We start from the raw sequence: 113679 nt of genomic DNA, 5'->3' as shown, positions 1-113679 counted from the left end.
CGTTCCGTCGCTGTTGGTGATGAGCGGAGTGCCGATGGCGTGCACCGAGACGCCCTCGACCTTGCGCACCAGATCGGTGCCGCTGGTGAGGTTGCCCCACTGATCGCTCCCGCCGGTCTGCAGGACGCACCCGTACTGTCGATGCAGCTCGAGGTAGTCGAGCCCCTGCAGGATCTGGTAGCTGAATTCGGTGTAGCTGATGCCGGCCTCGGAGTTGAGGCGGGCGCTCACGGCGTCTTTCTTGAGCATTGTGCCGACGCGGAAGTGCTTGCCGATCTCGCGCAGGAAATCGATCGCGCTGAGCGGCGCGGTCCAGTCGAGATTGTTGACGATGCGGGCGGCGTTGTCCCCGTCGAAGTCCAGGAAGCGCTCGACCTGGGCACGGAGCTTGCCGACCCACTCCTCGACGGTCTCGCGCGTGTTCAGCGTGCGCTCCGCCGTGGGTCGCGGGTCTCCGACCAGGCCCGTCGACCCCCCGACCAGACCCAGCGGGCGGTGTCCGGCCAGCTGCAGACGCCGCATGGTCAGCAGCTGCACGAGGTTGCCCAGGTGCAGGCTCGGCGCGGTGGGGTCGAACCCGCAGTAGTAGACGATGGGGTCGCCCGACAGCAGTTCGCGCAGCTCGTCCTGGTCGGTCGAGACGTGGACGAGTCCGCGATACACCAGCTCGTCCCAGACGTTGTCGAAGGTCGGGTCGTTGGCGGGTGCGAGGGCGCTCACGGGCGCCGCGTCGGTGGAGGCAGACACCGGATCAGGGTACCAGCGGGCCGAAAGGGCTCCGGATGCCATCCCCCACCCGGTCCGCCTCAGCCGGCGTGCACTCCCCACCACACCAGGAACGCCGCCGCGAGCGAGGTGACCCAGCTGACCAGGCTGCCGATCAAGAAGTACTCCGCGCGGTCGCCGTCGTCGCGATCGCGCGAGATCTCGGGGAAGCGGACGATCCCCTTCGCCGCGAGCACCGCCGCCAGCAGCGTGTAGGCACCGGTCAGTGTCAGCACGAAGACGAGGATGCGCTCGAGCGGGCCGATCAGGCGGCCCCCTTTGAGCGTGGGCGGGGCGTCGTCGGCGGTCGCACGATCCCCCATCTCGGAGCGCAGGGCGATCCGCACCACCGCGTTGCCGGATTCGAGCAGGAAGACCAGACAGCCCACCGCGAGCACGGCGACGTCGATCGACACGGTCTCGCCGGGGCGGTAGTCCGCCCACACGTCGCCGATGAGGCCCGGACGGGTGCGCCCGGGCGCGACCACCACGCACGCCGCTGCCGCGAGGGCCAGGAGGGCGACCGGCCAGAGTCCGGCGCGAGCGGGTCCGGTCTCGGGCACGACCCAGGTCCAGATCGCCGCGACGGCGACGGCCAGGAGTCCGGCGACGACCGCGTCCAGTCCCGCGGACACGGCGATGAGGGCGACGGCCGCCACGGCGAAGGCGATCACGCGACGGGTGCGGATCATCTGCCGCAGCAGGTCGACGGCGCCGACCGCGAGCAGCAGCAGGCCGGCGGCGATCATGCGCGCTCCCCCGCGGTGAGCACGGCGAAACCCTCGACCAGGGTCGACGATCCGGCCGTCGCGAGGGCCTGCGACACGGCGGACTGACTGATCCCTTCGGCGTCGGCGAGCTCCCGCTGGGATCGGCCGATGCAGCGTCCGTACGTCAGGCGACGGGTCCGCTCGCTCATCGTCGAGACCGCGTGATCACGGGCGAGGGCGTAGGCGCCGGCCAGGGCGATGGTGTCGGACATGGCGGCATCTTCTCCCTCGGCCCGTTCGATCCACGTGCGCGCCAGCGGCGCGGCGCGCTGCTGCAGGCGTTCGACGTGCTCGATGGCCGCGCGGGCGGCCCACCAGGCCGGCCCCTCGGGGACGACGCGCCCGTCGATGTCGATGGGGCGCACGGCTCCCACGCCGACGCCGAACCGGCAGTCGACGCCGTCGGGCAAGGCCAGGCGGATGAGCAGAAGGGATGCGAGCGCTCGCGGGAGCGTGGCGTACTCCCCCTGCAGTTCGTCCCCCGCCACCGGGGTGAGGGGGGCGGATGCCACGGGGAGGGCGCGTTCGACCTCGGCGACGACATCGGCGATCACGCGCTGCGCACCCGCCCGGTCTGCGAGTCGGCGCGAGGCGACGATGTCAGCGATCACCGCAACGGTCATGAGATCAGGTTAAAGCTTATCTATCGGTTTTGATAAGCGATCGACTGATATTCACGGAAGAATCGGGCGCGCAGCGGCCTGGGCGCGGTCGACGAGGTGCGCGCGCTGCTCCGCCACCCGCACGGGGGCCGTTCCCCCCGCACCCGCGCGGCTGGCCACGCTCCCCTCGATGGTGAGCACCTCGCGCACCTGCGACGTCAACGAGGGCGAGACGGAGGCGAGCAGCTCGTCGTCGGCGTCCTCGAGACCGATCCGCCGTTCTTCGCACGCGCGCACGAGAGCACCCGAGATCTCGTGCGCGTCGCGGAACGCCACACCCTGACGCACGAGCCACTCGGCCACGTCGGTGGCGAGCGAGAACCCCTCTGGCGCCAGCTCGGCCATACGGTCGGTGTGGAACCGCAGGGTCGCGATCATCCCCGAGAACGCCGGCAGCACGAGCTCGAGCGTGCGGACCGAGTCGAAGACGGGCTCTTTGTCCTCTTGCAGATCGCGGTTGTAGGCCAGCGGCAGACCCTTGAGGGTCGCAAGAACACCCGAGAGATTGCCGATCAGGCGACCCGCCTTGCCGCGCGCCAGCTCGGCGATGTCGGGGTTCTTCTTCTGCGGCATGATGCTCGACCCGGTCGAGTAGGCGTCGTCGAGGGTCACGAAGCCGAACTCGCGGGTGTTCCAGAGGATGACATCCTCGGACAGACGTGACAGGTCGACGCCGATCATGGCCGTGATGAACGCGAACTCGGCGACGACGTCGCGCGACGCGGTGCCGTCGAGGGAGTTCTCGGACGGACGCGCCAGGCCCAGGCGGTCGGCGACGAGCTGAGGATCGAGGCCCAGGGTCGCCCCGGCCAATGCACCACCGCCGTACGGCGAGACCGACGCGCGCACCGACCAGTCGCGCAAGCGCTCGATCCCCCGCACGAACGCCCAGCCGTAGGCCTGCAGGTGGTGCGCGAGGAGGACCGGCTGGGCGTGCTGCAGGTGGGTGCGACCCGGCATGATCGCCGTCTCGTGGGCCTCTGCCTGAGCGACGAGGGCGTCGATCAGACGCAGCAGCTCACGCGTGAGGGTGCGGGAGTGGTCGAGCAGGTACAACCGGACGAGGGTGGCGATCTGGTCGTTGCGGCTGCGCCCGGCGCGCAGCTTGCCGCCCACCGCCGGGCCCACCGTCTCGATGAGCACCCGCTCGAGTGCACCGTGGACGTCTTCGTCGCTCGGCGCGGCGACGAGCGAGCCGTCCTGGACGCGCGCTGCGACGTCGTCGAGACCGGCGTGCATGGCCGCCGCCTCGTCGGCACTCAGGTACCCGGCGGCCTCGAGGGCCGCGGCGTGCGCGTGCGAGCCCTGGATGTCGTAGAGCGCGAGGTCCCAGTCGAAGTGCGTCGAACGGCTGAGCGCCGCCAGCTCGGGAGAGGGTCCACCCGAGAAACGGGCCCCCCACAGGGCGCCCTCGTTCGTCGACGGACCGGTCTCTTCGCTCATGCGTCCAGCCTAGCGAGGGCCGCCGACGTCGCCGGATGCCGTCGACGCGGCCGAACCGTCCCCGGGCCGGGCCGCGCCACGATGGCGGGGCGCGGCATCCACACCGGCGACGGCGCGCACCACCGTGTCCACGACCGCCTCCAAGGGACCGCGACCGATCGTCAGCGCCCACACGGTGCACCCGACGATCAGACCGAGCGTCAGGGGCGCGAACAGGCCCACCTCGCGGATGCCGGACAGGTCCGACGTGTCGCCCAGCACCGCGAACGCGACCACCGCCCACACCACCAGCTGCAGCACGTAGGCGGTCAACGGCATCGACCCCACGGCCCGCACGGGGATCGCCGGCCATCGCAGAGGAGTGCGGCACAGCAGCAGGCAGAGCCCGATCGCGGCGAGCGCGAACCCGCCCGAGCCGATCACCTCCCACAGCCCCGAGGAGTGATCCTCGGCGGTCAGGACGGCGGCCAGGTAGCGCCGGCCCGCGACGAACGGCGCGGTGGCCAGGGCGAACCCGTACCCCGCGAGCATCAGCGACAGCCCCGCGAGCACGAGGAGCCCCTGCTCCGGCGCGCGACGCAGATCGAGGCGGCCGACGCCCATGCCCGCGAGGAGGAACGCGATCCACACGGTGAAGGGGTAGTTCCACCCGGCCAGGGCGGCCAGATCCTGACCGCTCGACCCGGACCAGATCGGCGCGGCGTCCAGGATCGGTTGGAGCCAGGGCATGACCAGCGCGAGCGCGCCCGCGGTCACGAAGAGCCCGCGCGCGTTCATGCCCAGGAACGGCAGGGCGAGCACGAAGAGCAGCGCGTATGCCGGGAGGATGACGTACACCGGCACGCCCGTGAGCACCAGCAGCACACCGATCACCCACAGCAGCGCTGCGCGCATCGCCAGACGCGCGGCCGCCCGGGGCCGCCGAGCGGGGTCGAGCGGCCGCGTCCCCCCCGTCACCAGCGCGATCGAGACCCCGGCCAGGGTGGCGAAGAGGATCGACGAGCGTCCGTTGACCAGCGTGATCCACGTCGCGGGGTCGGGCGTGAGCACGCGCTCGGTGTCGAGCAGGTGCGCCGCGAGCATGCCGATGACGGCCAGACCTCGCGCCAGGTCCACGCCGACCAGCCGCCCCGGCCCGTCGAAGCGGGTCCAGGAGCGGCCGAGCCGGGCGGTCAGTCCTGACGCAGGAGCCACACCAGCAGCGCCTTCTGCGCGTGGAGGCGGTTCTCGGCCTCGTCCCAGACGACGCTCTGCGGACCGTCGATGACCTCGGCGTCGACCTCGTAGCCGCGGTCGGCGGGGAGGCAGTGGATGAAGATCGCGTCCGAGGCAGCCTGCGTCATCAGCTCGCTCGTGACCTTGAAACCGCCGAGATCGCGGATGCGCGCGATCTTCTCCTCTTCTTTGCCCATCGACACCCACGTGTCGGTCACGATGACGTCGGCTCCGGATGCCGCGGCCCCGGGGTCGGCGATCAGTGTCACCGAGCCACCGGTCTCGGCGGCGATGCGCTCGGCATCCGCGATCACGTCGGGTCGGGGCGCGTAGTCGGCCGGGGCTGCGACCCGCACGTGCATACCGGCGGTGACGCAGGCGAGCACGTAGGAGTGAGCCATGTTGCTGCGCCCGTCGCCGAAGAACGACAGGGTCAGCCCCTTCAGATCGCCCTTGTGTTCGCGGATGGTCAGCAGGTCGGCGAGCAGTTGGCACGGGTGGAAGTCGTCGCTCAGGGCGTTGACGACGGGCACGCGCGTGCCGCGCGCCATCTCTTCGAGTCCCGCCTGGGCGTACGTGCGCCAGACGATCGCGGCCACTTGACGCTCGAGCACGCGGGCGGTGTCGGAGGGAGTCTCCTTGCCGCCGAGCTGGCTGTTCGCGGTCGAGATGATCAGCGGCGAACCGCCCAGGTCGGCGATGCCCACCGCGAACGACACGCGCGTGCGCGTGGAGGATTTGTCGAAGATGACCGCGACGGTCTGCGGCCCCTCGAGCGGCTTCTGCGCCCAGCGGTCCTTCTTCAGCTCGATGGCCAGATCGAGGATCTCGGCCTGCTCGGCCGGACTCAGGTCGTCGTCGCGCAGCAGGTGGCGGGTCACGCGGGGGCTCCTTCGAGGATGAGGGCATCGGAGACGGTGGCGAGGGTGGCGCCGAACAGACGCAGGAACTCTTCGACCTCGGCATCCCCGATCGTCAACGGCGGAGCGATGCGGATGGTGTCGTCGTTGGCGGCGTTGACGATCAGGCCGTGCTCCTGCGCCGCCGCGACGACGGCCTTGGCGACCGGGCTCGTCAGCGCGATGCCCAGCAGCAAGCCCTTGCCGCGGACGTTGCCGACCAGCGGCGAGCCGAGGGCGGCGATCCCGTCGCGCAGCTGAACCTCTCGCGCGGCGGCGTTGTCGACCAGGCCGGCGGATTCGATCTCGGCCAGGACGGCTCCGCCGACGGCGGTGCCGAGGGCGTTGCCCCCGAAGGTGGACCCGTGGGTGCCGGGGAAGAACAGCTCGCTCGCCGCGCCGAAGGTGATGAGCGCACCGATCGGGAAGCCGCCGCCGATGCCCTTGGCGACGGTGATGGCGTCGGGCACGATGCCCGCGTGCTGGAACCCGAACCAGGCCCCCGTGCGGCCCGCGCCCGTCTGGATCTCGTCGACGATCAGCAGGGCGCCGTGGCGCGCGGTGATCTCGCGCGCGGCCGCCAGATACCCCTCGGGCAGTTCGACGACACCCGCCTCACCCTGGATGGGCTCGACCATCAGCGCGGCGACGCGCTCGTCCATCGCCGCCTCGAGGGCGTCGACGGTGGCGTCGATGTGCTCCACGCCCGGCACCATCGGCAGGAAGTCCGCCTGCAGCGCGGGTTTGCCGGTGAGGGCGAGCGCACCCATGGTGCGGCCGTGAAAGCCGCCCTTCAGGGTCAGGATGCGGGTGCGGTCCGTCCCGCGGCCGTGCAGGCGCGCGAGCTTGAGCGCGGCCTCATTGGCCTCGGCCCCCGAGTTGCCGAAGTAGACGCGGCCGGTGTCCCCCGTGCCTGCGAGGCGCTTGAGGCGCGCCGCCATCGCCAGCTGCGGCGGCGTCGCGAAGTAGTTCGAAACGTGTGCCAGGGTCGCGGCCTGCGCCGTGATCGCCTCGACGAACGTGGGGTGCGCGTGGCCGAGGGCGTTCACCGCGATACCGGCGAGGAAGTCGAGGTACTTCTTCTCATCGCCGTCCCAGACGTAGGCGCCCTCTCCGCGCACGAACAGCGCCATGCGGTCACCGAAGCTGCGGACGAGGTCGCGTCCCGCGTCGTCCTGCCATGCCGCGCGCGTCTGCGCGAGCTCCTGGGTCGTGTCCGCGCTCACGCGACCACCTCCGTTCCGATTCCCTTACTGGTGAACAGCTCGACGAGCACCGAGTGGGGCACCCGTCCGTCGATGATGGCCGCCGACGGCACGCCCCCGTCGACCGCGTCGAGGCACGCCTGCATCTTCGGGATCATCCCCGATTCCAGCGACGGCACCATCTGGCGCAGCTCCGTCGAGGTCAGGTGCGACACGAGCGAATCCCGGTTGGGCCAGTCGGCGTACAGGCCGGGCACGTCCGTGAGCACGACGAGCTTCTTGGCCTTGAGCGCCACCGCGAGCGCGGCGGCCGCGGCATCCGCGTTGACGTTCAGCGACGCCCCGGGGTGGTCGAGGTCGGGGGCGATGCTCGACACGATCGGCACGCGTCCGGCGGCCAGGTGGTCCAGCACCGGCTGCGGGTCCACCGTGACGACGTCGCCGACGCGGCCGAGGTCGTGCTCCACACCGTCGACCACCACGCCGCGGCGGCGACCGCCGAACAGGCCCGCGTCCTCCCCGCTCAGTCCGGTGGCCAGCGGACCGTGCGCGTTGACCTTGGCGACCAGCTGCGGGTTGATCTGCCCGGTCAGCACCATACGGACCACGCCGATCGCCTCGGTGGAGGTGACGCGGTACCCGCCGCGGAACTCGCTCGGGATGTCGAGACGGTCGAGCATCGAGGAGATCTGCGGACCACCGCCGTGGACCACGACCGGCTTGACCCCGACGTATCGCAGGTAGGCGATGTCGGCCGCGAACGCATCCTGCAGCTCGTCGCTGACCATGGCGTTGCCGCCGTATTTCACCACCACCACCTGATCGCGGTACTTGCGCACCCAGGGAAGCGACTCGACGAGGGTGACCGCGCGTTCGCTGGCCGCGGCGGGGTCGGTGTCTTGCAGGTCGACGTGAGTCATGAGGAATAGGCGCTGTTCTCGTGGACGTAATCGTGCGTGAGGTCGTTGGTGCGGATCGTCGCGGTGGCGCCGCCGACGCGCAGGTCGATGACGAGGTCCGTCGCGCGGGGCGTGAGGTCGACGTCTTCTCGAGGCCGGTCGGGGCCGCCGGCGGTGCACACGCGCACCCCGTTCATCCAGACGTCGACGTCGTAGGGGTCGAAGGCGGCGTCGGTGGTGCCGATCGCGGCGAGCACCCGGCCCCAGTTGGGGTCGTTGCCGAAGATCGCGGCCTTGAAGAGGTTGTTGCGCGCGACCGAGCGTCCGACCTCGACGGCGTCGTCCTCGCTCGCGGCGTTCGTCACGCGGATCGTGATGTCGTGACTGGCGCCCTCGGCGTCGCCCTGCAGCTGCGCGGCCAGATCGTCGCAGACGCCGGCCAGAGCGGCGGCGAACTCGTCGGCATCCACGCGGATGCCGCTCGCCCCGCTGACGAGCAAGGTCACCTGGTCGTTCGTCGACATGCAGCCGTCGGAGTCCAGGCGGTCGAAACTGGTGCGGGTGGCCGCGCGGAGGGCGGCATCGGCGGTCGCGCTGTCGAGGACCACGTCGGTGGTCAGTACGACGAGCATCGTGGCCAGGCCCGGCGCCAGCATCCCCGCGCCCTTGGCCATCCCCCCGATGCTCCATCCCGCGCCGTGGTGCACCGCGCGTTTGGGGCGGGAGTCCGTCGTCATGATGGCCAGCGAGGCGTCTTCGCCCCCGTCGGCGGAGAGCGACTCGACGGCCTTGTCGACCCCGTCGAGGACTTTCGCGCGGAACACCTCGTCGCCCGTGCCGATCAATCCGGTCGAGCACACCACGACATCGCCCGCGCCGACGCCGAGCAACTCGGCTGCCCGCTCGGCGGTCTGGTGCGTCGTCTGGAATCCGAAGCTCCCGGTGAAGCAGTTCGCGCCTCCGGAGTTCAGCACGATCGCCTCGATGACGCCGTCCCGGACGACCTGCTCCGACCAGAGGATCGGGTTGGCCTTCGCCCGGTTCGAGGTGAACACCGCGGCGCCGACCTTGAGCGGGCCCCGGTTGACCACGACGGCGACATCGCGGGCGCCGGTGGACTTCAGACCGACGGCGACGCCGGCCGCCTCGAAACCTGCGGGGGTGGTCACGCTCACGGAGCGACTCCGTTCACGGGGAGGGCGGTGGTCTCGGCGAGGCCCAGCGCGATGTTCATGGACTGCACGGCGGCACCGGCGGTGCCCTTGACGAGGTTGTCGACGGCCGCGACGACGGTCACCCTGTTCGCCGCGCGGTCCACGGCGAGTCCGAGCGAGGCGACATTGGCCCCGAGCACATCGGCCACGCGGGGGAAGACCCCCTCGGGGAGCACCTCGACGAAGGGTTCGCCGGCGTAAGCCTCGACCCACGCGGCGCGGATCTCGGCATCCGTCGCTCCATCGCGGATCGGGGCGGACGAGGTGGCCAGGATGCCGCGGGCCATCGGCACGAGGACGGGGGTGAAGGAGATGCGGATGCCGTCACCCGGCGCCCCCGCGGCGGCGAGCGCCTGACGGATCTCGGGGATGTGGCGATGGGTGCCGCCGACGGCGTACGGGTTCGCGGTCCCGAGGATCTCGCTGGCCAGGAGGTTGGTCTTGGCCGCCTTGCCCGCGCCACTGGGGCCCACCGCCAGCACTGTGACGATGTCGCCCGGATCGATGACGCCCGCGGCGACGCCGGGGGCGAGCGACAGCGAAACGGTCGACGCGTTGCATCCGGGGGCGGCGATCCGGACGGCGCCGCGCAGGTTCTCGCGCTGCTTGCCCCCGGCGACGGGAAGCTCGGGAACGCCGTACGCCCACGGGTCGGAGTGCGCTCCCCCGTAGAAGACGGCCCAGTCCTCGGACGAGGTGAGGCGGTGGTCGGCTCCGGCGTCGATCACCAGCGCGGTGTCGGCCAGCGCGTCGGTGTACTGCGCGGACTGCCCGTGCGGCAGGGCGAGGAAGACGATGTCGTGCCCCGCCAGCACCTCGGGCGTCGTGGGCTGCAGCTCGAGATGGCCGAGCGAGCGCAGGTGCGGCTGATGGGCGACGAGTCGCTGCCCTGCGCTGGAGTGCGCGGTGACGGTACGGATCTCGACGTCGGGATGGTCGGCGAGCAGGCGGAGGATTTCGCCGCCCGCGTAGCCGGAAGCGCCGGAAACGGCGACCGAGAGGGTCATACATCTACCTTACGAGTCGGGGCTGGTGCTGCACGCAGCGTGGAGCGGGGCGGCGACGCCCGTATGCCCGACCGATGGCGGGTTACGAGGTCGCCGAGAATCGGCGCCCGACCCGACGTCGACGCGCAGCACCGGTGCTCACGAAGAGCTCCTCGGCGCGCACGGTGATCGACGACATGACGCGAGGGTATCGGCCCGGGTCTCGACGAGGCAAATCGCGCGCGGCGCGCATCGACGCTACGGGGGTGAGGGCGTGTCGATCCGAATGTCCCCCATTTGGGGGACACGGATCGCGTATGCTGTGGAGCCTGCCCTCATCGCCGGGCACTTCCGACTGCCCCCCCTTACCGGCGATGAGGGCAGACCTCTGCCCGCTTCCCCGCCGCGACCGAGGTGGAGCGACGTCCGGATCGCGCGCGCGATGCGCGATCTTGGCGTCTCGAGACGGTCACGTCAAGCGGTGCTCCCGGCGCAAGGGAGATCCCTAGTTTCGGCACGGTTGGTGCTTAGGGGGGTCTAGGCAACATGGGGAACAATCGTGCATCGCACACCTTGGAACGGCGCGGGCATCTCGCGCACCACGCAGGCTCGCAAGACATTCATCACGACCACGGCGGTCGTCACGCTCTCGGCGCTGGCCGCCTTCGGCGCTCCGCTCAGCGCGTCCGCGACGGCCGAATCCGTCCAGGACGAGACGTCGACGACCGTCCAGACGCAGACCGGCGAGGGGTCGCACACCGACGGGTCCTCCGACGGACACACGGACGGCTCGACCGACGGGCACACGGACGGCGCAACCGACGGGCACACGGACGGCGCAACCGACGGGCACACGGACGGCGCAACCGACGGCAAGACCGACGGGCACACCGACGGCTCAACCGACGGTAAAGCGGACGGCCACACGGACGGCAAGACCGACGGACACACCGACGGCAAGACGGACGGACACACGGACGGCTCGACCGACGGCAAGACCGACGGACACACCGACGGCAAGACCGACGGGCACACGGACGGCAAGACCGACGGACACACCGACGGCAAGACCGACGGACACACCGACGGCAAGACCGACGGACACACCGACGGCAAGACCGACGGACACACCGACGGCAAGACGGACGGACACACGGACGGCTCGACCGACGGCAAGACCGACGGACACACCGACGGCAACACCGACGGCAAGACCGACGGCAACACCGACGGACACACCGACGGCAAGACCGACGGACACACCGACGGCAAGACGGACGGACACACGGACGGACACACCGACGGACACACCGACGGCAAGACCGACGGACACACCGACGGCAACACCGACGGCAAGACCGACGGCAAGACCGACGGACACACCGACGGCAACACCGACGGCAAGACCGACGGACACACCGACGGCAAGACCGACGGACACACCGACGGCAACACCGACGGCCACACCGACGGCAAGACCGACGGCCACACCGACGGCAAGACCGACGGCAAGACCGACGGCAACACCGACGGCAAGACCGACGGCAACACCGACGGCAAGACCGACGGACACACCGACGGCAACACCGACGGCAAGACCGACGGACACACCGACGGCAACACCGACGGCCACACCGACGGCTCGACCGACGGCGAGACCGACGGACGCACGGACACCCCCGAAGCCCCGATGGTCGCTGAGCGAATCGGTAGCGCGGCCGCGTACACCGCCCCGGCTGCGCCGGCCGCGGGCTCGCGGCTGGCCGTGACCGGTACCGACGGCACCGCGACCTCGAGCGCGTCGATCCTCGCGGGCGCACTGCTCGCCGGAGGCTTCGCGCTGCTGGCGCTGCGTCGCCGCCGGTCGGTTCGCCCCTCGACGTCCGACGCCGGATCGCTGAGCGACTGACGTGACCACGACGCAGAAGGGGGCCGGTCGTGCGACGCGACCGGCCCCCGGCCCCCGCTCCGCTGCGGCGGGGCGGGGGTCCCTCGCGACGACGCTCGCGACTGCGGGAGCGCTTGCGGTGATCGGCGGATACGTCTTCGTCAGTGCCGCCTTCACCGCGCCGCCATCCGCCGCGCGCGCCGCGGTGAGCGAGGGGTTCGCCCCCTATTTCTCGCAGAGCTGGGATGTCTTCGCGCCGAACATCCTGCGCGTGAACAGCGCGTTGCAGATCCAGGCGCAGTGGCGCGATGACGAGGGCGAGCTCGTCAAGAGCGAATGGGTCGACGTCACCGATCGCGAGATGGCCGCGGTCCGCGGCATCCCCGTCCCCTCCCGCATCTCCAAGAGCAGCATCAATGCCCTCGGCGCGTACCTGGACCGGTACGACGACCTGTCCGACGCGCAGCAGGAGCGGGTGCGCGACACGTTCATCGAGCGGTCCGGCGACGTCTTCGCCGCGATATCGGATGCCGCGCTCCGCGACGAGGTCGACGCGCTGGGCGCCGGCGAAGACAGCAGCGTCCCGTTCATCCGCTACGACTACATGCTCACCCGCTTCACCACGGTGTACGCCTCGGCGTTCTTCGGCCACGACATCGAACGCGTGCGATGGCGCGCCCAGTTCGACGAACCGAACGACTTCGATCACCGCTTCGACGACGAGCGGCAGTTCGCCCCGGACACCCTGACCTTCGGCTGGCGTCAGGCCGAGCAACCCGACGGCGACTCCGTTCGAGACGTCTTCGCCGATGTGCAGGCACGCTACGCGAGCGGGGACCGCCCGTGATCGACGCGACCGGTCGGCTCGCGGCCTCTACCCGGCGTCTGCGCCCGTCCGCACTGTGGAGTGGCCTGCAGGACTGGCTGACCACGCGCCCCCACGCGACCGTCGGCTTCTCGGTGCTCCGCATCATCTTCGCGATCGCAATGCTCCTCGTTCTGCTCCCCAGCTTCGCCGACCGCCACTTCCTCTGGGGCGCGGGCTCGTGGTGGGTCGAGCCCGAGGCGCGTCGCCGTGGCTGGTGGGAACCCTTCCGGATGCTGTTCTCGAAGAGCGACCCGATCCTGTTCGACATCTCTTACGCGGTGTTGATCGCCCTGGTCGTGCTGTTTCTCCTCGGGTGGCGCACGCGATGGGTCGCCCCGGTCCTGCTGCTGTTCTGGGTCGGGCTGTCGACCAACTCGACCCTGCTCACCAACGGTGGCGACACCCTGATGCGTATCGTGCTGCTCTTCGCGCTCTTCGCCGACCTGAGCCGGCATCTCTCGGTCGACGCGTGGTTGCGACGGCGACGAGGCGAACCACGGCGTCGGCTCGCACCGTGGCTCTCGGCGTTGCTGCACAACACCGCCCTGATCCTGTGCTGCTACCAGATCCTCCTGGTCTACCTCGTGTCGTCCCTGCTGAAGCTGCAGGGACAGGAGTGGCTCTCGGGCACTGCGCTGTACTACGCGCTGTCGATCACCGAGTTCCAGGTGCTGCCGGGGCTCAGCGCGGCGGCCCGGCAGATCACTCCCCTGGTGATGCTCGGCACCTGGTTCGCCCTGGCCGTGCAACTGGCCTTCCCCCTCGCGCTGCTGTGGAAACCCACCCGCTATGTCGCCGTGATCGGTCTCGCGCTCACCCACTTCGGCATCGGACTGCTTCTGGGCCTTTGGCCGTTCTCCCTCGCCATGATCGCCCTGGATCTGCTGTTGATCCGGGACGCGTCCTGGGCACGCGTCGCCACGACCGTGCGCGCGCTCGTGCGCCGAGCCCGCGGCGCCTTGCCGAACGCCGGCGCCGTGGCGACCGTCGAGGGCGCGAAGAGGCGAGCGGCCTGATCCGACCGGCAGCGGCCCCGGTCCGCCGCGTCGGCGATCACGCGCCGGACGACGAGAGCGCCGCGCGGCTGGACAGCTGCGCGGCGCTCTTCGACAGAGCCCTCAATCGCGGATCGCGGCCCCGAACCGCTCGGCGGCCACGGCGACTCCGGCGAGTTTGGCGTCCGTCGCCTCCGCCGCGGTCAGCGTCCGGTCGGGCGCGCGGAACCGCAGCGCGAACGTGAGGCTCTTCGTGCCCTCGGCGAGTCCCTGCCCGCGGTAATCGTCGACCAGTCGCGCTCCCTCGAGCAGCGGCGCCCCGCCTTCGACGAGCGCACGGCGCACTTCGCCCGCGGCGACCTCGACCGGCACGGTCAGCGAGACGTCCTGCGTCGCGGCGGGGAACCCCGAGAGGGATGCCGCGACCACACGCGACTGCGCGAGTTCCAGCATCGCGTCGAGATCGAGCTCGGCCACGAGCACGCGACCGGGCACGTCGGCCGCCGCCGAGACGGCCGGCAGGAGCTCACCGACGTAGCCGATGTCCTGACCCGAAGCGAGCACGCGCGCCGTGCGACCCGGGTGCAAGGCGGCGCGCTGGGCCTGGACGAGCTCGATGTCGAGACCCGCGGCGGAGGTCAGCACGCGCACGGCGTCCACGGCATCCGCGAGATCAGCGGCGATGGCCGCCTGCCCGGGTTGCTTGGCGACGGAATGTCCGACCAGCAGAAGAGCCACGTGACGACGCTGGGGCGGGATCGACGCGTCGAGGGCGGCCAACGTCGCGGCGTCGGGGCGCACGGCGAGCGGCGGCACCGACGACGTGCCGTACTGCACGCCCGGCTTGGGGAGGAAGACCGTTCCCGTCTCGAACAACGCCAGGTCGACGATGCCGCGCGAGACGTTGCGGTGCGCCACCTGCAGCAGCGCCGGGACGAGCGAGCGCCGCAGGTACGGAGACAGGCCGTCGAGTGGGTTGGCGAGCTTGACGCTCGGCAGCTTCTCGCCCGACGGCGACCCGTGCAGGGTGTTCTGCTCGTCGGTGGCGAAGGGGAACGACGGCGTCTCGACGAAGCCCGCGGCAGCGAGCGCGTTGCCGACCCGGCGACGACCCTGCTGTGCCGAGGTGAGGCCGCGACCCGAAGGCGGGGTGGGAAGCACCGAGGGGATGCGGTCGTAGCCCTCGATACGGGCCACCTCTTCGGCGAGCGTCCATTTGTCGGTGAGATCGTGGCGCCACGACGGAGCGGTGACCGACCACCCGCCGTCGCGCGACTCCACGGAGCAGCCGATCAGCTGCAGCGCCGAGACGATCTCGTCGTCGGTGTAGTCCACACCGATCAGACCCGGGACGAAGCCTGCGGGCAGGCTGATGGGCTCGCGGTGATGCTCCGCCGAGAGCGAGCCGCCGAGCTCGGTGTCGAGCGTGCCCCCGGCCAGCTCCACCATGAGCGAGGCGACACGCTCCGCGGCCACGTAGGGCACGAGCGGGTCGACACCGCGCTCGAAGCGGCGCGACGCCTCGGAGGGCAGCTTGTGCCGCCGCGCGGTGCGGGCGATCGAGACCTGGTCGAAGGTCGCCGCCTCGATCAGCACGTTGCGGGTGGCCCCGCTCATCTCGGTCGGACCGCCGCCCATGACGCCGGCGAGACCGATGGGTCCCGACTCGTCGGTGATCAGCAGGTCTTCGGCGTTGAGGGTGCGCACCTGCCCGTCGAGGGTCTCGAGCTTCTCGCCCTGATCGGCGCGGCGCACCGTGATGCCGCCCTGCAGCCGGTCGAGGTCGTAACCGTGGATCGGCTGACCTAGTTCGAGCATGACGTAGTTGGTGATGTCGATCAGCACGCCGAGCGAACGGATGCCGGCGAGCGACAGGCGCGTGATCATCCACGGCGGGGTCGGGCGCGAGGGATCGACGTCGCGCACGATGCGTGCGACGAACTCGCTCGCTCCCGCCCGCCCGCGGATGGGGGCCCGGTCATCGACGGTGATCGAGAAGCCCGAGGGCGTGCGCGAGACAGCCTCGTCATGCCCCGTCCCCGGGTCGCGGAAGGCCGCACCGGTCGCGTGCGAGTACTCGCGCGCCACGCCGCGCAGCGACAGGGCGTAGCCGCGGTCGGGGGTGACGTTGATCTCGACGGCGAGGTCATCGAGCCCCAACAGGGCGATGGCGTCGGTGCCCACGGGAGCGTCGATGCCCAGTTCGACCAGACGGAGGATGCCCGAATGCTCGCTGCCGAGTCCGAGTTCTTTGGCCGAGGCGATCATGCCGTCGGACACGTGGCCATAGGTCTTGCGGGCGGCGATCGGGAACGGTCCGGGGAGCACCGCGCCGGGCAGGGTCACCACGACCTTGTCGCCGGCGAAGAAGTTGCCGGCACCGCACACGATGCCGCGGACTCCGCCGTGCTCGGAACCCACGTCGACCTGACACCACCGGATGGTCTTGCCGTTCGACTGCGGCTCGGGCGTGAACTCCACGACCTGCCCGACCACGATGGGGCCGGTCAGCTCGAAACGGTGCACGTCTTCTTCTTCGAAGCCGACGGACACGAGAGCGGCGAGGACGTCGTCGGGGGTGGCCTCGGCGGGTACGTCGACGTACTCGCGCAACCAGGAGAGCGGGACGCGCATCAGACCACCATTCCGAACTGTTCGCTGAAGCGGACATCGCCCTCGGCCATGTCGCGCATGTCCTGCACGTCGCTGCGGAACATGAGCGTGCGCTCGATGCCCATGCCGAAGGCGAAGCCCGAGTACTCCTCGGGGTCGATGCCCGCGGCACGCAGGACGTTCGGGTTCACCATCCCGCACCCGCCCCACTCGATCCATCGCGCCCCGCCTTTGAAGGTGGGATGCCACAGGTCGAGCTCGGCGCTCGGCTCGGTGAACGGGAAGAAGTTGGCGCGGAACCGCGTCTTGGCCTCGGGCCCGAAGAGCACGCGCGCGGCGTGGTCGAGGGTGCCCTTGAGGTGGGCCATGGTGATGCCCTTGTCGATGACGAGTCCTTCGAACTGCGTGAACACGGGCAGGTGCGTGGCGTCGAACTCATCGGTGCGGTAAACCCGTCCCGGGCACAGCACGTAGATCGGCAGGTCGCGCTCGAGCATGGACCGCACCTGCACGGGGCTGGTGTGCGTGCGCAGCACGAGGTGGCGCGCGACGGGGTCGACGAAGAAGGTGTCCTGCATCTGCCGCGCCGGGTGGTCGACATCGAAGTTCAGCGCGTCGAAGTTGAACCACTCGTGCTCGAGCTCGGGCCCCTCGGCGATCTCCCACCCCATGCCGACGAAGATGTCGGAGACCTGCTCCTGCAAGAGGGAGATCGGATGCCGCGCACCGACCCGCGCGCGCTGCGGCAACGCCGTGACGTCGACGCGCTCGGCCTCGAGCTGCGCCGCCGTCTCGGCCTCGGCCAGCTCCGCCTCCCGGGCGGCGAGCGCCTGGTTGACCTGACCGCGGGCCTGACCGACGAGTTTGCCGAGGGCGGCCTTCTGGTCGGGGGCGACGTGGCGCATCTGGGCGTTCAGGCGTGCGAGGGAGGACTGCTCCCCCGTGTGCGCGGAACGGGCGGACTTCAGCTCGGACGTGGTCGCGGCGGCGGCGATGGCGGCAAGGGCCTCATCGACCGCCGAGGCGACGGCCTCGGGGGTGATCTCGGGTGCGTCGGACACGATAAGAGAGTCTACCGACGGGCGGGGACACTCCCCCGCCCGTCGGCGTGGTCAGATCCCCGAACCGCCGCGCTGGGCGACGATGAGCGAGGTGTCGGTCCCGCCCTGCGCAAGCGGCTGCACGGGAGCGGCGACGTCGCCGCGGGGCGAACGGCGCAGCCGCTTCTCGACCATGTTCGCCACGAACGACAGCAGCAGGCACAACGCGATGTAGATCGCCCCGACCACGATGGTCGCCGGGATGATCGGCGAACCGACGCTCGGCTGCGCGCCGATGTACTTCGCATAGAACAGCAGCTCGGGGTAGGTGATGATGAAGCCGAGGGCGGTGTCCTTCAGCGTCACGACGAGCTGGGCGATGATCACGGGCATCATGGCGCGGATCGCCTGCGGCAGCAGCACGAGGCGCATGACCCCGGCCTTGCGCAGGCCCACGGCATAGCCCGCCTCGCTCTGTCCGCGCGGGAGCGATTCGACGCCGGCGCGGATCACCTCTGCGAGGACCGATCCGTTGTAGCAGATCAGGGCGATGACCACGGCCCAGTAGGGCTCCATGCGGATGCCGATCACGGGGAAGCCGTAGTACAGCAGGAACATGAACACCAGCACGGGGATCGCGCGGAAGACCTCGATCACGGCGGTGAACGGCCAGCGCACCCACGCGTGGTCGGACAATCGACCGATCGCGAGGAGGAAGCCGAGCGCCAATGCACCGACGGCGGCGACGACGAAGGCGGCGATCGTGCGCAGAGTCGCCTCGCCGATCTGCACCCACACGTTCGTGTAGGTGAAAGCCGACCACTTCTGCGCGGTGAACTGGCCGGTGGCGACCAGTCGCCATACGAAGAAGCCGACGATCCCGAGCACCACGAGGATCGTGACGACACCGAGGATGCGGTTTCGGGCGATCGCGCGGGGTCCGGGGACGTCGTACAGGACGCTGCTCATCGGGCGACCCTCCATCGATTCTCGAGCGTTCGCTGAAGCCACGACAGCAGGAGCACCAGCGCGACGAAGATGACCATCACCCACAGGATGACGAGGAACGCGTTCTCACCGCGCTCGCTCAGGTAGTTGCGGACCGAACCGAGGTTCACGATCGAGAAACCCGCCGCGACCGTCGTGTTCTTCAGCAGCGCGATGAAGACGCTCATCATCGGCGGGATGACGGATCGGAACGCCTGCGGCAGGACGACGAGCGTCATCACCTGCCCGAATCCGAGGCCGAGCGCGCGCGCCGCCTCCGCCTGACCGACCGGGACGGTGTTGACACCCGAGCGGATCGCCTCGGCGACGTAGGTGGCCGTGTAGATGCCGAGGGCGCAGATGCCCAGGGTCAGCGAGACCTCTCCGGTCAGCCGGAGACCCAGCAGCGGGGGCAGAGCGAACACGAAGGCGAAGAACACCAGGGTGAGGGGGGTGTTACGGATCGCGCTGACGTAGAACGTACCGACGCCGCGCGCGATCGGGATGGGCGAGACGCGCATCGCGCCGACGATGATGCCGAGCACGAGCGCGAGCGCGCCGCCCGCGAAGAACAGCACGAGCGTGCCGACGAGCGCTTCGCTCCAGATGTCGAGGTTGTCGGTGATGACACCCATGCGTGGTCCTTTATCTCAAGAAGACGGGATTCCGGGGGCGGCGCGGGAGCGCCGCCCCCGGAATGCTCACTCGTCGGCGGTGGGCTGGTCGCCCTCGATGCCCGACGGCGCGAGGTTCTTGTCGAACAGCGCCGTCCAGACGTCGCCGCCGTCGTTGAAGAGGGTGTTGATGTGGTCCTTCAGGACGGTGTCGCCCTTGGGCAGGCCGACGCCGTAGCGCTCCTCGCTGAAGGTGTCGCCCGCGATCTTGAAGGCGTCGGGCTCTTGGGCCACATAACCGGCGAGGATCGCCTGGTCGGTCGTGACGGCGTCGACCGAGCCGGCACGAAGCTGCTCGAGGCACTGGGTGTAGGTGTCGTACTCGACGGTGTCGCCGGGGCTGTACTCGTCGCGGATGCGCTGCAGCGGGGTCGAGCCGGTCACCGAGCAGACGATCTTGCCCGAGAGGTCGTCGGGGCCGTTGATGTCGGAGTTGTCCGCCGCGACGAGCAGACCCTGACCGGTGATCAGGTAGGGCCCGGCGAAGTCGATCGACTCCTTGCGCTTGTCATTGATCGAGTAGGTGCCGACGTAGTAGTCGATGTTGCCGTTGACCAGTTCCTGCTCGCGGTTGGCGGAGGGGATCGTCTTGTATTCGATCTTGTCGGCGTCGAAGCCGAGGGAGGCCGCGATCCACTGGGCGATCTCGACGTCGAAGCCGCCGCGCTCGTTGCTCACGGGGTCCTTGAAGCCGAGGCCGGGCTGGTCCTCCTTGACGCCGACGACGACCTTGTCGGCCGAGACCATGCGCTCGTAGGTCGGGCTGCCGTCGAGCGAGACGTCGGACGCGACCTCCCAGAGCTGGGTGGTGTCGGCGCCGCCCTCGGCGCCGGGAGCCGCACCGGGGGTGCCGCTGTTGCAGGCCGTCAGAGCCAGCAGGCCGGCGGCGATGATGCCCGCGCCGGCGAGAAAACGAGTCTTGCGCATGTGATGTCTCCTTGGTTACGTGTGCTGTGCGGATGGATGAGTCGTCGGGGACGGCGCGCGGGATCGACCGGGGAACGGTTGATGAGCGGTCGGCGGGGAACCTCCTCGTTCGACGCCGTCGGGGCAGGTCAGTGCGTGATGAGCTTCGAGAGGAAGTCCTTCGCGCGGTCGGATTCGGGGCGGGTGAAGAACTGCTCGGGGGCCGCCTGCTCGACGATCTGCCCGTCGGCCATGAACACCACCCGGTTCGCGGCCTTTCGCGCGAAGCCCATCTCGTGCGTGACGACGATCATCGTCATCCCGTCCTTGGCGAGACCGACCATGACGTCGAGCACCTCGTTGATCATCTCGGGGTCCAGCGCCGAGGTCGGCTCGTCGAACAGCATGACCTTGGGCTTCATCGCCAGGGCACGCGCGATCGCGACGCGTTGCTGCTGACCACCCGAGAGCTGGGCAGGGAGCTTGTCGGCCTGGTGGCCGACCCCCACGCGCTCCAGGAGCGCACGGGCCTCTTTCTCGGCATCCGCCTTCTTCATCTTGCGGACCTTGAGGGGGCCGAGCGTGACGTTCTCGAGGATCGTCAGGTGCGCGAACAGGTTGAACGACTGGAAGACCATGCCGACGTCGGCGCGCAGCTCGGCCAGACCCTTCCCCTCTTTGGGGAGCTCTTTGCCGTCGATGGTGATCGAACCGCTCGTGATGGTCTCGAGGCGGTTGATCGTGCGGCACAGCGTCGACTTGCCCGACCCCGAGGGGCCGATGACCACGACCACCTCGCCGCGGTCGACGGTGAGGTCGATGTCTTTCAACGCCTGGAATTGTCCGTAGTGCTTCTGCACGTCGGAGACGACGACCAGGGGCTCGGTGCGCGTCGGGGGAACGGATGCCATGCCTTCACCCTATGAGGGCGACCGGCGCCCGACCACATTCCCGCGCGCGCCTTAACCGTTCTGTAACAGCGACCCTCCGTCGGCGCGTTGCGCGAAGGCCGTCTCGTACAGGCACACGCTCGCCGCCGTGGCGAGGTTCAGCGACTCGGCACGACCGTAGATCGGCAGACGCAGGGCGAGGTCCGCGTGCGCCAGTGCCACCTCGTCGAGACCCCGCGCCTCGTTGCCGAACAGCCACGCCGTGGGCTGCGAAAGAAGCTCACGGGATGCGAGGAAGTCCCCGCCGTCCACATCGGCGGCGACCACGCGCAGCCCCGCCTCGTGCACCCGCTCGACCACGTCGGCGAGTTCGAGGTCGACGGCCACGGGCACGTGGAACAGCGATCCCGTCGACGAACGCACGACCTTGGGATTGTAGGGGTCGACCGTGCGACCCGTCAGGATCACGGCGTCGGCGCCCGCGGCGTCGGCGGCGCGGATGATCGTGCCCAGATTGCCGGGATCGCGCACCTCTTCGCAGATCGCGATGAGCCGCGGCCGCTCGGCGAGGATGTCCTTCAGCGCCGTCGGCGCCTGCCGCGCCACCGCGACGATGCCCTGCGGCGTCACGGTGTCGGCCATGGCATCCAGAACCGCTTCGGTCGTGTACTGCAGGTCGACACCCGCCCGCTCGACGGCGTCGCGCACGTCGGTGTGCTTGTCCATCGCCGTCGGCGTGGCGTACACCTCGAGCACGGTCTCGGGCGCCCAGGCGAGGGCCTCGCGCGCGGCCTGCGGCCCCTCGAGCAGGAACAGGCCGGTCTCCTGCCGGGCGGCGCGCCTGCCGAGCTTGGCCACGGCGCGTACCCGCGGCGAACGGGGGTTCTCCAGCACGCTACGAGTGTATGGCGCCGACGGCATGACCCCCGGATGCCGCGCGGGAACGACGGAACGGGCGCCCTCCGAAGAGGACGCCCGTTCCGGGGAGAGACGACGCTTACGCGGTCTTCGCGGCGTTGACGTCGCTGGGCAGGGCCGCCTTCGCGGTCTGCACGAGCGAGGCGAACACGGCGGGCTCGTTCACCGCGAGCTCGGCGAGCATGCGACGGTCGACCTGCACACCCGCGAGGCCGAGGCCCTGGATGAAGCGGTTGTACGTGAGACCGTTCTGACGGGACGCGGCATTGATGCGCTGGATCCACAGACGACGGAAGTCGCCCTTGCGCTTGCGACGGTCGCGGTACGCGTAGACCAGGGAGTGGGTGACCTGCTCCTTGGCCTTGCGGTACAGGCGCGAACGCTGTCCGCGGTAACCGGAGGCGCGCTCGAGGATGACGCGACGCTTCTTGTGGGCGTTTACGGCCCGCTTGACTCTAGCCATTTCTGTTTCTTCCTAACGTGCGTCGGCGCTCAGAGACCGAGGAGCTTCTTGGCGACCTTCGAGTCACCCTTGGCCAGGACCTGCTCCTGGTTCAGGCGACGGGTGCGCTTCGAGGCCTTGCCTTCGAGGTTGTGGCGCATACCGGCCTGCTGCTTCATGAGCTTGCCGCTACCGGTGAGCTTGAAGCGCTTCTTGGCACCCGAGTGGGTCTTCTGCTTCGGCATCTGTCTTCCTTCGTTGGTGTTCCCGGCGAAGCGGGAGTCGGGGAGCTTTACTCGGCGGGGGCCGAGGTGGGCGTTTCTTCCGAAGCCGAGTCGCCGCGGGCTGCGCTGCGCGCCGCCTCGCGGTTCGCCGCGCGCTGCGCGTTCTGCTCGGTCTTGACCTCGGACTTGTTCTTGTGAGGAGCGACCACCATCACCATGTTGCGACCGTCGATCGTGGGGTTCGACTCGACGGTTCCGAACTCGGCGACGTCTTCGGCGAACTTGCGGAGCAGGCGCACACCCTGCTCCGGACGCGACTGCTCACGACCGCGGAACAGGATCATGGCCTTCACCTTGTCGCCCGCCTGCAGGAATCCCTCGGCGCGCTTGAGCTTGGTGATGTAGTCGTGGGCCTCGATCTTCAGGCGGAAACGGACCTCTTTGAGGACGGTGTTCGCCTGGTTACGACGCGTCTCTTTGGCCTTCTGAGCGGCCTCGTACTTGAACTTGCCGTAATCCATGATCTTGACCACGGGCGGCTTCGAGCTCGGCGCAACCTCGACCAGGTCGAGGTCCGCTTCCTGGGCCAGGCGCAGCGCAGCTTCGATTCGGACGATGCCGACCTGCTCGCCGTTGGGTCCGACGAGACGGACCTCCGGGACTCGGATGCGCTCGTTGGTGCGGGGATCGCTGATGCGGAACTCCTCTTGTGTGCGGGTGGTGGCCGCCGCGATCCGATCGGACCACGGGCGAAGAGGAGTACACACGCCACCCGGCACGGTGCTGCCAGCACCGGCTTCTGCACCCTGGCGACTCCGTGGGAACGGAGCGGAGTGCGGGAACCCGGTAGCCTGGAGCGGCAAGCGCGGGTGGGATGTGATCCTCTTTCGTACGGAGTGAAACACTCCGAAGCCCGCCATAGTCTAGCAGAGAGATCCACGTGGACACGATTCCCTCCGACCAGCCCGCCGACGACCGGGGCGACCACCGTCACGGAACAGAGGACGAGCGCCTCGCCCGCTGGGAGGAGCAGGAGCGCGCATCCGCCTCCGCCACCCGCGACATCGCCGACGTCCCCGCCGTCGAGGTCATCACCACGGCGGCCGTGCACCTCATGAGCGCCGCGGCCGTCAAGACGGGGCTCGCCGACAATCCCGCTGAGCAGCTCGATCTCGACGAGGCCCGCAAACTCATCAACTCCCTCGCGGGTCTGATCACCGCCGGGGCCCCCGAGATCAGCGACATGCACGCGCGATCGCTGCGCGACGGGCTGCGCTCCCTGCAGCTCGCGTTCCGCGAGGCGTCCGTCATCCCCGATCCGATCGGCAAGGGGCCGGGCGAGAAGTGGACGGGTCCCGTCACGTAAGTCGTTCGTTCCGGGGGTACCGGGCTCGGTGACGCCCCCGTCCTCAGGCGAGGGCGGGGGCCCTCCCGGTCGCCTCAGGACGGGGGCGTCCCCTCGTGCTGTACCGCAGCACAGCTCCCCCGCGGCGCCCGCGGGCACCTGTCGTGAGAACAGGCGATGCCACGAGAACAGGACGGTTGAGAGGGAATCGGCCTGTTGTCGTGGCATCCCCTGTTCTGATGACCTCGAACGGGCGGCGGTCAGGCGTCGGAGCTGCGGTGGAGCTTGACCGTCAGCGAGTCGACGAGGACGGCGATGCGGTCGTCGGCGGCCCAGCGGCGCGCGATGCGGGCGAGCACGGCATCCAACTCGTCCTGCTCCAGACCCGACATGAGCTGCAGGTGCACGATCAGCTCGGGTCCGCGCAGGCGACCACTCGGGTCGCCGGCCTCGACGGCGAGATCGAGCACCGCCAGCTCGCCCGAGATGCTCTGCTGGAGCCCCGTGAAGACCGTCGGTGAGGTGTGAGCGGGCTCCCACGCCTCGCCCTGCGCGATCGCCCAGACGGCCGGGCGACGGATGACGAACTCGGTCTCGGACGCCGGATCCACGACGATGAGCTCAGTATCCTCGGAGGCGGCCGCGAGGGCGGTGCGCCGGCCGTCGGCCGGAACCGGTCGCGCCGCGGCATCCCAGGCCTGCATCGCCGTGACCGAGGTGAAGACGGGCAGCACCTTGCGGCCGTCGGGCGCGGCCACCGTGACGATCGAGAGCTCCTGCGTCTTGTCGACCTCGAGGCCGTGCGCGCCGACGCCGTGGTCGCCCTTCTCGGCGACGAGGGGGATCAGCAGGCGCGCATCGCGGTAGGCGTCGATCACCGCGCGCGCGTCGGACTCCCCCGTCCGGAACGCCACGAGAGCGGCCAGCAACGCCGGGTCGGCCGAACCGTCGTCTCCGGAGTGCGGATTGGAGTCGAAGCGGCGCCCCTCCCAGGGCACGCCGGCCGAATCCGCGCCCGGACGCGGAGCGTCGTGCCCCGCGCCGTCCGCCCCGCGCGGGTCGCCGTCAGTGTCCGGCGACATCCAGCGCCTCAGCGAGCGTGAACTGCCCCGCGTACAGGGCCTTGCCCACGATGGCGCCCTCGACACCCAGCGGCACCAGATCGCGCAGCGCGGCGATGTCGTCGAGGCTCGACACCCCGCCGGAGGCCACGATCGGCTTCGGCGTGCGCTGCGCCATCTCGCGCAGGAGCTCGATGTTCGGTCCGCGCAGCGTCCCGTCCTTGGTGACGTCGGTGACGACGTACCGGCTGCACCCCGCGTCTTCGAGGCGCTCCAGCACCGTCCACAGGTCGCCGCCATCGCGGGTCCAGCCGCGCGCCGCGAGGGTCGTGCCGCGCACGTCGAGCCCGACGGCGATGGCCTCGCCGTAGCGGTTGATCACGTCGGCGGCCCACTCGGGGTTCTCGAGCGCGGCGGTGCCGAGGTTGATCCGGCTCGCACCGCTCTCGAGCGCGGCCTCGAGCGAGCGGTCGTCCCGGATGCCGCCGGACAGCTCGACCTGCACACCCTTGACCTGCTTGATGACCTTGCGCATGACCCCCGCATTGCTGCCGCGACCGAAGGCGGCATCGAGGTCCACCAGGTGGATCCACTGCGCGCCCTGGCGGGCGAAGTCCGCGGCGGCATCGACCGGATCGCCGTAACTGGTCTCGGTGCCGGCCTCGCCCTGGGTCAGACGGACGGCCTTGCCGTCGGCGACGTCGACCGCGGGAAGCAGGACAAGTTCGGGCGTGGACGCGAAATCGTTCATGGCTCCTCGCACCCCTCGGCGCATCTCGCCGAGCCCGGGCACGAGGTCACACAGTAGTCGTGCGCAGCCCGTCGATCCAATTGGACAGCAGACGGATGCCGGCCTCGCCCGACTTCTCGGGGTGGAACTGCGTGGCCGCGAGCGGACCGTTCTCGACCGCCGCGATGAACGGCGCGCCGTAGGTGCACCACGTGACCGCCGGCTGCGGGAACGGCGGCATGACCTCGAGGGACCACTCCTGAGCGGCGTAGGAGTGCACGAAGTAGAACCGTTCGTCTTCGATGCCCTCGAACAACCGGGAGCCCTCTCCGACGGAGACCGTGTTCCATCCCATGTGCGGCAGCACCGGTGCCTGCAGCTCGCCGACGGTTCCGGGCCACTCCCCCAGTCCGGGCGTGTCGGTGCCGCGTTCGATGCCGCGCTCGAACATGACCTGCATGCCGACACAGATCCCCAGGACGGGACGACCGCCCGCGAGCCGGCGATCGACGATCTCGCCGCCCCGGCTCGAGGTGAGCGCCCCCATGACCGCGCTGAAGGCCCCCACACCCGGCACCAGGAGCCCGTCGGCGTCGAGCAGGAGCGCACGATCCGAGGTCAGGCGCGCGTCGGCGCCCGCCTCGACGAGAGCCTTCACGGCCGAGTGGACGTTCCCCGAGCCGTAGTCCATGACCGCGACGACGGGCTTGCTCACAGGGCCCCCTTCGTGCTCGGGATGCCGTCGACCAGCGGATCGAGCGCCTTGGCCTGCCGGAAGGCCCGTGCGAGCGCCTTGTACTCGGCCTCGGCGATGTGGTGCGGGTCGCGGCCTCCGATGACGCGCACGTGCACGGTGAGAGCCGCGTGCACCGAGATCGCCTCGAACGAGTGGCGGACGAGGGAGCCGGTGAAGTGACCGCCGATCAGGTGGTGCTCGAATCCGACCGGCTCGCCCGTGTGGACGAGATACGGCCGACCGCTGATGTCGACGACGGCCTGCGCGAGGGCCTCGTCGAGGGGCACCAGCGCGTCGCCGTACCGCGCGATGCCGGACTTGTCGCCGAGCGCCTGGCGGATCGCCTGGCCGAGCACGATCGAGGTGTCTTCGACCGTGTGGTGCGCGTCGATGTGCGTGTCGCCCGTGGCGCGCACGCGCAGGTCGGTCAGGGAGTGCTTCGCGAAGGCTGTCAGCATGTGGTCGAAGAACGGCACACTCGTCGAGATGTCGCTCGCGCCCCGCCCGTCGAGGTCGAGTTCGAGTTCGACGCGCGATTCGCTCGTCTCGCGGATGATCGAGGCGGTGCGGGAGGCGGTGGGGCCGGTCATGCGCGGGATCCAATCGAGGCGAGGGCGTCCAGGAATGCGGTGGTCTCGTCGGCCGTCCCCGCCGACACGCGCAGGTGGTGCGGGATGCCGACGTCGCGGATGAGGACGCCGCGGTCGTACAGGGCCTTCCAGGTCGCGGACGGGTCGTCCACGCCCCCGAAGAGCACGAAGTTGGTCCAGGACTCGTGGGCGGTGTAGCCGAGAGCCGCCACCGTCGCCGAGATGCGGTCGCGTTGCGCGACGATCTCGTCCACCATGCCGAGCATCGTGTCGGCGTGTCCGAGCGCCGCGGTGGCCGCGGCCTGGGTGAGGGCACTCAGGTGGTAGGGCAGTCGTACAAGGCGCAGGGCGTCGACGAAGGCGGGGTCGGCGGCGAGGTAGCCCACGCGCGCGCCGGCGAACGCGAACGCCTTGCTCATGGTGCGCGACACGACCAACCGCTCCCGGCCGGGCAGGAGCGACAGGGCCGAGGGCTCGTCGCGCGGCGCGAACTCCTCGTAGGCCTCGTCCACGATCACGACACCGTCGGTCGCGTGGTAGACCGCTTCGATCACATCGAGACGCAGCGGGGTACCGGTGGGATTGTTCGGCGCGCAGAGGAAGACGATGTCGGGTCGCTGCTCGCGCACCTGCGCGGCGGCGGAGGCGGCGCTCAGGGTGAAATCGTGTTCCCGCTCCCCCGCGATCCAACGGGCGCCGGTCGCGCGCGTCAGGATGGGGTACATCGAGTACGTGGGAGCGAACCCCATCGCAGTGCGGCCCGGACCGCCGAAGGCCTGCAGGATGTGCTGCAGCACCTCGTTGGAACCGTTCGCCGCCCAGATCTGGTCGGGAGAGAGACCGTGACCGAGATAGGTCGCGAAAGCCTCGCGCAGCGGAGTGAACTCACGATCGGGGTAACGGTTCACATCGCGCAGCGCCCGGGCGACGGCGTCGAGGATGTCGTCCGCGACCTCGGCGGGGACCGGATGCGTGTTCTCGTTGACGTTCAGGGCCACGGGGAGGGCCGCCTGCGGGGCTCCGTAGGGAGTCATCCCCCGCAGATCATCGCGAAGAGGAAGGTCGTCGAGGCGTACGGTCACCCCACCCATCGTAGGCGTCGACGCGCGCGTCAGCGTGCCCGGTGAAATCCGCCCGACGGGGGGATCCTCAGCTGCCGGGGGCGTATTCAGCCGGAATGGCGATGCGCTGGCCGGCCGCGACCGACCCGCCCGAGAGGGCGTTCAGACGGGTGATCTCGGCGACGACGTCTCGGGGGTCGTCCCCGGGTGCGAGTTCTTGCGCGATCGACCAGAGGGTTTCGCCGTTCATCACCGTGATCTCGGCGAACGACCCGGCGGGCGCACCGACCTCGCCGGAGGCGAGAGCAGAGCCGCCGCCCACGGCGGCGATGCCGATCGCGGCGGCCACGGGGAAGGCGACCAGGAACGCCACGACGCGACGCCCGCGGGCGGTGATGCGCAGGCGAGTGGTCGGGACGGTGAGGGCGATGCTGCTCATGGTGTGCTCCTTGACGGGGAGAGATTCGCACCCCACCCTCGGCCGGGAGGACGGGGTGCGAATCTGTATTCCGAACCTATATTCGATAGTGCGGTGGTGTCAACAACCCATCCGTCGGACGTGAATCGAACGCGACACGCGCGGAGATCCGTGCGTGTCGTACCGATCACCGGATACGGTTTCGACACGGAGACCGCATCACCAACCTCCGACATTCGAAGATCCGCTGCGATGTGCGCGGCGCGAGGGGAGCCCAGATGACCGACGCGACGACCGCCGGCCGCGAACGACCGCAGACCCGTCGGCGCAAGAACCTCAGCGACAAGCAGCTCGCGATCCTCGAAGTCATCCAGCGCTCGATCGCCCGGCACGGCTACCCGCCGAGCATGCGCGAGATCGGAGACGCCGTCGGGCTGAAGTCGCTGTCGAGCGTGACCCATCAGCTCAACCAGCTCGAGCTCAGCGGGTATCTGCGGCGCGACCCGGGCAAGACCCGCGCGATGGAGGTGCTGATCGACCTCCCCGGCGCCGCCGCCGAGAACCCCGCCGACACGGCGCCCGCTCTGGGCGACGCCGCCCTGGTCCCCCTCGTCGGGCGCATCGCCGCGGGCGTGCCCATCACCGCCGACCAGCAGGTCGAAGAGATTTTCCCCCTCCCGCGCCAGCTCGTGGGCAAGGGCGAGTTGTTCATGCTCAAGGTGTCGGGCGACTCCATGATCGATGCGGCCATCTGCGACGGCGACTGGGTCGTCGTCCGATCGCAGGCGACGGCCGAGAACGGCGAGATCGTCGCGGCGATGCTGGACGGCGAGGCCACGGTCAAGACGTTCCGCCGTCGCGACGGCCACACCTGGCTCCTGCCCCGCAACAGCGCCTTCGAGCCCATCCTCGGCGACGAGGCGGTCGTGCTCGGCCGGATCGTCGCGGTCCTGCGCACCGTCTGACGCGCGCAGCGCGGGCGCGGGGCGCCTCGCCCCGTTCTCGGAGGGACGCACCGACCTCGGAACATCGTGAGGCGGTCACCCGACGGGGGTGCGTTCCTCCGAGAACGGTGACGCGTGCCCGGCCGACGGCGGCCGTGCGATCCGCTGCCGCGTACGCGTGAGAACACCCGGGGGTCGATCGTCGAGCGCGCCGCACCCGCAGCGCTGTCGGACCCCCTGCGTAGGGTGGATGCCATGGCTCTCACGCTCCCGTACGGATCCTGGCCCTCCCCGCTCACGGCCGAGGCCGTGGCCGCGTCCTCGCCGCGCATCGACGGGGCTCTGCTGGTGGGCGGCGAGGTGTGGTGGGGCGAATCCGCCCCGGCCGAGGCCGGCCGGGTCGCGGTCCGGCGTCGCCGCGCCGACGGTGCGGTCGAGACCGTTCTGCCCGCCCCCTTCAACGCGCGCTCCGCCGTGCACGAGTACGGCGGTGGCGCGTGGGCGGCATCGCCCGACGGCGAGCTCTACTTCGTCGAGAAGAGCGACCAGCGCGTCTACGCGCTGACCCCCGGCGGGCAGCCGCGCCCCCTCACCGGCGCCGACGACGCGGTGCGCCACGGCGGCCTGCGAATCGATCGCGGGGCGCTTCTCGCGATCCGCGAGACGCACGGCTCCGCACGCGTGCCGGCTCGGGCGGTCGTGCGCATCGCGACCGACGGGTCGCAGACGGTCGAGGCCCTCGCCGACGGCAGCGACTTCCTCGCGCAGCCCGCTCTGTCCCCCGACGGCCGGCATCTCGCCTGGGTGGCGTGGGACCATCCCGCCATGCCGTGGGACCGCACCGCGGTCCGCGTCCGGGATCTCGAGACCGGTGAGGTACACCAGGTGGCCGGGGGTCCGCGTCGCGCCCCCCTGCAACCGGTGTGGATCGCCGACGACGAGCTGCTCTACGCCGACGATCCGGACGGCCGGTGGAATCTGTTCCGCCACCCCCTCGCCGGCGACGCGCAGCCGCTCGCACCGGCCGACGCCGACACGGGTGGGGGCCTGTGGGTGCTCGGCACCCGCTGGTTCGGCGCCACCGACGACGGACGTGTGATCGCCGTCCGCACGCAGGGGGCGGACGAGATCGTCGAGATCTCGCCGTCGGGCGTGCGCCCCCTCGACGTCCCCTCGGTCGCCACCTCGTCGATCGACGACGTCCAGGGCACGCGCGCCCTGGTCTCGGGGGCGGACGCCCACGGCCGCGCGGGCCTCTGGCTCGTCGACCTCGACTCGGGCGACGTCGACCTCGTCACCGGCGGCGCCGGCTCCTGGTCCCCCGAATGGATGCCGACGGCCCTGGCCCTCGAGACCGCCGGACCGCACGGCCCGGTGCACGCGTTCGCCTATCCGCCCACGCACCCCGACGCCGTCGCCCCCGACGGCGAGCGGCCGCCGTACGTGGTGATGGTGCACGGCGGGCCGACCTCGCACGTCGGTCCCGCGCCCTCCGCCAAGACGGCGTTCTTCACCAGCCGGGGCATCGGCGTCCTCGACGTCAACTACGGCGGGTCGACCGGCTACGGCCGCGCCTATCGCGACCGGCTTGCGGGCCAGTGGGGCGTGGTCGACGTCGACGACGTCGCGGCCGCGGCATCCGCCCTCGCCGACGCGGGACTCGCCGACGCCGACCGCATCGCCATCGCGGGCGGGTCCGCCGGAGGGTGGACGGTGCTCGCAGCGGTGACCACCACCGACGTCTTCGGGGCGGGGATCTCGCGATACGGCGTCGGCGACGCCCGTGCACTGGCCGACGACACGCACGACTTCGAGGCGCGCTACCTCGACGGGCTCATCGGACCGCTGCCCGAGGCCGAAGACGTCTACCTCGAGCGCTCCCCCCTGAGCCACCCCGAACGTTTCCGGGTGCCGCTGCTCATCCTGCAGGGCTCCGAGGACCGGGTGGTCCCGCCGTCTCAGGCCGAGGCCATCCGCGACGCGCTCGTGGCACACCGCATCCCCCACTCCTACGTCCTCTACGAGGGCGAGGGGCACGGGTTCCGTCGCTCCGAGACGGTGATCGACTCCCTGCAGCGCGAGCTCGGGTTCCTCGGCGCGGTGTTCGGCTTCGACACCCCCGGCGTCCCACCCCTCACCCTGGACCAGAGCCCCACGGCGCCCTGACGACGGCGGCCCCGCCGACGTGACGTCGACGGGGCCGTGGCCGGTGGAGGGCGGCTCAGGCCGCGTAGGGTTCCAGCTCGGCCGCGAGGCGCGCGCCCACGTGGGCGTGCAGGAACGTCCCGCTCTCGCGGTGCTCCTGCGCGACGATCAGTCCGCTCTCGTGCACCGCCGACACCAGGTCGCCCCGATCGTAGGGCACGACCGCCCGGACCTCGACGGCGGGGAGCGGCAGGGCGTCCTCGATGGCCGAACGCAGTTCGTCGATCCCCTCGCCCGTGCGCGACGACACGAACCTCGCGTGCGGCGCCAATCCGCGCAGCACCAGACGGTCGTCCTCGCTCACCAGGTCGGCCTTGTTGAACACGACGATCTCGTGTCCGAAGTCCGCGTTCACGTCGCCCATGACGTCGCGCACCGTCATCAGCTGCGCGGCGGGATCGGGGTGCGAGGCGTCGACGACGTGCAGGATGACGTCGGCGTCGCCGACCTCTTCGAGCGTCGAACGGAACGCCTCGACCAGCTGGTGCGGGAGGTTGCGCACGAACCCGACCGTGTCGGTGAGCGTGTACACGCGACCGTCGCTCGTCTCGGAGCGGCGGACCGTGGCATCCAGGGTCGCGAACAGCGCGTTCTCGACCAGCACCCCCGCGCTGGTGAGCCGGTTCAGCAGGCTCGACTTGCCGGCGTTGGTGTACCCGGCGATCGCGACCGAGGGGATCGTGTGCCGCTTGCGCTCGGCGCGCTTGGCCTCGCGCGCCGGGGCGAAGTCGCGCAACTGCTTGCGCAGCAGAGCCATCTTGGTGCGGATACGACGACGGTCGAGCTCGATCTTCGTCTCACCGGGGCCACGCGAACCCATACCGGCGCCTCCCGCGCCGACCTGCCCACCGGCCTGGCGCGACATCGAGTCACCCCATCCGCGCAGGCGCGGAAGCAGGTATTCGAGCTGGGCGAGCTCGACCTGGGCCTTACCCTCGCGGCTCTTGGCGTGCTGGCTGAAGATGTCGAGGATCACGGTGGTGCGATCGATCACCTTGACCTTAACGACGTCCTCGAGCGCGCGCCGCTGGCTGGGCGCGAGTTCGGTGTCGGCGATCACGGTGTCGGCGCCGACCGCGGCGACGATGTCGCGCAGCTCCGCGGCCTTTCCCCGTCCGACGTAGGTCGCCGGGTCCGGGTGCGGCCGACGCTGCAGCACCCCGTCGAGCACGACCGCACCGGCTGTCTCGGCCAGGGCCGAGAGCTCGCGCAACGAGTTCTCGGCATCCGTCTGCTCACCCTGGGGGTGCACGCCGACGAGCACCACGTTCTCGAGGCGGAGCTGGCGATACTCGACCTCGGTGACGTCTTCGAGCTCGGTCGACAGTCCCGCGACGCGACGGAGGGCCGCTCGCTCCTCACGGTCCCACTGGTCGCCGTCGGCATCCCCGCCGTACGCGGTCGTGGCGTCCTGCAGTGCCTGCGCCGCACCGAAGACCCGTACCCCGCGGTGCGCGTCGGCGCGCGAGAGCACGCGATCCACCGGATCCACGGTGGCCTCGTCGATGCTCGGGGGTGTGGTCTGTTCGGTCATGGGTTCCTTCCGTCGCGAGCGTTCCCGCGTGTTCTGGCACTTTATCCGTCCCGGTGGGGAGGGCGGCCGTCCGTTATCCTGAGGTCATGGGGAGCGAGCACTATTTCAGCGCGTCGCCGTCGAGTCCCGAGCAGCTCCGCCGCATCCGCGTGACGCTCGCCGGTCGTGAACTCGAGGTCGTCACGGCGGGGGGCGTCTTCAGTCCCGATCACGTGGATGCCGGCACCTCGGTGCTGCTCGCCAACACCCCGCCCGCGCCCGCCGGCGGGGATTTCCTCGACCTGGGGTGCGGATGGGGACCGATCTCGTTGTCACTCGCGCTGTCGTCACCGCACGCGACCGTGTGGGCGGTCGACGTGAACGAGCGCGCCCTCGACCTCGTGCGGCGAAACGCCGAGTCCCTCGGCCTCACCAATGTCAACGCCGTTCGCCCCGAGGATGTTCCCGACGACGTGTCGTTCCGCACGATCCGCTCGAATCCGCCCATCCGCGTCGGCAAGAACGAACTGCACGGGATGCTGCAGCACTGGATCCCGCGCCTGTCGGAACGGTCCGACGGGTGGTTCGTGGTGCAGCGCAACCTCGGCTCCGATTCGCTGCAGCGGTGGCTCGGCGCGACCTTCGCGGACGGTTACAGCGTGCAGCGCGCAGCGACGGGTCGCGGCTTTCGCGTCCTGCGCGTGCGACGGCATGGATCGCCGCCGAGCGAACTCATCGACGTCGTGTCCTGACCGCAGGCCTCAGGCCAGCGCGACCTCGCCGGTGAAGACGAGGGATGCCGGACCCGACAGGTACACGCGCCCCTCGGCCACCCGGACGCCCAGCGTTCCCCCCGGGGTGTCGACGATCCACGCGTCGGGCGCCGCCGCACCGGCCCAATGCCGCACCGCGAGCGCCGCGGCCGCGACCCCCGTGCCGCAGCTGAGCGTCTCGCCGACGCCGCGCTCGAAGACGCGCATGCGGATCGCTCCCACCCCGTCGCGCACCAGGGGGTCGGCCGGGACGACGAACTCGACGTTGGCACCGTGCCGCGGGGCGGGATCGAGTACCGGCTGGTAGCTCAGGTCGAGGCCCTCCAGCTCCGCCTCGGACGACAGGGCCACGACCACGTGCGGGTTGCCGACGTCGATGCGGACACCGGGACGCGCGACGCTCAGACCCTTGGCGCGCACCAGGGCCTCGGCGGCATCCACCGTGAAGGCCCCCAGGTCGACCTCGAACCCGCGATCGCTGCGGGTGAGTGTCTTGATCCCCGCGCGGGTGCCGATGCGCAGTCCCCCCTCGATCGAGGCGAGGCCGGTGTCGGTGAGGTACCGGGCGAACACGCGCGTTCCGTTTCCGCACATCTCGGCTGTGGACCCGTCGGCGTTGCGGTAGTCCATGAACCACTCCGCGCCGGATGCCGCGGCCTGGGCGCCCTCGTCGATCGCCGCCGAGCGCACCACGCGCAGCAGGCCGTCCGCGCCGATACCGAAGTGGCGGTCGCACAGGGCCGCGATCTGGGCTTCCGAGAGGTCGAGGTCGCCCTCGGGATCGGACACGACCACGAAGTCGTTGCCGGTGCCGTGACCCTTGGTGAACGCGAGAGAGGACATGTCGACCAGTCTAGAGAGGGGGTGACCTGTGGTCCCCCGCGGGCTCGCCTCTCACGGGGCGCGTTCAGGACGGCGGTGGCAGCCCGGCGGGCCCGTCGACGATCACCCGCCTGCCCGTGGCCCCGGTCTCACGGGCGGCCCTCGGCGGCCAGGGCCAGGGCCGTGGCATCCGTCGTCCGGGCGTCGACCCAGTGCGCCGTCCGGTACCGGCGGAACCAGGACACCTGCCGCCGGGCGTACCGGCGGGTGAGGGCTTGCGTCTCGGCGACGGCCTCGTCGCGCGTGAGGTCGCCGCGCAGCTGCGCCAGGGCCTGGGCGTAGCCGATCGCGCGACCGGCGGTCGCCGAGCGCTCCAGTCCCTCGACGCGCAGCGCCTCGACTTCGGCGACGAGACCCGAAGCCCACATCGCCTCGACGCGCGCGTCGAGCAACGGGACGAGGTCGGGTCGCTCGATGGCGGTCGCGACGATTCGGGTGCGCGGATGCCACGACACGGGCGCCTCGGGAAGGGCTCCTCCGTGCGTCTGACCGCCCTGCGCCAGGACCTCGAGCGCTCGGACGACGCGCCGCCCGTTGCGCGGATCGATGCGCTCGGCGGCGGCCGGGTCCGCCGCGCGCAGGCGGGCGAAGAGCGCCCCGGAGCCGTGGCGCTCCAGCTCGTCCTCGAGCTGCGCGCGCAGCGTCTCGTCGCGCGGGGGGAAGCGGAAGTCCCACAACACCCCCGACACGTACAGACCGGAGCCGCCGACGAGGATCGCCTCGGCGCCGCGGTCGTGGATCCCGCGGATCGCTTCGCGAGCGGCATCCTGATACCAGGCGACCGCCGCGTCGTCGGTCACCGTCAGCGCGTCGAAGAGATGATGCGGGATGCCGCGACGCTCGGCGACGGGGATCTTGGCGGTGCCGATGTCCATCCCGCGGTACAGCTGCATCGCGTCGGCGTTCACGATCTCGGCGGGGCGGCCGCGCGCGGCCAGCGCCTCGGCGAGGTCGAGCGACAGGCGGGTCTTCCCGGTGCCGGTCGCCCCGACCACGGCCCAGAGGGCCGGGCCGCTCACACGCCGACGCGGAGGGTCGGAAGACCCAGCGACACCGCGCGCGGCGCGCCGGCCTCACCCTCGGGCGCGGGGACGCCGCAGGACTCGGCCTGCGAGCGGTCCCAGGCGTCGCCCGCCCGCGTCCGGCGGATACGCAGCGGGGCACCGTCGACAGCATCGGCCAGGAGGTGGAACGGTGCGGCGTGGGTCACGGTGACCGAGACCACGTCACCCGGGCGCGGGACGGGCGACCCGGAGGGCAGCTCGAAATGCACGAGGCGATTGTCTTCGGCCCGCCCGGTGAGCCGGTGGGTCTCGGCGTCCTTCTTGCCCTCACCGGCCGAGACGAGCACCTCGAGCGTGCGCCCGTTCTGCTTCTGGTTCTCTTCGATGCAGATGCGCTCCTGCAGCGCGATCAGGCGCTCGTAGCGCTCCTGCACCACGGCCTTGGGCACCTGGTCGGCCATCGTGGCGGCCGGTGTGCCCTCGCGGATCGAGTACTGGAAGGTGAACGCGCTCGAGAATCGCGCGGCCTCGACCACGCGCAGGGTGTCTTGGAAGTCCTCTTCGGTCTCGCCGGGGAAGCCCACGATGATGTCGGTGGTGATGGCGGCGTTCGGGATGCGCGCGCGGACGCGATCGAGGATGCCCAGGAACTTGTCGCTGCGGTAGGACCGCCGCATCGCTCTCAGGATGCGGTCGGAGCCGGACTGCAGCGGCATGTGCAGCTGCGGCATGACCGCCGGCGTCTCGGCCATCGCGGCGATCACGTCATCGGTGAAGGCGGCCGGGTGCGGGCTCGTGAACCGGATGCGCTCGAGGCCGTCGATCTCGCCGGCCGCGCGCAGCAGCTTGCCGAACGCGAGGCGGTCGCCGAACTCGACCCCGTAGGAGTTGACGTTCTGACCCAGCAGCGTCACCTCGATCGCGCCGTCGTCGACCAGGAGGCGGATCTCGTTGAGGATGTCGCCGGGCCGGCGGTCTTTCTCTTTGCCGCGCAGGCTCGGGACGATGCAGAACGTGCACGTGTTGTTGCAGCCCACCGAGATGGACACCCAGCCGCTGTGCACGGAGTCGCGCTTGGTCGGCAGTGTCGAGGGGAAGATCTCGAGCGATTCGAGGATCTCGAGCTCCGCTTCGCCATTGTGGCGCGCGCGCTCGAGCATGCCCGGGAGCGAGCCCATGTTGTGCGTGCCGAACACGACGTCGACCCATGGCGCCTTCTGCTGCACGGCGTCCTTGTCCATCTGCGCGAGGCACCCGCCGACGGCGATCTGCATGCCGTCGTGTGCGTCTTTGCGGGACTTGAGGTGCCCGAGGGTGCCGTAGAGCTTGCCCGCCGCGTTGTCGCGCACAGCGCACGTGTTGATCACCACGACGTCGGCCTCGATCCCCGCCTCGGCGCGCACGTACCCCGCGCTCTCGAGCGAGCCGGACAGCCGCTCGGAGTCGTGCACGTTCATCTGGCACCCGAAGGTGCGGACTTCGTAGGTGCGGGGTCCCGCATCGCCCTGCGCGGCGGCGGACGGCGCGATCAGCGTCGGAGGGGAAACGGGCGTCGTCATGATGGATGCCAGTCTAAACGGCGCCTCCGACACCCGCCCCGCCCGCTCGGCGGGCGACGGAAAACGCAGGGATCGCCCCGGATCGACGACATCTCGCTATGTTGTTCCTGTGCGCTGCCCGCCGGATTCGACGGGCGACTCCGGGGGGAGATGTACATGGGGAATGAGAAACCGACGGCGTCGTCGGCGAATACGGTCGGGGCGGATCGGGATGCCGTCGCGCTCGCGCAGCGCGTTCTGAGGGGGGCATCGCTTCTCATCGCCGGCCCTCGGGGCAGCGGTCGCAGCAATCTGCTGCGCGCGATCACCGCCGAGATCCAGGGGACGGGGGCGCGGACCGCGGTCGTACGACCGTGCTCCGCCCTGTCCGGCGTGCCCTTCGGTGCGCTCGAGGCGTCGCGAGGCCCGTGCGACGACGATGTGCGTGCGATCATCGCCGAGGATGCGATCGACACCGTCATCGTGGTCGACGACGTCGACGCCCTCGACGCGAACTCGATGCGCGCTCTCGAACGTGCCGTGGCGTCGGGGCGGGCGACCGTGGTCTTCGCGTTGCGCACGGCGCGACCGCGGGCGGTCGATCGGCCCGACGACGAGAACCAGGTGCGCCGCGCGGTCCTCGGGTTGTGGATCGACGGCATCCTGGATCGCGTCGATCTGCGCGAGCTCTCGGACGACGACGCCCTCGCGCTGATCGACGTCTTCCCCGACGCCGACCTGCTCGACCGCGCCACCCGCGCGGCGCTGGTGTGGCGCGCGGACGGGTCGCGCGCCCTGCTGCGCCATCTCATCCTCGAGGCCACCGCGGCCGCGCGCGCCGGTCGTGATCCGCTCAGCCCCCTGCGCGCGATCGCCCGCGACAGCAGACTCGCCGTGGCCCTCGAGCGTCACGTCGCCGACATCGCACGACCCGACCTGGAGTGCCTCGCCGTCGTTCTGCACCTGCCACACCTCGAACTCGCCGCCGCCACCCGGCTGTTCAACGCCGAGAGCGTGCACGCCCTGCTGGCGGGCGGGCTGATGCACGCCGACTCCTCCGCGGAGCGTCGACTGACGGTCAACGATCTCGTCGCGCAGGAGGCGCGGCGACAGCTCGGCGCGGCGCACGTCGACGATCTGGTCCAGGCCGCGGGAGCGCGCATGCTCGCCGAAGACGACGAATGGTGGAGCGTGCCCATCGCCGTGGCCCTCTCGGAGCGGTGGCATCGGCAGGGTACGGACTCCGATGAGAGCACCTACTCCCCCTCGATCCGGGCACGCGTCGCCCTTGCTGCGGCGCGTGCCGCCAACGACCGCGGCGACAGCGCCCACGCCGCCGCCCACGCTCTGCGCGGACTGCGCGCGAAGGACGATGCGGACCTGCGGCTCGAGGCGGACCTCGCCGCCCGCACCTCGGGCGAGGCGTACGCGGACGATCCCGATCCCGCCGCCCGCCGCCGCAGGGCCCGTGCGGCCGCGGAGCGGCGCGGGAGTCTCACGCACGCGTCGTCGAACGCCGAGGCGGACGCGCGTGTGGAGGAGCTGCTCGCGGACTCGATGCGGGCGAGCGCCGAGATGGACTGGGCGCGGGCGACCGAGGCCGCTGCCCGTGCCGCAGGCGAGACCGCCGCCTCGCCCGCAGCACGATTGCGCGCCGCCGTCGCCACGGGGACGGCCGAGGTGTTCCGCGGCAGGTGGAAGCTCGCGCAGCACCATTACGCCGATGCGGAGCGGATGCTGAACGCCCGTCGCCGCACCCCGGGGATCCACACGCGGGATCGCCTCGCCGCGCTGATGTCCATGCTCGCGGGTCACCAGATCGCCGGCGCCGACGGCGCTCGCCTTCATCAGCGGCTCCAGGACGAGGTCGCCATGACCGCCCGCGAGGGCGGGGCCGCGGATCTCACGATCGCCGGGGCGGCGGGGGCGATCGCGTATGCGGGCGAGGGTCGTTCCCGGGAGTCGGCTCGCGAACTCACCACCGCGTTGTCGCGCGACCCGTCTGCTTTGGTCGGCGTGCAAGCGGCGATGATCGAGCTGGGCGTCGCCGAAGAGCTGGCGATGTCCGGCCGACTCGGCGAGGCCCGTGCCATCATCACCACCGTCGACGACCAGGGGTCCGTCCTGGTGCGCCGCAGTCGTCTTTTCGTCGAGTCGACCGTGCTGGCGGCCGAGGGCAGGCACGACCAGGCTCGGCGGAGCGCGCGGGCGGCCGCGGAGTTGACGCGGATCAGTTCCGCTCCCGCGTTGCGCATCCGGGATCTGTCGCGCTTGATGACTCTCAACGCCGCCCAGCAGGACGAGATCGACGAGCTGGTGCAGCTCGCGGCGACGACCGATCTGCCCATCGCCGCCGAGGCCGTCAGACGCGCTGCCGCGCACCCCGGCGACGACGTCGACATTCCCGTGGACGAGCTGCGGCTGCATGCGCTGTGGTCGACCGACGACCGCCGTTCCGCAGAGACGGCCCCTGCCGCACGGATCCCGGCTCCCGGCGCCCCCACGTCGGTCGCGGACGAACTGACAGCCCGGGAGCGGGAGATCGCCCTGATGGCGAACGAGGGTCTCACCAACCGCGAGATCGCGACGCGACTCTTCCTCTCGATCCGGACGGTCGAGTCGCACGTGTACCAGGCCCGCATGAAAGTGGGTGCCGCGTCACGACGGGAGCTCGGGCGTCTCGTGGCGGCAGGGGTCGGCCTCCGCGGCGAGGCGACGAGAGCGGCCCCTTCCGAGGAGGACGAGGCGTGGAAGCGCCGTGGTGCCGGCGCGCGGGTCGCCCGCTCCTGAGCGGCGCCCGTGGCGGACCCCGACGACCGCTGCGGGAGTGTCACTCGTCCGGGGTGAACCGGACACCGGAGGCGGGTCGTCCGAAGGATCGCGAACGACCGATGCCCGCCTCGCTCAGCGCCGTGCGAGCGGCGGTGAGCGCGACCGATGACGGGTAGCCCCGGCGGGCGAGCTGGCCGGCCAGGCGACGCAGGGCGGCCTCGTACTCGGTCCCCTCGACCCCGCGGATCTTCGACCGTGCGAAATCCAGGGCACGTTCGGCGTCATCGTCGGGCAGCTGCGCGAGCGCCTCTTCGGCCACATCGCGAGGGATCCCGCGTTTGCGCAGTGTCTCGGCGATCGCCCGCCGACCCTCGGCGCGCTTGTCCGTGGCGGACATCACCAACTGCTCGGCGAACGTCGCGTCGTCGAGGTAACCGAGGTCGATGAAGCGTTCGATGAGGTCATCGCAGACGATCTCGTCGACCCCCTCGACGCCACGGAGCACCGCCCGCGCTTCGCTGAGCGACAGGGAACGCGAGCGCAGTTTGCGCAACAGCACGGCCTCTGCGCGTTCGCGGGCCTCTTCGGTGGACGGGCCGTCATCCTCATCGCCGGCGAGGCCGGAGGGGACATCGCGGATCGCCTCGCGTGGGCGTTGCACCCGCGCGGATCCCGCCGACGTGTAGCCATCGTCCTCGCCGGCGTCGGACGCTGCCGACCGCGCCCGCGACACCGTTCCGCTCGATCCGGACGATGAGCGCGACGCCGTTGGGCCCGACCCGGACGACGTCCGCGGCGAGCGAGTGCCGAACAAGGGAATCACGGGAGCGAGGCCACGGTCTGCCGCCGATCCGGTCGATTCGGCGGTCGATCCGCCGTCGCTTCGGCCGGCACCCGAGCCCGGCCCGCCGGTGCCGCCACCCTCGGATGTCCCGGGGTGACGGCCCCGGCCGTCATCCGCCGTCATCAGGCGGGGCGACGCGCGGCCAGCTCGTCTTCGGTCGTCGGCTCGGCGGCTGCGGACGCTCCTGCCCCGCCGATTCCGAGCTTGGACTTGATCTTGGATTCGATCTCGGCGGCGACATCGGGGTTCTTGATGAGGAAGTTGCGCGCGTTCTCTTTGCCTTGACCGAGCTGCTCGCCCTCGTAGGTGTACCAGGCACCCGATTTCTTGACGATCGCGTGCTCCACGCCGAAATCGATCAGGCTGCCTTCGCGGGAGATCCCGACACCGTAGAGGATGTCGAACTCGGCCTGCTTGAAGGGCGGCGCCATCTTGTTCTTGACGACCTTGACGCGTGTGCGGTTTCCGACTGCCTCGGTACCGTCCTTGAGCGTCTCGATACGCCGGATGTCGAGGCGGACCGACGCGTAGAACTTCAACGCCTTTCCGCCCGCCGTGGTCTCGGGCGAACCGAAGAACACGCCGATCTTCTCGCGCAGCTGGTTGATGAAGATGGCCGTCGTCTTGGTGGTGTTGAGACCACCGGTGAGCTTGCGCAATGCCTGCGACATCAGGCGGGCCTGCAGGCCGACGTGCGAGTCGCCCATCTCGCCCTTGATCTCGGCCTCGGGCACGAGAGCGGCGACGGAGTCGATCACGACCAGATCGATGGCGCCGGACCGGATCAGCATGTCCGCGATCTCGAGGGCCTGTTCACCCGTGTCGGGCTGCGACACCAAGAGGGCGTCGATGTCGACGCCGAGCTTCTTGGCGTACTCGGGATCGAGGGCGTGCTCGGCGTCGATGAACGCGGCGATTCCCCCCGCGCGCTGCGCGTTCGCGATCGCGTGGAGCGTCAACGTGGTCTTACCGGACGACTCGGGCCCGTAGATCTCGATGATGCGGCCACGGGGAAGTCCGCCGATGCCCAGTGCGACGTCGAGGGCGACGGAACCGGTGGGGATGGTCTCGATCGGCGCGCGGTCGTCGCTGCCCAGTCGCATGACCGAGCCCTTTCCGAACTGCCGGTCGATCTGGGCGAGGGCCGATTCGAGGGCCTTCTCGCGGTCTGCGGGTGAGGGCATGACGTCTTCTTTCTGCTCGCGTTCCGGTCGCCTATAGGCTGTCGCGCCCCTCACCGACGGTGGGGGTGCCCGACAAGGCGTTCAGAGTGTCGTTCGACGTCTCCCACGTTAGGGAGGGCCTCCGACATCGCGGTCGAAGGTCCACCGGTATTGGGGATGAAGGCGACGAGAACCCTGTTGTGAAGGACACTACGCCGGTATCGAACGAAGATTCGATGACACGCCGGAAAAAACTCCGGGAGTACCGAAACGAGACCGGTGACGCCATCGCGAGCGACCGAGGTCAGGGCCGACGCGGCTCCAGACGGCCGACGCCGTAGCGGCGGTTCTCGGGGACGTCCGTCTCGGCGCACAGCGCGAGCCAGACGTCACGCGGGTCCACCCCCGCCGCGAGCGCGTCGGCAGAGGTTCGACCTCCCACAGCCGAGAGGACGAGGTCGGTGAGCAGAGAGCCTCCGCGCGCGCCGAATTCGTCGATGACTGCGCGGTCGAATTCGCTACGGCGCATGAATCGACGCGGTCAGCGCAGCGACAGCTCGGGCTCGACGGCGGCGACCAGCTCGTCGGGGACGACGTCGGGGAAGGTCTGCAGTCCCTCGAGGACCGAGAGCCGGTCGCCGACCTGGCGCATGATGGTCGAGATGGGTACATCGAGCGCCTCGGCGACCGAGGCGAGAATCTCGCTCGACGCCTCTTTCTGACCGCGCTCGACCTCGCTGAGGTAGCCCAGGGCGACACTCGCCCGGCTTGCGACCTGGCGGAGGGTACGACCCTTCTGCTGGCGGAGGTCACGCAGGACTTCGCCGATCTCTTGACGAACCAGGATCATTTGGGGGCCCTCCTCACTGCTGATTCCGTCGTGTCCGATTGGACAACTGTGAAACACCGTCTGTGGTCACCCTAATGCCGCGCGCTGGGCACCGGATGGGAATCGCAGGACGAAACCGGAATGTGCCATCATTTGTTCCCCGCTTCTCGCGGTGACACCTCGCCGTCGAGATATCAGAGAGCGGCGAGGGCGCGTCGGAGCGCGAGATGAGCGGTCTCGCGGCGGATGCGTTCCCGGTCACCGGCGATGACCAAGGAGTCGACCCGGGTGCCCAGCGGCGTGGAGACGGCGATATGGACCGTCCCGACGGGTTGGCCGTCCTGCTCGTCGGGCCCGGCCACCCCCGTCGTGGCGATGCCCACGTCCGTGGCGACTCCGTCGCGCCCGAGGACATCCCGTACGCCGCGCGCCATCTGGCGGGCGACGCGAGGGTTGACGGCCCCGTGGGCGTCGAGGAGGGCCTGATCGACGCCGAGCACGCCGTGCTTGAGGTCGGTGGCGTAGGCCACCACGCCACCGCGCACGGCACGGGAGGCCCCGGGCACGTCGACCAGTGACGAGACCACCAGCCCGCCCGTGAGCGACTCGGCGACGGCGACGGTCCAGCCCAGTTCGACGAGGCGTTCCAGGAGGAGGCCCGCGCTCTCGCGGGGAGTGCGGACCAGCGTTTCGTCGAGGTCTTCGGGGATCCCGTCGATCACCGCGCACCGCGGCTTCTGCGTGCGGCGCGCGCCTCGGTCACGACGTAGTCGATCCCCGAGGCGATCGTGAGCGCCACCGCGATCGTCATGGTGATCACACCGACCCACCACACGATGCCCTGCCAGGCGGAGGCGTCGGACAGGCCCGCGAACGGGATGAGGGCGATCGAGAGCGCGACAGCCTGGAACACCGTCTTGAGCTTGCCCATCCAGGCGGCGGCGAGCACGTGATCGCTCACCACGACGAACCGGTACACGGTGATGCCGATCTCGCGGATCAGCACCACGATCGTGATCCACGACGGCAGTTCGCCGAGAAGCGACAGTCCGACGAAAGCGACCCCGGTCAGTGCCTTGTCGGCGATGGGGTCGAGCAGTTTTCCGAGATCACTGACGATCCGGTAGCGGCGGGCGATGTAGCCGTCGACCCCGTCGGTCGCGATCGCGACGATGAAGAGCACCGCGGCGGCCCACCGCAGTGCCCCGCCGGCCCCGGCGTCGGCGAGGAGCAGCCAGAGGAACACGGGCGCGCAGAGGATGCGCACGATCGTGATGGCGTTGGGCAGTTGAGGGTGGACGGCCATCAGTCGCGCCCCGTCAGCTGCCAGGCGTCCTCGGAGCCCTCGTCGTCGTCGGCGTTCACGACGGGGAGCCCCTCGAACTGCGCCTCGATCGGATCTTCGCCGTACCGGTCATCGTCGGCGCCGGGTGGGGCCGGCGGAGCGTCGTCTCCGCGCAGGCGCGCCATGACGGCCGGCAACTGCTCGTTGGTGACCAGCACATCGCGCGCCTTGGATCCCTCGGACGGACCGACGATCTCTCGCGATTCCAGCAGATCCATGAGGCGTCCGGCCTTGGCGAACCCGACGCGCAGCTTGCGCTGGAGCATCGAGGTCGAGCCGAACTGGGTCGACACCACGAGTTCCGCCGCCGCGAGGAGCAGCTCGAGGTCGTCACCGATGTCGGCGTCGATCTCCTTCTTCTCCGCGGCCGCCTGCACGTCGGCGCGGTACTCGGGCCGCGCCTGCTGCGTGACGTGCGCGACGACCTTCTCGATCTCTTGCTCGCTCACCCACGCGCCCTGCACGCGCAGCGCCTTCGACGCCCCCATCGGCAGGAACAGACCGTCGCCCTGACCGATCAGGCGATCGGCGCCGGGCTGGTCGAGGATGACTCGCGAGTCGGTCACGCTCGTCACGGCGAAGGCCAGGCGCGAGGGCACGTTGGCCTTGATGAGTCCGGTGACGACGTCGACCGAGGGCCGCTGCGTCGCCAGCACCAGGTGGATGCCGCTGGCTCGGGCGAGCTGGGTGATGCGCACGATCGAATCCTCGACGTCGCGCGGAGCGACCATCATGAGGTCGGCGAGCTCGTCGACGACGACGAGGAGATAGGGGTAGGGCTTGAGCACCCGTTCGCTGCCGGCGGGCAGCTGCAGCTCGCCCGCCACCACGGCGCGGTTGAAGTCGTCGATGTGACGGAATCCGAACGACGCGAGGTCGTCGTAGCGCATGTCCATCTCTTTCACGACCCACTGCAGCGCCTCGGCCGCCTTCTTGGGATTCGTGATGATGGGGGTGATCAAGTGCGGGACGCCCGCGTAGGAGGTCAGTTCGACGCGCTTGGGGTCGATCAGCACCATGCGGACGTCCGAAGGCTTCGCCCTCATCAGCAGGCTCGTGATCATCGAGTTGACGAAGCTGGACTTACCCGACCCGGTGGAACCGGCCACGAGCAGGTGGGGCATCTTGGCGAGGTTGGCCACCACGAAGCCGCCGCCCACGTCCTTGCCCACGCCGATGGTCATCGGGTGGGTGGACGACGTCGCCGCCTCGGAGCGCAGGATGTCGCCCAGGGTGACGATCTCGCGGTCGGCGTTGGGGATCTCGACGCCGATCGCGCTCTTGCCGGGGATCGGCGCCAGGATGCGGACCTCGTTCGAAGCCACCGCGTACGCGATGTTGTTCGTGAGCGCGGTGATGCGCTCGACCTTGACGCCCGGGCCCACCTCGATCTCGTACTGCGTGACGGTCGGTCCGCGCGAGAAGCCGGTCACGCGCGCGTCGACCTTGAACTGCTGCATCACGCTCTCGATCGCCGCGACCACGGCGTCGTTCGCTGCCGAACGCGCCTTCGGCGGTGTCCCCGCCGCGAGCGCCGTGACCGCGGGGAGGCGGTAGTTCGCGGCCGGCGGAGCACCGGCGTGGTCCCCGCCCAGACCGGAGATCCCGGGAAGATCGTCGACATCGTCGTCGGCGACGACGGGCGAATCGTCGTGCAGACCACGACCGGCCGCCGCGCCGGCGAGGGCGCGCGGGTCGAACACCTCGGTCAACGCCTCGGAGGCGGGCGCCGACGGCAGCGGCGGCGGCGCGACGGAAGGGGCCTTGGCCACCGGCTCGGGCGCGAGGACCGGGGTCTCGAATCCGCCCTGCGGCGTTCCGGGAGCCAGGAGTTCGGTGAGATCGTTGGAGCCGAGTGAACCGTCGGTCTCTTCTTCGCGCCCCGTCTTGTTGCGGCGCCACCAGGGCAGCGACTTCTCGGGCGCGTCCTCGTCGTCGGCGGCCGGCAGCACCGCCGTGGCCGGATCGGGCCGCTCGACGCGCTCGGCGCCGAACATCCACGCATAGAGGTCGCCCAATCGTCGCCCGATGCGGTTCGGAGGGGTCTTCGTGAGGATCAGGACGCTGAGCACGGCCAGCAGGGACAGGGCGATGTACGCACCGACGTCCGTCAGCACCGCCGCGAGCGGCTCGCCCAGGATCCACCCCGAGATGCCTCCGGCGAGGCTCAGCACGGGCAGGCCCTCACTGGGTGCGGGCCTGCTGTTCGCGACGTGGCAGAAACCCGCCACCGTCACCACGAACAGCCCGAATCCGATCCCCACGCGCCCGTTGTCGTGCACCGAGGCCGGGTGCCGGAACAACCACCCGGCCAGCAGCAGCAGGAGCACGGGGAGCACGAACGCCACCCGGCCCACCAGGGCGCCGAAGCTGTATGCGCTGATGAGGGAGGCGGCATCCGTCCCGATGAAGAACCATTCCACGACCGCACCGAGGATCGCGAGGACGACGAGGAAGAACGGGAAGCCGTCACGACGCTGGTCGCGCTCGAGGGTCTCGGGGCCGAACGCACGGAACATCCCGCCCACCCCGTGGGCGACGGCCGTCCAGGCGCGCACGGCGACCGGGGGCTTCTCGGGCTCGTCGACGTAGCGCTTGGGCGCGGGCGCCGAGGCCTTCGATCGCGACGACCCCTTCGCGGGGGCGCGACCGCCGGACGGTGACGAGGTACGAGCCATTCCTCCACGGTAGGCGGGAGCGCCGACATTCGCTCGGACCGACGCGGGATTCAGCGCAGTCGCTTGGCCATCACGTCGCGACCCATTCCGCGACGAACCACCGCGAACCCCTCGGAGCGGTACAGCGACACCGCGTGATTGTCGCGTTCGACGCTCAGGCTGATCCGCGCGAAGCCCTGCCCGCGCGCGTGATCGGTCAAGCGCTGCAGCAGCGCCCGCCCCACCCCGTGCGCCCGCCACAGCGGACGCACGCCGATGATGAGCTCCGGCACCCCCGTACCGACCCACCCGAAGCCCGGTTCGTCGCGCGGCAGCATGCGGTACCAGGCGGCACCGACGGGCTCGCCGTCCGGCGACTCCGCCACGAACCCCGCGTCGCCCGGCCGCATCCAGCCGGCGACGTAACGGCCGTGTTCCGGGCTGCTCAGCACCTCGTGGCGCGGGCGCACGGCGCCCGGGCGCCACGTGGCCGCTTCGACCGTCATGTCGGCGAGGAACGCTCCGTCGGCGCGGACGGCCGCACGGATCGGGAGAGCGGACATGCCCGCATGATAGCGAGCCGCCCGGCACCATGACGGCCGGGGAACGGCGCAGCGCCGCGGGCGAACCCGCGGCGCTGCGTCGACCGCCTCAGGCCTCGATGACCATCGGCACGATCATCGGGCGGCGACGCAGCGACTGGTTCACCCAGCGGCCGATCGTGCGGCGCACCACCTGCGACAGCGCGTGGGTGTCGCGCACGCCCGACGTGGCGGCCTCGGCGAGGGCCGCGGCGATCTTGGGCTTGACGCTGTCGAACACCTTGTCGTCCTCGGCGACGCCGCGGGCGTGGATCTCGGGGCCCGAGACGATCTTGCCGGTCGCGGAGTCCACGACGACGATCACCGAGATGAACCCCTCTTCGCCGAGGATCCTGCGGTCCTTGAGGTCGGCATCCGTGATCTCGCCCACCGAGGAGCCGTCGACGTAGACGAAGCCGATGTCGACCTGTCCGACCACCTCGGCGACGCCGTCGCGCAGGTCGACGACCGTGCCGTTCTCGCCGAGGATCGTGTTCTTCTCGGGGATGCCGGTCTCGCGGGCGAGCTTGGCGTTGGCCATGAGGTGGCGGTACTCGCCGTGCACGGGCAGCACGTTCTTGGGCTTGAGGATGTTGTAGCAGTAGAGCAGCTCACCGGCGGCGGCGTGACCCGAGACGTGCACCTTGGCGTTGCCCTTGTGCACGACGGTCGCGCCGAGCTTGGTGAGCCCGTCGATCACGCGGTAGATGGCGTTCTCGTTACCCGGGATCTGGCTGGATGCCAGGATGATCGTGTCGCCCTCACCCGGCTCGATCGCGTGATCGAGGTTGGCCATGCGGCTCAGCACGGCCATCGGCTCGCCCTGCGAACCGGTCGACATGTAGACGATCTTGTCGTCGGGCAGGTCGCGCGCCTTCTTGTAGTCGATCAGGACGCCGTCGGGCACGGCGAGGTAGCCGAGGTCGGCGGCGATGCCCATGTTGCGCACCATGCTGCGCCCGAGCAGCGCGACGCGACGACCGTTGGCGTGCGCGGCGTCGAGCACCTGCTGCACCCGGTGGACGTGGCTCGAGAAGCTCGCCACCACGACGCGCCGGGGGGCGCGGGCGATCACCTGGTCCAGGACCGGGCCGATCCCGCGCTCGGTCGGGGTGAATCCCGGGACGTCGGCGTTGGTGGAGTCGACGAGGAACAGGTCGACGCCCTCTTCGCCCAGACGCGCGAACGCGCGCAGGTCGGTGATGCGGCCGTCGAGCGGCAGCTGATCCATCTTGAAGTCGCCGGTGGCCAGGACGAGACCCGCGGGGGTGCGGATGGCCACGGCGAGCGCGTCGGGGATGGAGTGGTTGACGGCGACGAATTCGAGGTCGAACGGTCCGACCTGCTCGCGCTGGCCCTCGCTCACGGTCAGCGTGTAAGGACGGATGCGGTGCTCTTTGAGCTTGGCCTCTATGAGCGCGAGGGTCAGGCCCGAACCGATGAGGGGGATGTCGCCCTTCAGCTTGAGCAGGTACGGCACGGCGCCGATGTGGTCCTCGTGCCCGTGGGTCAGCACCACGCCGACGATGTCGTCGAGTCGGTGCCGGATGGGCTCGAAGTCGGGCAGGATCAGGTCGACACCCGGCTGGTGCTCCTCGGGGAAGAGCACACCGCAGTCGACGACGAGCAGCTTGCCGTCGTATTCGAACACGGTCATGTTGCGGCCGACCTCGCCGAGGCCGCCGAGGGGGATGACACGCAGGGTGCCCGCGGCGAGCGCGGGCGGATCGTAGGGCGTTGTGGGCATGTGAGCCTCCTCGGATGCCGCGAAACGGCATCCCTTCCTCTCGGATGCCGTGACGGCATCCTTTCGTGTGGCGTCCAGGGCCGCGGATCGGCGGACGCCGATGCTTATCTCGTCGTGCCGTGCACCTTCGGCAGGGCACCGCCGGCGGCCGCGTTGCGGTCGGGGCGGAAGTTGGAGAAGTCGGCGCCGGCCACGTCCTTCACGAGGGCCAGTTCGTCTTCGATGACGGCGGCCTCCCACTCCTCCGGCCCCACCAGGGGCAGGCGGACGCGGGGGCTGCCGATGCGGCCGAGGCCGTGCAGGATGTACTTCGCCGCGACGGTGCCGGGCACGTGTGTCATGACGGCGCGCACGAGCGGCTCGAGGCCCCGGTGCGCGGCGGTGGCCGAGGTCAGGTCGCCGGCGTTCACGGCATCGACGATCGTGCGGTACGGCGCTGCGGCGATGTTGGCCGTGACGCCGATGAGCCCGGACGCTCCGATCGACAGGTGCGGCAGCACGTTGGCGTCGTCGCCCGAGAAGTACATCAGGTCGGTCTGGTTGAGCACGCGGCTGACCTCGCTGAAGTCGCCCTTGGCGTCTTTGATCGCGAGGATGTTGGGGTGCTTGGCCAGGCGCAGGATCGTCTCGTAGGTGATGGGGACCCCCGTGCGGCCGGGGATGTCGTACAGGATGACGGGCAGATCGGTCGCGTCGGCGACGAGGCGGAAGTGCGTGAGGATGCCCGCCTGCGTGGGCTTGTTGTAGTAGGGCGTGACGATCATGATGCCGTCGGCGCCGGCCTTCTCGCTGGCCTTGTACAGCTCGATCGCGTGGGCGGTCTCGTTCGATCCGCCGCCCGTGATGATCTTGGCGCGACCCGCCGACACGCTCTTGCCGACCTCGACGAGGCGGAGCTTCTCGGGGTCGGTGAGGGTCGAGGTCTCGCCCGTCGTGCCGGTGACGACGATGCCGTCGGCGCCGGCGGTGATGACGTCGTCGATGTGCTTCTCGGTTGCGGGCCAATCGACTTCGCCGTCGGCGGTCATCGGGGTGATGAGCGCGACGAGCACCTGACCGAAGGGATTGCCGGAGTGCGTCATGCTCCCAGGTTATCGGTTCGCGGTGCACGGTCCCGGGCCCGGTGGACGTCCGGGGTGAACAATCGGTGACCCGCCATGCCTGGTCCTAGGGTGGCGGGGTGAGCTGGACGACCCGCGCGACGCGCACCGTGTACGAGAACCGTTGGATCCACGTGCGCGAGGACGAGGTGACCGGGCCGCACGGCGAGGGGATCTACGGCGTCGTGCGCATGCAGCATCCGGCCGTGTTCGTCGTGGCCCTGGACGACGCCGAGCGCATCTGCTTCGTCGAACTCGAGCGGTACACGACGGGGCGGTCGCTGGAGGTGCCGGCGGGCGGGTCGGACGGCGAGGACCCGCTCCTGGCCGCTCAGCGCGAGCTGCGCGAGGAGGCCGGGGTCTCGGCATCCGAGTGGCTGGAGCTCGGACGGATGAACGCGCTGAACGGCATCGCGGACGCACCCGAGCACGTCTTCCTCGCGCGGGGACTGTCGGTGACGGATGCCGCCGCCTCGCAGCGCGAGGAGGGGATCGACGCCGTGCGGTGGATCCCCTTCGCGCAGGCGCTCGCGCTCGTCGCCGAGGGGCGCATCACCGACGGCGAGACGATCGGCGCCCTCGCTCTGGCCGGGATCCGCCTGGGCCGCTTCCGCTGACGCGCGGGGCGCCCGCGACCCGGTCCCGCCCTGCGTCGACCGAGCGACCCGCGCGTGCGGCGTCAGCGACCGCGTGCGGCAGCGCGCACCACCGCCGCATCGGGCAGCAGGCGCGACCCGGCGACGAGCGCCTTGTATCGCCACGACGGCACGGAGACGGATCGACCGCGGGCCGCGTCGCGCAGGCCCTCGCGGACCACGCGGTCCGCGTCCAGCCACAGGCGGTCGGGAACACCCTCCTCCCCCGGCGCGAGGCCGAGGCGCTCGTGGAAGCGCGTGTGGACGAACCCGGGGCAGACGGCCGTCACCGTCACCCCGCGCGAGCGGTAGGCGACGTTCGCCCAGCGGCTGAACGAGATGAGCCAGCCCTTCGCGGCGCCGTAGGTGCCGCGCGGGACGAACCCCGCCACCGAGGCGACGTTGACGATACGACCGCTCCCCCGGCGCAGCATCGCCGGCAGCGCGGCGTGGGCGAGACGCATCGCGACCTCCACGTGCAGTCGCAGGTGGCGGACCTCGTCGTCGACGCCGGTCGAGGCGAAGTCGAGGTCGAGTCCGAAACCGGCGTTGTTCACCAGCACGTCGACGCCGCCGGCGACCCGGGCTTCGACGACGGCGAGCGCCTCGGTGTCGAGCAGGTCGGCGGCGAGCACCTCGACGGTGCGGCCGTGGCGCGCCCGGATGTCGGCGGCGACGTTTTCGAGGGCGTCGTGGTCGCGGGCGACCAGCACGAGGTCGGCCCCGCGCGCGGCCAACTGCCGGGCGAATTCCACGCCCAGACCCGAGCTCGCACCCGTCACGACCGCCGTCCGTGCCATGTCAGCCCTCTCGCCGGTAGGTCTCGAAGCGGTACGGGATGCCGCTGCCCGACGTGTACCAGCCCTCATCGGGATCGACGGCCGTCGCACGCCATCCCCGGGTCGAGGGGGCGAACGTGTCGCCGTCGACCGCGACGTCGAGCCGGGTCACCTCGAGCACGGTGGCGCGGTCGATCGCCTCGGCGTACAGCATCCCTCCCCCGATCACCCACACCTGGTCGCCCCGGGCGAGGCGGAGGGCGTCGTCGAGGGAGTCGGCGCGGTCGGCACCCGGCTGTCGCCAGGCCTGCGAGCGGGTCACGACGATGTTCCGGCGACCCGGGAGGGGTCGGTACCGCGGCGGAAGGGACTCCCACGTGCGCCGCCCCATGACCACGTCGTGGGCGCCGGTGACGGCGCGGAAATGGGCGAGGTCCTCGGGGACGTGCCACGGCATCCCGCCGTCCGCACCGATGACGCCGTCGCGGGCCTCGGCCCAGATCAGCCCGACGGACGTCATACGGCGACGGCCCCGCGAATGGCCGGGTGATGCTGGTAGCCCTCGACCACGATGTCGTCGAAGGAGTAGTCGAGGATCGACGCGGGGGTGCGGGCGAAGCGCAGCGTCGGGAAGGGGAACGGCTCGCGCGTGAGCTGTTCGCCGACCTGGTCGCGGTGATTGTCGTAGATGTGGCAGTCTCCGCCGGTCCAGACGAACTCGCCGGGCTCGAGGCCCGTCTGCTGCGCCACCATCATCGTCAGCAGCGCGTAGGAGGCGATGTTGAAGGGGACGCCCAGGAACATGTCGGCGCTGCGCTGGTAGAGCTGGCACGACAGCTTGCCGTCGGCGACGTAGAACTGGAAGAGCGCGTGGCACGGGGCGAGGGCCATGTCGGGGATGTCGGCGGGGTTCCACGCCGACACGATCAGGCGCCGGGAGTCGGGATCGCGCCGGATCTGCTCGATCACCTGCGTGATCTGGTCGATGGTCCCGCCGTCCGCGGTCGGCCAGGATCGCCACTGCACGCCGTAGACGGGTCCGAGTTCGCCCGCGGCGTCGGCCCACTCGTCCCAGATGCTCACCCCGTTCTGCTGCAGCCAGGCCACGTTCGACTCGCCGCGCAGGAACCACAGCAGTTCGTACACGATCGATTTGAGGTGGACCCGCTTGGTGGTGATGAGGGGGAACCCCTCGGCCAGGTCGAAACGGATCTGACGACCGAACACGCTCGTGGTCCCCGTCCCGGTGCGATCGGACTTGTGCACACCCTCGGCGAGGACGTCGCGGAGCAGGTCTTCGTAGGGCGTCGGGATGGCGGCGGTCACGCGTTTCACGATACCCGTCGGCGCGACGCGTCACGGGGTGCGGACGACCTCGAAAACGCGTCCGTCCCTCGGGAGGAACGGTGGATGCCGCTGAGTCCGCGCCGAAAGAATCCTGGGCGATCGCGTCATCCGACGACTCATCGGCCCGCGATCCATCCACGCGCATTAGCCTTGCTCGTCGTGGACCCGACCCTCGCTCTTCTCGCCCTCGTGGCGCTCGTCGCCGCGGCGACGGCCGTCGGCCTCGTCATCCGCCGACGTCAGGGACGCGCGCGCACGGTCGATTCCGACGAGGTCGTGGACCCCCGCCGTCTCGGTGCCGACGCGCTCGGCGACGCGGCGACCCTTCTGCAGTTCAGCACGGAGATCTGCTCGCGCTGCCCCGGTGTGCACCGCATGCTGTCCGAGGTCGCCGACGCACGCGAGGGCGTCCGCCACCTCGACGTCGACCTGACGCACCGCCCCGACATCGCTCAGCACTTCCGGGTGCTGCAGACACCCACCACGTTGGTGCTCGACCGGCACGGCGTCGTGCGCACGCGCTTCGGCGGAACGCCCGGCCGCGCCGTGGTCGAGCTCGAGCTGGACACCCTGCAGAAGGAGGCCATCCGTGGCTGAGGTCCCACGCATCGACGCCCGCGGCCCGCGTTTCGCGGCATCCATCACCGCCGTTCTGCTGCTCGTCGCCACCCTGCTGAGCCTGGTCGGCATCTCGACCCGGGCCACCGAGGGTTTCTTCGCCTATGCGCCGCTGTCGGACGAGTCCTTCGCCCCCTCGCCCTGGGCCGTCCAGCAGGGCTCGCTGATCGACCGGATCGCCGACCCCGGCTTCCTGCTGCTGCTGGTGATCGCACTGCTGTTCGTGTGGGGCGTCGTCGCTCCGCGCACCGCGCCCTGGGGCGTGCTGTATCGCCAAGTCGTCCAGCCGCGCCTGGCGCCTCCGACGGAGTTCGAGGACCCTCGTCCCCCGCGCTTCGCCCAGGGGGTGGGCCTCGTCGTCACCGCGGTCGGACTCGTGCTGCACCTGGCCGGGGTGCCGTGGGCGCTGCCTGTCGCCGCCGCGATGGCGTTCGTGGCGGCATTCCTCAACGCCGTCTTCGGACTGTGCCTGGGATGCCAGCTGTACCTCGTGCTGCAGCGCGCGGGCCTCATCGGTCGTCGCGGTCCCGCCGCCGCCTGAGCCCCGCCGCGGCCGGGCTGTCAAGACCCGGTGGGTGTCGGACGCCGTGGTTAGGCTGGCCGCGTCGCGGTCGCCCTGACCGCGCCGACATCAACGGAGGTTCCCATGGCCGTCACGAGCGAAGCCACCACCGCCTGGAAGGGCAGCCTGTTCGAGGGATCGGGTGAGGTCACCTTCACCTCGTCCGGCATCGGCACGTTCGACGTCAACTGGAAGGCCCGCAGCGAGGGCTCGACCTCGGTCACCACGCCCGAGGAGCTCCTGGCGGGCGCGCACTCCTCGTGCTTCAGCATGGCGCTGTCCAACGCCCTGGCCGACAACGGCACCCCGCCCACCTCGGTCGATGCCACGGCATCCATCACCTTCAAGCCCGGCACCGGCATCTCGGGCAGCCACCTCAACGTCAACGCCGTCGTTCCGGGCATCGACGAAGAGACCTTCCAGAAGATCGCCGCCGATGCCAAGGCGAACTGCCCCGTGTCGCAGGCGCTGACGGGCATCGAGATCACCCTCGAGGCCACGCTTGCCTGAGACTCCGGCCCGACGCGTCGTCATCGCCGGCGCGTCGGGCCTCATCGGCTCGGCGCTGGTCGACTCGTTGCGCGCGGACGGCGTCGACGTCACCTCGCTCGTTCGTCACGCGCCGTCGGCCCCCCATGAGCAGCAGTGGCTGCAGGATGCCGCCCCGCTCGATCCCGACGTCATCGCCGGCGCCGACGCGGTCGTGTGCCTCAACGGCGCCTCGATCGGACGTTTCCCCTGGACCTCGTCGTACAAGTCCACCCTGCTGTGGTCGCGGCTGACCCCGACCCGTACCCTGGCGGCCGCTGTCCGCGCACTCGGCGCCGACGCCCCCGCGCTGATCAACGCCAGCGCCACCGGCTTCTACGGCTCGCAACCGGGCGCGGTGCTCACCGAGTCCTCGTCGCGCGGCGCGGGCCTGCTCGCCGACATCTGCGTCGACTGGGAGGCCGCCGCGCGCGACGCCGGCGGCACAGCGCGCGTGGCGCTGCTGCGCACCGCCCCGGTCGTCCACGAGCAGGGCGTCCTCAAGCCTCTGCTGCTGTTGACGAAGCTGGGCATCTCCGGCCCGATCGGCCGCGGTACTCAGGTATGGCCCTGGATCTCGCTCGACGACGAAGTGCGCGCCATCCGGCACGTCATCGACTCCGACATCTCCGGCCCCGTCAACCTCACGGGTCCGACGCGGGCCACCGCCAACGACCTGGGGTTCGCGCTCGCGCAGCGCATGAACTGCCCGTATGTGCTCCGCGCTCCGGTGTGGGGGATCAAGCTGGCCCTCGGCACGGATGCCACCGAGGCACTGCTCACCTCGGACGCCGACGTGCGCCCCGCGGTGCTCGAGGGATCCGGATTCTCGTTCACCCACCGCACGGTCGAAGAGGCCATCGCCTCGGCCGTGCCGGCGCCCGGCGCCTGAACCGGTCCCCGGGCTTCGGATCGCCGCGAACCGGAGGCCGGGAACGTCAGGGCCCGCGGCGCTCGTCGGCCTCCAGGCGGATCGCGGTCCGCACAGCCTCACGTGCCCGTCGACGGTCGCCCGCGGCGTCGTAGGCGAGGGCGAGCCGGTAGCGCGCCCGCCAATCCCGCGGATGCCGCTCGACGTCGGCACGATACTGCGGGAACAGCGCGTCTCCGTCCGCCCGCTCGATGCGGCCGCTCGGGCGCACCGGAAGGTCCTCGTCGGGCAGGCCGCCCTCGGCATCCAACCGTTCCCCCAGCTTCTGGGCGCGCACGCCGAACCACAGCTCGCGCCCGATCGCCCACAGGGCGAGCAGCGGCAGCACGATGAGGGCGATCCCCATCGCGACACCCACGGCCTCGCCGCTGCCGAGCAGGACGATCGCCCGCTGGCCGGCGAGCACGACGTACAGCAGCAGCAGGACCGTCATCAGGGCGACGGCGATACGGACCCTCATGCGCTGGTGGCGCTCGCGACCTGGCCCGAGACGTCGCCGTCGGCGATGGGCGCCTCGGGCGCGACCGGCCGCGTGCGCACTCCGATGTCGACGAAGCTGTCGAGGCCGACCACCACTCCACGCGCCTCGCGGGCCGCGGCCAGGGCGATACGGATGCCGGGGGCGTACGCCGTCGCCGGATCGATCGTGTCGTGCACGATCGTCAGCGACTCGCCGGCCCCCGACAGCACCGTCTCTTGACGCGCGACGACGCCCGGACGACGCAGCGAATGGATCGGGACCGACGCGACGCGCTGTCCGCGCGCCCGCTGGTCGACGTGGGGCGATTCGACCGGGCCCACGTCGGCCCGCGCGGCGGCGATGAGCTCGGCCGTGCGGACGGCGGTGCCGCTGGGCGAATCGACCTTCGTCTCGCGGTGGGCCTCGACGATCTCAATCGAGGGGAAGAACGGCGCGGCGGCGGCCGCGATCGCGCTGCCGATGACGGACCCGAGCGAGAAGTTGGGGATGAACACGGCGCCGGTGCCGCTGGCATCCACGAGGGGACGCACGAGCGCGATGCGCTCGTTCGACCACCCCGACGTACCGACGAGCACGTTGATGCCGCGCGCCACGGCCGCGCGCACCACGTCGATCGAGACGGCGGGGGTCGAGGCGTCGATCACGAGGTCGGCACCGTCGAGCTCGGCGAGGTCGGATCGCGAGCCCAGCACGGCAGAGACCTCGTACCCCTCTTCATCCTCGACGACCTGACGGATCACACCGCCCAGCTTGCCGGTCCCGCCCACGATGGCCACACGCGTCGTCATGCGCTCCAGCCTAGGCGCGCGTGCGGGCCTCGCGGCGGCGGCGCCCCGAACGCGCCGGGCGCCGCATGCGCCGGTCAGACGGGGAGCGGGTCGATGAGTCCCGTGCGCAGCTCGACCGGCAGGTGCGCCAGGTCGTTGTGCGAGAGAAGCGTCCAGGGCCGCCCCTTCTTCTGCGCGATGACCGTCAGCCCGCAATACGCCTGGTTGATCGTCATCCAGCGCCACTCGGGCGCCTGCAGCACCTCACGGACGAACCACGAGATGACGAAGTTGTGCGTGATGACGAGCTCGTGCACCTCGCCGGCTTTCCGTGCGAGGAACTCGGCCGTGGCGTCGGCCATCTGCGCGCGACCGGCGTCGATCTCGGCCTCGGTGACCGCCCCGAAGAAGGGCTCGTACGCGGCGGGGGTCTCGGGCGTCATGCCGGTGGGCACGCAGTCGAACAGCAGGGCGGAGGACTCGGGCGAGACCGAGGGCAGGCGGTCGGCCACCGCACGCGCCGTCTGCGCCGCCCGCTCGAGGGGCGAGTGCCACACCGCGTCCAGCGGCAGCCCCGACAGGCGATCGGCGAGCAGCGCCGCCTGGCGCTGGCCCCGGGGCGAGAGGGGACCGTCGGTGAGGCCGTGCTCGGCATCCTGGTGCTCGCCATGGCGCACCAGGTAGATGTAGTGCGTCACGTCAGCTCACTCCGTCGTCGATCCGCCGTTCCCCCGGCCCTCATTCCAGCCTACGTCACGCCTCGGCGACGTCGGCGGTCACTCGGCGGCGCGGGCGATATCCGACAGCTGCGACCGACTCAGGCGTACCCCCACCGCGCGCATGCACTCGGCGACATGGCGGGGCGCGAAGGCGTTGACGATGGGGGCGGCGACGATCTTCTGCGCGAGCAGCCAGGCCAGAGCCACGGCGGCATCCGGGATCCCCAGCTCGCTGCCGACGGCGTCGAGCGCGCGCAGCACGCGCGAACCGCGCCGGTTGAGGTGGGCGGCGACCTGATTGCCGCGCACGGACTGCGTCGACTGTCCGCGCGTCCGCGTCTCACCGGCGAGAAATCCGTGGGCGAGCGGATGCGAGGGAGTGACGGCCATGTTCTGCGCGGTCGCGATGAGCCGCACGTCGCCGTCGAACTCCGATCGCCGCAGCACGTTGTACGGCACGTCGAGCACGGTGATGCGCGGGTACCCGGCGGACGAGAGGATGCGCGCCTCGACCAGCTGGGCGGCGGTGTAGCCGTGGGCACCGACGGCGCGCACCTTGCCCGACTCCACCAACCATTCGCTCGTGGCCAGCGTGTCCTCGAGCACGGCCCGGCCACCGCGGGCGGCATCGAGCGAGAGGACGTCGATGCGGTCGGTGCCGAGCCGCGTCAGCGACGCCTCGACCGCGCGCACGAGGTTGACCGAGTCGAGACCGGGATTGTCGGGGTGACCGCCGACGCGAACGGTCAGGACCGTCTCGTCACGCATGCGGCGCGTGCGCATCCACTCACCGATGATGAACTCGCTGCGCCCGGCGGCGTAGCTGTCGGCGGTGTGCACCGCGTTGCCGCCGAGTTCGGCGTAGGCGTCGAGGATCTCGTCGCTGGCGCGCGCGTCGACGTTCCAGCCGAACTCTCCCCCGCCGAGGAACATCGGGAACACCTCGAACCCGGTCTCGCCCAGCGGGCGGCGTACATGGGCGCCGAGCCCCGGGCCCTGGACGGCGATGGGGGCGGAGGGGTGCGGGAGCCGATCACGACGCAGGCGCGGCGAGGCCGTCTCGTCGACGCCCGAGCCGCTCATGGTGCGATCCCCTCATGCGGTGCCGGGGAAGGTCGGTACGGCGGACCCGTAACGCCACGCCCCCCGACGTACTTCCGAGGGTAGGCGTTCGCCCGAAGGGGGCCGCTCATTCCCCCGGCTCGGCGATAAACATTGCGTAACACTTGAGCGCGCCGCGATCACGCGCGTCCCACACGTCACAGCCGTCACACGACGGATGCCCGCCCCGCAAGAGGCGGGACGGGCATCCGATGACAGCGGGATCAGCCTTCGGCGGGAGCCTCGGGGCCCTCGCTCGCCGCGGCCGAGCTCTGCGTGTCCGCGGGCTCGGGCGTGGTGGCGTCCTCGTCGAGCACGGGCTCGAGCGACAGCTTGCCGCGGTCGTCGATCTTCGTGATGCGCACAAGGATCTTGCGACCGACCGAGAGCACGTCCTCGACGTTCTCGACGCGCTTGCCGCCGGCGAGCTTGCGGACCTCGCTGACGTGCAGCAGTCCGTCCTTGCCGGGCAGCAGCGAGACGAACGCGCCGAAGGTCGCGATCTTGACGACGGTTCCGAGGAACTGCTCGCCCACCTCGGGGTTCGTCGGGTTGGCGATCGCGTTCACCTGGGCGCGGGCGGCCTCGGCCGAGGGGCCGTCGGTCGCACCGATGTAGACGGTGCCGTCGTCCTCGATCGAGATCTGCGCGCCGGTCTCGTCCTGGATGGCGTTAATCGTCTTGCCCTTGGGGCCGATGAGCTCGCCGATCTTGTCGACCGGGATCTGCACGCTGATGACGCGAGGCGCCGTGGGCGCCATCTCGTCGGGCGCGTCGATCGCGGCGTTCAGGACGTTGAGGATCGTCAGACGAGCCTCCTTGGCCTGGGTCAGCGCGGCCGCCAGCACCGACGACGGGATGCCGTCCAGCTTGGTGTCGAGCTGGATCGCCGTGATGAACTCCGACGTACCCGCGACCTTGAAGTCCATGTCGCCGAGGGCGTCCTCGGCGCCGAGGATGTCGGTCAGCGCGGCGTAGCGCGTCTGGCCGTCGACCTCATCGGTGACCAGACCCATCGCGATACCGGCCACGGGGGCGCGCAGGGGCACACCCGCGTTCAGCAGCGACAGGGTCGACGCGCAGACCGATCCCATCGACGTCGAGCCGTTGGAGCCGAGGGCCTCGGACACCTGACGGATCGCGTAGGGGAACTCCTCGCGGCTGGGCAGCACCGGCACGAGGGCGCGCTCGGCGAGGAAGCCGTGGCCGATCTCGCGACGCTTGGGGCTGCCGACGCGACCGGTCTCACCGGTGGAGTACGGCGGGAAGTTGTAGTGGTGCAGGTACCGCTTGCTCGTGATGGGCGACAGCGAGTCGATCTGCTGCTCCATCTTGAGCATGTTCAACGTCGTGACACCCAGGATCTGGGTCTCGCCGCGCTGGAAGATCGCCGAGCCGTGGACGCGCGGGATGACCTGCACCTCGGCGTCGAGCGGACGGATGTCGGCGAGCCCGCGGCCGTCCATGCGCACACCCTCGGCGAGGATGCGACCGCGCACGATCGTCTTGGTGACCGACTTGTACGCCGCGTTGAACTCGAGCGTGGCCACGGCGGGCAGCTCGCCCGACTCGACCGCGGCGAGCAGCTGCTCCTTGACCGAGGTCTTGACCTCGTCATCGGCGTTCTGACGCTCCTGCTTGTCGGCGATCTGGTACACCGGCACCAGACGGTCGTACGCGCGACCGGCGACGAAGTCGTAGGTCTCCTGGCTGTAGGCCGGGAAGACGGGGAAGGACTGGATCTCCTTGGACGCGGTGCGAGCGACCTCGTTCTGCGCGTCGACGAGCTGGCGCAAGAACGGCTTGGCCGCCTCGAGGCCCTCGGCCACGACCTGCTCGTTGGGCTTGGTGGCGCCGCCCTTGATCATGTTCCAGGAGCCCTCGGTGGCCTCGGCCTCGACCATCATGATCGCGACGTCTCCGTCGTCGAGCACGCGGCCCGCGACGATCAGGTCGAAGACGGCGTCCTCGAGCTGGGTGACGGTGGGGAACGCGACCCACTGGTCGGCGTGCTCGCCCTGGCCGGGGATGAGCGCCAGGCGCACACCCGCGATGGGACCCGAGAACGGCAGACCCGAGATCTGGGTCGACATCGACGCGGCGTTGATCGCGAGGGCGTCGTAGAACTCGCCGGGGGCGATCGAGAGGACGGTGACGACGATCTGGACCTCGTTGCGCAGGCCGTCGACGAACGACGGGCGCAGCGGGCGGTCGATCAGACGGCAGACGAGGATCGCCTCGGTCGAGGGGCGACCCTCACGGCGGAAGAACGAGCCGGGGATCTTGCCGGCGGCGTAGGAGCGCTCCTCGACGTCGACGGTCAGCGGGAAGAAGTCGAAGCCTTCACGCGGGTGCTTGCCGGCGCTGGTGGCCGACAGGAGCATCGTCTCTTCGTCGAGGTAGGCGGCGACGGCGCCCTGGGCCTGCTGGGCGAGGCGTCCGGTCTCGAAGCGGATGGTGCGGGTGCCGAACCGGCCGTTGTCGAGGACGGCTTCGGCGGCGGTGATTTCTGGACCTTCCAAGAGGTCCCTCCTTCTTTGTTTAGGCTCGCCGCCCCGTGTGGGCGGCGAGCTGACATGCGAAGGAGCAGGAACAGGCAGAAAGGGCGCGCCGACGAATCGACCCGGAAATCCCGGCGACTGGCCACCAGTAGACGACCACCCGGCGAGACGACGGGGAGTCCACCACAGGGGACCAGCGTCTGCCGGCCTGCTCCGTGAGCTCATATGGAGTTGAGCGGATGCCAAGACGGCATTCCCGACCACCCTATCAGCGGTCGCCCCCGCGGGGTGGGCAGGGCAGGGGCCCGTGCTCTACCGTGACCTCATGGGCCTCATCCGTCGCAGCAGTCACACGCTCCTCGCGTGCGCGCTGCTGACGACCGCGATCATGCCGTCGCCCGCCGCGGCCCTGGCCCCGGTGGCCGTGTCGGTGCGTCCCTCTGCCGCGGTCGACGACACCGCGGTGGCTCGGGTGAAGGAGCAGCTGGATGCCGCCGAGGCCGCCGCCGCGCAGGCGTCGCGTCGCGCGCTGGACGCCGCGGCCGCCGCCGAGCAGGCCCGGGGACGGGCCGAGGCCACCGCTGCGCGCGCCGAGGAGCGCGCCGCGCGCAGTGCAGCCGCCGACGCCGAGATGACCACCGCGAGCGCCCGCGCCGGTGCGAGCGCCGCGCGGCTGTACCGCACCTCGGGGCGGGGTCCGCTCGTCGCGCAACTGCTCGTGGACGCCGACCCCGACTCCCTGCTCATGCGTCTGGGCATCCTGGACCGCCTCGCCGAGCTCAGTGCGCGCGAGGCCGGCGCGGCCCGGAGCACCGCGGACGTCGCGACGTCGCTCCGCGCGCAGTCCGACCGGGCGCAAGTCGAGGCCCAGCGTCAGGCCGACGCGGCCCGTACGACCGCCGCCGCCGCCGAGGCGCAGGCCGACGCCGAGTCGGCGAGCGTCGCCGAAGCGCAGGTTCGACTCGACGAGCTGTACGCCCGGCTCGCAGCCCTGCGGGCGACCACGGCGGATCAGGAACGCGCGGAACGCGCGCGCGAGAAGGCTCAGCAGGACGCGGCCTCCCCCGGCGGAGCGACCGGCGGCGGCTCGCAGGCGGTTCCGAGCCGGCCGGGGGCAGTCGGGGGCAGCGCCTCGGCGGGCGGCGGATCGGGCGACGGCGGGTCGGGTGGGTCGGGCGGCGGCGGATCGGGCGACGGCGGGTCGGGTGGGTCGGGCGGCGGCACGTCGGGAGGTGGCGCGGGCGGAGGCGCCGGCGGAGGCGGCTCGACCGGCGGCACGGGGTCCCCGGGCGGCGGTACATCGGGAGGCGGCTCGGGGTCCGGCTCCCCCGCGCCCTCGACGCCGGTGATGACCCCCGACGAGGCGCGCGCGAACGCCCGCGGCCAGATCCGCGGTTACGGCTGGGGGGACGACCAGTTCTCGTGCCTCACGTCGCTGTGGAACCGCGAATCGGGCTGGCGCGTGCAGGCGCAGAATCCCTCGAGCGGGGCCTACGGCATCCCCCAGGCCCTGCCCGGTGAGAAGATGGCGTCCGCCGGGCTGGACTGGCGCACCAACGGCGCGACGCAGATCGCGTGGGGCCTGTCGTACATCGACGCCCGCTACCGCACCCCGTGCGGTGCGTGGGCCCACTCGCAGAGCACCGGCTGGTACTGACCCGAAAGCCCCCGACCGGCGCCGTCACACCGCGTCGGCGCGCAGCCGGTCGCCCCGCGTCGGCAGCTCGACGTAGCCGTCGTGCTTGGGCCGGATGCCGTCACCGGCCGTGCGACCACGGACGCGGCGCCACACCCAGGGCAGGGCGTCCCGGGTGAGCCACGCGCCGCGGGGAGCCGCCTCGTCGTCGGCGTGCAGCGCCTCGTCCAGACCGAGCAGCGCCCCCGCGTCGGGGACGCCGAGCATCTCGGCGGCGCGGTAAGCGACCAGCCGGTGCCCGCCCGAGCGCAGATGCACGAGGTCGTCGGCCCAATGCGGCAACTCGCCGATCTCGGACTCGGTCTCGAGGTCGAGCAGGATCGCCCCGTGCGCGGCGGCGATCCGCCGCAGCTCCACGTTGTAGGCGGCGAACCGACGCGCGAAGATGCGCGCGGCCGGTCGCCGCGGCAGGAACGTCGTCACCAGCAGCACATCGGCACCCGTGCGTCGCACCGCGCGGACCGCCGACTCGACCTCGGCGATCAGCGCCGGGATCACCGGGGCGGGCCCGACGAGGTCGTTCGCCCCGATGAGGATCGACACGAGATCGGGTTCGAGCGCGAGCGCCGCCGGGATCTGCTCGTCGATGAGGTGGCGCACCCGTCGGCTGCGCACCGCGAGATTGGCGTACCGGAACGGCCCCGACTCGCTCGTGTGGGCGAGGAGCTGTGCGAGGCGGTCGGCCCATCCGCGGAACTGCCCGCTGGGCATGCGCGACGCGTCGCACAGCCCCTCCGTCAGGCTGTCGCCCAGAGCCACGTAGCGCGACCACCGCCCCCGGGGACGGGATGCCGTCGGCGCGGCCGGGCGGGGGCCGCCGCGCCGCAGCAGGGCGTCGTCGATGCGCCGCAGGGCCACGGCATCCGCGTAATGTCCGACGAGGTCGCGGGTGAGCGCCTCCCATGTCCGGCCGTGCACCGCCGCGCGGGCGGCGTCGGCGAAGGCGCGACGCTTGGCGTCGTCGCCGACCAGGTCGGCCACCCGCGCGCGCAGGTCGTCGAGGTCACCGGGCTTGTACAGCCACCCGTCGACGCTCGAGCGCACGAGGTCGAGGGGCCCGCCGACGCCCGTGGCCACCACCGGGACACCGCTGGCGAGGGCCTCCTGGATCGTCTGCCCGAACGTCTCGCTCTCACCCGGGTGCACGAAGACGTCGAAGCCGGCCATGACCCGCGCCAACTCCGCGCCGGACAGGTGGCCGGTGAACACGGCATCCGGAAGCGCTCTCTCCAGCGCCGGACGCGAGGGACCGTCGCCCACGATGACCAGTCGCGTCCCCGGCAGGTCCGCCAGGGCGCGCAGGTCGTCGACCTGCTTCTCGGGCGCCAGGCGGCCGACGTAGCCGACGACGCGCTGGCCCGCGGGCGCCACCTGGGCGCGCCAGGCGTCGTCCCGGTGCTCGGGGGCGAAGCGGACGGCATCCACTCCCCTGCCCCACCGGCGGATGCGATCGATGCCCAGCTGCTCGAGCTGCCGGGTCGAGGAAGACGAGGGGGCGAGCGTGAGCGTCGCGCGGCGGTGCAGGCGTGCGACATGGCCGGCGACGAGAGCCGTGGCGTGCGGCAGGCCGTACTTCTGCGAGTAGGCGACGACGTCGGTCTGGTAGACGGCGACCGAGGGGATCTTCAGCGCATCGGCGGCGGCGAGCCCCTGCCATCCGAGCACGAACGGCGACGCGAGGTGCACGACGTCGGGGTCGAAATCGCGCAGCAGGGCGCCCAGGCGCGCCGCGCGGGCGAACACCACCCGCACCTCGGGGTAGGACGGCAGCGGCACCGACCGCAGCAGCTCGGTGCGCGCACCGTGCAGGTCGGCGGTGACGTCGCCGGACTTGGGGGCGATCACGAGCGTCTCGTGGCCCGCCTCCGCCAGATGGCGCAGGACGTGCAGGACGGAGCCGGTGACCCCGTTCATGTGCGGGAGGAAGGATTCGGCCAGCAGCGCGACTCTCACGTGACCAGGGTGCGGGGTGCCGCGGTCTCGCGGGTGCCGTTCGCACCCGACGTTCGCGATGTTCACCCGATGCTCCGTCGGTCGTCACCGGCCGGTCGGCGGGGCGTCTCGATCCACGGCGGAGAGTGACGTCATGGACGGTGTCGACGCGTGGCTCGCGGCGGCCGCCGCGAGTCCCTGGGCGCTGGCCGTCATGGCCGCGGTGGTGTTCGCCGACGCGTTCCTCGTCGTCGTTCCGGGCGAGGCGGCGGTGACCGCGTTCGGCGCGCTGGCGGTGGCCCACGGCGCCGTGCCGTTGGCATCCGTCATCGTCGTCGCAGGGGCGGCCGCCTTCGCCGGTGACCTGTGCTGCTACCTGGTGGGACGCCGGGTGGGGCTCGAGCGATGGCGCTGGATGCGCGGCCCCCGCGTGCGCGCGGCCCTCGAATGGGCGCGGCTGCGATTGGAGCGCAACGCCGCCGTGGTGCTCTTCACGGCGCGGTTCGTGCCGTTCGCGCGTCTCGCGGTGAACCTCGCGGCGGGCGCGTCACGGGTGGGTGCGGCGCGCTATCTCGGCGTCGCTGCGATCGCGGCGCTCGCGTGGGCGATGTACCAGGCCGTGATCGGTGCCGTCGTCGCGGCCCTGGTGCCGGGCGGCCCGGTGGTGGCGGTCGTGGTGTCGATCGTCGTCGCGGTCGGGATCGGTGTGGGCATCGACCTGGTGCTCGCCCGTCGCGCGAAGCGGCGCGCGGCGGCGCGGGGCTGAGCCGGGGCCGGGACGGGCGGACCGGGGCTGATCGCTGGGTGCTGGGCCGGGGCAGGGGGCCGGAGGCGGGGTATGGGGCTGGGCGCCGGGCCGGGATGAGGCTGGGCGCGGGCGAGGCGGGCCCTGACGGGTGCTCGCGGTCGGGCGAGCGCCCGAGCTCGTCGCGAACCTCGAAGGATTCGGCGCGGATTCTCCGACAGCGGCGCGGCTCTGCGGCATCCGGGATGCCGAACCCCGCCGCGTCAGAGGAGTCCGAGCGTCCGCTCGGCGGCGTCGACCAGTGCTCGGCCGTACGAGGGGCCGTGGCCCGCGGCGTGCACCGCGAGCGGATGCAGCTGATGCAGGGGCACGCGCTCCCGCCACCCCGAGCGGAGCGGCAGCGCCCGGTCGTACGCGGTGAGGACGTCGTCGAGGAACGGGCAGCCGAACAACGCGAGCATCGCCAGGTCTGTCTCGCGGTGCCCCCCGTGCGCCGCCGGGTCGATGAGAACCACCCCCTCCCCCGACCACAGCACGTTCCCGGCCCAGAGGTCGCCGTGCAGGCGCGCGGGCGGCTCGTCGTCGTCGAAGGCTCCCTCGGCGATCAGGGCGCACGCGCGGCGGACGGCCTCGGCTCCGGATGCCGACAGATTGCCGGCCGCCACCGCGACCGGAACGAACGGCTCGACGCGCTGGGCGGCGTAGAAGGCCCCCCAGGTCGGCGTCGGCTCGGCGGGCTGCGGGCGCCGACCGATGAAGATCCCGCCCTCGCACCCGGGTGGCGGCGACCCGAAGGCAGCGGCCCCGGCGGCGTGGGTCGCGGCGAGCGCCGCGCCGAAGGCGGTCGCGGCAGCGGCCGTGGGAGCGACCTCGACGAGGCGTTCGAGCACGATGCGGTCGTCGCCGACGTCGAGCACGTGGACGGTCGAGGCGCCGCCGGCGTCCGCGAGCCACCGGAGTCCGGCCGCCTCCACGGCGAAGAAGCCGGCGGGGGCGTCGCGTCGGGTCTTCACGTGCTGTTCCATCGCCCCAGTCTGTCGCGATGTCGGAGGCGGTTGGCACGATGGGGGCATGAGTGACGGCTACGACCCCGACTTCCTCGGCATCCCCCTGCCTCTCCCCTCCCCCGCGCGTCCGACCACGCGACTGGACTACCCGCGGTTCTCGGTCCTTCTCGACGAGGACCGTCGACTCGCCGCCGTCACGGCCGTGGTGATCGACGGGGCGACGCTGCGCGATCTCCCGCGCACCGGCGAGTGGCGGCTCGACCCGCGCGTCCCGGCCGACGCGCAGGCCGGCCCCGAGGTCTACAGCCGCAACGACCTCGATCGCGGGCACCTCGTGCGTCGGCGCGATCCCGGGTGGGGCACGACCTCCGAGGCGCGGGATGCCACCGAAGCGACCTTCTTCTACACCAACGCCGCGCCGCAGGCGGCCGGCTTCAATCAGTCGAAAGAGCTGTGGCTCGGGCTCGAGGACCACGTCCTCGCCTACGCCGAAACGACCGACCAGCGCGTCGCGGTGTTCACTGCTCCCGTGCTCGACGGGGACGACCCGCCGTACCGCGGCATCCGCGTCCCCCTGCGCTTCTGGAAAATTGCCGCCTGGCGGCAGGGCGAGGCGTTGGGCGCGGCCGGCTTCGTGCTCGATCAGAGCGCGCTCGTCGACACGCGGCAGGGGCTCGTCGTGCCGCCGCTCGGTGCGTTCCGCACGTTCCAGGTGCCGATCGTCGACATCGCGGCCGGGGCGGGCATCGATGTCGGGCCGCTGGCCGAGGCCGACACCTTCGTGCGCCGGGGGCTGCGGCCGGTCGCGCCGCGCGAGCTGGAGCGCATCGACGACATCGTGTTGTGACATACCGGGGGCACCGCCCCGCGCGGCCCGCTCGTCGTCGTCAGCTCCGGCGCGCGGCGTGCAGCACGGTGTCGACGGCAGCGGCGGCGGAATGGCCGTCCCGCAGCTCGGCGTCGTCGCTGGTGCGGATGACGCGCTCGCACCGGAGGACGTCGAACCGCTCGTCGAGCGCGCCCCGCAGCAGCTCGGGGGTGTACAGGATCGCCGGGTCGCGCGGACCGTGGCCTCCGGCGGCGATGTTGTCGACGTCGTGGCCGAGCACGACGAGCGTCCCGCCGGGCGCGACCCACCCCGCGATCCGCGCGATCGCCGCCGCACTGTCGGGGAGGTGCAGGTAGCACGACACGACCAGATCCACCGGCGTCGCGGGCTCCCATGACAGGACGTCCGCCTCGACCCAGTCGACCGCGTCGCCGCCGGGACGTGCCGCGGCGAGCGCGAGACCCGCGGCCGAGAAGTCGACTCCCGTGCAGCTCCATCCGCGCGCGGCGAGCCAGAGGGCGGTCCGTCCGTCGCCCGTCGCGACATCGATCGCGGTCCCGCCCGTCAGGTCGGCGGCGATCTCGCGTACGACCGCGGGCGGCTGCGTAGCCCACACTCCCCCGGCGGAGGCGCGGTAGCGCTCGTCCCACTGCGCAGCATCCATTCGAACCCCTTCTGCTGGCCCCACCTTAGAGCGGGGCGTCCGCCGATGCGCGATCACGACGCGCACGACCTCCGCGATGCGCGCACCTCCGGCCCGAACTGCCGAGCAGTGCTCGCGCACGTCCACGCGAAAGCCCCGCCGGCGCGGGGACGGCGGGGCCTCGTCACGACGTCACTCGCCCGACAGACCCCCCAGCAGGTGACCGAAAGAGCGGCCCTCGCCGAGGTAGGACGCGGGGTCGAAGGGGTCGGCGTCACGGACGGGCTCGCGGGCGGCGACCGCGTCGGCGAGCTCGCGGGCACCCCGGTCCACGCGGGCGCCGAGCGGCGCGACCTCATCGGCGTTCGACCCCCAGTCACCGGATGCCGCGAAGACGCCGGTCGGCACGGGGTCGGCGTGCAGGTAGGTGAACAGCGGACGGATCGCGTAGTCGATCGCGAGGGAGTGCCGAGCGGTCCCGGCGTTCGCGCCGATCAGCACCGGCGTGCCCGTGAGCGCCTGCGGGTCCAGCACGTCGATGAACGACTTGAACAGGCCCGAGTAACTCGTCGAGAAGATGGGCGTCACCGCGATGATGCCGTCGGCCGAGACCACCGTGTTGATCATCTGCTCGAGCGCGGGCGGCGCGAACCCGGTGAGCAGGTTGTCGGTCAGGTCGTGGGCGTAGTCCCGCAGCTCGAACACGTCGGCGGTCGCGTCGATACCGCGGTCGCGCAGCTCGGTCAGGACGGCGTGAGAGAGGCGGTCGCCGAGCATCCGCGTCGACGAGGGCGTCGACAGGCCCGCGGTGACGACCGCGATGCGACGGGAGGCCATCTCAGGCACCCACCTTGGACGCGGCCGCACCGAAGGCGCTGCCGGTCCTCACGGCATCCTGGTACGGGCTTCCCGCGGTGAGGTTGTCGCCGCGGTTCGCGGCCGGGACGGCCTCGCGGGGGGCCGCGCCGGCGTAGATCTTCTCGACGAGGTTGCGGTGCGTGGGCGCGTCGGGCACGTCGGCCGGACGGTTCTTCTGCAGCTCCTTGCGCAGCACCGGCACGACCTCGCCGCCGAGGATGTCGAGCTGCTCGAGGACCGTCTTGGTGGGAAGACCGGCGTGATCGATGAGGAACAGCTGTCGCTGGTAGTCGCCGAACGTGTCGCGCATCGCGGCGTAACGGTCGATGATCTGCTGCGGCGAGCCGACGGTCAGCGGGGTCATCTCGCTGAAGTCCTCGAGGCTCGGGCCGTGCCCGTAGACGGGGGCGTTGTCGAAGTAGGGGCGGAACTCCCGCACGGCGTCCTGCGAGTTGGCGCGCAGGAACACCTGTCCACCCAGACCGACGATCGCCTGCTGGGGCGTGCCGTGACCGTAGTGGGCAAAGCGCTCCCGGTACAGCGTGATCAGGCGCTGGTAGTGCTCCTTCGGCCAGAAGATGTTGTTGGCGAAGAACCCGTTGCCGTAGTAGGCGGCCTGCTCGGCGATCTCTGGGGTGCGGATCGAGCCGTGCCACACGAAGGGCGGCACGCCGTCCAGCGGACGCGGGGTCGAGGTGAAGCCCTGCAGGGGCGAGCGGAATTTCCCCTCCCAGTCCACGACGTCCTCGCGCCACAGCCGATGCAGCAGGTCGTAGTTCTCGATCGTGAGCGGCAGGCCCTGACGGATGTCCTTGCCGAACCAGGGGTACACCGGGCCGGTGTTCCCGCGGCCGAGCATGAGGTCGGCGCGACCACCGGACACGTGCTGCAGCATCGCGAAGTCCTCGGCGATCTTCACCGGGTCGTTCGTGGTGATGAGGGTCGTCGAGGTGGTGAGGATCAGGCGCTCGGTCTGGGCCGCGATGTACGCGAGCGTCGTGGTCGGCGACGACGACCAGAACGGCGGGTTGTGGTGCTCGCCCAGGGCGAAGACGTCGAGACCGACCTCTTCCGTGTGCTTCGCGATCGTGAGCGTGTCCTTGATGCGCTGGGCTTCGCTCGGCGTCCTGCCCGTTGTCGGGTCCTGGGTGATGTCGCTCACCGTCATGACACCGAACTGCATCCCGGGCCAGTTGCTCGTCTCGTTCACGATGCGCCTCCTGTTTGTATGCATCTGAATATACATGGGAGAACGCCGGGCCGTGGGATCTATTCCCGGACCGCTGGCATCCGCTCGAAACTGCCGATAAACGCTCTCCGTGTCGAGAAACGCGACGAGACCGCGTTTCTCGACACGGAGAGCGTTTATCGCCGGATGCCGGGGGCACGCGCCGACGCGGGCAGGCACGCGCGGACGCCGGAGGGCGTCAGGCGCCCATGAGCCCCGCCCCGATCGAGGTCCCCGCCGCCGGCGCCGGCGGCACCGCCCACAGCCCCGAGCCGACGTGGCGCAGGTATTCGCCCATGGCATCCGTCGCCAGGGACCGCTGCACCGTGATGTACCGGTCGGGACTGCGCTGGAACGACAGGAAGAACAGTCCGGCGTTCAACCGGCCGAGGTCGGTCGTGCCGTCGACGAAGTTGTACCCGCGGCGCAGCAGACGGACGCCGCCGTTGAGATCGGGGTGGGCCAGCCGCACGTGACTGCGCGCGTCGATCGAGGGCTCACCCGCGGCCCCCGTGGCCGTGAAGTCGGGCGCGGTGAACTCGTCGCCGCCCGACAGCGGCGCGCCGTTCGCCTTGTCGCGCCCGACGACGCGGTCCTGCTCCGCCAATCGCGTGCGATCCCAGGTCTCGATCAGCATCGCGATGCGCCGCGCGACGAGGTACGACCCGCCCGCGAGCCACGACGGGCCCTCGGATGCCGAAACCCATACGTGATCGTCGAGGGCAGCGGTGTCGTCGGCGAGGATGTTCGCCGTGCCGTCCTTGTACCCGAAGAGGTTGCGCGGCGTGGCCTGCGCGGCCGTGGTCTTGGACGTCCGGCCGAAGCCGAGCTGCGACCACCGGATCGTCGCCCGGCCGAACGCGATGCGACTGAGGTTGCGGATCGCGTGCACGGCCACCTGCGGATCGTCCGCGCAGGCCTGGATGCACAGGTCGCCGTCGGAGCGCAGCGGGTCGAGGTCGTCGCCGACGAATGCGGGCAGACGCTCCAGGCCCGCCGGTCGTTGCGACTCCAGCCCGAACCGCTCGTCGAACAGCGACGGCCCGAACCCGAACGTGATGGTCAGGTTGCCGGCCGGCAGCCCGAGCGCCTCGCCCGTGTCGTCGGGCGGCGCCTCGGGCGACCCGCCCACGGCTCCCGTCGCGCTGACCTCGAGACCCTGCATCATGCGGGCGGCGGCGTAGGTCCAGTCCGACAGGAGCTCGGCGAGATCCGCGCGCGTGGTCCGCGCCATCATGTCGTACGCGGCGAAATGCAGGTGGTCCTGTACCGGGGTCGTGATGCCGGGCTGATGGATGCCGTCGCCCGGGGCCGCGGCGTTCGTCGCCGCCTGGGCCTGCGCGGTCGCGTACGCGGCCCCACCGGCCAGACCCGCCCCGCCGCCGACGACGAGGCCGGTGGCCCCGGCGCCGAGCGCGAGGCCGAACAGCCCGCGGCGGGACAGGCCCGTGGCATCCGTCCCGTCCTCCGGGGGCGACGCGCGGGTGGCCGGGGCGACGGCCTCGCGAGACTGCTGATCGTCGGTCATGCTCACTCCAGGATCGTCACCGTGAGCTGCGAGAGCGGCTCGGCGAGGGCGTTGATGAGGTCGGTCAGCTGACGCTTGTCGGCTTCGGTGAGCTGCGGATAGGGGACGAAGCCCGCGTCGGCGGATCCGTGCGCGGCGAGCGCCGCCTCGAGATCGGCGTACCCGGCGTCGATCCGGCTGACCAGCGACGCGCCCGTGTCCCCCTTGGACGCGGCGAAGTCGCGCACGAGCGAGAACGCCATCTTGGAGCCCTCGACATTGGCGGCGAAGTCGTAGAGGTCGGTCTTGGACCACCAGTCCTCTTCACCGCTGATCTTGCCGGTGGCCACCTCGTCCAGCAGGGCGATGGCACCGTTGGAGATACCTGCGACGCCCTGCGCGTCGAGCGTCCGGGTGAACTCGTCCGAGTGCGCGTAGTCGTACAGCTCCTGTGTGTCGGCGATCAGCCTGTCGCCGTAAGTCGCGCGCTCGGCGGTCGTCGAGGGAGCCCAGTCCTTCCACGCGGGGGTCTCGCCGTCGACGTTGAGCGCGTCCTGCGCGGGGACCCACAGGTCTTTTTCGATGCGGTGGAACCCGGTCCACTCCAGCCCCTCGGCCACGGCATCCACTTCGCGGTAGTCGATGCGCGGGTCGAGGTCTCCCAGCGCCTCGGCGATCGGCTCGATGCGCTCGTAGAACGCGCGCACGCGCGGGAACTGCTCGCGCGCCGCGGTGTCGTCGCCCGCTTCGTAGGCGGCGGCGAAGGCCTGCACCGCGGGGACGAGCTGGCCCACCTGATCCTTGACGAACGCGGCATAGAGGTCGACGGCCTCCTGCTTCCGCTCGGCATCCGCTCCGGTGACGGCGACCGCGTCCCCGGTCACCGAGAAGCTCGCTCGGCCCACGCCGTCGCCGATCATGCCGGGCTTGCACAGCGTGAAGTACTCACCGGGCTGCGCGACGACCGTGAGGTTCCGCGAGGCGCCGGGGGCGATGTTCTCGACCTCGCCCACGATGCGCAGACCGTCGGATGCCAACAGGTAGAACTCCGTGACCTGATCGCTCTGGTTGCTGACGTCGAACGCGACGGTACCGCTGGACGCGGTCGCCGACGACACCGCGCACCCGTCGTCGGTGGAGGTCACCGACAGGGCGCCGTCGGCGGTCGCGTCGGATTTCGCGACGCAACCGGACAGGACGAGGGCGGCCGCTCCGGCCACCGCCGTGGCCGCGAGGAGGCGAGTCGAGTTCATGGTGCTCCGTTCGGAAGAGGGGTGGATGCCGCGGCGTCGGAGACGCGAGCGGCGTCGGGGGGTCTATGGGGTGGCGGTCACCTGATCGGAGGCCGGGGCGGACGCGGTGTGCGCAGCCCGACCCGGACGGCGGTTGGCGCGGATGCCCCGCACGAAGAGGGGCACGACGACCGCGACGTAGGCGATCCACGCCAGCACCTGGAGCCAGGTCATCTGCGGCATGAACCCGACCGTCGCCTGCAACAGCGCGGCGACCGGCCCGCCGGGGGCGATCACGCCCGAGACGTCGAACGCCCACCCGAAGGGGAAGCCCGCCGCGCCGATGGCGACGAGACCCGTCGTCGGGTCCACCGGGGCTCCCGCCCCGAAGGGGCCGGGCAGCGCGCCGGCCTCCTGCAGATCATGCACGGCGTAGGCGAGCACCCCCGCCGCGACCACGACGAGGAACCCGCCGGTCCAGGTGAAGAAGCGCGAGAGGTCGAGGCGGATCATCCCGCGGGCGATCACCCAGCCCAGCACGACGGCCGCGGCGAGGCCGAGCAGGGCGCCGAGCAGGGCGAGCGGGGCGTCGCCGAACGACTGCACCATCGACCACAACAGCAGCGTCGTCTCGACGCCTTCGCGTGCGACCGACACGAAGCCGATCGCGACGAGCGCCCACACGCCCCCGCGGAGCGCCCTGTCGACGCCGCCTTCGAGGCCGGCTCTCAGCGTGCGGCCGGCGCGCTGCATCCAGAAGATCATGCCGGTGACCATCACCACGGCGAGCAGCGAGAGACCGCCGCCGAGCAGCTCCTGCGCCTCGAACGTCAGCATGTAGGCGCCGAAGGTGAACACGGCGCCGATCGCGAGGGCGAGCGCGACGGCCAGTCCGACCCCCAGCCAGAGCCGGGGCAGGGCGTCACGGCGGCCCAGGCGCGTGAGGTAGGCGACGAGGATGCCGACGACGAGGGCAGCTTCGAGGCCTTCACGGAGGCCGATGAGGAAGGTGGCGAGCACGCGGGTGACCGACTTTCGGATCGACGGAGGATGCCGCAGCGCTGCGGGCCAAGTAAGGGCAGCCTCACCTGACCAGGACAGATTACGCAATCGCGCGGCCGCGCGCACCTTTGTGCCGATTCAGAAACCGAACCGACGTCGCGGTAACCGTCGGCAACATTCGGGCGCCGTCGAGCGGGGCGATCTAGCCTCGACGCATGCCGGACCTCAGTCTTCCCGTCCTCGACCTCTCGCTCCTCGACCAGGGCCCGGACGCCGCCGCCCGCTTCCGCGACGAGCTGCGCGCCGCGACGCACGACGTCGGATTCTTCTACCTGACCGGGACCGGCGTCAGCGCCGAGCTCGAGGCGAACCTGTTGAGGGCCGCGAAGGACTTCTTCGCCCTCCCCGAGGCCGACAAGCTCGACATCGAGAACGTGACGAGCCCGCACTTCCGCGGGTACACCCGCGTCGGCGGCGAGCGCACGCAGGGACGCATCGACTGGCGCGAGCAGATCGACATCGGCCCCGAGCGCGACGCGATCGACGATCGCGAGGGCCCGGGATACAACCGTCTGATCGGTCCGAACCTATGGCCCGCAGCTCAGCCCGAACTCCGGGAGGTCGTTGCGCAGTGGCACGACCACCTGACGGGAATCGCCCGCAAGCTGCTGCGCGCCTGGGCGCTGTCGCTCGGCGCCGAAGAGCAGTACTTCGACCGCCATTTCGGCGACCCCCAGACCCTCATCAAGATCGTCCGCTATCCCGGCACGGACGACCCGACCCCGCAGCAAGGGGTGGGCGCCCACAAGGACTCGGGCGTCCTCACCCTGCTGTGGGTCGAGCCCGGCAAGGGCGGCCTGCAGGTCGAGCGCGACGGCGCATGGGTCGACGCTCCCCCGGTCTCCGGGGCTTTCGTGGTGAACATCGGAGAACTGCTCGAGTACGCCACCCAGGGCTACCTCACGGCCACGAACCACCGTGTCATCTCGCCGCGGTTCCCCGACGAGCGCATCTCGGTGCCGTTCTTCTTCAACCCGGCCCTGGACGCCCGCCTGCCGATCATCGAGCTGCCCGCCGAGCTGGCGGCCGAGGCCCGTGGCGTCTCTCAGGACCCGTCGAACCCGATCCACGCGACGTACGGCGAGAACGCGCTCAAGTCCCGCCTGCGCGCGCACCCCGACGTCGCGGAGCGCTGGCACCCCGACCTGCTGGCCGCGCGCGCCGGCTCCTGATCCCCGCGCGGTCGTCCCCGCGCGGTCGTTCCCGCGCGGTCGTCCCCGCGCGGTCGTCCCCGCGCGGTCGTCCCCGCTCGGTCGTCCCCGCTCGGTCGTTCCCGCGATAAACGGCGATCCTGCCCAGACACGCGGCGACGCGCCGTGTCTGGACAGGATCGCCGTTTATCGGTCGTGCCGGCGGCCGGCGCGGACGACCGGACGGGGGCGGGCCGCGGCGCGAGGAGCGAGGGGACGGCATCCACGAATGACGAAGGCCGCCCCACACCGTGGGGCGGCCTTCCAAGAATGTTTTGCGCGATTGAACGCTGGTGCGATTAGCGACGCAGACCGAGACGCTCGATGAGCGAGCGGTAACGGTTGATGTCGACATCCTGCAGGTAACCCAGCAGGCGACGGCGCTGACCGACGAGCAGGAAGAGTCCACGGCGCGAGTGGTGGTCGTGCTTGTGGATCTTGAGGTGCTCGGTGAGGTCCTTGATGCGCTGCGTCATCATCGCGACCTGCACCTCGGGGGATCCGGTGTCACCGGGGTGCGTCGCGTACTCTTCGATGATCGCCTTCTTGACGTCTGCTTCCAGTGCCATAGGTGATCCCCTCTCTCTTCGTTGCGCGGCGCCCGACGCCTGATACGTGGGCTCTCTTTATCCGCGGCCGATCGAACGGCAACCGCATGAGTCTACCAGTCCTCGACACCGGGCACGAACCGCCGCCGCGCCCGGTGTCGGCGGTCCGGCGTAGCCTCGACCCGTGCAATCGAGCGACCCCGTGACGACCTCGCGTGCGCGCGCCGCGCTCATCGACGTCCGCCCCCTCACCACTTCTCCCGCCTTCGCGCGCCTGTGGGTCGGCTCGACCCTCGCCGGACTCGGCGGCCAGCTGACGATCGTCGCGGTGATGCTGCACGTGTTCGAGCTGACGCAGAGCACCTTCGCGGTGTCGATGATCGCCGTCGCGGGGCTCCTACCCATGGTGGCGGCGGGCCTGTACGGCGGCATGCTCGCGGACGCGTTCGATCGGCGCACCGTCGCGCTCGTGGCCGCGGTGATCACCTTCACCTCCACGGCGCTGCTCGCGATCCTGGCCTGGTCGGGCCTCGAGACGGTGGCGTGGCTCTTCGTCCTCAGCGTGGTCAACTCCGCCGCGAACTCCATCGTCATGGCCACGAAGTCGGCGATCACCCCGCGGTTGCTGCCCCGCGACCTGCTGCCGGCGGCCGCGGCCCTGCAGGGGGTCACGGTGGGGATCATGGTCATGGCGGGTCCGGCCCTGGCCGGAGTGCTGGTCGCCGTAGCCGGCTACGCGTGGACGTATTCCCTGGACGTCCTGCTGATGACCTCGCTCTTTCTGGGGTTGTGGTCGCTGCCGCGCCTCCGGCCGCAGGGAGACATCGTCCGGCCCGGTCTGGAGTCCTTCCGCGACGGCGTCCGCTTCCTCCGCCGCGCCCCCAACATCCGCCTGCAGTACGTGCTCGACGTCATCGCCATGACGTTCGGGCAGCCCGTGGCGCTCTTCCCCGCGATCGGTGCGGTACTGCTGGGCGGCGGCGCGATCACGACCGGCGTGTTGACCGCCGCGGTGGCCGCCGGCGCGTTCGTGTCGAGCCTGTTCTCCGGCCCGATCGGACGCGTGCGGCGACAGGGCCTCGGCATCGTCCGTGCGATCCAGGCCTATGCCGTGGCCGTGGGCGCGTTCGGCCTGGTGTTGCTCGCCGCCACGCTCGGATGGCTGCGCCCGGCCGACACCGGCGAGAGCACCCCGGCCGTCGCGCTGATCGTCCTGGCCGCCGCGGCGCTGGCGGTCTCGGGTGCCGCCGACAACGTCAGCGCCATCTACCGCTCCACGATGATGCAGGCGGCGGTCCCGGATGCCATGCGCGGCCGACTGCAGGGCATCTTCATCGTGGTGGTGGCGGGCGGCCCCCGCGTCGGGGCCCTCTACGCGGGCACGCTCGCGACAGTCGCCGCGCTGTGGGTTCCGCCGCTGCTGGGCGGCCTGGTCATCCTCGCCCTCGTCGGGACGCTCGCGCGCCTGACACCGCGATTCCGCGCGTACGACGCCCTCGATCCACGCCCCTGATCGCGACGACGCACTCGAACGCGACGGCGCAACGCGCTGACGCGACCACGTGACGCCGCGACGCCGTAACGCCGTAACGCTCGAAGGCGACGGAGCAACGCGCTGACGCGATCACGTGACGCCGTAACGCCGTAACGCTCGAACGCGACGGCGCAACGCGACCACGCGACCACGCGACCACGCAACCACGCAACGCTCGAACGCGACGATGCCCAGCGCGGCCGGGCGACCGGGGCGCATCGCCGCCCTGCCGAACGTCGGCGGATTCCGGACGTCGCATCCCACCGACCCCGCCGCAGACTCCGGTGCGCCGTATCGTCGGGATCGTGGCATCCACTCCCTCGCCCTCCCCCGCGTCGATCGCCGTGCAGTTCGTGCTCACGGGGATCGTCTGGGGGTCGAGCTTCCTGTTCATCGCGGTCGCGCTCACCGGCCTGACCCCGGCGCAGGTCGCCGGCGGGCGCCTGCTGTTCGGCGCCCTCGCGCTGAGCGCGATCATGCTGATCCGGCGCGAACGGCTCCCGCGCGGTCGCCGCACGTGGGGGCACCTTCTGGTCCTCGGAGTGACCTTCTGCGTCATCCCGTTCCTGCTGTTCGCGTGGGCCGAGCAGCACGTGTCGTCGGGGCTGGCGAGCATCTTCAACGCCACCACCCCGATCATGACGGCGATCATGGCGTGGGCGGCGTTCCGGGTCGAGAGCCTGCGTCCGGGTCAGCTCGTGGGGATCGCCGTCGGGATCGTGGGGGTGGCGATCATCATCGCCCCCGGAGCGGTCACCGAGGTCGGCGACAGCACCGTGGCGCAACTCGCCCTTCTCGCGGCGACCGCCTGCTACGGCTTCAGCCTCGCCTACATGCGGCGGTTCCTCGGCGACAGCGGTCTGACGGGGATCGCCTTCGCGTTCGGCTACATCGCGCCGGCCGCGGGGATCATGGTCGCGCTGTCCCCCCTCATCCTCGCCGAACCGATGCGCCTCGATCTGCCGGTCGTGGCCAGCATCGTCGCGCTGGGGGTCCTCGGCACGGGTGTCGCCTACGTGTGGAACCAGAACACCCTGCGCGCGTGGGGCCCCACCCGCGCCTCGACCGTGACCTACATCACCCCGGTCGTCGGGGTGGGGCTCGGCATCCTGGTGCTCGGCGAGAGCATCAGCTGGAACGAGCCCGTCGGCGCCGCGGTGGTGTTCCTGGGCATCCTGCTCGTGCAGCAGCGCCTGCGGATCGGGCGCCGCACGCCCGCCGCCTGACCCGTGCGGAGTCGACCCCGCGCCGCGCGCGAGAACGCACGACGACCCCGGATGCTGAGCACCCGGGGTCGTCCTGAGGTCGAGCGTCGCGGCACGGGCCGCCGACGCGTCAGGCCTGGAGCGAGAGCTGCAGATCGAGCTCGATCGTGACGTCCTTGCCGACGAGCACGCCACCGGTCTCGAGAGCGGCGTTCCAGGTGAGGCCGAAGTCTTCGCGGTTGACGACCGTCTTGGCGGTCGCGCCGGCCTTGTAGTTGCCCCACGGGTCGGTGCCGAAGCCGCCGAAGTCGAGCGAGAAGGTGGCGGGCTTGGTGATGCCGCGGATCGTGAGGTCGCCGTCGACGAGGAAGTCGCCGTCCTCGAGACGCACGCCCGTGGAGCGGAAGTCGAGCGTCGGGTAGGTCTCGGCGTCGAAGAACTCGGCCGAGCGCAGGTGCTGGTCGCGACCCTCGTCCTTGGTGTCGACCGAGGTGACGTCGACGGATGCCTCGACGGTGGCCTCGAGCGGGTTCTCGGGGGCGACGATCGTGGCGCTCTTGACACCGAAGGTGCCGCGCACCTTCGAGATCATCATGTGGCGCACCGAGAAGGTGACCTCGCTGTGGGCGGGATCGAGGACCCAGGTGCCGGTCTTGTAGCCGGGGATGTCGAGGGCGGTTGCGTCGGTCATGTCACTCCTAGAGGTCTGGGGAGCCGTTTCGGCGTCCTGCGGGAAGGAAACTCCCATTCACACGAATGTATTCCACGCTCGCGGAAAAAGACGAACCCGAGGGTGCCTGAGCCCCTCGGGTTCGTGAACGTTCCATGGCGAACGGGTCAGCCGACCTTGAGCAGGTCGATGATGAAGATGAGCGTCTTGCCGCCCAGGAAGTGCCCGCCGGCAGGACCGTACGCCAGGTGCGGCGGGATCACGAGTTCGCGGCGACCGCCGACCTTCATACCCGGGATGCCGTCCTGCCATCCCTGGATCAGGCCGCGCAGCGGGAACTGGATGCTCTCACCCCGGCCCCACGAGGAGTCGAACTCCTCGCCGGACTCGTACTCGACTCCGGCGTAGTGGACCGTGACGGTGTCGCCGGGCTTGGCCTCGTCGCCGTCGCCCACGATGATGTCGCGGACGACGAGGTCGGAGGGGGCGGGGCCGCTGGGAGCGTCGAACTCCGGCTTGGTGCGATCAGTCATGGATCCATCCAAGCACGTCGATGCCGATGCCGCCGTCCCCTGGACAAAGACTCAGCGCCCGGTGCCGCGGCGATGCCTGCGTGTCTCCCGGGCGCTGAGTTGGCCTACGACGATGGTCCTCCCGCCGCGTGCCGGTGTCAAGACCCCGGTGTGCGGCACACGGTCGCCGACACCGCACGCGACCGCCGGAACCGCATGCCGGAGCGACGACACGCGCGCGGTCTCGTCATCCTCATGCGGTTCCGGCGTCCGGTGGGGCTGTCGCGCCCCGCGCGCGTCATCGCGACAGCAGCGCCGCTCGCGTCGCCGTGGTGCGCTCCAACAGGTAGCGCTCGGTCGTCGGCGCGTACGGGTCGCGCCCCGACAGCGTGCGCTGCCGCGCGGCGGCGAGGGCCGTGACATCCGTGATGAATCCCCTCATCACCGCGGTACGGTCGCCCGGAAGAGTGCGGGCCCACGCCAGGGCCGACCGTCGTCCGGCCGACGTCGCCAGCATCTCGACCTCCTGCGGGGTGAACCACCCCGCCGCCGCGTACTCCCCCAGTCGAGCGCGGGTGAGCCGCGTCTCCTCCCGCCGCAGGGCGAGGATGCCGAGCACGAACAGCACGAACAGGGGCACCTGCAGGGCCGCGTACACCTCGAAGAAGTCCGCGAACGTGGCGGAGCCGTTCCAGAGCGCGTGCAGCAGGATGGCGCCCATCAGGCCGGGGACGCCGTAGCGCAGGGCGGCGCCGACTCCCAGACCCCGCCGCGCGGCCAGTCCGAACGCGAAGCCCGTGAGACAGGTGAACATCACGTGCGCGAACGGCGACAGGATCGCCCGCAGGAAGAACGTGCTCGCCACCTGCGCCGGGCCGCCCTCGAGGTAGCTGATCGCGAAGTACTGCACGTTCTCGGTCAGAGCGAAGCCCGCGCCGATGAGCGCCCCGTAAACGATGCCGTCGACCGGCCCGTCGAACGCGCGACGGGCGAACGCGAAGATGAGCAGCACGCCGAGGCCTTTGGCGATCTCTTCGACGATCGGCGCCTGGACGACGGCGCTGAACGCGTCCGGCAGTCGCCCGGCCACGAGGGTGACGATGAGGTCGACGGCCAAGGCGATCACGACCGAGGCGATCGCCCCCCACGCCACGGCCAACACCAGCAATCGCCGCGGCTCGGGCTCCCACCGGTCGATGTAGCGAACCGCGAACCACACGATCACGAAGGGGATCACCGCGAGCACCAGGCCCAGGAAGGTGGCGGCCGTCCCGAGGAAACCGGTGAAATACCGCACCAGCAGGGCCAGCAACGGGACGAGGAGCACCGCCACCACCCAGAGGGCGACGCCTCCGCGACGCGACCGGGGAGGAGCGGCCGAGACCGCGGCCTGCGGAGCGGTGGAGATGCGCGAGGGTTCGACCGAACCGGGCCGCGAGAGCGGCGACGGGGAGCTCATGCGGTCAGCCTAGGGGCGACGTTCTCTTCGTCGTCGAGGGTTGCGGGTTCGTGCGCGGGGCCGGGCCGGTAGCGTGGAACCATGCGTTTCGCCCACGTCCGGTCTCAGGAAGGGGCGGAAGCCCCTCGTCTCGTCAGCGTCCACGGCGAGGAGTTCTGCTTCGTCGACGAGTTGTTCGACGGCGCTCCCGCCACCCTCGAGCAGCTCATCGCCGGCGGCGACCAGGCCCTCGCGCGGGTTCGCGACGCGGTCGGCGGGGCTGCGCGGCATCCCCTCTCGGGCATCCGCTTCGCCTCGGCGGTCCTCGCTCCCCCGTCCATCCTCGCCGTCGGGCTGAACTACGCGGCGCACTCGGGCGAGCTGGGGCTCAAGACGGACGCCGGTCCCACGGTCTTCGTGCTGTGGCCGAACTCCCTCACCGCACACGGGGCGACCACGTCATGGCCGCGGGCACTCAGCGAGGCGGTCGACTACGAAGCCGAGCTCGGCGTCATCATCGGCCGGCCGGGCCGCGACATCGCCGAGTCCGACGCGCTCGACCACGTCTGGGGATACACCGTCGTCAACGACATCACGGCGCGCAACATCCAGTTCTCGGAAGCGCAGTGGTCGCGCTGCAAGTCGTTCGACGGCTTCACCCCCACCGGTCCGTTCGTGGTCACGGCGGACGAGATCCCCGATCCTCAGGACCTGCACATCTGGACCGTGGTCGACGGACACACCGTGCAGGATGCCAGCACCGGCCAGATGGTGCGCTCGGTCGCGACGCTCATCCACAAGCTGTCGGAATCGGTGACGCTGCTGCCGGGGACCCTCATCTCCACGGGCAGCCCGGGCGGCGCCGGATACTCGCGCGACCCGCAGATCTTCCTCCGCGACCGCTCCACCGTCACGGTGGGCATCGACGGCATCGGCGAACTCACGACGCACTGCCGCATCCTCGACTGACACGGCATCCCGTCCCCGTTCGCGGGCCCGCGGCGGTCGGCCGACGCCGGGCCGGTGGGTGCCGCGACGCGCGGCGCGGCAGCACCGCGAGACTGCATCCGGCTGACAACTCGGCGACATTCTGACGCCGAATCGTCAGGGGGATGCAGTCTCGGCGTCCCGCGGGGGCGGCGCGACCGCGCGCGACGCGGGCGCGCGCGGCCGGGGCTCGACGCGGGCGCGCGGACGGGTCAGTCCTCGACGACGCTGTCCGCCGAGCGCACGATCGGGATGGCCGCGGTCACGGCCTGGAGTCCCGAAAGACGCGCGGGCGAGATCTGCTTGGTGACCTCTTCGCGCGACATCAGGCCCGCCTCGACGACGAGGTCGGCGACGTTGCGGTGCGTCAGCAGCGCGGTCTTGGCCAGCGCGGCGGCGGCCGCGTACCCGATGAAGGGGGTGAGCGCGGTGACCACGCCGACCGACGATCCGACCATCGCGCCCAGCCGCTCGCGGTTGGCGGTGATGCCGTCGACGCAGTTGACGCGCAGGGTCCACATCGCCTGGCGCATCCACGTGATCGACTGGTAGATCGAGTGCGCGATGACCGGCTCGAAGGCGTTGAGCTGCAGCTGGCCGCCCTCGACCGCCATGGTCACCGTCATGTCGGCGCCGACAACCGAGAACGCGACCTGATTGACCACCTCGGGGATGACGGGATTGACCTTGCCGGGCATGATGCTCGACCCCGCCTGGCGCGCCGGCAGGTTGATCTCGCCCAGACCCGCCTGCGGGCCCGACGACAGCAGCCGCAGGTCGTTACAGATCTTGGACAGCTTGACCGCGTTGCGCTTGAGCGACGACGAGAACGACATGAACGCCCCGGTGTCGCTCGTGGACTCCACCAGATCGGTCGCGGTCTCGAGGTCGAGACCCGTGATACCGCGCAGGTGGCGCAGCACCGCCCCCGCGTAACCCGAGTGCGCGGTGATGCCCGTGCCGATGGCCGTCGCACCCATGTTGATCTCGTAGAGCAGGTACGCGTTCTCGGTGAGGCGGTTGTAGTCCTCGCCGAGGGTGGTCGCGAAGCCGTGGAACTCTTGCCCGAGCGTCATGGGCACGGCATCCTGCAGCTGGGTGCGACCGACCTTGAGGACGTCGTGGAACTCCTCGGACTTCGCCAGGAACGACTGCCGCAGCAGGGCGAGCTCTTCGAGCAGGCTCTGCAGGGTGAGCGACAGGCCGATCTTGATCGCCGTCGGGTACACATCGTTCGTGGACTGGCTGCGGTTGGTGTCGTCGATCGGCGAGAGGAAGGCGTAGTCGCCCTTCTCGCGCCCCGCCATCTCGAGGGCGATGTTGGTGATGACCTCGTTCGCGTTCATGTTGGTCGACGTGCCGGCGCCGCCCTGGATGACGCCGACGGTGAACTCGTCGTGGAACTCCCCGTCGATCACTCGCTGCGCGGCGCGGTCGATCAGGTCGGCTTTGCGCTCGTCCAGCACGCCGATCTCGCGATTGGCGCGTGCCGAGGCCTGCTTGACCATCGCCAGGGCCCGCACGAGGTCGGGGTAGACCGAGATCGGGCGCTTGGCGATCGGGAAGTTCTCCTGCGCCCGGGCGGTGTGGATGCCCCAGTAGGCGTCGGCGGGGATCTCGAGGGATCCGAGCGAGTCGGTCTCGGTACGGGTGCGCGTCATTGCGTCCAAAGCCATGTGGAAGTCCTCGTGGGTGTCACGGCGAGCAGGGATGCCACGAGCCTAACCACCGCGATCGGCGCGGCCGCTGGACGCGGCGGCCTGTCGGGCGATCGACACCGTCCGCGGCGTCTATTGCCCGGGCGTCCGCTTGCGCGAGAATGCCTCGAGTCGCGCCTCGGGGCTGAGGGCCGCCATGCGCGCCGTCCACTCGGGGGTGAAGACCCCCGAGGACTCGGCCTCGACGACCGGGACGACCGCGTGGGTGACGGTGTCGTCCCAGATGTGCACGAGGTGGAACGACCGGCCGGCGTCCATCCCGTTCACCGCGTCGGCGGGGCGTGCGAGGTCCATCGTGTAGCACGAGGCCGCGGCGACGCTGACCGGCACCCCCGCGAACGTGCCCGAGGTGGAGTAGTGCAGGTGCCCGGCGAGGATCGCCCGCACATCGCTTCCGGCGATCGCTTCAGCGAGTCCCTTCTGGTCGCGCAGCTCGAGGATGTCGAAGAACGGGATGTGCGTGGGCAGCGGCGGATGATGCAGCGCGAGGATCGTGCCCAGGGGCGCCGGCTGGGCGAGTTCGTCGTGCAGCCACGCGAGCTGAGCGGCGTCGAGATCGCCGTGGTGCCACCCGGGCACCGTCGAATCCAACGCGATCAGGCGCAGCCCGCCGAGGTCGTGCACGCTCGTGACGGGCTCCTCGGTGGCGGGGGCGTCGAGCAGATGCGCGCGCAGGGCGGGCCGCTCGTCGTGGTTGCCGGCGACCCAGACCACCGGGGCGCCCAGCCGGGCGGCCCAGGGTTCGACCGCATCGCGCAGGGCGCGGTAGGCCTCGGGCTCGCCGAGGTCGGTCAGATCGCCGGTGAAGACCACGGCATCCGGCCGCACACCGGTCGCCTCGGCCGCGTCGAGCGTGCGCCGCAGGTGCACCGCGGTGTCGAAGCGGTCGCCGAGCAGCCGATCGCCGGCGAGCAGGTGCGTGTCGCTGAGGTGGAGGATCACGCGCGCCGCCGGGGCGTGCTGACCGAACTGCACGGATGCCATGACCTCAGCCTACGAGGGGGGTCCGACACCGCGGCCCTGCGGCGGTGTCACCCGGTCGCCGTGGCACGCCCTCCTCCGCGCCCGCGCGCTGCACGCGCACTAGCGTGGAACGGTGACCGACCTCGACTCGCAGCCCACCCCACCCGTCGCCGCACGCCGCCCCGTCGCCCGCACGCATCACGGCGACACGTTCCACGACCCGTACGAGTGGCTCCGCGCCAAAGAGGATCCCGACGTCCTGGCGCACCTCGAGGCCGAGAACGCCCACACCGCCGCGCGCACGGCGCACCTCGCGGGCCTGCGCGACACGCTCTTCGGCGAGATCAAGGGCCGCACCCTCGAGACCGACCTGTCCGTTCCCGCGCGTCGCGGCGACTGGTGGTACTACGGCCGGACGGTCGCCGGCCACCAGTACGGCATCCAGTGCCGGGCACCGCTGGACTCCCCCGACGACTGGACGCCGCCCACCCTCTCGCCCGACCGGCCGGTCCCCGGAGAGCAGGTGCTGTTCGACGGCAACGTCGAGGCGGAGGGCAGCGAGTTCTTCTCGCTCGGCAGCTTCGAGATCTCGAACGACGGCACCCGGATGCTCTACGGCATCGACACCGCCGGCGACGAGCGCTACACCGTCCGTGTGCGGGACCTCACGACCGGCGAGACGCTCCCCGACGTCATCGAGGGCACGTTCTCGGGGGCGACCTTCTCGCCCGACGGAGGCTCGATCGTCTACACCACCGTCGATGACGCCTGGCGTCCCGACACCGTGTGGCTGCACGAGATCGGCACCGCCACCGACGCCGACGTGAAACTCTTCCACGAGCCCGACGACCGGTTCTGGATCGGAGCCGACTTCACGCGCAGCGACCGCTACCTCGTGATCGAGATGGGCTCGTCCATCACGAGCGAGGAATGGCTGCTCGACGCCGACGACCTGCGCGGCGAACCCCGTGTGGTCTGGCCCCGCCGCGAGGGGGTGGAGTATTCGTCGTCGCACGCCGTCGTCGACGGCGAGGACGTGCTCTACATCCTGCACAACGACGGCGCCCTCGACTTCGAACTCGTGAGGGTCTCGGCATCCGACCCCCAGGGGCCCCGCGAGACGGTGATCGCGCACCGCACCGGCCAGCGCCTGCTCGGCGTCGACACGTTCCGCGACTGGGGCGTCGTCGGATACCGCCGCGAGGGGCTCGCGCGTCTGGGCATGCTGACGTACCACGACGGCACGGTCGACGAGATCGCGTTCGACGAGCCGCTCTACAGCGTGGGCACCAGCGGCAATCCCGAGTGGGCGCCACCCGTGCTGCGGCTGGGATACGGGTCGTTCGTCACCCCGGGCACCGTCTACGACTACGTGGTCGACACCGGCGAACTTCTGCTGCGCAAGCGCCAACCCGTCCTCGGTGGCTTCGACCCGGCCGACTACGGCCAGGAACGCGTGTGGGCGATCGCCGACGACGGCACCCGCGTACCGGTCTCGCTGGTGTGGAAGCGCTCGTTCGGCGAACCCGGCACCGCCCCCCGCCCGGTGCACCTGTACGGCTACGGCTCGTACGAGCACTCGATCGAGCCCGGCTTCTCGGTGCCGCGCCTGTCGCTGCTGGATCGCGGCGTGGTCTTCGCCGTCGCGCACGTGCGCGGCGGCGGCGAGATGGGACGGCAGTGGTACGAGGACGGCAAGCTGCTGGCCAAGCGCAACACGTTCACCGACTTCGTCGCCGCCGCCCGCCACCTCGTGGATGCCGGATACACGACCCCCGATCGCATCGTCGCCGAGGGCGGCAGCGCCGGCGGTCTGCTGATGGGCGCGGTGGCCAATCTCGCCCCCGAGCTGTTCGCCGGCATCCTGGCCGACGTCCCCTTCGTCGACGCCCTCACCACCATCCTCGACCCGTCGCTCCCTCTGACGGTCATCGAATGGGACGAGTGGGGCGACCCCCTGCACGGCGCCGACGTGTACGCCTACATGAAGTCGTACTCGCCGTACGAGAACGTGCGCGAGGGCGAGCGGTACCCCCGCATCCTCGCCGTCACCTCGCTGAATGACACCCGCGTGCTCTACGTCGAACCCGCCAAGTGGGTCGCGCGGCTGCGCGAGGTCGGCGCGGACGCGATGCTCAAGTGCGAGATGGTCGCCGGTCACGGCGGCGTGAGCGGTCGGTACAACGCGTGGCGCGAACGCGCGTTCGAGCTGGCGTGGCTGCTCGACGTGCTCGGCCTCACCGACTGAGCCGCGCCTCCCGGACGCCCCGTCGCTTCGCGCGGCGGGGCGTTCGGGGTGCGGGGGGTATGGGCCTGTGAGGTGCGACGTGTGCCGCCTGGCCGGCCCGCGACGAGTGCCGCCAGGTCGGCCCGCGACGAGTGCCGTCTGGCCGGCCCGCGACGAGTGCCGCCCGGTCGGCCCGCGACGAGAACAGGACAAGACACGAAAGCAGGCGGGATCGGCCTGATTCTCCCTGTTGTCGTCGCATCCCCTGTTCTCGTGACGGCCGGGGTCTCGTCCGCGGTTCCTCCCCGGGCCCTGGATGCGCAGGGTCATCCCCCCTTCGTCGCGCTTCGGCCGCCGCGGGCGGCCCGGTCGAGCCATTCTCGAGCGATGACGACACCGCTCATCGATTGGTTGACGCAACGCGGCGGCGTCGCGCACACGTCCACCGCGGCTGCCGGAGGCTTCGGGCCCCGAGTGATCGCGGCGGCCGTGGCCGCGCAGCAAGTCGAACGCATCCGGCGGTCGTGGATCGTCACGCCGGACTGCCCCTCGAGCCGTAAGCGAGCGGCATCCGTCGGCGGCCGGGCGACCTGCGTCAGCGCCGCCCGGACTATCGGGCTGTGGACGCCGACGCACGAGGACGACCACGTGTGGGTCCCCGGTTCGGCATCGCGTCTCGATCGAGCGGGAATGCACTTGCACCGCGCCACGGCACCCGTACCCATGACACGCACCGATCCCCTCGAGCCGACGATCAACGTGCTGTTCCACGTCGCCCGCTGCCTCTCCCCCGTCGACGCTCTCGCCGTCTGGGAATCCGCACTCCGAACGAGGAAAGTGGATGCCGACACCCTGGCGGCGGTGGCCTGGCGATCGGCCCGCGCCTCGAGGTTCGCCCGTGTCGCGACGTTCCTTTCCGACTCGGGCCTCGAGACCCACTTCCGCGAGCTCATGCGGGGAATCGGCATCAGCCCGCGGCAGCAGGTGTGGATCGACGGGCATCCGGATGCCGTGATCGGAGAACGGCTCGCTGTCCAGATCGACGGCTTCGCCCACCACAGCTCACCGGCTGATCGACGTCGTGACCTCCGCCAAGACGCCCGTCTGGTTCTGCGCGGTTATACGGTGCTCCGCTTCGACTACCTGCAGATCCTGTTCGAGCCGGAATACGTGATCGATACCGTGCGCCTCGCGATGGCGCAGGGGCGCCACCTCGCCACGACCAGGTGAAATGAGCCGGAGACCGGGTGCGGTCTTCGTCACGAGAACAGGGAATGTCACGGAAACAGGCATCGGTGGGCCGCGGCGCCCTGTTCTCGTCGCATCGCCTGTTCTCGTGACGGTCGGTCGACGCGCGAGAGCCGGCTCGCTCAGGGCCGCACCGCCGTCGCGGTCACCTCCCGCCACCCGGCACCCGCCACCCGCCAGGCAACCGGCATCCGACACCTGCCACCGGCCCCTGCCGCTCGGCACCCGGCACCCGGCACCCGCCAGGCAACCGGCACCCGCCACCGGCCCCTGCCACTCGGCATCCGGCACCCGCCACCGGCCCCTGCCACTCGGCACCCGGCACCCGCCAGGCAACCGGCACCCGCCACCGGCCCCTGCCACTCGGCATCCGGCACCCGCCACCAGCCACCAGCCACCAGCCACCAGCCACCAGAACAGGGGATGTCACCAGAACAGGACGAATGCGTCTCGCTCGCCCTGTTCTCGTCACGTCGGCCTGTTCTCGTGGCGCGCCCGCCCGGGCGCGGACCCCGCGCAGCGCCGGCCCGGCCCCGACTACGGCGCGGCTCCACACGGCCCACCTCGCCCCGCGCCCACCCGCGACGCGCGACGCCCCGCCCCACGCGCGGTGGGACGGGGCGTCGACGACCTGCGCCTCAGCCGAAGAGCGCAGCGGCCTCTTCGTAGCGGTACAGCGGAACGCTGTTGAGCTCACCCAGTGCGTCGGCGAAAGGCACCCGCACGATGTCGGTTCCGCGCATCGCGACCATCTGACCCCACGCGCCCTCGTTCAGCGCGTCCGCGGCGTGCAGACCCAGGCGGGTCGCGAGGACGCGGTCGAAGCCGGACGGCGATCCGCCCCGCTGGATGTGGCCCAGCACGGTGGCGCGCGTCTCGATGCCGGTCAGGCGCTCGATCTCGGGGGCGAGCTGCTCGCCGATTCCGCCCAGACGCGGACGATTGAAGGCGTCGAGACCCTTGTCGCTGAACGCCTCGTCCATTCCCGTGAGCTTGAAGCCCTCCGAAACGACGACCAGGGGCGCGCGGCCGCGGTCATGGGCCCGCGTGACCTGCTCGACGATCTCGTCGATCGACATCGGCACCTCGGGGATGCAGATGACATGGGCGCCGGCGGCGATGCCCGCGTGCAGCGCGATCCACCCCACGTGGCGGCCCATGACCTCGGCCACCATGCAGCGCTGGTGCGAATCGCCGGTGGTGCGGAGGCGGTCCATGGCATCCGTCGCGATGTTGACGGCCGTGTCGAACCCGAAGGAGTAATCCGTGGCGCGCAGATCGTTGTCGATGGTCTTGGGCACCCCGAGCACGTTGATGCCGTCGTTCGAGAGGCGGTCGGCGGCGGCGAGCGTTCCCTCGCCACCGATCGCGAGGATGCCGTCGATGCGGTGCCCGTACAGGGTCTTCGAGATGTTCTCGGCGCCGCCGCGAACACCCTCGTAGGGGTTGGTGCGGCTGGTGCCCAGGATCGTGCCGCCGACCTTGGACAGACCCTTCACCTCGTGACGGGTGAGCGGGAAGAAGTCGCCGTCGACGACCCCGCGCCAGCCGTCGCGGATGCCGACGAACTCGATGTCGTAGTTGGTCGTGCCCTTCAGCACGACGCCACGGATGACAGCGTTCAGGCCGGGGCAGTCGCCGCCGCTGGTCAGGATGCCGATCTTCATGGGCAGAGTCCTCGTGTGCTGTATGTCGGGTGAAAGGGGCGGCGCCGTTGCCGTCTTCGACCCTATCGCCGCGGGCGGGAACGGTGCGACACGGTGACGGGCACCGACACGGATGCCGTGCCCCCGGCGCCACGCACCGGCCCCGATCACCGCCATCGTGCGGACGTCAGCCGCGACACGCCGTCGGCCGAGTCCCCGGCCACGGCATGTCGTCGTCGGCATCCGCACGTGGGCGCGCGCGCCGGAAGACACGAACGCCCCGGCGCCGAGGACCCGCACGTGGGCGCGCGCGCCGGAAGACACGAACGCCCCGGCGCCGAGGATCCGCACGACGGCGCGCGCGCCGGAGCACACGAACGCCCCCGCGCCGAGCATCCGCACGACGGCGCGCGCGCCGGAGGACACGAACGCCCCGGCGCCGAGCATCCGCACGACGGCGCGGGCGCCCGAGCACACGAACGCCCCGGTGCCGAGGCGACCGGGGCGTTCGGGAGACGCGCGATCAGGCCGTGCCGAGCGCCTGACGCAGCAGGTGCATGAGCGCGGACAGCTGCACCGAATCGCTCGAGCCGGGCTCGATCGTCTGACCGTCGAGGGCGCGCTGGGCGAGTCCCTCTTTCGAGTCGATCAGCTCGGCGATCTTGGTGTCGATCGTGTGCGCGGCGATGATCCGCCAGGCGGTCACGGGCTCGCCCTGACCGATACGGTGCACGCGGTCGATGGCCTGCGTCTGCTCGGCGGCGGTCCACGACAGCTCGGCGAGCACGACGTTGGATGCGGCCTGCATGTTCAGGCCGACACCGGCGGCGGTCAGCGAGCACACCGCGATGCTCACGCCGGGGTCACCGTTGAACGCGTCGATCGCGGCCTGGCGAGCCGTCGAGGTCTGCTCACCGCGGACCGACACCACCGTCAGGCCGGACGCCTTGAAGTGCGCCTCGGCGGCATCCATGACGTCGATGTGCTTGGCGAAGAAGACGACCTTGCCCACCGAGCGCTGCAGTTGCACGGCGTAGTCCGCGGCGAGGTGCGCCTTGGCCTGACCGATGCGGCGGACCATCGTGAAGACGTTCTCGCTGCCCGATCCCGCAGCCTTGGCCTCTTCGAGCTCGCCGTGCGCGACCAGACGGACGATGTCGTCGTCGATCTCGCCCGGCGCCAGACCCCGGTCCCCGCGTGCCTCGATGACGCGACGGTACTTGGCGGCGAGGCGGGCGCCGAGCTCGCGTTCGGCCTGGCGGATCGAACGACCGAACTCGTCGTCGAGCTCCACCGGCAGATCGGCGACGAGCTTGTCGGGGAGGTCGGCGGCGACGTCCTTCTTCTTGCGCCGGACGATGCCCATCGAGATGACGGCCTCGCGCGCCTCGGGGTAGAACGCCTTGTCGGCGGGGGTCAGGCCCGTGGCATCCAGCTTCTGCATCAGCTCGGGACCCGGCTTCTCACCGTTGGTCCAGCCGAGGAAGCGCCAGATCGCGTCGAAGTCCTCGACGTCGTTGATCAGCGGCGTGCCGGTGAGCGCGAGCAGGAGCGGATCGCGCGTCTGCTGACGCACTCGGGATGCCAACGCCAGCACGTTCTGCGAACGCTGCGACGTGAGGTTCTTGATGAAGTGCGCTTCGTCGACGACGACGCCCTTGAGCCCGATCGACGACAGCCACGACAGGTGCCGGTCGAGGATCTCGTAGTTCACGATGAAGACGTCGGCGAAGGCGTCGATGTCGCTACCGCCGCCCGAGATGACCGTCGCCCGCCGCTGCGGGGTCCAGCGGTGCACCTCGCGCGCCCAGTTCATCTTCACGACGTTGGGGACGACCACCAGGAGCGGGTAGGCATCGGCGACGGACGCCGCGAGCACCGACTCCGCCGTCTTGCCCAGGCCCGGCTCGTCGGCGAGCAGGAACGAACGGTGCCCGGTGCGGACGGCTTCGAGGAAGCGCGACTGATGCGGCATGACCTCGAGTCCGCGCGGCGAGAGCCGGTCGAACTCGGGAACCGGCGGCAGGTCCATGCTCGCGGCGGACCCTCCGGCGCCGGTCTCGAACGCCTTGTACAGCGGTCCCATCAGCTCCCAGCCGTCGAGCCGGCGACGCGGGGCGTCGCCCGTGGCGCGCGGGGTGAGGTCGGGGGGCAGGAAGGGGTTCGCCATCTGACGCGCCTCGATCGAGGGCGGCACGACCTGCTTCTCGGCCAGGGCCGCGGGCACGACGGGGGCGATCTTGGGGGCGTTGTCGGTGATGATGAGCTCGTCCGCCGGCAGCTCGGCGCCGGATTCGAGCAGCCAGTCGCGACGCATGCGCCGGGCGACCGGCGAGGTGGCCGCATCGACCTCGAGCAGCTGGATCAGAGAGGTGTCGCGCGCGGCGGTCTTGGCGAGGATCGTCGCCACCCCGTCGAGGCGCTTGAGCAGATCCGCGCGAGCGGCATCGGTGATCTCGGTGTCGGCCTTCACCCGGGCGCGCTCTTCGCGCACGAGAAAGGCGATGACCTGGAATTTCACCCTGTTGGTGGGTCCGAGCTTGCCCCGCTGCGCCTTGGCCTCGACCTCGCGCACCTTGCGCGCGAGGATCGGGATGACGGGGGCTTCGTCGTCTCGTCGGGATGACGTGGTCTTTCTGCGCCGCTGGCTCGAGCTACGGGCGGCGGTTGCCGTGGTCGGCATGCTCCTCCTGAGCGTGTCGTCCGGAACGGGTCCGGGACGTCCCGGCCTGAGGCCGGTGGATCAGTGACCCCGGGGGACATCACCCGGCAGGCCGCCGGAGCGGCGGTGCCTGCGTCCCGGACGCGGGAACCGGAACGGTTCGCGAGCGGGCGGATGGCGGGATCTCCTCCATTCTAGCCGCTCCGCGGGCGCGTCATCCCCCCACGGTGGACAGAATGTCCTGCGTGTATCCCTCGGGGTTCTCGTTGATCCACGAGGTGGACACCCAGATGTCACCGGCGATGGCCTGCGTCTCCCCGCGCTCGTACGGGCGATCCTCGAGCGAGACACCGCGCTGCTCGATGCGACACGTGGTGACGCCGTCCGCGTCGTCGCATCCGAAGCCGGCGCCCGAGAGCGCATCACGGATGATCGCCGCCTGCCCGGGGTCGACGACCGAGACGTTCGTGGCAAGACCCCGGTCTCCGGGCCCGCCCCACGTGCAGCGCACGGTCGGAACGCTCTGCAACAGCTCGAGGAGGGGCGCCTGCGCCGTCGAGAGCAGCGTCACCTGGGGATCGTTCAGGGGCGCGATCTCGTTCTCGAGGGTCGTCCGCATCGCCTCGGAGTACACGCCGTCGCACGAGGCCGGCAGCGCCGTCGTGGGCGTCGCGCTGACCGTCGGGGTGGGAGTGGCCGAGGCGGTCGACGAGGGCGCTGCCGACGAGGACGCCGGACCGGACGTCGGCGCGGTGGACTCGGTCTCGGGGACGCACGCCGAAAGGAAGACGGCCAGGACGGCACCGACGACGCCGGCGATGCCGACGCGGACGAGGGGGGACATGGAACCTCCAGGGATCGCTTCGACCCTAACCCGCAGCCGGAGCCGACCCGAGGTCTCAGCCCGCGCGCCGCAGACGCAGGCTGTTGAGCACGACGAAGACGCTCGAGAACGCCATCGCCGCCCCCGCGAGCATCGGGTTGAGCAGGCCGAGCGCCGCGAGGGGCAGGGCCGCCACGTTGTAGGCGAACGCCCAGAACAGGTTGCCGCGGATGACGCGCATCGTGCGACGGCTGAGGGCGACGGCGGTCACGATTCCGCGCGGGTCGTCGCGCATGAGCGCCACGTCGCTCGCGTGCAGCGCGGCATCCGTCCCCCCTCCCATCGCGATACCGAGGTCGGACGACGCCAGGGCGGCGGCGTCGTTCACGCCGTCACCGACCATCGCGACGGTGCGCCCCTCGGCGCGGAGGGCGGCGATCGCGTCGACCTTGCCCTCGGGCAGAACCCCCGCGCGGACCTTCTCGATGCCGAGTTCGGCGGCGACGGCGTGCGCGACGTGAGGGTTGTCGCCGGTGAGCAGCACGGGTTCGAGTCCCATGCCGCGCAGTTGCGCCACCGCGGCGGCGCTCTGCGTCCGCACCGTGTCGGCGATCTCGATGACGACGCGCGCCGATTGCGCCCCCGCGGCGTCGGCCCACCCGGCCACGACGACCGTGCCCCGTCGCTCGCCCTCCTCGACCGCGGCGAGAAGGGCCGGGGGAATGGGAGCGCCGAGATCGGCTGCGAGCGCGGGGCGACCGGCGAACACGCGCACGCCGTCGACGGCGCCGATGACCCCGCGACCGGGCAGGGCCTGCAGATCGCGGGCGACCGGTCCGTCGCCGGCGGCCGCGACGATGGCCCGTGCGAGGGGGTGCTCCGACCCGCGTTCGACCGCGGCCACGCGGCGGAGCGCCTCGGTGGCGTCCTGGGCCGGCGCGGGAGTGACCCTCGTGACGCTCATGCGTCCCGCGGTGAGGGTCCCGGTCTTGTCGAGCACGATCGTGTCGATGCGCTCGGCGGATTCGAGGGCGGCCGGTCCGGTGACCAGGATGCCGAGCTGCGCGGCGCGACCGGTCCCGACCAGGATCGCGATGGGCGTGGCGAGTCCGAGCGCGCACGGGCAGGCGATGATCAGCACCGCCACGGCGGCGGTGAACCCGGCGGCGGCCGGCTGCCCGGCGACGAGCCACGCGACGAGGGTGAGCGCCGCGAGCACGATCACCGCGGGGACGAAGACCCCCGAGATCCGGTCGGCCAGGCGCTGGACGCGGCTCTTGCCGAGCTGGGCGTCCTCGACCAGGCGCGCGATGCGCGCGAGACGGGTCTGCTCCCCCACACCGGTGGCGCGCACGACGAGGCGTCCCCCCGAGGCGATCGTGCCGCCTGTCACGCGCGAACCCGGCGCGACGTCGACCGGCAGGGATTCCCCGGTGAGCATGCTCTCGTCGATCGAGGCCCGTCCCTCCACGATTTCACCATCGGTGGCGACGGTCGCTCCCGGGCGCACGACGAACTCGTCGCCGACGACGAGGCGGTCGATGTCGATGCGGCGTCCGTCGGCGAGTTCCGCCTCGCGCGCGCCCAGGTCGAGCAATGCCCTCAGCGCGGCTCCGGCGCGTCGCGTGGAGCGCTGCTCGATCACGCGGCCGAGCAGCAGGAAGACGGTGACGGCCGCGGCGACCTCGAAGTACACGGCGGAGGTGGCGTCGTGGACGGGGCCGAGGAGCATGACCTCGTGACGGATGCCGATCCGCCCGGCCGAGCCGAACAGCAGGGCCCACACGCTCCACACGTACGCGGCGAACGTACCGAGGGTGATGAGCGTGTCCATGGTCGCGGCGCCGTGCCGGGCGTTGCGCAACGTCGCCCGGTGGAAGGGCCAGCCGCCCCACAGCACGATCGGGGTCGCGAGGGCGAGCGAGACCCACTGCCAGCCGGGGAACTGCAGAGCCGGGATCATGCCGAGGGCGATGACCGGGACCGCGAGGGCGAGCGAGACCCACAGGCGCACGCGCAGGGGCGTCGCCCCGGGGACGTCGGCGGTGACGTGGACGGCCGCGCCGGGCGCGGAGGCATCCTCTGCCGCATGCGCGGAGGGAATGGCGGCGACCGGGCCCGTCGCGCCCCCGGGCTGGACGCCGCGACCGGTGGCGGCATCGATCCCGCCTCCCGGGGCGGGGACCACCACGGGCCGGGGGCGCTCGACCGCCGCCCGCGAGCGCACCCGTGCGTCGTATCCGGCCGCACGCACGGCGTCGACGAGCGCCGCCGTGTCGAGATCGGCCGGGTAGCGCACCCGCGCGGTCTCGGTCGCGAGGTTGACCGCCGCGTCGACCCCTTCGACGCGCCGCAGCTTCTTCTCGACGCGCGCGACGCAGCTCGCGCAGGTCATGCCCTCGATGTCGAGGACCGCCTCAGCGGTGTTCTCCGCCCCGATCCCTTCGGCCACGGTGTCTCCTTCGCTCATACCACCCTCAATACGATACCCCCAGGGGGTATTTCCGGGGCGGGGGATCCTTGTCGACCCCCGCCACGACGTCGGTGGCCGGCCGTACGCTCGGAACATGACTGACACGATGACCCGCGAACAGCGCGTGGTGCTGACGATCGCCGTCCTGGCATCCTTCGTGTCGTTCCTCGACGGCACCGTCGTCAACGTCGCCCTCCCCGCCATCGCCCGCGATCTGGGGGGCGGACTCTCCACGCAGCAGTGGGTGGTCGATGCCTACCTGGTCACCCTGGGGGCCTTCATCCTCGTCGCGGGATCCCTCAGCGACGTCCTGGGGCGCGTGGTCGTGCTGCGCATCGGCCTGGTCGGCTTCGGGGTCGCCTCGGTCGCGATCGCCGCCGCTCCGACGGCCGAGTTCCTCATCGTCGCGCGCGCCCTGCAGGGCGTCGCCGGCGCGCTGCTCGTGCCGAGTTCGCTCGCCCTGATCACCTCGACCTTCCGCGGCCCGGCGCAGGCGCGGGCGATCGGCATCTGGACCGGTGCGACCACCGTCGCGATGCTCGCGGGCCCCCTGGTCGGCGGCGTCTTCGTCGACGCGCTCTCGTGGCGGCTCGTCTTCCTCGTCAACGTGCTGCCGATCGGGGTCACGCTCTGGCTCCTCGCGCGTCTGGGCCACCGCGACCATCGGCGCCCGGGCGCCCGCGTCGACGTGCTGGGGGCCGTGCTGTGCGCGGCGGGGCTCGGCGGAGTGGTCTTCGCGCTCATCGAGCAACCGAATCTCGGGTGGGGTTCCCCGCTCATCTGGATCCCCGGTCTCATCGGTGCCCTCGCCTTCGCCGGTTTCCTCGTGCGCCAGCGCCTGGCCCGCGAGCCGATGATGCCGCTCGGACTGTTCCGCTCCCGCAACTTCTGGGCCGGAAATCTCGCCACGGTCTTCGTCTACGCCGCCCTGTCGCTCAACGGCTTCGTGGTGAGCGTGTATCTGCAGCAGGGCGCGGGACTGTCCGCCACGCTCGCCGGTCTGGCATCCCTGCCCAGCACGATCCTGATGATCGCCCTGAGTTCGCGCATGGGCGCCCTGTCGGGGCGCTTCGGACCCCGCCTGTTCATGACGCTGGGGCCGCTGGTCATGGCGGCCGGTGCTCTGCTCCTGCTGAACGTGCGGGGCGACTTCGACTACTGGACGCAGGTGCTGCCGGGGGTCATCGTGTTCGGCTTGGGTCTGACCGCGACGGTCTCGCCCCTCACCGCCGCCGTGCTGGGCGCGATCGACTCCGAGAGGTCGGGGATCGCCTCGGCCGTCAACAACGCGGTGTCGCGGGTCGCGGGACTGCTCGCCATCGCCGCGGTCTCGTCGATCGTGGGCGGAGCGCTCGACCTCGACGGCTTCCATCGTGCGGCCGTCTTCACCGCCGCGCTGATGGTCCTGGGGGCGACGGCGTCGTTCCTCGGCATCCGCAACCACCTTTCGCGGGCGGAGTGACGCCGATGGGACTCAGCGCAGGATGACGCGCGAGCGCTCGACGTCGTCCGCCATCTGCACGAGCAGCGCGTCCACGCCGTCGAAGGCCGTCATTCCGCGCACCCGTTCGACGAAGCGCACCTCGACGTGGCGTCCGTAGAGATCGAGGTCGGTCTCGTCGATCACGTACACCTCGACCTGCCGGGTGTGCACGTCGTCGAACGTGGGGTTGGTGCCCACGCTGATGGCGGCGGGGTAACTGATGCGTCGCGCCCCGTCGACGTCGACGAGCCACCCGGCGTAGACGCCGTCTGCGGGCACGAAGCCCTCGAGATCGGGGGACAGATTCGCCGTCGGATACCCCAGCTCACGTCCGCGTTTGAGGCCGTGCACGACCTCGCCCCACACCGAGGGCGCCCGACCCAGCAGGCGTGCGGCGGTGGAGATGTCGCCCGCAGCGAGGGCCTCGCGGATCCAGGTCGACGACACGCGGCGGTCAAGGTGCACCGCGCGCACATCGTCGACGATGTCGACGCGGAACCCGTGCTCGGCGCCCATGCGCTCCAGGAGCGCAGGATCGCCCGCTCCTCCGGCGCCGAAGCGGAAATCGCGGCCCACCAGAACCGTCCGCGCCTCGAGCGCGTCGACGAGGATGCGCTGGACGAACTCCTCGGCGGGGATCGTGGCGAGCGCCTCGTCGAAGGTCAGCAGCAGCGTGGCGTCGACGCCGGCGCGATCGAGCAGCTCGAGCTTCTGGTGCGGGCCGATGACGTCGGCGGGACACTTCTCGGGCCGCAGCACGCTCAGCGGGTTGCGGTCGAAGGTGACCGCCACCACGTGCGCGCCGTCCGAGGCGTCGACGCGGGCGCGATCGATGACCGCGCGGTGGCCGGTGTGCACCCCGTCGAACTTACCGATCGCGACGACCGAGGGACCGAAGCCCGCGGGGACCTCGGCCGGGTCGCGGAAAACGATCACGATGTCGTCCGACGGTGACGCACGAGCCACCAGAGCCCCAGGAAGGGCAGCACGAGGGGGATGAAGAGGTAACCGTAGCCGTACACCGACCACACCGTGGGGTGCTGGAACAGCGCCGGCAGCACCAGGCTGAGCGTGCCCACCACGAGCACGCCCACCAGCTCGAAGCCGATCGCGACCCACGCCACGCGGAACCACGCCGGCCGCGCCGAGAAGACGAGCGCGAGCGTCGCGAGGATGTAGACGACGGCCGCGAGGGCGGACAGCGTGTAGGCCAGCGGGGCGTCGTCGAACTCGCGCACGATCTGCACGAACGAACGGCCCGTGGCGGCGAGCGCCATGATGCCGTAGACGACGACGAGGACACGGCCGATGCCGGTCATCCCCCGGGAACGGGTGGGAGTGGTGGATGCCATGACCCCTCCATTCTAGGCGCGTCGACGACGCGGCATCCGGTGCCGTCAGGCGAGCTGCACCGTCCAGATGACCTGCATGCGCCACACCATCACGGCGACGGCGAGCGCCGCGACGCCCATGACGACCGTGCTCCAACGGCTGCGCTCGATCAGCGCCCAGGCGGCGCCGGCGACGGGGACGAGAGCGGCGGACACCAGGTAGGTCCAGAACTCCAGCAGACTGCCCGACGGCGGGTTGCCCGCGAACGGCGCGATGATCGCCACCACGATCTGCACGATCAGCAGCAGTTCGATCACAGCGAGCGACCCGACGGTGACGTCGCCCGGGCGCCGACCGATGAGTCCCGCGCCGATCGCGACGACACCCGCGAGCACCGCGAGGCCCACCTGGACCACCGTGAACCACAGGATCATCGGGCCACCTCTTCTGGCATGTTCATGACGCTCTTGAGCTGAGCGCCCCTCTTCTCGACGACGCCGATCAATCGTCCATCCGGATCGATGGCGGCCGCGACCGCCCCCGTCAGGCGACCGCCGCCGTCGATGCGTTTGCCGTGACGCAGGTCACGGGCCTCGTCGGCACCGACGGCGAGGGCGCCCATCACGACGGCTGCCGCCGTGGCGGGTTCGATCAGTGCGGACTCGGCGATGTCCTGGACGGATGCCGCGGCGGCCACGTCGAACGAACCGATGCGCGTACGGCGAAGGGCCGTCAGGTGCCCGCCCACGCCGAGAGCGGCACCGAGGTCGCGCGCGAGGGCGCGGATGTAGGTGCCGCTCGTGCAGTCGACCACGACGTCGAGCTCGACGGTGGCCTCGCCGCGGCGCACGGCGCGCACGTCGAAGCGCGACACGGTGACGCGGCGGGACTTCAGTTCGACCTGCTCCCCCGCCCTCGCCAGGTCGTAGGCGCGGCGCCCGTCGACCTTGATGGCCGACACCGTGCTCGGCACCTGATCGATCTCGCCGGTCAGAGCCGCGATACCGTGCTGGATCGCCGCCTCGCTCACGGCGGCGACGGCGTCGGCATCCGCTCGGGCCGTCTCGACCCCGTCGGCGTCGTCACTGTCGGTGGACACCCCGAGCAGGATGGTCGCCTCGTAGGTCTTGTCGGCGCCGACGATGTAGGTGAGCAAGCGCGTCGCCCCCTCGACGCCGAGCACGAGCAGTCCCGTCGCCATCGGGTCGAGCGTGCCGGCGTGGCCGATCTTGCGCGTGCCGAGCGCGCGGCGGGCGCGCGAGACGACATCGTGGCTGGTGATGCCCCCGGGCTTGTCGACCAGGAGGATACCGGGGCGCACCATCAGCAGAAGTCCCCGAAGACCTGCACGGGGTGAGCCGGGTCGGAGTTCTCGATGATCACCGACGCCGCCGCCTTCGGCCGGACCGTGCGCAGGTAGTGCTTCTCGGCATCCGGGAGTTCGGGGCGCGGCGCGCCGATCGGCGGGTTCATCTCGAGCCAGACCGAGAAGTTCCACAGACCACGTACCTCGGGGGCGTGCAGGAAGCGCCCCGAGACGATGAGGACCGCGTCGGCGGGGGCGACCTCGCCGGTTGCGAAGGGTTCTCCCGCGCGGAAAGGGGCGACCAGCGTGTCGCGCACCCCGGTCGTCCCGTCGGACAGCGGCACGTGGAAGACGGCCGAGCCTTCTTCGGCGATCGCGGTCACGAGGTCGTCGGCGAACGCCGTCGCCGCAGCCTGGTCGAGCGCGTCGACGGCCACCACGATGCGCCCGGCGCGGTTGTTCTGCCGGAGCAGAGCGACGAGACTGCGCTGCAGGTCGGGGACGGGGTTCTCGGTCGACGCCATGCCTCAAGCCTACTTTCGCCCACCGACACCGGCCCGCGCCCGCCCGTCACCCGCGCCCGTCGCCCGCTTCACGTCACCCGCGCCCGTCGCCCGCTTCCCGTCGCCCGCGCCCGTCGCCCGCTTCACGTCGAGCCCGCCCGTCACCCGCGCCGACTCAGCCCCGCCCTCCCCCGCCGTACCCGCCCTCCCCCGCCGTACCCGCCCTCCCCCGCCGTGCCCCGCCGTGCCCCGCCGGCCCCGCCCCGCGCCGGCTGCCCGCGCCCGCCGCGCCATTTCCAGCCCACCCCGCACCTTCGTGCCGATCGACGCGATGCGCGCGCGCAGACGCCTCGCCGCGGCGTCCCGCGCGAGTGCCGTCCGACGGCAGGCCCGAGTCGCGCGGCGACCGTAGGCTGAACGGATGCCCCAACTCGCCGCACCGCTCACCGACTGGTACCGCGAGGCGGCGCGCGATCTGCCCTGGCGTCGGCCCGGTTTCGGCGCGTGGGGCACGCTCGTCAGCGAGTTCATGCTGCAGCAGACGCCGGTGAACCGCGTCATCCCGCACCTCGAGGCGTGGCTCGGCCGCTGGCCGACGCCCGCCGACCTGGCCGCCGCTGCACCGGGCGACGCGGTGACGCAGTGGGCCAACCTCGGGTATCCCCGACGTGCGCTGTGGCTGCACCGCGCCGCGGTCGAGATCCGCGACCGGCACGACGGCGTCGTCCCCCGCGACGTCGACGCCCTGCTGGCGCTCACCGGCATCGGCGATTACACCGCGCGCGCCGTGGCCGTGTTCGCGTACGGGGACCGGCATCCCGTCGTCGACACGAACACCCGGCGCGTGCTCGCCCGCGCGGTCGAGGGTCGTGCGCAGCCGGGTCCCCCGCATCGCGGGGATCTGGAGCGGATGGATGCCGAACTGCCCGCCGGCCTCGCGCAGGCGGCGATCGTGAACGCGGCGGCCATGGAGCTCGGCGCCATCGTCTGCACCGCCCGTGCGCCGAAGTGCCAGGCGTGCCCCCTGGCCGGACAGTGCGCCTGGCGCGCCGCGGGTTACCCGGAATCCGAGGACCGCCGCCGCAAGCAGGCGGCCTACGAGGGCAGCGACCGTCAAGCGCGCGGTGCGGTGCTCAAGACGCTGCGCGACGCCGCGCCGGCGGCCGTGCCGTTGTTCGCTGTGCTGCCGCAATGGCCGGATGCCGCGCAGCGCGATCGCGCCATCGACTCGCTCGTGGCGGACGGGCTCGCCGAGGCGGTCGACGAGCAGCTGCGCCTGCCGGGCCACCCGACCGGCTGACCCCGGCCCGCGGCCGCCCTCCCCGCCCGGCTGCCCGCGACCCTCCACTCCTGAAGAACCGACCCACCCGGGCACGAAACGCCCCGCCCGCCGGCTTCGCTCCCGACGTCTCAGGAGTCTCGGCCGCGTCCGGGGGCGGGGCGCGGGTACCGCCCGCGCCCGCCGGGAACGCGAAAGGACCGGATGCCGCCCGTTGGGGTGGCATCCGGTCCTTTCATCCGCGAGCTCAGGTGCGCGCGGCCTCTTCGTCTTCGTCGTCGACGTCGGGGGCGTCCTCGTCGTCGTCCTCGCGGGGCTTCACGTACGGGTCGGCGTCACCCGCGTACGCGGCCGACGCCGCCAGACCGGCGACGGACTCGTCGCGCTCGCGCGCCTCTCGCAGCAGCGCGGAGATGTGGTCGGCGTTCTCGGGGATGCCGTCGAGGATGAACTCCAGCGAGGGGGTCAGCCGCGTGTTGAGGTGCTTCCCGACCTCGCTGCGCAGCATCCCCGTCGCGGACTTCAGCGCCGCGGCCGTGTCGGCGCGGTGCGCCTCGTCGCCCATGACGGTGTAGAACACCGAGGCGCGCTGGAGGTCGCCCGTGACCCGCACATCGGTGATGGTCACGAACCCGAGCCGCGGGTCGCGCAGCCCCTTCTCGAGACGCTCCGCGAGCACCACGCGGATGCGGTCCGCCACCCGTGCCTGTCGTTCCCCTGCCACTGCCTTCTCCTTCTTGCTCCATACCGCCGCGAGTACGAGTGCCCCCGTGGCTCATTGCCGGGCAGGACTCCCGTCACGGGCAGCCGCACCAGCGTAGGCCAGAGGGGGTGCGCATCTCCACGAGCATCGGGGTGGGACCCCGCTCCGCTCGGGGAGATGCACACCCCCGCAGGCCGAAGCGGGAGCCGCGCACTCCGGCGCGACTCCCGCCCGACGATCAGCCTCGCGGCTTCTCGACCATCTCGGTGGTCTCGATCTCGTCGCCGATCTGGATGTCGTTGAACTTGCCGAGACCGATACCGGCCTCGAAGTCCGTACGAACCTCGGTGACGTCGTCCTTGAACCGACGCAGCGACTCGATCGCCAGGCCGTCGGCCAGCACGACACCATCGCGGATGACGCGGGCCTTGGCGTTGCGCGTGATCGTTCCCGATCGCACGATGACACCGGCGATGTTGCCGAACTTCGAGGAGCGGAACACCTCGCGGATCTCGGCGACACCCGACTGCACCTCTTCGAACTCCGGCTTGAGCAGGCCCTTGAGCGACTGCTCGACGTCGTCGATCGCGTTGTAGATGACGGAGTAGAATCGCACGTCGACACCCTCGCGGGCGGCGCGCTCACGGGCCTTCGTGTCGGGACGGACGTTGAAGCCGATCACGATCGCGTTGTCGATCGTGGCCAGGTTGATGTCCGACTCGGTGATCGCACCGACACCGCGGTGGATGATGCGCAGCTGGACGCTGTCGTCGACCTCGATCTTGAGCAGCGACTCCTCGAGCGCCTCGACGGCACCCGACACGTCGCCCTTGATGATGAGGTTGAGCGACTCGACCTTGCCCTCTTCGAGCGCGCGGGTGAAGTCCTCGAGCGAAATGCGCTTGCGGGCCTTGGCCAGCTGGGCGTTGCGCTCGGCGGCTTCGCGCTTCTCGGCGATCTGACGGGCGGTGCGGTCTTCTTCGGTGACGATGAAGACGTCGCCGGCTCGGGGCACCGAGTTCAGACCCTGCACCTGGACGGGACGCGACGGGTAGGCCTCTTCGACCGCTTCGCCGTTCTCGTCCATCATCGCCCGGACGCGGCCGTAAGCCGTTCCGGCCACGATCGCGTCACCGACCCGGAGGGTTCCAGACTGGATGAGCACCGTGGCGACCGAACCGCGACCCTTGTCGAGCTTCGCTTCGATCGCGACACCGCGGGCCGCCTTGTTCGGGTTGGCCGTGAGGTCGAGACCGGCGTCGGCGGTGAGCAGAACCGCATCCAGAAGAGCCTGGATGTTGAGGTTCTGTCGCGCCGAGACGTCGACGAACATGACGTCTCCACCGTATTCCTCGGCGACCAGCCCGTACTCGGTGAGCTGCTGGCGCACCTTGGCGGGGTTGGCATCGGGCTTGTCAACCTTGTTGACCGCGACCACGATCGGGACGTTCGCCGCCTGGGCGTGGTTGAGCGCCTCGACCGTCTGGGGCATGATGCCGTCGTCGGCCGCGACCACGAGGATCGCGATGTCGGTCACCTGCGCACCACGGGCACGCATGGCGGTGAACGCCTCGTGACCCGGGGTGTCGATGAAGGTGATCGCGCGCTCGATGCCCTCGTGCTCGGTCCAGATCTGGTAGGCACCGATGTGCTGCGTGATGCCGCCGGCCTCGCCCGCGACCACGTTGGTCTGGCGGATGGCGTCGAGCAGTCGCGTCTTACCGTGGTCGACGTGGCCCATGACGGTGACCACGGGAGGACGGATCTCGAGATCGTCCTCGCTCTCGGCCTCGAGCTCGGCATCGAGGTCGAGACCGAAGCCCTCGAGGAGCTCTTTGTCCTCGTCCTCGGGCGAGACCATCTGGATCTTGTAGCCCAGTTCCTCGCCGAGCACCTCGAAGGTGGCCTCGTCGAGCGACTCGGTCGCGGTCGCCATCTCGCCCAGGTTGAACAGGATGGTCACGAGCGTGCCGGGCTGCACGGTGTACCCGCGCAGGGCCTCGAGCTTGTCCGCGAAGTCGGCGATGGAGGCGCCGCGACGCAGGCGGATGATCTCGCCGTTGCCCTTCGAGACGTTGACGCCGCCGACGACCGGCGCCGACCGCATCTCGAACTCCTGCCGCTTCGCCCGACGCGACTTGCGCTGCTTGGACTTGCCGCCGCCCTTACCGAAGGCACCCGCGGTTCCCCCACCGGGACCACGACCGCGGCCACCGCCGCCACCGGGACGACCGGCGAAACCGCCGGCCGGAGCGCCGCCACCGGGGCGCTGGAAGCCGCCACCGGCGCCGCCGGGACGACCGGGACCGCCGGGACGCTGCTGGAACGGAGCGCCGGGACGACCGCCGCCGCCGGGACGACCTGCACCACCGGGACGCGGGGCACCGGGACGCGGGGCGCCGGGACGCGGAGCCTGGGGACGCGGGATGTTGCCGGGGGTCGGACGCTGGCCCATGCCCTGCGCGGAGGCGAAGGGGTTGTTACCCGGACGGGGGCCGGCGGGACGCTGGCCCATGCCCTGGGCCGAGGCGAAGGGGTTGTTGCCCGGACGGGCGCCACCCGGACGCGGGGGTGCGCTCGGGCCGGGCTTGGGGGCGCCGCCACCGGCCGCGGGGGTCGACGACGGGGCCGCGGGCTTCGCGCCCGGCTTGGCCGGGGCGGGGCCCGACGCCGCAGGAGCGGCCTCGGCCGCGGCGGGGGCAGGTGCCTCCGGAGCCGGTGCGGCCGCGGGGACCGCGGGCTTGGCGGGGCCGGGGGTCGGACCCGAGGGGCGAGCGCCGGGGGTCGCCGCGGGACGCGCGGGACCCGGACGGGCGCCGGCACCGGGGCGCGCCGCGGGGGCGGCGGGCTTGGCATCCGAGGATCCCGAAGAACCCTCGGCCGCCAGGGCGGCGCGGAGCTTACGGGCCACCGGGGGTTCGATGGTGGACGAAGGGCTCTTGACGAATTCGCCGAGCTCCTTCAGCTTCGCAAGCGCGACCTTGCTGTCGACGCCGAGCTCGGAAGCGATCTCGTGCACGCGTGGTTTTGCCACAATTCTCCTGTCTGAGGGCCTACCCCGGACAGGGCAGACCGTTAGTTGCGGACGGGTCTCATTTCGAGCCGTTCACTTCGTGTCCATAGCCGTTCAGCCTTTTCGCTGGAGGTGTGATTCGAAGGTCTGCGTGTCAAGCGGGCCTGACACACGCAATGCTCGTACGAAGGCGCGGCGCGTGAGGGCTTTCTTCACGCACGCGTCCGTCTCGTGCACCCACGCTCCCCGGCCCGGCAGCACCGCTCTCTCGTCGGGGACGAGGACCGATCCGTCGGCGACCACACGCAGAAGCGAGGATCGGGGGGCGCGTGCGCGGCATCCGACGCACGTTCGTACGGGATCCATCTTACACCTCGCGCCTACCCGGAAGACGGACGCTCAGTTGTCTTCGAGGATGCTGTCGGGCTGGATGTCGATCTTGGCGCCGGTCAGCTTGGCGGCGAGACGGGCGTTCTGGCCCTCTTTGCCGATCGCGAGCGACAGCTGGTAGTCGGGAACGAGCGCGCGCACGGCCTTGGTCGATGCGTCGAGGACGAACGACGAGGTCACCTTGGCCGGCGACAGGGCGTTCGCAACGAAGCGGGGGAGCTCGGCGTCGTAGTCGATGATGTCGATCTTCTCGCCGGCCAGCTCTTCGGTGACGGCGCGGACGCGACGGCCGAGCTCGCCGATGCAGGCGCCCTTGGCGTTGACCGTGGGGTCGTTCGCCTTGACCGCGATCTTGGAGCGGTGACCGGCCTCGCGGGCGAGCGAGACGATCTCGACCAGGCCCGCCGCGATCTCGGGGACCTCGAGCGCGAACAGCTTGCGGACGAGTCCGGGGTGGGTGCGCGAGACGGTGATCTGGGGGCCCTTGTTGCCCTTGGACACGCTGGTGACGTAGACGCGCAGACGCGATCCGTGCGGATACGTCTCGCCGGGCACCTGCTCCTCGGGCGGCAGGATGGCTTCGACCGTACCGAGGTCGACGTGCACCATGCGGGGGTTGGGCCCCTGCTGCACGACACCCGCGACGATGTCGCCCTCTTTGCCGCGGAACTCCCCCAGCACCGCGTCGTCGGCGATGTCGCGCAGACGCTGGCTGATGACCTGCTTCGCGGCGAAGGCGGCGATGCGACCGAAGTCGTCGGGAGCCTGCTCCTCTTCGCCGATCACGGCGCCCTCGTCGTCGGTGACGGGGGTGAAGATCCCGACGTGGCCGGTCTTGCGGTCCAGCGATGCGCGAGCGCCCGCCGGGATCTCGCCGCTGGGCGAGATGTGCTTGGCGTAGGCGGTCAGGATCGCCTGCTCGATGATGCGCGCGAGTTCGTCGAAGGGGATCTCCTTCTCGCGTTCGATCGTCTTCAGAAGTGCGAGATCGATGTCCACAAGGCCCTCCGTTGTTCAGCTTTCGTCGGCGCGACCGGCGCCGACAACCCTCCTACGATACCCGGGATGCCACCCGCTCCGCGACCCGAGGGACACGGGGATGCCGATGCACAGGCGGTTCAGAGGCGTTCGAGCGGGTGGGCGGCGAGCTTCGCCCGCACTCCCCCGTCGACGAGCCGTCGAGCCGCGGTGTCGGGCTTTCGCGCGGCCTGATCGGTGACGCACGCCCCGAACTCGGCCGCGAGCGTCCCCCGCGGATGAACGGCGAGCACCTCGCGGAGGAACTCCTCGGGCAGCACCTCGACGCGCGCGCCAGAGATGTCCAGGCCGGTGGCGATCTCGAGCAGGTGACCCTCGGCATCCATCGCCGGATCCACACTCGTCCAGTTGTGCCGCACGATGACCTCGAGCGCGCGGCGGCGGCGCGCGGGCGGCCAACCCGCGCCGGCCGTGAGGGCGATCGCGACGTGGCCCCCGGCGTCCTCGTACGACAGCGTGTGATTGTCGAACGCGGGTACCGTGCCGATGTCGTGCAGCACCGCCGAGACGTAGAGCAACTCGTGGTCGATACCCCCGATGCCCTCGACGCGGGCGAACGCCTCCGCCCACAGCCACGACCGCAATCCGTGCGCCGTGATCGCGTCCGATTGGTACTCCCGCGCGAGGGCCAGCGCACCGCGGGCGGCGAGGGTGTCGGGTACGGGGAAATCGCTGATGCGCACGGGGCCTCCGGGGTCGAGAGGCTTCAACTCTCGCGCAGGTCGCCCCCTCGACGCCGCCGCCGGTCTGCCAGCTTTCGCAGCCTTCCCGCCAGCGCGCGTGCACAACGCAGGAAACAACGACGCCGCGCGGCGCGGTGCCCGCGCGATTCCGGGGTGCGCGGGCAGCGCGGCATCCGAAACTCCGGAGTCGTGCACTTACCGCACCCGGCCTCAACCCGGATTCCGGCGACACGACGACGGATGCCGCGACCTCGGGCGGGCGCCCGGGTCGCGGCATCCGGAACCGCGTCAGCCCACCGGGGTGGCGTGCCAGATGCGGTCGAGGTAGTCGCGCATGGCCCGGTCGGACGAGAAGTACCCGCTGCGCGCGACGTTGAGGATCGCCGAGCGCACCCACGCGTCCTGGTCGGCGTACGCCGCGTCGACCCGCTCCTGCGCGTCGAGATACGACGCGAAGTCGGCGAGCGCCATGAACCGGTCCTCGTACAGCAGGTTCGACACGAGCGGCTCGAACACCGTGCGGTCGCCGCCCGAGAACGCGCCCGACGCGATGAGGTCGATGGCGCTGCGCAGCCGCTCGTCGCCCTGGTAGACGTCGGCGGGCCGGTACCCCTCGGCCCACAGCGCCTCGACCTCGGGCTCGCTCATTCCGAAGAGGAAGAAGTTGTCGTCGCCGACGAGCTTGCGGATCTCGACGTTCGCGCCGTCGTCGGTGCCGATCGTGAGCGCGCCGTTCAGGGCGAGTTTCATGTTGCCGGTACCCGAGGCCTCTTTGCCGGCGAGCGAGATCTGCTCGGAGAGGTCGGCGGCGGGGATGATGCTCTCGGCGAGGGTGACGTTGTAGTTCGCCGGGTAGAGGACCTTGAGCTTGCCCTGGACCCGTTCGTCGGCGCTGACCACCTCTCCGACGGCGTTGATGAGGTGGATGATGCGCTTGGCCATGCCGTAGCCGGGGGCCGCCTTGGCGCCGAAGAGGAAGGTGCGCGGCTGCACGGCATCCACATCCAGACGACCCGACACGATGCCCTCGTAGGTGCTGACGATGTGCAGCACCTTGAGCGTCTGGCGCTTGTACTCGTGCAGGCGCTTGATCATCACGTCGAGCATGTGCCCGTCGTCGAGCGGGGAGTCCCCGCGCGCCTGGAGCACGCGCGCGAAGCGGCGCTTGTTGGCGGCCTTGACCGCGGCGAAGCGCTCGCGGAAGTCGCTGTCGTCGGCGAGCGCCTCGAGTCCGCGCAGGCGTTCGAGATCGACGGTCCAGCCCGCGCCGAGCGCCTCGGTGATGAGCGCCGAGAGGTCGGGGTTGGCCAGGCGCAGGAAGCGGCGCGGGGTGACGCCGTTGGTGACGTTGGTGAACTTGTCGGGCCACATGTCGGCGAAGTCCTTCAGCACGTTGTCGCGCAGCAGCTGCGAGTGCAGCTCGGCGACGCCGTTCACCTTCGACCCTGCGACCGTGGCCAGGTAGGCCATGCGCACGGAGCGGTACGGGTGCTCGCCGATGATCGACATGTTGCGGATGAGCATCTCGTCGTCGCCGAAGCGCTCGCGCACCTCGAGCAGGAACTCGTCGTTGATGCGGTAGATGATCTCGAGGTGACGCGGCAGCAGGCGGCCGAGCAGATCGACCGACCACACCTCGAGCGCCTCGGGCAGCAGCGTGTGGCACGTGTACGCGAAGCACTTCCGGGTGATGGCCCAGGCGGCATCCCACTCGAGCTTCTTCTCGTCGACCAGCACGCGCATGAGTTCGGGCACGCCGATGACCGGGTGGGTGTCGTTGAGCTGGAAGATGACGCGTTCGGGCAGGTTCTCGATGTCGAAGTCGTCGGGCAGCACGTTGTCGATGAAGTCGGCGATGGACGCCGCGACGAAGAAGTACTGCTGCTGCAGGCGCAGCTCTTTGCCCTGGGGGGTGGAGTCCTCGGGGTAGAGCACTTTGGAGATGTTCTCGGCGAAGGTCTGCGCGCGCACCGACTCGACGTAGTCGCCGGAGTTGAAGGTGTGCAGGTCGAAGGCGTTGGTCGCGACCGCGCGCCACAGGCGCAGGGTGTTGACGCGACCGTTGTGGTACCCCGGGACCATCATGTTGTAGGGCACCGCGAGCACGTTCCACTCGGGCACCCAGCGGGTGCGCTCGACGCCGCCGTCGTCGTAGGTCTCGGTGGTGCCGGCGAACGAGATCGTCTGGGCGGCCTCGGGGTGGGCGAAGTCCCACGGCGAGCCCATGCGCAGCCACGCGTCGGGCTGTTCGATCTGCTGACCGTCGGCGAACGCCTGACGGAAGATGCCGTACTCGTAGCGGATGCCGTACCCGATCGCGGGGATGCTCATGGTCGCGAGCGAGTCGACGAAGCACGCGGCCAGACGGCCCAGACCGCCGTTGCCGAGTCCCGGCTCGATCTCGACGGCGCGCAGGTCGTCGATGTCGATGCCGCACTGCGCGAGCGCCTCGGTGGCGATGTCGGTCAGGCGCGCGGCGAGCAGGTTGTTGTCGAGCTGACGACCCAGCAGGTACTCGGCCGAGAGGTAGCAGACGGTCTTGTTCTGCTGGGCCTTCTGCTGTGCGCGGTCGTCGAACCAGCGCGCCATCAGGTAGTCGCGCACCGTGTACGCGAGCGCCAGGTACTGGTCGTTGACGTCGGACGCCGACAGCGTCACGCCCTGGTCGAAGTTGAGGTTCTGGAGGAACTGCTTGGCGAAGCCGTCGACGGATGCCGCGGGGGCGACGACGGGGGCGATCGCGAGGGGGTGCGTGGGACGCAGCGCGGGGGTGTGCTCGGGCATTCTCCGACCGTAATGAGTCGCGAGGCCGCACGCCAAGGTGGAACGCGAACGACACACGATCTTCACCCGCGGGTCCTCTGCACCCGCGGTCGGGGCAACCGGTTGTCCACGCGCGGCGGCGACGCGTACGGTGAGCCGATGCCCTCCGCCGCCCGCACCGCCGCTCGCGACGCCGAGGCGAACCCCGCGTTCCGTCTCGCCGCGCGCGCCGGGTACGCCGCCAACGGCATCCTGCATCTGCTCATCGGCGCGCTCGTCATCGCGGTCGGCCTGGGCGCACCGCAGGACAGCGACCAGACCGGGGCGTTCCGCGCCCTCGCCGCCGCTCCCCTGGGTGCCGCGGCCCTGTGGGCCCTGGCGGTCGGGCTCGTCGCCCTCGGCGGATGGCACCTGCTGCAGGCGTTCGCCCCGCGACGGCTGCCGGGATGGCGCCGGGTCGCACGGATCTTCGCCGAGGCCCCGCAGGGCCTGGTCTTCGTCGCGGTCGGGCTGGTGTCGGCATCCGTCGCCCTGGGAGCCCGCCCGCACGCCGAACAGGCCGCGGAGGAGCTGAGTCAGGGCGTGCTGACGTGGCCGATCGGCGGCGCGATCCTGGGCGCCGTGGGACTCGCCGTCGCGGGCGTGGGCATCGGCTTCGTGTGGATGGGTCTGCGCCGGTCGTTCCACTCCAAGGTGCGCACGCCCGACGGCGCGCGCGGCACGGCCCTGACGATCCTGGGGATCGTCGGCTTCGTCGCGAAGGGCGTCGCGCTGGTCGTCGTCGGCGTGCTCCTGGTGACCGCGGCGATCCGTGTCGAGCCCGACACCGCGGGAGGGCTCGACGGTGCCGTCTCGGCGGTGGTGGCCCTGCCGCTGGGGCCGCTTCTGGCCTGCCTGGTGGGAGTGGGGTTCCTCGCCTACGGCGTGTTCACGGTGTTCCGCGCCCGCTACGCGCGTCTGGACTCCTGAGCGCTCTCAATCCCGGTCGGGATTGCGGCCCGTACGCTCCCCCGTCTCGAGGGAGGCGATGGCTCGGCGATCGTCGGCGTCGAGCGTGAAGTCGAAGACGTCGCCGTTCTCGCGCACGCGCTCCAGCGACACCGACTTGGGGAACACGACGAGCCCGCGGTCCAGGTGCCATCGGATGACGACCTGGGCCGGTGTCTTGCCGTACTTCTCGGCCAGCCGCGCCAGGAGCGGTTCGTCCAGCAGCCCCCCGCGCGCCAAGGGCGCCCAGGCCTCGGTCACGATGCCGTTCGCCTCGTGCCACGCGACCAGATCGTCCTGCGGGAAACGCGGGTGCAGCTCGACCTGGTTCACCGCCGGCAGTAGGCCCGTCTCGTCGCGCAGGCGTTCGAGGTGCGGCACCGAGAAGTTGCTGACGCCGATCGAGGTCGCGCGACCCTCCTGCTGCAGCCGGATGAGCGCCCGCCATGTGTCGACGTAGCGGTCGGCGCTGGGGATCGGCCAGTGGATCAGATAGAGGTCGACGCGCTCCAGCCCGAGCCGGGCCGCGCTGGCCTCGAACGCGCGGAGCGTCTGATCGAAGCCCTGGTCGTCGTTCCACACCTTGGTCGTGACGAACACCTCGTCGCGGTCCAGCCCGGACGCCCGCAGGCCCTCGCCGACCTCCGCCTCATTGCCGTACAACGCGGCGGTGTCGATGTGGCGGTATCCCGCCGAGATCGCCCCCTCGACGAGACCGGCGGTGAGATCGGCGGGCACCTTGTAGGTTCCGACGCCGAGCTGGGGGATCGTGGAGCCGTCGCTGAGCGACAGGCGGGGGGCCGAGATCATGGCCTCCACGCTACCCAAGCGGGGGGTCGGGTCGGCTCACCCCTCGTCGCGACCCCGGAATGACCGCGAGACTGCATGTCGCTGACATCTCGGTTGCAGCCTGCAACCGTTTCGTCAGTCAGATGCAGTCTCGCGGTGAAAAAGCGGAGCAGCGAAGGCTCAGCGCGTCAGCGCCGCCACGGCGTCGTCGACCGACACCGTCTCGCGCTCGCCCGTGCGGCGGTCCCACAGTTCGACATGCCCCTCGGCCGCGCCGCGGCCGACGATCAGGATGCGCGGGATGCCGACCAACTCGGCGTCGCCGAACTTCACCCCCGGCGAGACTTTGGGGCGGTCGTCGTAGAGCACGTCCAGCCCGGCGGTCTCGAGCTGCTGTGACACGGATGCCGCGAGCTCGAACGCCACCGCGTCACGACCGGTGGCCACGACGTGCACGTCGAACGGCGCCACCGATTCGGGCCAGATGAGGCCCTTCGCGTCGTTGTTCAGCTCGGCGATGATCGCCAGGATGCGGGTGACGCCGATGCCGTACGAGCCCATCGTGACGGTGGCGAGCTTGCCGTTCTCGTCCAACACCTTCAGCCCCAGGGCCTCGGCGTACTTGCGCCCGAGCTGGAAGACGTGACCGATCTCCATGCCGCGGGCCAGCTCCACCGGGCCGGAGCCGTCGGGGGCGGGGTCTCCCACGCGCACGGTCGAGACCTCGACGAAGCCGTCAGCCACGAAGTCGCGGCCGGCGACGAGGGAGTGGACGTGCTTCTGGTCGACGTTGGCGCCGGTGATCCACGCGGTGCCGTCGACCACGCGCGGGTCGAGGTAGTAGCGGATCTTCGTCGCCGACTCCTCACCGAGCACGGCGCCGGTGGGCGACCAGGGGCCGATGTAGCCCTTGACCAGCAGCGGGTTCTTGGCGAAGTCGGCCTCGGTGGCCGCCTCGACCTCGGCCGGGGCGAAGGCGACCTCGACGCGCTTGTCGTCGACGTCGCGATCGCCGGGCAGACCCACGACGACGAGCTCGCGCGTGCCGTCGAGGTGGGTGAGGGCGAGCACGACGTTCTTCAGCGTGTGCGCGGCGGTCCACTGCGCGGCCTCCGCCGTCGCGGGACCGGCGATGCCGGGCGCCGGAGCGTCCAGGTGCGCGTTGGAGTGGTCGACGAGGGTCGCGATCGTGGGGGTGTTCGGCGAGTCGAAGACGACCGGATCGGGCTGACCCTCGATCGGAAGCGCGTCGGGGACGACCGTGGTGAACGCCTCGACGTTCGCCGCGTAGCCGCCGGCCGAGCGCACGAAGGTGTCTTCGCCGATCGGGGTCGGGTGCAGGAACTCCTCGGACTTCGACCCGCCCATCGCGCCCGCGTCGGCGGCGACGATGACGTACTCCAGGCCCAGGCGGGTGAAGATGCGCTCGTAGGCGTCGCGCTGCGCCTGATACGAGGCGTCCAATCCGGCATCCGTCGCGTCGAACGAGTACGCGTCCTTCATCGTGAACTCGCGGC

Annotated in this window: 104 protein-coding genes (2 of these 104 cut by a window edge); 25 read left to right on the top strand and 79 right to left on the bottom strand. The window is 71.0% G+C overall.

Annotation, left to right across the window (positions count from 1 at the left end):
* The 10 genes in view from tyrS to argC are tightly spaced (at most 51 nt apart) and all read right to left on the bottom strand, a layout consistent with a single transcriptional unit that may run on beyond the window.
* Positions 1 to 789, bottom strand: the 5' portion of a protein-coding gene (gene tyrS / locus ACIPVB_RS07680) for a tyrosine--tRNA ligase (RefSeq protein ID WP_400367943.1). 567 nt of this gene lie to the left of the window's left edge; 789 of the gene's 1356 nt are visible here — the first part of the coding sequence; the start codon lies at positions 787 to 789; its stop codon lies off the left edge, out of view.
* Between the two features lie 17 nt (positions 790 to 806).
* Positions 807 to 1514 (bottom strand): hypothetical protein, encoded by a 708-nt coding sequence (locus tag ACIPVB_RS07675; protein ID WP_400367942.1) that lies wholly within the window; start codon positions 1512 to 1514, stop codon positions 807 to 809.
* Positions 1511 to 2158 carry a SatD family protein gene (locus ACIPVB_RS07670; protein ID WP_400367940.1) on the bottom strand — a complete coding sequence of 216 codons (648 nt, stop codon included), beginning with the start codon at positions 2156 to 2158 and terminating at the stop codon, positions 1511 to 1513. The genes ACIPVB_RS07675 and ACIPVB_RS07670 overlap by 4 nt, the downstream gene beginning before the upstream one ends.
* 51 nt (positions 2159 to 2209) lie before the next feature.
* Complete coding sequence (gene argH, locus ACIPVB_RS07665) at positions 2210 to 3640, bottom strand: argininosuccinate lyase (RefSeq protein ID WP_400367939.1); 1431 nt, start codon at positions 3638 to 3640, stop codon at positions 2210 to 2212.
* Between the two features lie 9 nt (positions 3641 to 3649).
* On the bottom strand, positions 3650 to 4834 hold the full coding sequence (locus ACIPVB_RS07660) for a heparan-alpha-glucosaminide N-acetyltransferase domain-containing protein (protein WP_400367937.1): 1185 nt from the start codon (positions 4832 to 4834) through the stop codon (positions 3650 to 3652).
* Entirely contained in the window at positions 4813 to 5736 is a 924-nt protein-coding gene (argF, locus tag ACIPVB_RS07655) for an ornithine carbamoyltransferase (RefSeq protein ID WP_400367936.1), read from the bottom strand. The genes ACIPVB_RS07660 and argF overlap by 22 nt, the downstream gene beginning before the upstream one ends.
* Positions 5733 to 6980 (bottom strand): acetylornithine transaminase, encoded by a 1248-nt coding sequence (locus tag ACIPVB_RS07650; protein ID WP_400367935.1) that lies wholly within the window; start codon positions 6978 to 6980, stop codon positions 5733 to 5735. Before ACIPVB_RS07650 ends, argF begins: the two co-directional genes overlap by 4 nt.
* The gene (gene argB, locus ACIPVB_RS07645; RefSeq protein WP_400367933.1) at positions 6977 to 7879 is read right to left on the bottom strand and encodes an acetylglutamate kinase; all 903 of its coding nucleotides are present in this window, start codon (positions 7877 to 7879) and stop codon (positions 6977 to 6979) included. The genes ACIPVB_RS07650 and argB overlap by 4 nt, the downstream gene beginning before the upstream one ends.
* A complete protein-coding gene (gene argJ, locus ACIPVB_RS07640; RefSeq protein ID WP_400367932.1) occupies positions 7876 to 9033 on the bottom strand; it encodes a bifunctional glutamate N-acetyltransferase/amino-acid acetyltransferase ArgJ in 1158 nt (385 codons plus the stop codon). Before argJ ends, argB begins: the two co-directional genes overlap by 4 nt.
* On the bottom strand, positions 9030 to 10079 hold the full coding sequence (gene argC, locus ACIPVB_RS07635; protein ID WP_400367931.1) for an N-acetyl-gamma-glutamyl-phosphate reductase: 1050 nt from the start codon (positions 10077 to 10079) through the stop codon (positions 9030 to 9032). The genes argJ and argC overlap by 4 nt, the downstream gene beginning before the upstream one ends.
* 538 nt (positions 10080 to 10617) lie before the next feature.
* Here argC and ACIPVB_RS07630 point away from each other — a divergent pair.
* Genes ACIPVB_RS07630 through ACIPVB_RS07620 form a run of 3 tightly spaced genes read left to right on the top strand, consistent with a single transcriptional unit; the run spans position 10618 to position 13830 of the window.
* On the top strand, positions 10618 to 11967 hold the full coding sequence (locus ACIPVB_RS07630; protein WP_400367929.1) for an LPXTG cell wall anchor domain-containing protein: 1350 nt from the start codon (positions 10618 to 10620) through the stop codon (positions 11965 to 11967).
* A 1-nt stretch (position 11968) separates the two neighbouring features.
* Positions 11969 to 12793, top strand: a complete 825-nt coding sequence (locus ACIPVB_RS07625) for a DUF5819 family protein (protein ID WP_400367928.1) — start codon at positions 11969 to 11971, stop codon at positions 12791 to 12793.
* Complete coding sequence (locus ACIPVB_RS07620) at positions 12790 to 13830, top strand: HTTM domain-containing protein (protein WP_400367927.1); 1041 nt, start codon at positions 12790 to 12792, stop codon at positions 13828 to 13830. The genes ACIPVB_RS07625 and ACIPVB_RS07620 overlap by 4 nt, the downstream gene beginning before the upstream one ends.
* 102 nt (positions 13831 to 13932) lie before the next feature.
* Here ACIPVB_RS07620 and pheT read toward each other — a convergent pair whose 3' ends face one another.
* The 10 genes from pheT to infC form a co-directional block, all read right to left on the bottom strand.
* Positions 13933 to 16443: a phenylalanine--tRNA ligase subunit beta gene (pheT, locus tag ACIPVB_RS07615; protein WP_400367925.1), complete on the bottom strand. Its 2511-nt coding sequence runs from the start codon at positions 16441 to 16443 to the stop codon at positions 13933 to 13935.
* The gene (gene pheS / locus ACIPVB_RS07610) at positions 16443 to 17483 is read right to left on the bottom strand and encodes a phenylalanine--tRNA ligase subunit alpha (protein WP_400367924.1); all 1041 of its coding nucleotides are present in this window, start codon (positions 17481 to 17483) and stop codon (positions 16443 to 16445) included. The genes pheT and pheS overlap by 1 nt, the downstream gene beginning before the upstream one ends.
* 51 nt (positions 17484 to 17534) lie before the next feature.
* Positions 17535 to 18431, bottom strand: coding sequence for an amino acid ABC transporter permease (locus tag ACIPVB_RS07605; protein WP_400367922.1), 897 nt, complete (start codon positions 18429 to 18431; stop codon positions 17535 to 17537).
* Complete coding sequence (locus tag ACIPVB_RS07600; protein ID WP_400367921.1) at positions 18428 to 19084, bottom strand: amino acid ABC transporter permease; 657 nt, start codon at positions 19082 to 19084, stop codon at positions 18428 to 18430. The genes ACIPVB_RS07605 and ACIPVB_RS07600 overlap by 4 nt, the downstream gene beginning before the upstream one ends.
* A 66-nt stretch (positions 19085 to 19150) precedes the next feature.
* Positions 19151 to 20050, bottom strand: coding sequence for a glutamate ABC transporter substrate-binding protein (locus tag ACIPVB_RS07595; RefSeq protein ID WP_400367920.1), 900 nt, complete (start codon positions 20048 to 20050; stop codon positions 19151 to 19153).
* A 128-nt stretch (positions 20051 to 20178) separates the two neighbouring features.
* Positions 20179 to 20940, bottom strand: coding sequence for an amino acid ABC transporter ATP-binding protein (locus ACIPVB_RS07590; RefSeq protein WP_400367918.1), 762 nt, complete (start codon positions 20938 to 20940; stop codon positions 20179 to 20181).
* Positions 20941 to 20991: 51 nt separating this feature from the next.
* Positions 20992 to 21813, bottom strand: a complete 822-nt coding sequence (locus ACIPVB_RS07585) for a TrmH family RNA methyltransferase (RefSeq protein WP_400367916.1) — start codon at positions 21811 to 21813, stop codon at positions 20992 to 20994.
* A gap of 103 nt (positions 21814 to 21916) precedes the next feature.
* Positions 21917 to 22300, bottom strand: a complete 384-nt coding sequence (gene rplT / locus ACIPVB_RS07580) for a 50S ribosomal protein L20 (RefSeq protein ID WP_108317752.1) — start codon at positions 22298 to 22300, stop codon at positions 21917 to 21919.
* Positions 22301 to 22329: 29 nt separating this feature from the next.
* Positions 22330 to 22524 (bottom strand): 50S ribosomal protein L35, encoded by a 195-nt coding sequence (gene rpmI, locus ACIPVB_RS07575; RefSeq protein ID WP_013583375.1) that lies wholly within the window; start codon positions 22522 to 22524, stop codon positions 22330 to 22332.
* A 47-nt stretch (positions 22525 to 22571) separates the two neighbouring features.
* Entirely contained in the window at positions 22572 to 23237 is a 666-nt protein-coding gene (gene infC / locus ACIPVB_RS07570; RefSeq protein WP_400368213.1) for a translation initiation factor IF-3, read from the bottom strand.
* 215 nt (positions 23238 to 23452) lie between these two features.
* Between infC and ACIPVB_RS07565 the strand changes: the two genes are divergently transcribed.
* Positions 23453 to 23869, top strand: coding sequence for a DUF1844 domain-containing protein (locus ACIPVB_RS07565; protein ID WP_400368212.1), 417 nt, complete (start codon positions 23453 to 23455; stop codon positions 23867 to 23869).
* 239 nt (positions 23870 to 24108) lie between these two features.
* Here the strand turns inward: ACIPVB_RS07565 and ACIPVB_RS07560 are convergent, their stop codons facing one another.
* The 6 genes from ACIPVB_RS07560 to ACIPVB_RS07535 are packed head-to-tail and all read right to left on the bottom strand — an operon-like array spanning position 24109 to position 28465.
* The gene (locus tag ACIPVB_RS07560) at positions 24109 to 24930 is read right to left on the bottom strand and encodes an SseB family protein (protein ID WP_400367913.1); all 822 of its coding nucleotides are present in this window, start codon (positions 24928 to 24930) and stop codon (positions 24109 to 24111) included.
* Positions 24914 to 25660, bottom strand: a complete 747-nt coding sequence (priA, locus tag ACIPVB_RS07555) for a bifunctional 1-(5-phosphoribosyl)-5-((5-phosphoribosylamino)methylideneamino)imidazole-4-carboxamide isomerase/phosphoribosylanthranilate isomerase PriA (protein ID WP_400367911.1) — start codon at positions 25658 to 25660, stop codon at positions 24914 to 24916. Before priA ends, ACIPVB_RS07560 begins: the two co-directional genes overlap by 17 nt.
* Before the next feature lie 46 nt (positions 25661 to 25706).
* Positions 25707 to 26330 carry an imidazole glycerol phosphate synthase subunit HisH gene (gene hisH, locus ACIPVB_RS07550; RefSeq protein ID WP_400368210.1) on the bottom strand — a complete coding sequence of 208 codons (624 nt, stop codon included), beginning with the start codon at positions 26328 to 26330 and terminating at the stop codon, positions 25707 to 25709.
* 20 nt (positions 26331 to 26350) lie between these two features.
* Complete coding sequence (gene hisB / locus ACIPVB_RS07545) at positions 26351 to 26965, bottom strand: imidazoleglycerol-phosphate dehydratase HisB (RefSeq protein ID WP_400367910.1); 615 nt, start codon at positions 26963 to 26965, stop codon at positions 26351 to 26353.
* Entirely contained in the window at positions 26962 to 28056 is a 1095-nt protein-coding gene (locus ACIPVB_RS07540) for a histidinol-phosphate transaminase (protein WP_400367908.1), read from the bottom strand. Before ACIPVB_RS07540 ends, hisB begins: the two co-directional genes overlap by 4 nt.
* Before the next feature lie 58 nt (positions 28057 to 28114).
* Positions 28115 to 28465 (bottom strand): LysM peptidoglycan-binding domain-containing protein, encoded by a 351-nt coding sequence (locus ACIPVB_RS07535; protein ID WP_400367906.1) that lies wholly within the window; start codon positions 28463 to 28465, stop codon positions 28115 to 28117.
* A gap of 257 nt (positions 28466 to 28722) precedes the next feature.
* On the opposite strand from ACIPVB_RS07535, the gene lexA reads away from it, so the two are divergent.
* Together lexA and ACIPVB_RS07525 are read left to right on the top strand one after the other, a co-directional pair.
* Complete coding sequence (gene lexA / locus ACIPVB_RS07530) at positions 28723 to 29409, top strand: transcriptional repressor LexA (RefSeq protein WP_400367905.1); 687 nt, start codon at positions 28723 to 28725, stop codon at positions 29407 to 29409.
* 234 nt (positions 29410 to 29643) lie between these two features.
* The gene (locus ACIPVB_RS07525; RefSeq protein WP_400367904.1) at positions 29644 to 31554 is read left to right on the top strand and encodes a S9 family peptidase; all 1911 of its coding nucleotides are present in this window, start codon (positions 29644 to 29646) and stop codon (positions 31552 to 31554) included.
* A gap of 55 nt (positions 31555 to 31609) precedes the next feature.
* Here ACIPVB_RS07525 and hflX read toward each other — a convergent pair whose 3' ends face one another.
* Positions 31610 to 33127, bottom strand: coding sequence for a GTPase HflX (gene hflX, locus ACIPVB_RS07520; protein WP_400367903.1), 1518 nt, complete (start codon positions 33125 to 33127; stop codon positions 31610 to 31612).
* Positions 33128 to 33213: 86 nt separating this feature from the next.
* Between hflX and ACIPVB_RS07515 the strand changes: the two genes are divergently transcribed.
* Positions 33214 to 33858, top strand: a complete 645-nt coding sequence (locus ACIPVB_RS07515; protein WP_400367902.1) for a class I SAM-dependent methyltransferase — start codon at positions 33214 to 33216, stop codon at positions 33856 to 33858.
* A 9-nt stretch (positions 33859 to 33867) separates the two neighbouring features.
* On the opposite strand, the gene dapF is transcribed toward ACIPVB_RS07515, so the two are convergent.
* The 3 genes from dapF to miaB all read right to left on the bottom strand — a co-directional run bounded on the left by dapF (position 33868) and on the right by miaB (position 37324).
* Positions 33868 to 34722, bottom strand: a complete 855-nt coding sequence (gene dapF, locus ACIPVB_RS07510) for a diaminopimelate epimerase (RefSeq protein WP_400367900.1) — start codon at positions 34720 to 34722, stop codon at positions 33868 to 33870.
* A 128-nt stretch (positions 34723 to 34850) separates the two neighbouring features.
* Positions 34851 to 35780, bottom strand: a complete 930-nt coding sequence (miaA, locus tag ACIPVB_RS07505) for a tRNA (adenosine(37)-N6)-dimethylallyltransferase MiaA (protein WP_400367899.1) — start codon at positions 35778 to 35780, stop codon at positions 34851 to 34853.
* Positions 35777 to 37324: a tRNA (N6-isopentenyl adenosine(37)-C2)-methylthiotransferase MiaB gene (miaB, locus tag ACIPVB_RS07500; RefSeq protein ID WP_400367897.1), complete on the bottom strand. Its 1548-nt coding sequence runs from the start codon at positions 37322 to 37324 to the stop codon at positions 35777 to 35779. The genes miaA and miaB overlap by 4 nt, the downstream gene beginning before the upstream one ends.
* Before the next feature lie 156 nt (positions 37325 to 37480).
* Here miaB and ACIPVB_RS07495 point away from each other — a divergent pair, with 156 nt between their 5' ends.
* Positions 37481 to 40093 carry a LuxR C-terminal-related transcriptional regulator gene (locus ACIPVB_RS07495; protein ID WP_400367895.1) on the top strand — a complete coding sequence of 871 codons (2613 nt, stop codon included), beginning with the start codon at positions 37481 to 37483 and terminating at the stop codon, positions 40091 to 40093.
* Between the two features lie 40 nt (positions 40094 to 40133).
* Here the strand turns inward: ACIPVB_RS07495 and ACIPVB_RS07490 are convergent, their stop codons facing one another.
* The 10 genes from ACIPVB_RS07490 to dapA all read right to left on the bottom strand — a co-directional run bounded on the left by ACIPVB_RS07490 (position 40134) and on the right by dapA (position 50323).
* Entirely contained in the window at positions 40134 to 40736 is a 603-nt protein-coding gene (locus ACIPVB_RS07490) for a regulatory protein RecX (RefSeq protein WP_400367894.1), read from the bottom strand.
* A gap of 305 nt (positions 40737 to 41041) precedes the next feature.
* On the bottom strand, positions 41042 to 42103 hold the full coding sequence (gene recA / locus ACIPVB_RS07485) for a recombinase RecA (protein WP_400367892.1): 1062 nt from the start codon (positions 42101 to 42103) through the stop codon (positions 41042 to 41044).
* Positions 42104 to 42386: 283 nt separating this feature from the next.
* Entirely contained in the window at positions 42387 to 42611 is a 225-nt protein-coding gene (locus tag ACIPVB_RS07480; protein WP_400367891.1) for a DUF3046 domain-containing protein, read from the bottom strand.
* A 12-nt stretch (positions 42612 to 42623) separates the two neighbouring features.
* Positions 42624 to 42932 carry a helix-turn-helix domain-containing protein gene (locus ACIPVB_RS07475; protein WP_108319449.1) on the bottom strand — a complete coding sequence of 103 codons (309 nt, stop codon included), beginning with the start codon at positions 42930 to 42932 and terminating at the stop codon, positions 42624 to 42626.
* A gap of 173 nt (positions 42933 to 43105) precedes the next feature.
* Positions 43106 to 43633, bottom strand: a complete 528-nt coding sequence (locus ACIPVB_RS07470; protein ID WP_400367890.1) for a CinA family protein — start codon at positions 43631 to 43633, stop codon at positions 43106 to 43108.
* Positions 43630 to 44217 (bottom strand): CDP-diacylglycerol--glycerol-3-phosphate 3-phosphatidyltransferase, encoded by a 588-nt coding sequence (pgsA, locus tag ACIPVB_RS07465; RefSeq protein WP_400367889.1) that lies wholly within the window; start codon positions 44215 to 44217, stop codon positions 43630 to 43632. Before pgsA ends, ACIPVB_RS07470 begins: the two co-directional genes overlap by 4 nt.
* Positions 44217 to 46934 (bottom strand): DNA translocase FtsK, encoded by a 2718-nt coding sequence (locus ACIPVB_RS07460; protein ID WP_400367887.1) that lies wholly within the window; start codon positions 46932 to 46934, stop codon positions 44217 to 44219. Before ACIPVB_RS07460 ends, pgsA begins: the two co-directional genes overlap by 1 nt.
* Before the next feature lie 50 nt (positions 46935 to 46984).
* Complete coding sequence (locus ACIPVB_RS07455; RefSeq protein ID WP_400367886.1) at positions 46985 to 47476, bottom strand: GNAT family N-acetyltransferase; 492 nt, start codon at positions 47474 to 47476, stop codon at positions 46985 to 46987.
* 88 nt (positions 47477 to 47564) lie between these two features.
* Positions 47565 to 49241, bottom strand: a complete 1677-nt coding sequence (locus tag ACIPVB_RS07450; RefSeq protein ID WP_400367884.1) for a ribonuclease J — start codon at positions 49239 to 49241, stop codon at positions 47565 to 47567.
* A 104-nt stretch (positions 49242 to 49345) separates the two neighbouring features.
* The gene (gene dapA, locus ACIPVB_RS07445; RefSeq protein WP_400367883.1) at positions 49346 to 50323 is read right to left on the bottom strand and encodes a 4-hydroxy-tetrahydrodipicolinate synthase; all 978 of its coding nucleotides are present in this window, start codon (positions 50321 to 50323) and stop codon (positions 49346 to 49348) included.
* Positions 50324 to 50421: 98 nt separating this feature from the next.
* Between dapA and ACIPVB_RS07440 the strand changes: the two genes are divergently transcribed.
* Positions 50422 to 50958, top strand: coding sequence for an NUDIX domain-containing protein (locus ACIPVB_RS07440; protein ID WP_400367882.1), 537 nt, complete (start codon positions 50422 to 50424; stop codon positions 50956 to 50958).
* A gap of 62 nt (positions 50959 to 51020) precedes the next feature.
* Here the strand turns inward: ACIPVB_RS07440 and ACIPVB_RS07435 are convergent, their stop codons facing one another.
* From ACIPVB_RS07435 to ACIPVB_RS07425, 3 genes are read right to left on the bottom strand one after another with little or no spacing between them, the layout of a single operon-like run.
* Positions 51021 to 51776 carry an SDR family NAD(P)-dependent oxidoreductase gene (locus tag ACIPVB_RS07435; protein WP_400367880.1) on the bottom strand — a complete coding sequence of 252 codons (756 nt, stop codon included), beginning with the start codon at positions 51774 to 51776 and terminating at the stop codon, positions 51021 to 51023.
* A gap of 1 nt (position 51777) precedes the next feature.
* Entirely contained in the window at positions 51778 to 52275 is a 498-nt protein-coding gene (locus ACIPVB_RS07430; protein ID WP_400367878.1) for a dihydrofolate reductase, read from the bottom strand.
* Complete coding sequence (locus ACIPVB_RS07425; RefSeq protein ID WP_400367876.1) at positions 52272 to 53081, bottom strand: thymidylate synthase; 810 nt, start codon at positions 53079 to 53081, stop codon at positions 52272 to 52274. Before ACIPVB_RS07425 ends, ACIPVB_RS07430 begins: the two co-directional genes overlap by 4 nt.
* Before the next feature lie 171 nt (positions 53082 to 53252).
* On the opposite strand from ACIPVB_RS07425, the gene ACIPVB_RS07420 reads away from it, so the two are divergent.
* The 4 genes from ACIPVB_RS07420 (at position 53253) to ACIPVB_RS07405 (ending at position 55702) form a co-directional block, all read left to right on the top strand.
* Positions 53253 to 53699, top strand: coding sequence for a TlpA family protein disulfide reductase (locus ACIPVB_RS07420; protein ID WP_400367875.1), 447 nt, complete (start codon positions 53253 to 53255; stop codon positions 53697 to 53699).
* Positions 53692 to 54261 (top strand): DUF4395 domain-containing protein, encoded by a 570-nt coding sequence (locus ACIPVB_RS07415; protein ID WP_400367874.1) that lies wholly within the window; start codon positions 53692 to 53694, stop codon positions 54259 to 54261. The genes ACIPVB_RS07420 and ACIPVB_RS07415 overlap by 8 nt, the downstream gene beginning before the upstream one ends.
* 105 nt (positions 54262 to 54366) lie before the next feature.
* Positions 54367 to 54792, top strand: a complete 426-nt coding sequence (locus ACIPVB_RS07410) for an OsmC family peroxiredoxin (protein ID WP_400367873.1) — start codon at positions 54367 to 54369, stop codon at positions 54790 to 54792.
* Positions 54785 to 55702, top strand: coding sequence for a TIGR01777 family oxidoreductase (locus tag ACIPVB_RS07405; protein WP_400367872.1), 918 nt, complete (start codon positions 54785 to 54787; stop codon positions 55700 to 55702). The genes ACIPVB_RS07410 and ACIPVB_RS07405 overlap by 8 nt, the downstream gene beginning before the upstream one ends.
* Before the next feature lie 46 nt (positions 55703 to 55748).
* Here the strand turns inward: ACIPVB_RS07405 and ACIPVB_RS07400 are convergent, their stop codons facing one another.
* The 5 genes from ACIPVB_RS07400 to ACIPVB_RS07380 all read right to left on the bottom strand — a co-directional run bounded on the left by ACIPVB_RS07400 (position 55749) and on the right by ACIPVB_RS07380 (position 61331).
* On the bottom strand, positions 55749 to 56201 hold the full coding sequence (locus ACIPVB_RS07400) for a hypothetical protein (RefSeq protein ID WP_400367871.1): 453 nt from the start codon (positions 56199 to 56201) through the stop codon (positions 55749 to 55751).
* Positions 56198 to 57010, bottom strand: coding sequence for a 4-hydroxy-tetrahydrodipicolinate reductase (gene dapB, locus ACIPVB_RS07395; RefSeq protein WP_400367870.1), 813 nt, complete (start codon positions 57008 to 57010; stop codon positions 56198 to 56200). The genes ACIPVB_RS07400 and dapB overlap by 4 nt, the downstream gene beginning before the upstream one ends.
* Positions 57011 to 57084: 74 nt before the next feature.
* Complete coding sequence (locus tag ACIPVB_RS07390; protein ID WP_400367868.1) at positions 57085 to 57687, bottom strand: histidine phosphatase family protein; 603 nt, start codon at positions 57685 to 57687, stop codon at positions 57085 to 57087.
* A gap of 78 nt (positions 57688 to 57765) precedes the next feature.
* On the bottom strand, positions 57766 to 58791 hold the full coding sequence (locus ACIPVB_RS07385; RefSeq protein WP_400367867.1) for an aldo/keto reductase: 1026 nt from the start codon (positions 58789 to 58791) through the stop codon (positions 57766 to 57768).
* A gap of 242 nt (positions 58792 to 59033) precedes the next feature.
* Positions 59034 to 61331: a polyribonucleotide nucleotidyltransferase gene (locus ACIPVB_RS07380; protein ID WP_400367866.1), complete on the bottom strand. Its 2298-nt coding sequence runs from the start codon at positions 61329 to 61331 to the stop codon at positions 59034 to 59036.
* A 286-nt stretch (positions 61332 to 61617) separates the two neighbouring features.
* Here ACIPVB_RS07380 and ACIPVB_RS07375 point away from each other — a divergent pair, with 286 nt between their 5' ends.
* Positions 61618 to 62967, top strand: coding sequence for a hypothetical protein (locus ACIPVB_RS07375; protein WP_400367865.1), 1350 nt, complete (start codon positions 61618 to 61620; stop codon positions 62965 to 62967).
* Between the two features lie 24 nt (positions 62968 to 62991).
* Here ACIPVB_RS07375 and ACIPVB_RS07370 read toward each other — a convergent pair whose 3' ends face one another.
* Positions 62992 to 64959: a glycosyltransferase gene (locus ACIPVB_RS07370; RefSeq protein WP_400367864.1), complete on the bottom strand. Its 1968-nt coding sequence runs from the start codon at positions 64957 to 64959 to the stop codon at positions 62992 to 62994.
* Positions 64960 to 65092: 133 nt separating this feature from the next.
* On the opposite strand from ACIPVB_RS07370, the gene ACIPVB_RS07365 reads away from it, so the two are divergent.
* A complete protein-coding gene (locus ACIPVB_RS07365; RefSeq protein WP_400367862.1) occupies positions 65093 to 65704 on the top strand; it encodes a DedA family protein in 612 nt (203 codons plus the stop codon).
* Positions 65705 to 65946: 242 nt separating this feature from the next.
* Here the strand turns inward: ACIPVB_RS07365 and ACIPVB_RS07360 are convergent, their stop codons facing one another.
* Entirely contained in the window at positions 65947 to 66708 is a 762-nt protein-coding gene (locus ACIPVB_RS07360; protein WP_400367861.1) for a fructosamine kinase family protein, read from the bottom strand.
* 46 nt (positions 66709 to 66754) lie between these two features.
* Here ACIPVB_RS07360 and ACIPVB_RS07355 point away from each other — a divergent pair, with 46 nt between their 5' ends.
* A complete protein-coding gene (locus ACIPVB_RS07355) occupies positions 66755 to 67537 on the top strand; it encodes a DNA/RNA non-specific endonuclease (RefSeq protein ID WP_400367860.1) in 783 nt (260 codons plus the stop codon).
* 40 nt (positions 67538 to 67577) lie between these two features.
* On the opposite strand, the gene ACIPVB_RS07350 is transcribed toward ACIPVB_RS07355, so the two are convergent.
* The 6 genes from ACIPVB_RS07350 to efeU form a co-directional block, all read right to left on the bottom strand.
* Entirely contained in the window at positions 67578 to 68183 is a 606-nt protein-coding gene (locus ACIPVB_RS07350; protein ID WP_400367859.1) for a class I SAM-dependent methyltransferase, read from the bottom strand.
* A 171-nt stretch (positions 68184 to 68354) separates the two neighbouring features.
* Entirely contained in the window at positions 68355 to 68999 is a 645-nt protein-coding gene (locus ACIPVB_RS07345) for an FMN reductase (RefSeq protein WP_400367858.1), read from the bottom strand.
* A 1-nt stretch (position 69000) separates the two neighbouring features.
* The gene (locus ACIPVB_RS07340) at positions 69001 to 70203 is read right to left on the bottom strand and encodes an LLM class flavin-dependent oxidoreductase (protein WP_400368208.1); all 1203 of its coding nucleotides are present in this window, start codon (positions 70201 to 70203) and stop codon (positions 69001 to 69003) included.
* Positions 70204 to 70447: 244 nt separating this feature from the next.
* Positions 70448 to 71776 carry an iron uptake transporter deferrochelatase/peroxidase subunit gene (efeB, locus tag ACIPVB_RS07335; RefSeq protein WP_400368206.1) on the bottom strand — a complete coding sequence of 443 codons (1329 nt, stop codon included), beginning with the start codon at positions 71774 to 71776 and terminating at the stop codon, positions 70448 to 70450.
* Between the two features lie 2 nt (positions 71777 to 71778).
* Entirely contained in the window at positions 71779 to 73008 is a 1230-nt protein-coding gene (gene efeO / locus ACIPVB_RS07330) for an iron uptake system protein EfeO (RefSeq protein ID WP_400367857.1), read from the bottom strand.
* 63 nt (positions 73009 to 73071) lie between these two features.
* Complete coding sequence (gene efeU / locus ACIPVB_RS07325) at positions 73072 to 74007, bottom strand: iron uptake transporter permease EfeU (RefSeq protein WP_400367856.1); 936 nt, start codon at positions 74005 to 74007, stop codon at positions 73072 to 73074.
* A gap of 197 nt (positions 74008 to 74204) precedes the next feature.
* Here efeU and ACIPVB_RS07320 point away from each other — a divergent pair, with 197 nt between their 5' ends.
* Positions 74205 to 75221 (top strand): isopenicillin N synthase family dioxygenase, encoded by a 1017-nt coding sequence (locus ACIPVB_RS07320; protein ID WP_400367855.1) that lies wholly within the window; start codon positions 74205 to 74207, stop codon positions 75219 to 75221.
* A gap of 317 nt (positions 75222 to 75538) precedes the next feature.
* Here ACIPVB_RS07320 and rpsO read toward each other — a convergent pair whose 3' ends face one another.
* Complete coding sequence (gene rpsO, locus ACIPVB_RS07315) at positions 75539 to 75808, bottom strand: 30S ribosomal protein S15 (protein ID WP_013583433.1); 270 nt, start codon at positions 75806 to 75808, stop codon at positions 75539 to 75541.
* A 163-nt stretch (positions 75809 to 75971) separates the two neighbouring features.
* Between rpsO and ACIPVB_RS07310 the strand changes: the two genes are divergently transcribed.
* Both ACIPVB_RS07310 and ACIPVB_RS07305 read left to right on the top strand, forming a co-directional pair.
* Positions 75972 to 77300 carry an MFS transporter gene (locus ACIPVB_RS07310; protein ID WP_400367854.1) on the top strand — a complete coding sequence of 443 codons (1329 nt, stop codon included), beginning with the start codon at positions 75972 to 75974 and terminating at the stop codon, positions 77298 to 77300.
* A 326-nt stretch (positions 77301 to 77626) separates the two neighbouring features.
* Positions 77627 to 78547 carry a DMT family transporter gene (locus ACIPVB_RS07305; protein WP_400367853.1) on the top strand — a complete coding sequence of 307 codons (921 nt, stop codon included), beginning with the start codon at positions 77627 to 77629 and terminating at the stop codon, positions 78545 to 78547.
* Between the two features lie 109 nt (positions 78548 to 78656).
* On the opposite strand, the gene ACIPVB_RS07300 is transcribed toward ACIPVB_RS07305, so the two are convergent.
* From ACIPVB_RS07300 to ACIPVB_RS07290, 3 genes are all read right to left on the bottom strand, one after another.
* A complete protein-coding gene (locus ACIPVB_RS07300) occupies positions 78657 to 79217 on the bottom strand; it encodes a YceI family protein (protein WP_108317955.1) in 561 nt (186 codons plus the stop codon).
* Positions 79218 to 79363: 146 nt separating this feature from the next.
* A complete protein-coding gene (locus ACIPVB_RS07295) occupies positions 79364 to 79729 on the bottom strand; it encodes an FKBP-type peptidyl-prolyl cis-trans isomerase (protein WP_183418087.1) in 366 nt (121 codons plus the stop codon).
* Positions 79730 to 80006: 277 nt separating this feature from the next.
* Complete coding sequence (locus tag ACIPVB_RS07290; RefSeq protein ID WP_400367852.1) at positions 80007 to 81167, bottom strand: PrsW family intramembrane metalloprotease; 1161 nt, start codon at positions 81165 to 81167, stop codon at positions 80007 to 80009.
* Positions 81168 to 81248: 81 nt separating this feature from the next.
* On the opposite strand from ACIPVB_RS07290, the gene ACIPVB_RS07285 reads away from it, so the two are divergent.
* Positions 81249 to 82115, top strand: coding sequence for a fumarylacetoacetate hydrolase family protein (locus tag ACIPVB_RS07285; RefSeq protein ID WP_400367851.1), 867 nt, complete (start codon positions 81249 to 81251; stop codon positions 82113 to 82115).
* Between the two features lie 230 nt (positions 82116 to 82345).
* Here the strand turns inward: ACIPVB_RS07285 and ACIPVB_RS07280 are convergent, their stop codons facing one another.
* Positions 82346 to 83809 (bottom strand): aspartate ammonia-lyase, encoded by a 1464-nt coding sequence (locus ACIPVB_RS07280; protein WP_400367850.1) that lies wholly within the window; start codon positions 83807 to 83809, stop codon positions 82346 to 82348.
* A 114-nt stretch (positions 83810 to 83923) separates the two neighbouring features.
* Entirely contained in the window at positions 83924 to 84835 is a 912-nt protein-coding gene (locus ACIPVB_RS07275; RefSeq protein WP_400367849.1) for a phosphodiesterase, read from the bottom strand.
* 112 nt (positions 84836 to 84947) lie between these two features.
* Between ACIPVB_RS07275 and ACIPVB_RS07270 the strand changes: the two genes are divergently transcribed.
* Both ACIPVB_RS07270 and ACIPVB_RS07265 read left to right on the top strand, forming a co-directional pair.
* A complete protein-coding gene (locus ACIPVB_RS07270; protein WP_400367848.1) occupies positions 84948 to 87062 on the top strand; it encodes a S9 family peptidase in 2115 nt (704 codons plus the stop codon).
* Positions 87063 to 87428: 366 nt separating this feature from the next.
* Complete coding sequence (locus ACIPVB_RS07265) at positions 87429 to 88271, top strand: endonuclease domain-containing protein (RefSeq protein WP_400367847.1); 843 nt, start codon at positions 87429 to 87431, stop codon at positions 88269 to 88271.
* 656 nt (positions 88272 to 88927) lie between these two features.
* Here ACIPVB_RS07265 and ACIPVB_RS07260 read toward each other — a convergent pair.
* The 4 genes from ACIPVB_RS07260 to ACIPVB_RS07245 form a co-directional block, all read right to left on the bottom strand.
* On the bottom strand, positions 88928 to 89956 hold the full coding sequence (locus ACIPVB_RS07260) for a 6-phosphofructokinase (protein WP_400367846.1): 1029 nt from the start codon (positions 89954 to 89956) through the stop codon (positions 88928 to 88930).
* A gap of 502 nt (positions 89957 to 90458) precedes the next feature.
* Positions 90459 to 92618: a DEAD/DEAH box helicase gene (locus ACIPVB_RS07255; protein WP_400367845.1), complete on the bottom strand. Its 2160-nt coding sequence runs from the start codon at positions 92616 to 92618 to the stop codon at positions 90459 to 90461.
* Positions 92619 to 92811: 193 nt separating this feature from the next.
* Positions 92812 to 93441, bottom strand: coding sequence for a hypothetical protein (locus ACIPVB_RS07250; protein WP_400367844.1), 630 nt, complete (start codon positions 93439 to 93441; stop codon positions 92812 to 92814).
* Between the two features lie 55 nt (positions 93442 to 93496).
* On the bottom strand, positions 93497 to 95890 hold the full coding sequence (locus tag ACIPVB_RS07245) for a heavy metal translocating P-type ATPase (protein WP_400367843.1): 2394 nt from the start codon (positions 95888 to 95890) through the stop codon (positions 93497 to 93499).
* 97 nt (positions 95891 to 95987) lie between these two features.
* Between ACIPVB_RS07245 and ACIPVB_RS07240 the strand changes: the two genes are divergently transcribed.
* A complete protein-coding gene (locus ACIPVB_RS07240; protein ID WP_400367842.1) occupies positions 95988 to 97355 on the top strand; it encodes an MFS transporter in 1368 nt (455 codons plus the stop codon).
* 12 nt (positions 97356 to 97367) lie between these two features.
* On the opposite strand, the gene ACIPVB_RS07235 is transcribed toward ACIPVB_RS07240, so the two are convergent.
* The 5 genes from ACIPVB_RS07235 to ACIPVB_RS07215 are packed head-to-tail and all read right to left on the bottom strand — an operon-like array spanning position 97368 to position 100538.
* On the bottom strand, positions 97368 to 98312 hold the full coding sequence (locus tag ACIPVB_RS07235) for a bifunctional riboflavin kinase/FAD synthetase (RefSeq protein ID WP_400367840.1): 945 nt from the start codon (positions 98310 to 98312) through the stop codon (positions 97368 to 97370).
* Positions 98309 to 98728: a hypothetical protein gene (locus ACIPVB_RS07230; protein ID WP_400367839.1), complete on the bottom strand. Its 420-nt coding sequence runs from the start codon at positions 98726 to 98728 to the stop codon at positions 98309 to 98311. Before ACIPVB_RS07230 ends, ACIPVB_RS07235 begins: the two co-directional genes overlap by 4 nt.
* Positions 98729 to 98773: 45 nt before the next feature.
* The gene (locus tag ACIPVB_RS07225; protein WP_400367838.1) at positions 98774 to 99142 is read right to left on the bottom strand and encodes a hypothetical protein; all 369 of its coding nucleotides are present in this window, start codon (positions 99140 to 99142) and stop codon (positions 98774 to 98776) included.
* Positions 99139 to 100032 carry a tRNA pseudouridine(55) synthase TruB gene (truB, locus tag ACIPVB_RS07220; RefSeq protein ID WP_400367836.1) on the bottom strand — a complete coding sequence of 298 codons (894 nt, stop codon included), beginning with the start codon at positions 100030 to 100032 and terminating at the stop codon, positions 99139 to 99141. Before truB ends, ACIPVB_RS07225 begins: the two co-directional genes overlap by 4 nt.
* Entirely contained in the window at positions 100032 to 100538 is a 507-nt protein-coding gene (locus tag ACIPVB_RS07215; RefSeq protein WP_400367835.1) for a hypothetical protein, read from the bottom strand. Before ACIPVB_RS07215 ends, truB begins: the two co-directional genes overlap by 1 nt.
* A 400-nt stretch (positions 100539 to 100938) precedes the next feature.
* Here ACIPVB_RS07215 and ACIPVB_RS07210 point away from each other — a divergent pair, with 400 nt between their 5' ends.
* Positions 100939 to 101817 (top strand): A/G-specific adenine glycosylase, encoded by an 879-nt coding sequence (locus tag ACIPVB_RS07210; protein WP_400367834.1) that lies wholly within the window; start codon positions 100939 to 100941, stop codon positions 101815 to 101817.
* Between the two features lie 226 nt (positions 101818 to 102043).
* On the opposite strand, the gene rbfA is transcribed toward ACIPVB_RS07210, so the two are convergent.
* The 6 genes from rbfA to ACIPVB_RS07180 form a co-directional block, all read right to left on the bottom strand.
* Positions 102044 to 102520, bottom strand: coding sequence for a 30S ribosome-binding factor RbfA (gene rbfA, locus ACIPVB_RS07205; protein ID WP_400367833.1), 477 nt, complete (start codon positions 102518 to 102520; stop codon positions 102044 to 102046).
* 217 nt (positions 102521 to 102737) lie between these two features.
* The gene (infB, locus tag ACIPVB_RS07200; protein ID WP_400367832.1) at positions 102738 to 105533 is read right to left on the bottom strand and encodes a translation initiation factor IF-2; all 2796 of its coding nucleotides are present in this window, start codon (positions 105531 to 105533) and stop codon (positions 102738 to 102740) included.
* A gap of 93 nt (positions 105534 to 105626) precedes the next feature.
* Complete coding sequence (locus ACIPVB_RS07195) at positions 105627 to 105878, bottom strand: YlxR family protein (RefSeq protein WP_400367830.1); 252 nt, start codon at positions 105876 to 105878, stop codon at positions 105627 to 105629.
* A 33-nt stretch (positions 105879 to 105911) separates the two neighbouring features.
* Positions 105912 to 106901, bottom strand: coding sequence for a transcription termination factor NusA (gene nusA, locus ACIPVB_RS07190; RefSeq protein WP_400367829.1), 990 nt, complete (start codon positions 106899 to 106901; stop codon positions 105912 to 105914).
* A gap of 119 nt (positions 106902 to 107020) precedes the next feature.
* Entirely contained in the window at positions 107021 to 107623 is a 603-nt protein-coding gene (locus tag ACIPVB_RS07185; protein WP_400367828.1) for a cyanamide hydratase, read from the bottom strand.
* 288 nt (positions 107624 to 107911) lie between these two features.
* Positions 107912 to 110407 carry a glycogen/starch/alpha-glucan phosphorylase gene (locus ACIPVB_RS07180; RefSeq protein ID WP_400367827.1) on the bottom strand — a complete coding sequence of 832 codons (2496 nt, stop codon included), beginning with the start codon at positions 110405 to 110407 and terminating at the stop codon, positions 107912 to 107914.
* A 138-nt stretch (positions 110408 to 110545) separates the two neighbouring features.
* On the opposite strand from ACIPVB_RS07180, the gene ACIPVB_RS07175 reads away from it, so the two are divergent.
* Entirely contained in the window at positions 110546 to 111355 is an 810-nt protein-coding gene (locus ACIPVB_RS07175; RefSeq protein ID WP_400367826.1) for a DUF1206 domain-containing protein, read from the top strand.
* Between the two features lie 6 nt (positions 111356 to 111361).
* On the opposite strand, the gene ACIPVB_RS07170 is transcribed toward ACIPVB_RS07175, so the two are convergent.
* Together ACIPVB_RS07170 and ACIPVB_RS07165 are read right to left on the bottom strand one after the other, a co-directional pair.
* The gene (locus ACIPVB_RS07170; RefSeq protein ID WP_400367825.1) at positions 111362 to 112183 is read right to left on the bottom strand and encodes an aldo/keto reductase; all 822 of its coding nucleotides are present in this window, start codon (positions 112181 to 112183) and stop codon (positions 111362 to 111364) included.
* A gap of 159 nt (positions 112184 to 112342) precedes the next feature.
* On the bottom strand, positions 112343 to 113679 hold the 3' portion of the coding sequence (locus tag ACIPVB_RS07165) for a proline--tRNA ligase (RefSeq protein WP_400367824.1). Its footprint extends 460 nt past the window's final position; 1337 of the gene's 1797 nt are visible here — the last part of the coding sequence; its start codon lies off the right edge, out of view — the gene reads right to left on this strand; it ends in the stop codon at positions 112343 to 112345.

The sequence above is a fragment of the Microbacterium sp. NPDC090007 genome (genome assembly GCF_044748345.1).
Classification (GTDB): Bacteria; Actinomycetota; Actinomycetes; order Actinomycetales; family Microbacteriaceae; genus Microbacterium.
The sequence above is the reverse complement of the archived record's forward strand: the minus strand, read 5'-3'. Positions and strand labels throughout refer to the sequence as shown.

What these genes read in the sequence shown, in the direction of transcription:
- ACIPVB_RS07350 (WP_400367859.1), bottom strand. Translation starts at nt 68,183, where the DNA reads ATGGATGCTGCGCAGTGGGACGAGCGCTACCGCGCCTCCGCCGGGGGA.
- ACIPVB_RS07430 (WP_400367878.1), bottom strand. Translation starts at nt 52,275, where the DNA reads ATGACGTCCGTCGGGCTGATCTGGGCCGAGGCCCGCGACGGCGTCATC.
- ACIPVB_RS07225 (WP_400367838.1), bottom strand. Translation starts at nt 99,142, where the DNA reads ATGATCCTGTGGTTCACGGTGGTCCAGGTGGGCCTCGCGGTGCTCGCG.
- ACIPVB_RS07410 (WP_400367873.1), top strand. Translation starts at nt 54,367, where the DNA reads ATGGCCGTCACGAGCGAAGCCACCACCGCCTGGAAGGGCAGCCTGTTC.
- ACIPVB_RS07255 (WP_400367845.1), bottom strand. Translation starts at nt 92,618, where the DNA reads ATGCCGACCACGGCAACCGCCGCCCGTAGCTCGAGCCAGCGGCGCAGA.
- ACIPVB_RS07595 (WP_400367920.1), bottom strand. Translation starts at nt 20,050, where the DNA reads ATGCGCAAGACTCGTTTTCTCGCCGGCGCGGGCATCATCGCCGCCGGC.
- ACIPVB_RS07170 (WP_400367825.1), bottom strand. Translation starts at nt 112,183, where the DNA reads ATGATCTCGGCCCCCCGCCTGTCGCTCAGCGACGGCTCCACGATCCCC.
- efeO (WP_400367857.1), bottom strand. Translation starts at nt 73,008, where the DNA reads ATGAACTCGACTCGCCTCCTCGCGGCCACGGCGGTGGCCGGAGCGGCC.
- rplT (WP_108317752.1), bottom strand. Translation starts at nt 22,300, where the DNA reads ATGGCTAGAGTCAAGCGGGCCGTAAACGCCCACAAGAAGCGTCGCGTC.
- ACIPVB_RS07540 (WP_400367908.1), bottom strand. Translation starts at nt 28,056, where the DNA reads ATGGGTGGGGTGACCGTACGCCTCGACGACCTTCCTCTTCGCGATGAT.
- ACIPVB_RS07230 (WP_400367839.1), bottom strand. Translation starts at nt 98,728, where the DNA reads ATGGCATCCACCACTCCCACCCGTTCCCGGGGGATGACCGGCATCGGC.
- ACIPVB_RS07525 (WP_400367904.1), top strand. Translation starts at nt 29,644, where the DNA reads ATGGCTCTCACGCTCCCGTACGGATCCTGGCCCTCCCCGCTCACGGCC.
- pheT (WP_400367925.1), bottom strand. Translation starts at nt 16,443, where the DNA reads ATGCGCGTCCCGCTCTCCTGGTTGCGCGAGTACGTCGACGTACCCGCC.
- ACIPVB_RS07280 (WP_400367850.1), bottom strand. Translation starts at nt 83,809, where the DNA reads ATGGCTTTGGACGCAATGACGCGCACCCGTACCGAGACCGACTCGCTC.
- ACIPVB_RS07460 (WP_400367887.1), bottom strand. Translation starts at nt 46,934, where the DNA reads ATGGCTCGTACCTCGTCACCGTCCGGCGGTCGCGCCCCCGCGAAGGGG.
- ACIPVB_RS07455 (WP_400367886.1), bottom strand. Translation starts at nt 47,476, where the DNA reads ATGTCCGCTCTCCCGATCCGTGCGGCCGTCCGCGCCGACGGAGCGTTC.
- ACIPVB_RS07345 (WP_400367858.1), bottom strand. Translation starts at nt 68,999, where the DNA reads ATGGCCTCCCGTCGCATCGCGGTCGTCACCGCGGGCCTGTCGACGCCC.
- ACIPVB_RS07590 (WP_400367918.1), bottom strand. Translation starts at nt 20,940, where the DNA reads ATGGCATCCGTTCCCCCGACGCGCACCGAGCCCCTGGTCGTCGTCTCC.
- ACIPVB_RS07260 (WP_400367846.1), bottom strand. Translation starts at nt 89,956, where the DNA reads ATGAAGATCGGCATCCTGACCAGCGGCGGCGACTGCCCCGGCCTGAAC.
- ACIPVB_RS07495 (WP_400367895.1), top strand. Translation starts at nt 37,481, where the DNA reads ATGGGGAATGAGAAACCGACGGCGTCGTCGGCGAATACGGTCGGGGCG.
- ACIPVB_RS07290 (WP_400367852.1), bottom strand. Translation starts at nt 81,167, where the DNA reads ATGAGCTCCCCGTCGCCGCTCTCGCGGCCCGGTTCGGTCGAACCCTCG.
- ACIPVB_RS07215 (WP_400367835.1), bottom strand. Translation starts at nt 100,538, where the DNA reads ATGGCGTCGACCGAGAACCCCGTCCCCGACCTGCAGCGCAGTCTCGTC.
- lexA (WP_400367905.1), top strand. Translation starts at nt 28,723, where the DNA reads ATGACCGACGCGACGACCGCCGGCCGCGAACGACCGCAGACCCGTCGG.
- dapF (WP_400367900.1), bottom strand. Translation starts at nt 34,722, where the DNA reads ATGTCCTCTCTCGCGTTCACCAAGGGTCACGGCACCGGCAACGACTTC.
- ACIPVB_RS07400 (WP_400367871.1), bottom strand. Translation starts at nt 56,201, where the DNA reads ATGAGGGTCCGTATCGCCGTCGCCCTGATGACGGTCCTGCTGCTGCTG.
- ACIPVB_RS07670 (WP_400367940.1), bottom strand. Translation starts at nt 2,158, where the DNA reads ATGACCGTTGCGGTGATCGCTGACATCGTCGCCTCGCGCCGACTCGCA.
- rpmI (WP_013583375.1), bottom strand. Translation starts at nt 22,524, where the DNA reads ATGCCGAAGCAGAAGACCCACTCGGGTGCCAAGAAGCGCTTCAAGCTC.
- ACIPVB_RS07355 (WP_400367860.1), top strand. Translation starts at nt 66,755, where the DNA reads ATGAGTGACGGCTACGACCCCGACTTCCTCGGCATCCCCCTGCCTCTC.
- ACIPVB_RS07275 (WP_400367849.1), bottom strand. Translation starts at nt 84,835, where the DNA reads ATGGCATCCGTGCAGTTCGGTCAGCACGCCCCGGCGGCGCGCGTGATC.
- ACIPVB_RS07250 (WP_400367844.1), bottom strand. Translation starts at nt 93,441, where the DNA reads ATGTCCCCCCTCGTCCGCGTCGGCATCGCCGGCGTCGTCGGTGCCGTC.
- ACIPVB_RS07480 (WP_400367891.1), bottom strand. Translation starts at nt 42,611, where the DNA reads ATGCGCCGTAGCGAATTCGACCGCGCAGTCATCGACGAATTCGGCGCG.
- ACIPVB_RS07245 (WP_400367843.1), bottom strand. Translation starts at nt 95,890, where the DNA reads ATGAGCGAAGGAGACACCGTGGCCGAAGGGATCGGGGCGGAGAACACC.
- ACIPVB_RS07295 (WP_183418087.1), bottom strand. Translation starts at nt 79,729, where the DNA reads ATGACTGATCGCACCAAGCCGGAGTTCGACGCTCCCAGCGGCCCCGCC.
- ACIPVB_RS07360 (WP_400367861.1), bottom strand. Translation starts at nt 66,708, where the DNA reads ATGGAACAGCACGTGAAGACCCGACGCGACGCCCCCGCCGGCTTCTTC.
- dapB (WP_400367870.1), bottom strand. Translation starts at nt 57,010, where the DNA reads ATGACGACGCGTGTGGCCATCGTGGGCGGGACCGGCAAGCTGGGCGGT.
- ACIPVB_RS07675 (WP_400367942.1), bottom strand. Translation starts at nt 1,514, where the DNA reads ATGATCGCCGCCGGCCTGCTGCTGCTCGCGGTCGGCGCCGTCGACCTG.
- ACIPVB_RS07300 (WP_108317955.1), bottom strand. Translation starts at nt 79,217, where the DNA reads ATGACCGACGCAACCGCCCTCGACATCCCCGGCTACAAGACCGGCACC.
- recA (WP_400367892.1), bottom strand. Translation starts at nt 42,103, where the DNA reads ATGCCCTCACCCGCAGACCGCGAGAAGGCCCTCGAATCGGCCCTCGCC.
- ACIPVB_RS07240 (WP_400367842.1), top strand. Translation starts at nt 95,988, where the DNA reads ATGACTGACACGATGACCCGCGAACAGCGCGTGGTGCTGACGATCGCC.
- rpsO (WP_013583433.1), bottom strand. Translation starts at nt 75,808, where the DNA reads ATGGCACTGGAAGCAGACGTCAAGAAGGCGATCATCGAAGAGTACGCG.
- ACIPVB_RS07605 (WP_400367922.1), bottom strand. Translation starts at nt 18,431, where the DNA reads ATGAGCAGCGTCCTGTACGACGTCCCCGGACCCCGCGCGATCGCCCGA.
- ACIPVB_RS07195 (WP_400367830.1), bottom strand. Translation starts at nt 105,878, where the DNA reads ATGGATCCCGTACGAACGTGCGTCGGATGCCGCGCACGCGCCCCCCGA.
- priA (WP_400367911.1), bottom strand. Translation starts at nt 25,660, where the DNA reads ATGAACGATTTCGCGTCCACGCCCGAACTTGTCCTGCTTCCCGCGGTC.
- ACIPVB_RS07210 (WP_400367834.1), top strand. Translation starts at nt 100,939, where the DNA reads ATGCCCCAACTCGCCGCACCGCTCACCGACTGGTACCGCGAGGCGGCG.
- dapA (WP_400367883.1), bottom strand. Translation starts at nt 50,323, where the DNA reads ATGACGCACTCCGGCAATCCCTTCGGTCAGGTGCTCGTCGCGCTCATC.
- argH (WP_400367939.1), bottom strand. Translation starts at nt 3,640, where the DNA reads ATGAGCGAAGAGACCGGTCCGTCGACGAACGAGGGCGCCCTGTGGGGG.
- hisH (WP_400368210.1), bottom strand. Translation starts at nt 26,330, where the DNA reads ATGGACTACGGCTCGGGGAACGTCCACTCGGCCGTGAAGGCTCTCGTC.
- ACIPVB_RS07365 (WP_400367862.1), top strand. Translation starts at nt 65,093, where the DNA reads ATGGACGGTGTCGACGCGTGGCTCGCGGCGGCCGCCGCGAGTCCCTGG.
- argB (WP_400367933.1), bottom strand. Translation starts at nt 7,879, where the DNA reads ATGACTCACGTCGACCTGCAAGACACCGACCCCGCCGCGGCCAGCGAA.
- hflX (WP_400367903.1), bottom strand. Translation starts at nt 33,127, where the DNA reads ATGACCGAACAGACCACACCCCCGAGCATCGACGAGGCCACCGTGGAT.
- ACIPVB_RS07320 (WP_400367855.1), top strand. Translation starts at nt 74,205, where the DNA reads ATGCCGGACCTCAGTCTTCCCGTCCTCGACCTCTCGCTCCTCGACCAG.
- ACIPVB_RS07600 (WP_400367921.1), bottom strand. Translation starts at nt 19,084, where the DNA reads ATGGGTGTCATCACCGACAACCTCGACATCTGGAGCGAAGCGCTCGTC.
- efeB (WP_400368206.1), bottom strand. Translation starts at nt 71,776, where the DNA reads ATGACCGACGATCAGCAGTCTCGCGAGGCCGTCGCCCCGGCCACCCGC.
- ACIPVB_RS07285 (WP_400367851.1), top strand. Translation starts at nt 81,249, where the DNA reads ATGCGTTTCGCCCACGTCCGGTCTCAGGAAGGGGCGGAAGCCCCTCGT.
- ACIPVB_RS07450 (WP_400367884.1), bottom strand. Translation starts at nt 49,241, where the DNA reads ATGCCCACAACGCCCTACGATCCGCCCGCGCTCGCCGCGGGCACCCTG.
- ACIPVB_RS07535 (WP_400367906.1), bottom strand. Translation starts at nt 28,465, where the DNA reads ATGAGCAGCATCGCCCTCACCGTCCCGACCACTCGCCTGCGCATCACC.
- hisB (WP_400367910.1), bottom strand. Translation starts at nt 26,965, where the DNA reads ATGACCGGCCCCACCGCCTCCCGCACCGCCTCGATCATCCGCGAGACG.
- miaB (WP_400367897.1), bottom strand. Translation starts at nt 37,324, where the DNA reads ATGACGACGCCCGTTTCCCCTCCGACGCTGATCGCGCCGTCCGCCGCC.
- truB (WP_400367836.1), bottom strand. Translation starts at nt 100,032, where the DNA reads ATGGTGCGCCCCGGTATCCTCCTGGTCGACAAGCCCGGGGGCATCACC.
- ACIPVB_RS07435 (WP_400367880.1), bottom strand. Translation starts at nt 51,776, where the DNA reads ATGGCACGGACGGCGGTCGTGACGGGTGCGAGCTCGGGTCTGGGCGTG.
- ACIPVB_RS07515 (WP_400367902.1), top strand. Translation starts at nt 33,214, where the DNA reads ATGGGGAGCGAGCACTATTTCAGCGCGTCGCCGTCGAGTCCCGAGCAG.
- argC (WP_400367931.1), bottom strand. Translation starts at nt 10,079, where the DNA reads ATGACCCTCTCGGTCGCCGTTTCCGGCGCTTCCGGCTACGCGGGCGGC.
- ACIPVB_RS07340 (WP_400368208.1), bottom strand. Translation starts at nt 70,203, where the DNA reads ATGCAGTTCGGTGTCATGACGGTGAGCGACATCACCCAGGACCCGACA.
- ACIPVB_RS07385 (WP_400367867.1), bottom strand. Translation starts at nt 58,791, where the DNA reads ATGAGCGGCTCGGGCGTCGACGAGACGGCCTCGCCGCGCCTGCGTCGT.
- ACIPVB_RS07175 (WP_400367826.1), top strand. Translation starts at nt 110,546, where the DNA reads ATGCCCTCCGCCGCCCGCACCGCCGCTCGCGACGCCGAGGCGAACCCC.
- pgsA (WP_400367889.1), bottom strand. Translation starts at nt 44,217, where the DNA reads ATGGCCGTCCACCCTCAACTGCCCAACGCCATCACGATCGTGCGCATC.
- ACIPVB_RS07265 (WP_400367847.1), top strand. Translation starts at nt 87,429, where the DNA reads ATGACGACACCGCTCATCGATTGGTTGACGCAACGCGGCGGCGTCGCG.
- ACIPVB_RS07180 (WP_400367827.1), bottom strand. Translation starts at nt 110,407, where the DNA reads ATGCCCGAGCACACCCCCGCGCTGCGTCCCACGCACCCCCTCGCGATC.
- ACIPVB_RS07560 (WP_400367913.1), bottom strand. Translation starts at nt 24,930, where the DNA reads ATGTCGCCGGACACTGACGGCGACCCGCGCGGGGCGGACGGCGCGGGG.
- ACIPVB_RS07475 (WP_108319449.1), bottom strand. Translation starts at nt 42,932, where the DNA reads ATGATCCTGGTTCGTCAAGAGATCGGCGAAGTCCTGCGTGACCTCCGC.